At 36.9% G+C, this 115343-nt stretch carries 107 protein-coding genes, 2 pseudogenes and 1 riboswitch (2 of these 110 cut by a window edge); of the genes and pseudogenes, 30 read left to right on the forward strand and 79 right to left on the reverse strand.

Translation table 11 applies throughout. The features are described from left to right. The 15 genes and pseudogenes from ACK3CR_RS18535 to ACK3CR_RS18605 all read right to left on the reverse strand — a co-directional run. Window positions 1-1158, reverse strand: partial view of an acyclic terpene utilization AtuA family protein gene (locus ACK3CR_RS18535; RefSeq protein ID WP_488975918.1) — the 5' portion only. The gene continues 177 nt to the left of window position 1, outside the view; 1158 of the gene's 1335 nt are visible here — the first part of the coding sequence; its start codon is at window positions 1156-1158; its stop codon lies beyond the left edge, outside the window. Window positions 1159-1168: 10 nt separating this feature from the next. Then, window positions 1169-2470 carry a CitMHS family transporter gene (locus tag ACK3CR_RS18540; protein WP_488975919.1) on the reverse strand — a complete coding sequence of 434 codons (1302 nt, stop codon included), beginning with the start codon at window positions 2468-2470 and terminating at the stop codon, window positions 1169-1171. Window positions 2471-2944: 474 nt separating this feature from the next. Beyond that, window positions 2945-4297: a sigma-54 interaction domain-containing protein gene (locus ACK3CR_RS18545; protein ID WP_488975920.1), complete on the reverse strand. Its 1353-nt coding sequence runs from the start codon at window positions 4295-4297 to the stop codon at window positions 2945-2947. A 331-nt stretch (window positions 4298-4628) separates the two neighbouring features. Further along, on the reverse strand, window positions 4629-5525 hold the full coding sequence (locus tag ACK3CR_RS18550; protein WP_488975921.1) for a manganese catalase family protein: 897 nt from the start codon (window positions 5523-5525) through the stop codon (window positions 4629-4631). Between the two features lie 150 nt (window positions 5526-5675). Continuing rightward, the gene (locus ACK3CR_RS18555; protein ID WP_019392179.1) at window positions 5676-6521 is read right to left on the reverse strand and encodes a YitT family protein; all 846 of its coding nucleotides are present in this window, start codon (window positions 6519-6521) and stop codon (window positions 5676-5678) included. A gap of 163 nt (window positions 6522-6684) precedes the next feature. Then, complete coding sequence (locus ACK3CR_RS18560; RefSeq protein WP_243518890.1) at window positions 6685-7824, reverse strand: bifunctional cystathionine gamma-lyase/homocysteine desulfhydrase; 1140 nt, start codon at window positions 7822-7824, stop codon at window positions 6685-6687. A 1-nt stretch (window position 7825) separates the two neighbouring features. After that, a complete protein-coding gene (locus ACK3CR_RS18565; protein WP_243518887.1) occupies window positions 7826-8746 on the reverse strand; it encodes a PLP-dependent cysteine synthase family protein in 921 nt (306 codons plus the stop codon). Window positions 8747-8874: 128 nt separating this feature from the next. Further along, a complete protein-coding gene (locus tag ACK3CR_RS18570; protein WP_328122655.1) occupies window positions 8875-10221 on the reverse strand; it encodes an LLM class flavin-dependent oxidoreductase in 1347 nt (448 codons plus the stop codon). Between the two features lie 57 nt (window positions 10222-10278). Next, complete coding sequence (locus ACK3CR_RS18575; protein WP_488975922.1) at window positions 10279-11106, reverse strand: MetQ/NlpA family ABC transporter substrate-binding protein; 828 nt, start codon at window positions 11104-11106, stop codon at window positions 10279-10281. A gap of 11 nt (window positions 11107-11117) precedes the next feature. Next, complete coding sequence (locus ACK3CR_RS18580) at window positions 11118-11768, reverse strand: methionine ABC transporter permease (protein WP_243518878.1); 651 nt, start codon at window positions 11766-11768, stop codon at window positions 11118-11120. A 3-nt stretch (window positions 11769-11771) separates the two neighbouring features. Next, entirely contained in the window at window positions 11772-12788 is a 1017-nt protein-coding gene (locus ACK3CR_RS18585; protein WP_243518876.1) for a methionine ABC transporter ATP-binding protein, read from the reverse strand. An 80-nt stretch (window positions 12789-12868) separates the two neighbouring features. Next, window positions 12869-13704 (reverse strand): annotated as a pseudogene (locus ACK3CR_RS18590) (MetQ/NlpA family ABC transporter substrate-binding protein). A gap of 121 nt (window positions 13705-13825) precedes the next feature. Then, window positions 13826-14587, reverse strand: a complete 762-nt coding sequence (locus ACK3CR_RS18595; RefSeq protein WP_430237208.1) for an alpha/beta hydrolase — start codon at window positions 14585-14587, stop codon at window positions 13826-13828. 61 nt (window positions 14588-14648) lie between these two features. Next, window positions 14649-14795 (reverse strand): Fur-regulated basic protein FbpA, encoded by a 147-nt coding sequence (locus ACK3CR_RS18600; protein ID WP_111925458.1) that lies wholly within the window; start codon window positions 14793-14795, stop codon window positions 14649-14651. A 230-nt stretch (window positions 14796-15025) separates the two neighbouring features. Then, entirely contained in the window at window positions 15026-16318 is a 1293-nt protein-coding gene (locus tag ACK3CR_RS18605; RefSeq protein WP_243518873.1) for a homocysteine synthase, read from the reverse strand. Between the two features lie 333 nt (window positions 16319-16651). Here ACK3CR_RS18605 and ACK3CR_RS18610 point away from each other — a divergent pair, with 333 nt between their 5' ends. Then, window positions 16652-17605 carry an ABC transporter ATP-binding protein gene (locus tag ACK3CR_RS18610; protein WP_328122651.1) on the forward strand — a complete coding sequence of 318 codons (954 nt, stop codon included), beginning with the start codon at window positions 16652-16654 and terminating at the stop codon, window positions 17603-17605. 49 nt (window positions 17606-17654) lie between these two features. On the opposite strand, the gene ACK3CR_RS18615 is transcribed toward ACK3CR_RS18610, so the two are convergent. Beyond that, window positions 17655-17915 (reverse strand): YuzF family protein, encoded by a 261-nt coding sequence (locus ACK3CR_RS18615; protein ID WP_113753164.1) that lies wholly within the window; start codon window positions 17913-17915, stop codon window positions 17655-17657. A gap of 145 nt (window positions 17916-18060) precedes the next feature. Continuing rightward, window positions 18061-19503 carry a SulP family inorganic anion transporter gene (locus tag ACK3CR_RS18620; protein ID WP_488975923.1) on the reverse strand — a complete coding sequence of 481 codons (1443 nt, stop codon included), beginning with the start codon at window positions 19501-19503 and terminating at the stop codon, window positions 18061-18063. Between the two features lie 496 nt (window positions 19504-19999). On the opposite strand from ACK3CR_RS18620, the gene ACK3CR_RS18625 reads away from it, so the two are divergent. Continuing rightward, entirely contained in the window at window positions 20000-21109 is a 1110-nt protein-coding gene (locus tag ACK3CR_RS18625; RefSeq protein ID WP_243518865.1) for an AI-2E family transporter, read from the forward strand. A 54-nt stretch (window positions 21110-21163) separates the two neighbouring features. Next, window positions 21164-21433: a diaminopimelate epimerase gene (locus tag ACK3CR_RS18630; RefSeq protein WP_328122650.1), complete on the forward strand. Its 270-nt coding sequence runs from the start codon at window positions 21164-21166 to the stop codon at window positions 21431-21433. 75 nt (window positions 21434-21508) lie between these two features. Here the strand turns inward: ACK3CR_RS18630 and ACK3CR_RS18635 are convergent, their stop codons facing one another. Further along, window positions 21509-21832: a hypothetical protein gene (locus tag ACK3CR_RS18635; RefSeq protein WP_064505023.1), complete on the reverse strand. Its 324-nt coding sequence runs from the start codon at window positions 21830-21832 to the stop codon at window positions 21509-21511. A gap of 241 nt (window positions 21833-22073) precedes the next feature. Then, complete coding sequence (locus ACK3CR_RS18640; protein WP_243518859.1) at window positions 22074-22379, reverse strand: hypothetical protein; 306 nt, start codon at window positions 22377-22379, stop codon at window positions 22074-22076. A 238-nt stretch (window positions 22380-22617) separates the two neighbouring features. Between ACK3CR_RS18640 and ACK3CR_RS18645 the strand changes: the two genes are divergently transcribed. The 3 genes from ACK3CR_RS18645 to ACK3CR_RS18655 all read left to right on the forward strand — a co-directional run bounded on the left by ACK3CR_RS18645 (window position 22618) and on the right by ACK3CR_RS18655 (window position 24434). After that, window positions 22618-23253: a YitT family protein gene (locus ACK3CR_RS18645; protein WP_019392161.1), complete on the forward strand. Its 636-nt coding sequence runs from the start codon at window positions 22618-22620 to the stop codon at window positions 23251-23253. 305 nt (window positions 23254-23558) lie between these two features. After that, on the forward strand, window positions 23559-23891 hold the full coding sequence (locus ACK3CR_RS18650; RefSeq protein ID WP_243518857.1) for a hypothetical protein: 333 nt from the start codon (window positions 23559-23561) through the stop codon (window positions 23889-23891). A gap of 63 nt (window positions 23892-23954) precedes the next feature. After that, window positions 23955-24434: a VOC family protein gene (locus ACK3CR_RS18655; protein WP_243518854.1), complete on the forward strand. Its 480-nt coding sequence runs from the start codon at window positions 23955-23957 to the stop codon at window positions 24432-24434. A gap of 36 nt (window positions 24435-24470) precedes the next feature. Here ACK3CR_RS18655 and ACK3CR_RS18660 read toward each other — a convergent pair whose 3' ends face one another. Beyond that, window positions 24471-25871 (reverse strand): anion permease, encoded by a 1401-nt coding sequence (locus tag ACK3CR_RS18660; protein ID WP_243518850.1) that lies wholly within the window; start codon window positions 25869-25871, stop codon window positions 24471-24473. 521 nt (window positions 25872-26392) lie between these two features. Here ACK3CR_RS18660 and ACK3CR_RS18665 point away from each other — a divergent pair. Then, complete coding sequence (locus ACK3CR_RS18665) at window positions 26393-26545, forward strand: hypothetical protein (protein WP_019392156.1); 153 nt, start codon at window positions 26393-26395, stop codon at window positions 26543-26545. 49 nt (window positions 26546-26594) lie between these two features. Here ACK3CR_RS18665 and ACK3CR_RS18670 read toward each other — a convergent pair whose 3' ends face one another. The 4 genes from ACK3CR_RS18670 to ACK3CR_RS18685 form a co-directional block, all read right to left on the reverse strand. Beyond that, on the reverse strand, window positions 26595-27410 hold the full coding sequence (locus tag ACK3CR_RS18670; protein ID WP_243518847.1) for an ABC transporter ATP-binding protein: 816 nt from the start codon (window positions 27408-27410) through the stop codon (window positions 26595-26597). A 170-nt stretch (window positions 27411-27580) separates the two neighbouring features. After that, window positions 27581-28408 (reverse strand): SDR family oxidoreductase, encoded by an 828-nt coding sequence (locus ACK3CR_RS18675; protein ID WP_430237222.1) that lies wholly within the window; start codon window positions 28406-28408, stop codon window positions 27581-27583. A gap of 21 nt (window positions 28409-28429) precedes the next feature. Continuing rightward, window positions 28430-29239, reverse strand: coding sequence for a protein phosphatase 2C domain-containing protein (locus tag ACK3CR_RS18680; RefSeq protein WP_488975924.1), 810 nt, complete (start codon window positions 29237-29239; stop codon window positions 28430-28432). 424 nt (window positions 29240-29663) lie between these two features. After that, window positions 29664-30161: a hypothetical protein gene (locus ACK3CR_RS18685; RefSeq protein ID WP_243518839.1), complete on the reverse strand. Its 498-nt coding sequence runs from the start codon at window positions 30159-30161 to the stop codon at window positions 29664-29666. Window positions 30162-30566: 405 nt separating this feature from the next. Between ACK3CR_RS18685 and ACK3CR_RS18690 the strand changes: the two genes are divergently transcribed. Continuing rightward, entirely contained in the window at window positions 30567-31973 is a 1407-nt protein-coding gene (locus ACK3CR_RS18690; RefSeq protein WP_488975925.1) for a DUF4910 domain-containing protein, read from the forward strand. Window positions 31974-32006: 33 nt separating this feature from the next. Here the strand turns inward: ACK3CR_RS18690 and ACK3CR_RS18695 are convergent, their stop codons facing one another. The 4 genes from ACK3CR_RS18695 to ACK3CR_RS18710 all read right to left on the reverse strand — a co-directional run bounded on the left by ACK3CR_RS18695 (window position 32007) and on the right by ACK3CR_RS18710 (window position 37665). Next, complete coding sequence (locus tag ACK3CR_RS18695) at window positions 32007-34220, reverse strand: choice-of-anchor I family protein (RefSeq protein ID WP_488975926.1); 2214 nt, start codon at window positions 34218-34220, stop codon at window positions 32007-32009. A 133-nt stretch (window positions 34221-34353) separates the two neighbouring features. Further along, window positions 34354-35487 carry a TcaA second domain-containing protein gene (locus ACK3CR_RS18700; RefSeq protein ID WP_488975927.1) on the reverse strand — a complete coding sequence of 378 codons (1134 nt, stop codon included), beginning with the start codon at window positions 35485-35487 and terminating at the stop codon, window positions 34354-34356. Between the two features lie 14 nt (window positions 35488-35501). Further along, window positions 35502-36557, reverse strand: coding sequence for a DUF5105 domain-containing protein (locus tag ACK3CR_RS18705; RefSeq protein ID WP_430238007.1), 1056 nt, complete (start codon window positions 36555-36557; stop codon window positions 35502-35504). Between the two features lie 463 nt (window positions 36558-37020). Then, a complete protein-coding gene (locus tag ACK3CR_RS18710) occupies window positions 37021-37665 on the reverse strand; it encodes an SDR family oxidoreductase (RefSeq protein ID WP_243518819.1) in 645 nt (214 codons plus the stop codon). Window positions 37666-38251: 586 nt separating this feature from the next. On the opposite strand from ACK3CR_RS18710, the gene ACK3CR_RS18715 reads away from it, so the two are divergent. Beyond that, complete coding sequence (locus ACK3CR_RS18715; protein ID WP_124049142.1) at window positions 38252-38524, forward strand: hypothetical protein; 273 nt, start codon at window positions 38252-38254, stop codon at window positions 38522-38524. 27 nt (window positions 38525-38551) lie between these two features. On the opposite strand, the gene trhO is transcribed toward ACK3CR_RS18715, so the two are convergent. Next, a complete protein-coding gene (gene trhO, locus ACK3CR_RS18720) occupies window positions 38552-39520 on the reverse strand; it encodes an oxygen-dependent tRNA uridine(34) hydroxylase TrhO (RefSeq protein WP_243518816.1) in 969 nt (322 codons plus the stop codon). 201 nt (window positions 39521-39721) lie between these two features. Here trhO and ACK3CR_RS18725 point away from each other — a divergent pair, with 201 nt between their 5' ends. After that, a complete protein-coding gene (locus ACK3CR_RS18725) occupies window positions 39722-41263 on the forward strand; it encodes an SMI1/KNR4 family protein (protein WP_488975928.1) in 1542 nt (513 codons plus the stop codon). Window positions 41264-41308: 45 nt separating this feature from the next. On the opposite strand, the gene ACK3CR_RS18730 is transcribed toward ACK3CR_RS18725, so the two are convergent. Next, the gene (locus ACK3CR_RS18730; RefSeq protein WP_488975929.1) at window positions 41309-42364 is read right to left on the reverse strand and encodes a lactonase family protein; all 1056 of its coding nucleotides are present in this window, start codon (window positions 42362-42364) and stop codon (window positions 41309-41311) included. 107 nt (window positions 42365-42471) lie between these two features. Continuing rightward, window positions 42472-43203: a MurR/RpiR family transcriptional regulator gene (locus ACK3CR_RS18735; protein WP_243518807.1), complete on the reverse strand. Its 732-nt coding sequence runs from the start codon at window positions 43201-43203 to the stop codon at window positions 42472-42474. A gap of 167 nt (window positions 43204-43370) precedes the next feature. Here ACK3CR_RS18735 and ACK3CR_RS18740 point away from each other — a divergent pair, with 167 nt between their 5' ends. Next, a complete protein-coding gene (locus tag ACK3CR_RS18740) occupies window positions 43371-44699 on the forward strand; it encodes a 6-phospho-beta-glucosidase (protein ID WP_243518805.1) in 1329 nt (442 codons plus the stop codon). 138 nt (window positions 44700-44837) lie between these two features. On the opposite strand, the gene ACK3CR_RS18745 is transcribed toward ACK3CR_RS18740, so the two are convergent. From ACK3CR_RS18745 to ACK3CR_RS18760, 4 genes are all read right to left on the reverse strand, one after another. After that, window positions 44838-46301, reverse strand: coding sequence for a sodium:solute symporter family protein (locus ACK3CR_RS18745; protein ID WP_328122644.1), 1464 nt, complete (start codon window positions 46299-46301; stop codon window positions 44838-44840). Further along, entirely contained in the window at window positions 46298-46498 is a 201-nt protein-coding gene (locus ACK3CR_RS18750; protein ID WP_061805382.1) for a DUF3311 domain-containing protein, read from the reverse strand. Before ACK3CR_RS18750 ends, ACK3CR_RS18745 begins: the two co-directional genes overlap by 4 nt. Window positions 46499-46620: 122 nt before the next feature. Further along, window positions 46621-47082, reverse strand: a complete 462-nt coding sequence (locus ACK3CR_RS18755; RefSeq protein ID WP_328122643.1) for an Imm6 family immunity protein — start codon at window positions 47080-47082, stop codon at window positions 46621-46623. Window positions 47083-47096: 14 nt separating this feature from the next. Next, a complete protein-coding gene (locus ACK3CR_RS18760) occupies window positions 47097-47846 on the reverse strand; it encodes an AAA family ATPase (protein ID WP_328122642.1) in 750 nt (249 codons plus the stop codon). Between the two features lie 129 nt (window positions 47847-47975). On the opposite strand from ACK3CR_RS18760, the pseudogene ACK3CR_RS18765 reads away from it, so the two are divergent. The 3 genes and pseudogenes from ACK3CR_RS18765 to ACK3CR_RS18775 form a co-directional block, all read left to right on the forward strand. Next, window positions 47976-48119: pseudogene (locus ACK3CR_RS18765) on the forward strand (MerR family DNA-binding transcriptional regulator); the annotation flags it as partial. Between the two features lie 78 nt (window positions 48120-48197). Next, on the forward strand, window positions 48198-48974 hold the full coding sequence (locus ACK3CR_RS18770; RefSeq protein ID WP_328122641.1) for a VOC family protein: 777 nt from the start codon (window positions 48198-48200) through the stop codon (window positions 48972-48974). A 58-nt stretch (window positions 48975-49032) separates the two neighbouring features. Next, a complete protein-coding gene (locus ACK3CR_RS18775) occupies window positions 49033-49776 on the forward strand; it encodes a uracil-DNA glycosylase family protein (RefSeq protein ID WP_328122640.1) in 744 nt (247 codons plus the stop codon). Window positions 49777-49799: 23 nt separating this feature from the next. Here the strand turns inward: ACK3CR_RS18775 and ACK3CR_RS18780 are convergent, their stop codons facing one another. Further along, on the reverse strand, window positions 49800-49979 hold the full coding sequence (locus ACK3CR_RS18780; protein WP_243518790.1) for a hypothetical protein: 180 nt from the start codon (window positions 49977-49979) through the stop codon (window positions 49800-49802). Between the two features lie 438 nt (window positions 49980-50417). On the opposite strand from ACK3CR_RS18780, the gene ACK3CR_RS18785 reads away from it, so the two are divergent. The 3 genes from ACK3CR_RS18785 to guaC all read left to right on the forward strand — a co-directional run bounded on the left by ACK3CR_RS18785 (window position 50418) and on the right by guaC (window position 52976). Then, a complete protein-coding gene (locus ACK3CR_RS18785) occupies window positions 50418-50666 on the forward strand; it encodes an HPr family phosphocarrier protein (RefSeq protein WP_111925432.1) in 249 nt (82 codons plus the stop codon). Between the two features lie 46 nt (window positions 50667-50712). Then, complete coding sequence (locus tag ACK3CR_RS18790) at window positions 50713-51339, forward strand: RraA family protein (RefSeq protein ID WP_328122639.1); 627 nt, start codon at window positions 50713-50715, stop codon at window positions 51337-51339. A 650-nt stretch (window positions 51340-51989) separates the two neighbouring features. Then, window positions 51990-52976, forward strand: a complete 987-nt coding sequence (guaC, locus tag ACK3CR_RS18795) for a GMP reductase (RefSeq protein ID WP_019392130.1) — start codon at window positions 51990-51992, stop codon at window positions 52974-52976. Window positions 52977-53117: 141 nt separating this feature from the next. Here the strand turns inward: guaC and pfkA are convergent, their stop codons facing one another. From pfkA to rpiB, 3 genes are all read right to left on the reverse strand, one after another. After that, window positions 53118-54083 (reverse strand): 6-phosphofructokinase, encoded by a 966-nt coding sequence (gene pfkA, locus ACK3CR_RS18800; RefSeq protein WP_243518783.1) that lies wholly within the window; start codon window positions 54081-54083, stop codon window positions 53118-53120. Window positions 54084-54110: 27 nt separating this feature from the next. Further along, window positions 54111-55085 carry a class II fructose-bisphosphatase gene (gene glpX / locus ACK3CR_RS18805; RefSeq protein ID WP_276517256.1) on the reverse strand — a complete coding sequence of 325 codons (975 nt, stop codon included), beginning with the start codon at window positions 55083-55085 and terminating at the stop codon, window positions 54111-54113. A 130-nt stretch (window positions 55086-55215) separates the two neighbouring features. Then, window positions 55216-55680 (reverse strand): ribose 5-phosphate isomerase B, encoded by a 465-nt coding sequence (gene rpiB, locus ACK3CR_RS18810; RefSeq protein WP_480380388.1) that lies wholly within the window; start codon window positions 55678-55680, stop codon window positions 55216-55218. A gap of 423 nt (window positions 55681-56103) precedes the next feature. Between rpiB and pdxA the strand changes: the two genes are divergently transcribed. From pdxA to ACK3CR_RS18830, 4 genes are all read left to right on the forward strand, one after another. Beyond that, window positions 56104-57126, forward strand: a complete 1023-nt coding sequence (gene pdxA / locus ACK3CR_RS18815; protein WP_243518775.1) for a 4-hydroxythreonine-4-phosphate dehydrogenase PdxA — start codon at window positions 56104-56106, stop codon at window positions 57124-57126. A gap of 171 nt (window positions 57127-57297) precedes the next feature. Then, entirely contained in the window at window positions 57298-58659 is a 1362-nt protein-coding gene (locus ACK3CR_RS18820) for a four-carbon acid sugar kinase family protein (RefSeq protein ID WP_488975930.1), read from the forward strand. A 96-nt stretch (window positions 58660-58755) separates the two neighbouring features. Further along, window positions 58756-59742, forward strand: coding sequence for a 2-keto-3-deoxygluconate permease (locus tag ACK3CR_RS18825; RefSeq protein WP_124049161.1), 987 nt, complete (start codon window positions 58756-58758; stop codon window positions 59740-59742). An 80-nt stretch (window positions 59743-59822) separates the two neighbouring features. Further along, entirely contained in the window at window positions 59823-60779 is a 957-nt protein-coding gene (locus ACK3CR_RS18830; protein ID WP_488975931.1) for an aldo/keto reductase, read from the forward strand. Between the two features lie 108 nt (window positions 60780-60887). On the opposite strand, the gene ACK3CR_RS18835 is transcribed toward ACK3CR_RS18830, so the two are convergent. Next, window positions 60888-61673 (reverse strand): triose-phosphate isomerase, encoded by a 786-nt coding sequence (locus tag ACK3CR_RS18835; protein WP_488975932.1) that lies wholly within the window; start codon window positions 61671-61673, stop codon window positions 60888-60890. Between the two features lie 209 nt (window positions 61674-61882). Between ACK3CR_RS18835 and ACK3CR_RS18840 the strand changes: the two genes are divergently transcribed. Next, window positions 61883-62656 carry a DeoR/GlpR family DNA-binding transcription regulator gene (locus ACK3CR_RS18840; protein ID WP_243518767.1) on the forward strand — a complete coding sequence of 258 codons (774 nt, stop codon included), beginning with the start codon at window positions 61883-61885 and terminating at the stop codon, window positions 62654-62656. A gap of 67 nt (window positions 62657-62723) precedes the next feature. On the opposite strand, the gene ACK3CR_RS18845 is transcribed toward ACK3CR_RS18840, so the two are convergent. The 18 genes from ACK3CR_RS18845 to ACK3CR_RS18930 all read right to left on the reverse strand — a co-directional run bounded on the left by ACK3CR_RS18845 (window position 62724) and on the right by ACK3CR_RS18930 (window position 88215). Then, window positions 62724-63389 carry a hypothetical protein gene (locus tag ACK3CR_RS18845; protein WP_488975933.1) on the reverse strand — a complete coding sequence of 222 codons (666 nt, stop codon included), beginning with the start codon at window positions 63387-63389 and terminating at the stop codon, window positions 62724-62726. Between the two features lie 71 nt (window positions 63390-63460). After that, the gene (locus ACK3CR_RS18850) at window positions 63461-64465 is read right to left on the reverse strand and encodes an ADP-ribosylglycohydrolase family protein (RefSeq protein ID WP_488975934.1); all 1005 of its coding nucleotides are present in this window, start codon (window positions 64463-64465) and stop codon (window positions 63461-63463) included. 164 nt (window positions 64466-64629) lie between these two features. After that, the gene (locus ACK3CR_RS18855; RefSeq protein ID WP_488975935.1) at window positions 64630-67362 is read right to left on the reverse strand and encodes a hypothetical protein; all 2733 of its coding nucleotides are present in this window, start codon (window positions 67360-67362) and stop codon (window positions 64630-64632) included. A gap of 15 nt (window positions 67363-67377) precedes the next feature. Then, on the reverse strand, window positions 67378-70011 hold the full coding sequence (locus ACK3CR_RS18860; protein WP_488975936.1) for a tetratricopeptide repeat protein: 2634 nt from the start codon (window positions 70009-70011) through the stop codon (window positions 67378-67380). A 124-nt stretch (window positions 70012-70135) separates the two neighbouring features. After that, complete coding sequence (locus ACK3CR_RS18865) at window positions 70136-70408, reverse strand: WXG100 family type VII secretion target (RefSeq protein ID WP_061805366.1); 273 nt, start codon at window positions 70406-70408, stop codon at window positions 70136-70138. A gap of 202 nt (window positions 70409-70610) precedes the next feature. Further along, window positions 70611-74630 (reverse strand): type VII secretion protein EssC, encoded by a 4020-nt coding sequence (gene essC, locus ACK3CR_RS18870; protein WP_488975937.1) that lies wholly within the window; start codon window positions 74628-74630, stop codon window positions 70611-70613. Window positions 74631-74640: 10 nt separating this feature from the next. Beyond that, a complete protein-coding gene (locus tag ACK3CR_RS18875) occupies window positions 74641-74985 on the reverse strand; it encodes a hypothetical protein (protein ID WP_243518755.1) in 345 nt (114 codons plus the stop codon). A gap of 11 nt (window positions 74986-74996) precedes the next feature. Next, window positions 74997-75764, reverse strand: coding sequence for a hypothetical protein (locus ACK3CR_RS18880; RefSeq protein WP_328122630.1), 768 nt, complete (start codon window positions 75762-75764; stop codon window positions 74997-74999). Between the two features lie 9 nt (window positions 75765-75773). Beyond that, entirely contained in the window at window positions 75774-76538 is a 765-nt protein-coding gene (locus ACK3CR_RS18885) for a vWA domain-containing protein (protein ID WP_243518750.1), read from the reverse strand. Window positions 76539-76810: 272 nt separating this feature from the next. Beyond that, a complete protein-coding gene (locus ACK3CR_RS18890) occupies window positions 76811-78145 on the reverse strand; it encodes a sodium-dependent transporter (protein WP_243518749.1) in 1335 nt (444 codons plus the stop codon). Window positions 78146-78287: 142 nt separating this feature from the next. Continuing rightward, window positions 78288-78587, reverse strand: coding sequence for a DUF3243 domain-containing protein (locus ACK3CR_RS18895; RefSeq protein ID WP_430237265.1), 300 nt, complete (start codon window positions 78585-78587; stop codon window positions 78288-78290). An 82-nt stretch (window positions 78588-78669) separates the two neighbouring features. Next, the gene (locus tag ACK3CR_RS18900) at window positions 78670-79758 is read right to left on the reverse strand and encodes an AI-2E family transporter (RefSeq protein WP_185183367.1); all 1089 of its coding nucleotides are present in this window, start codon (window positions 79756-79758) and stop codon (window positions 78670-78672) included. 52 nt (window positions 79759-79810) lie between these two features. Continuing rightward, window positions 79811-80962: a toxic anion resistance protein gene (locus tag ACK3CR_RS18905; protein WP_046217707.1), complete on the reverse strand. Its 1152-nt coding sequence runs from the start codon at window positions 80960-80962 to the stop codon at window positions 79811-79813. 13 nt (window positions 80963-80975) lie between these two features. After that, a complete protein-coding gene (locus ACK3CR_RS18910) occupies window positions 80976-81605 on the reverse strand; it encodes a 5-bromo-4-chloroindolyl phosphate hydrolysis family protein (RefSeq protein ID WP_488975938.1) in 630 nt (209 codons plus the stop codon). Between the two features lie 182 nt (window positions 81606-81787). Continuing rightward, complete coding sequence (gene ltaS, locus ACK3CR_RS18915) at window positions 81788-83956, reverse strand: lipoteichoic acid synthase (RefSeq protein WP_243518742.1); 2169 nt, start codon at window positions 83954-83956, stop codon at window positions 81788-81790. A gap of 640 nt (window positions 83957-84596) precedes the next feature. Next, complete coding sequence (locus ACK3CR_RS18920) at window positions 84597-85826, reverse strand: MFS transporter (protein ID WP_328122625.1); 1230 nt, start codon at window positions 85824-85826, stop codon at window positions 84597-84599. 136 nt (window positions 85827-85962) lie between these two features. Then, window positions 85963-87258, reverse strand: coding sequence for a glycosyl hydrolase family 18 protein (locus tag ACK3CR_RS18925; RefSeq protein WP_488975939.1), 1296 nt, complete (start codon window positions 87256-87258; stop codon window positions 85963-85965). A 198-nt stretch (window positions 87259-87456) separates the two neighbouring features. Next, window positions 87457-88215 carry an SDR family NAD(P)-dependent oxidoreductase gene (locus ACK3CR_RS18930; RefSeq protein ID WP_243518737.1) on the reverse strand — a complete coding sequence of 253 codons (759 nt, stop codon included), beginning with the start codon at window positions 88213-88215 and terminating at the stop codon, window positions 87457-87459. A gap of 180 nt (window positions 88216-88395) precedes the next feature. On the opposite strand from ACK3CR_RS18930, the gene ACK3CR_RS18935 reads away from it, so the two are divergent. After that, window positions 88396-89769 (forward strand): MATE family efflux transporter, encoded by a 1374-nt coding sequence (locus ACK3CR_RS18935; RefSeq protein ID WP_243518734.1) that lies wholly within the window; start codon window positions 88396-88398, stop codon window positions 89767-89769. A gap of 32 nt (window positions 89770-89801) precedes the next feature. On the opposite strand, the gene ACK3CR_RS18940 is transcribed toward ACK3CR_RS18935, so the two are convergent. Both ACK3CR_RS18940 and ACK3CR_RS18945 read right to left on the reverse strand, forming a co-directional pair. Further along, a complete protein-coding gene (locus ACK3CR_RS18940; RefSeq protein ID WP_019392100.1) occupies window positions 89802-90185 on the reverse strand; it encodes a replication termination protein in 384 nt (127 codons plus the stop codon). A gap of 164 nt (window positions 90186-90349) precedes the next feature. Then, window positions 90350-91318: a bile acid:sodium symporter family protein gene (locus ACK3CR_RS18945; RefSeq protein ID WP_243518730.1), complete on the reverse strand. Its 969-nt coding sequence runs from the start codon at window positions 91316-91318 to the stop codon at window positions 90350-90352. A 140-nt stretch (window positions 91319-91458) separates the two neighbouring features. Here ACK3CR_RS18945 and ACK3CR_RS18950 point away from each other — a divergent pair, with 140 nt between their 5' ends. The 4 genes from ACK3CR_RS18950 (at window position 91459) to ACK3CR_RS18965 (ending at window position 94008) form a co-directional block, all read left to right on the forward strand. Beyond that, window positions 91459-92184, forward strand: coding sequence for a class I SAM-dependent methyltransferase (locus ACK3CR_RS18950; protein WP_328122623.1), 726 nt, complete (start codon window positions 91459-91461; stop codon window positions 92182-92184). 71 nt (window positions 92185-92255) lie between these two features. After that, the gene (locus ACK3CR_RS18955) at window positions 92256-92504 is read left to right on the forward strand and encodes a hypothetical protein (RefSeq protein ID WP_243518726.1); all 249 of its coding nucleotides are present in this window, start codon (window positions 92256-92258) and stop codon (window positions 92502-92504) included. A 332-nt stretch (window positions 92505-92836) separates the two neighbouring features. Further along, a complete protein-coding gene (locus tag ACK3CR_RS18960; RefSeq protein ID WP_488975941.1) occupies window positions 92837-93247 on the forward strand; it encodes a thiol-disulfide oxidoreductase DCC family protein in 411 nt (136 codons plus the stop codon). A 5-nt stretch (window positions 93248-93252) separates the two neighbouring features. Continuing rightward, a complete protein-coding gene (locus ACK3CR_RS18965; RefSeq protein WP_488975942.1) occupies window positions 93253-94008 on the forward strand; it encodes a GDSL-type esterase/lipase family protein in 756 nt (251 codons plus the stop codon). 33 nt (window positions 94009-94041) lie between these two features. Here ACK3CR_RS18965 and metE read toward each other — a convergent pair whose 3' ends face one another. The 4 genes from metE to ACK3CR_RS18985 all read right to left on the reverse strand — a co-directional run bounded on the left by metE (window position 94042) and on the right by ACK3CR_RS18985 (window position 99755). After that, window positions 94042-96303 (reverse strand): 5-methyltetrahydropteroyltriglutamate--homocysteine S-methyltransferase, encoded by a 2262-nt coding sequence (metE, locus tag ACK3CR_RS18970; protein WP_488975943.1) that lies wholly within the window; start codon window positions 96301-96303, stop codon window positions 94042-94044. A gap of 148 nt (window positions 96304-96451) precedes the next feature. Continuing rightward, window positions 96452-96631, reverse strand: a riboswitch (cobalamin riboswitch). A gap of 102 nt (window positions 96632-96733) precedes the next feature. Then, on the reverse strand, window positions 96734-98176 hold the full coding sequence (gene dacB / locus ACK3CR_RS18975; RefSeq protein WP_488975944.1) for a D-alanyl-D-alanine carboxypeptidase/D-alanyl-D-alanine endopeptidase: 1443 nt from the start codon (window positions 98174-98176) through the stop codon (window positions 96734-96736). Between the two features lie 546 nt (window positions 98177-98722). Beyond that, the gene (gene bshB2, locus ACK3CR_RS18980) at window positions 98723-99394 is read right to left on the reverse strand and encodes a bacillithiol biosynthesis deacetylase BshB2 (protein ID WP_019392091.1); all 672 of its coding nucleotides are present in this window, start codon (window positions 99392-99394) and stop codon (window positions 98723-98725) included. Between the two features lie 13 nt (window positions 99395-99407). Next, window positions 99408-99755 (reverse strand): YojF family protein, encoded by a 348-nt coding sequence (locus ACK3CR_RS18985; RefSeq protein WP_488975945.1) that lies wholly within the window; start codon window positions 99753-99755, stop codon window positions 99408-99410. A gap of 301 nt (window positions 99756-100056) precedes the next feature. Between ACK3CR_RS18985 and ACK3CR_RS18990 the strand changes: the two genes are divergently transcribed. Then, window positions 100057-100416 carry a hypothetical protein gene (locus ACK3CR_RS18990; RefSeq protein WP_019392089.1) on the forward strand — a complete coding sequence of 120 codons (360 nt, stop codon included), beginning with the start codon at window positions 100057-100059 and terminating at the stop codon, window positions 100414-100416. Window positions 100417-100424: 8 nt separating this feature from the next. Here ACK3CR_RS18990 and ACK3CR_RS18995 read toward each other — a convergent pair whose 3' ends face one another. Then, entirely contained in the window at window positions 100425-101351 is a 927-nt protein-coding gene (locus ACK3CR_RS18995; RefSeq protein WP_488975946.1) for a ketopantoate reductase family protein, read from the reverse strand. 133 nt (window positions 101352-101484) lie between these two features. Here ACK3CR_RS18995 and ACK3CR_RS19000 point away from each other — a divergent pair, with 133 nt between their 5' ends. Further along, window positions 101485-102396, forward strand: coding sequence for a CobW family GTP-binding protein (locus ACK3CR_RS19000; protein ID WP_488975947.1), 912 nt, complete (start codon window positions 101485-101487; stop codon window positions 102394-102396). 34 nt (window positions 102397-102430) lie between these two features. Here the strand turns inward: ACK3CR_RS19000 and ACK3CR_RS19005 are convergent, their stop codons facing one another. After that, entirely contained in the window at window positions 102431-102577 is a 147-nt protein-coding gene (locus ACK3CR_RS19005) for a hypothetical protein (protein WP_243518711.1), read from the reverse strand. 195 nt (window positions 102578-102772) lie between these two features. On the opposite strand from ACK3CR_RS19005, the gene ACK3CR_RS19010 reads away from it, so the two are divergent. After that, window positions 102773-103108: a MerR family transcriptional regulator gene (locus ACK3CR_RS19010; RefSeq protein ID WP_019392085.1), complete on the forward strand. Its 336-nt coding sequence runs from the start codon at window positions 102773-102775 to the stop codon at window positions 103106-103108. 37 nt (window positions 103109-103145) lie between these two features. Here ACK3CR_RS19010 and rarD read toward each other — a convergent pair whose 3' ends face one another. The 13 genes from rarD to ACK3CR_RS19075 form a co-directional block, all read right to left on the reverse strand. Continuing rightward, window positions 103146-104078, reverse strand: coding sequence for an EamA family transporter RarD (rarD, locus tag ACK3CR_RS19015; protein WP_488975948.1), 933 nt, complete (start codon window positions 104076-104078; stop codon window positions 103146-103148). Window positions 104079-104133: 55 nt separating this feature from the next. Further along, entirely contained in the window at window positions 104134-104706 is a 573-nt protein-coding gene (locus ACK3CR_RS19020) for a cob(I)yrinic acid a,c-diamide adenosyltransferase (protein WP_488975949.1), read from the reverse strand. A 3-nt stretch (window positions 104707-104709) separates the two neighbouring features. Further along, the gene (locus ACK3CR_RS19025; protein WP_243518706.1) at window positions 104710-105132 is read right to left on the reverse strand and encodes a bifunctional adenosylcobinamide kinase/adenosylcobinamide-phosphate guanylyltransferase; all 423 of its coding nucleotides are present in this window, start codon (window positions 105130-105132) and stop codon (window positions 104710-104712) included. Next, entirely contained in the window at window positions 105084-105701 is a 618-nt protein-coding gene (locus tag ACK3CR_RS19030) for a histidine phosphatase family protein (protein WP_243518705.1), read from the reverse strand. The genes ACK3CR_RS19025 and ACK3CR_RS19030 overlap by 49 nt, the downstream gene beginning before the upstream one ends. Beyond that, window positions 105659-106432, reverse strand: a complete 774-nt coding sequence (locus tag ACK3CR_RS19035; RefSeq protein WP_430237287.1) for an adenosylcobinamide-GDP ribazoletransferase — start codon at window positions 106430-106432, stop codon at window positions 105659-105661. Before ACK3CR_RS19035 ends, ACK3CR_RS19030 begins: the two co-directional genes overlap by 43 nt. Continuing rightward, complete coding sequence (locus ACK3CR_RS19040; protein WP_243518702.1) at window positions 106429-106980, reverse strand: bifunctional adenosylcobinamide kinase/adenosylcobinamide-phosphate guanylyltransferase; 552 nt, start codon at window positions 106978-106980, stop codon at window positions 106429-106431. The genes ACK3CR_RS19035 and ACK3CR_RS19040 overlap by 4 nt, the downstream gene beginning before the upstream one ends. Next, window positions 106965-108050, reverse strand: coding sequence for a threonine-phosphate decarboxylase CobD (gene cobD, locus ACK3CR_RS19045; RefSeq protein ID WP_410914262.1), 1086 nt, complete (start codon window positions 108048-108050; stop codon window positions 106965-106967). Before cobD ends, ACK3CR_RS19040 begins: the two co-directional genes overlap by 16 nt. After that, on the reverse strand, window positions 108028-109008 hold the full coding sequence (gene cbiB, locus ACK3CR_RS19050; protein WP_243518700.1) for an adenosylcobinamide-phosphate synthase CbiB: 981 nt from the start codon (window positions 109006-109008) through the stop codon (window positions 108028-108030). Before cbiB ends, cobD begins: the two co-directional genes overlap by 23 nt. Window positions 109009-109116: 108 nt before the next feature. Next, window positions 109117-110064 carry an ABC transporter substrate-binding protein gene (locus ACK3CR_RS19055; protein ID WP_488975950.1) on the reverse strand — a complete coding sequence of 316 codons (948 nt, stop codon included), beginning with the start codon at window positions 110062-110064 and terminating at the stop codon, window positions 109117-109119. A 341-nt stretch (window positions 110065-110405) separates the two neighbouring features. Beyond that, window positions 110406-111092 carry a 4'-phosphopantetheinyl transferase family protein gene (locus tag ACK3CR_RS19060; RefSeq protein WP_488975951.1) on the reverse strand — a complete coding sequence of 229 codons (687 nt, stop codon included), beginning with the start codon at window positions 111090-111092 and terminating at the stop codon, window positions 110406-110408. A gap of 47 nt (window positions 111093-111139) precedes the next feature. Beyond that, window positions 111140-112555 (reverse strand): MDR family MFS transporter, encoded by a 1416-nt coding sequence (locus ACK3CR_RS19065; RefSeq protein WP_410914264.1) that lies wholly within the window; start codon window positions 112553-112555, stop codon window positions 111140-111142. Then, a complete protein-coding gene (locus tag ACK3CR_RS19070; protein WP_243518693.1) occupies window positions 112552-112773 on the reverse strand; it encodes an MbtH family protein in 222 nt (73 codons plus the stop codon). Before ACK3CR_RS19070 ends, ACK3CR_RS19065 begins: the two co-directional genes overlap by 4 nt. Continuing rightward, on the reverse strand, window positions 112757-115343 hold the end of the coding sequence (locus ACK3CR_RS19075; RefSeq protein ID WP_488975952.1) for an amino acid adenylation domain-containing protein. 4541 nt of this gene lie beyond the right edge of the window; the window shows 2587 of its 7128 coding nt (coding positions 4542-7128); the start codon falls outside the window, past its right edge; its stop codon occupies window positions 112757-112759. The genes ACK3CR_RS19070 and ACK3CR_RS19075 overlap by 17 nt, the downstream gene beginning before the upstream one ends.

Below are 115343 nucleotides of genomic sequence, written 5' to 3' on the forward strand. Positions count from 1 at the left end.
CCTCTCTAGCGTATCTGTCCTTCCTGCAACTCGCACCCTCACTTCATATGGTTGATTTCTATGATTAAATGATGAATAGTGCAGCGAAGAACAGCCGATATAATCGATTTGAAAATCTGGAAAAAATTTTTTTAGACGTCTTCCTATAACTTCTCCTGCAAGTTCCGCTCGTTTAAGTGCATGCTCTCCGCCATAGGAAATTTCCCCTTCCCCAATGAAACCAGCATGATAGCCAACACTTACTTTCAAATGTTCAGGCTTCTCGCTTCCACTACCTCCGTAAACGAGAACAGCATCTTTTTCCACTTGTTCTAAATGGACAGAAGTAAAATCAGCGCGTACATCAGGAGTTATATATTCATAAGGATTTAATACTTCATAAAGAAGCTGTTCCTTCACTGTTGCTAAATTTATTTCCCCTCCTGTTCCCTCTAACTTTCTAATAACTGCCCTTCCGTCTTTTTCAATTTCTGCATACGGAAACCCTAATGTATCGAGGTCCTGTACTGGCTTTTTAACAGGATCTGCAAAATATCCTCCTGCAACTTGCCCTCCACACTCAAGCAAGTGACCAATAACTGTTCCTTGCCCAAGCTTATTGTAATCTGTCAATGACCAACCATAGTGATGCACAATAGGAGCTAAAAAAAGGGAAGGATCAGCAGCTCTACCTGTGACAATAATGTCCGCCTCCGTCTCTAAAGCAGAGATAATCCCCTCTATACCAATGTACGCATTAGCAGATACAATTTTTTGATACGAGTACAACGGCTCATTTGTTTCTAAAGAAGGTGTTGTCAAATCAATGCTGTGAAAAACATCATCACCAGTTACAGCTGCTACTTTCACAGGAATATTAAGCTTTTTGGCAATCTCAACTACTTTTTTTGCAGCTTCAATGGGATTTGCAGCACCCATATTTGTAATAAGACGAACGTTATGTTTGTGAAGCGAAGGTAAAAGAAGCTCTATTCTTTTTTCTAAAAGAAGATCATATCCTTCTTTTTCATTTTTTTGCTTCCGCTTTTGAGCAAGAGCAATCGTGCGTTCTGCTAAACATTCTAAAACAAGATAGTCTAACTTCCCACTTTGTGCTAATAAAAGCGCAGGTTCTAACCGATCTCCTGAAAACCCCGCTCCAGATCCGATTTTTAACATATTTATCACCTCAAATAGAAATAGCTCCTGTTAAAAGAGCGAGAACAGTCATAACAAGCGTTGTACCAAAAGCCCATTTAAAAATAAATTTCTGATGATCAACTAGGCTTACTCCTGTTAGTCCAATAAGAATGAAAGTAGAGGCCGTTAGAGGACTAAGCGGAAATCCTGTTGTCATTTGTCCTAAAATAGCTGCTCTTCCTATTTCATGGGGGTTCACTCCAAAGCTTGCAGCAGTTTCACTCAAAATGGGTAAAACTCCGAAATAATACGCATCAGGAGTGAAAATTAAACTGAGTGGCATACTTGTTATAGCAACAAGAACAGGAAGATATCCCCCAAGTGAATCTGGAATAATAGAGACAAGTGATAAAGACATCTCTTCAATCATTTTAGTTCCTGTCAAAACTCCTGTGAAAATACCTGCAGCAAAAATCATTGTACAAACAACAATAATATTGCTTGCATGATTTGTAAGCCTTTCTTGCTGGTCTTTTGGATGCGGATAGTTAATAAACAAGGCAATAACAAAGGCCACAAGGAATAAAACAGGCATTGGAAGCAGTTCAACAATAAGAGAAACTAACAAAGCTAAAGTTAATAAAACATTGAACCAAAACAAATTAGGGCGTTTTGCACTTTCATCAACAGCTGCTGCTTGTTCTGACAGCGTTTTATAGTCTTCATCGGTTTTTAAAACTCCAAGTCTTCTCTGTTCTTTTTTCCCTAATATATAAGCAACAAATAGGACCCAAACCATTCCTCCAAGCATTGCTGGAATAATAGGATTAAAGATATCTGAAGACTGGGCATCAAGTGTTGCCATTGCCCTTGCTGTTGGTCCTCCCCAGGGCGTCATGTTCATAACTCCTGCAGCTAAGCCTACAACTCCTGATAGAATAAGAGGATTCATGTTTAATTTTTTATAGATAGGTAAAAGCGCTGAAATTGTAATCATGAATGTTGCTGCTCCGTCTCCGTCTAGATGGACAACTAGTGTCAGCAAAGCTGTTCCTACTACAATCTTTAAGGGACTACCTTTTACGACAGCCACTATTTTTGCAATCATTGGATCAAACAGTCCTGCATCAAGCATTAAACCGAAGTATAAAATAGCGAAAACAATCATAATTCCTGTTGGGGCGACTTGGATAAGCCCGTCTAACATCATATTTCCTAAGTCACGCCCAAATCCTCCAATTAAGCCAAACAAAATTGGCACAAGTACTAAAGAAACTAAAACCGAAACCCGTTTTGTCATAATGAGAAAAAGAAAAGTTCCGATTGTTAATAAACCTAACAATGCGATCATGTTTTTCCCCCTATCTTTTTTCGGCTAATAAGGTTCTATTTCCTTTCCACTTTGAATGCTTTCTACGTTGAGTCTATTTTGTGGCATAGCGATTTTTTTGCTTCTCCATCGATAAAGCTTTGGGCTTTTGTACTTTCAGACATACAAAAAAAACAACAAGCTGCTGGACTAGCTATAAAAAACTTTTTAAAGTGAGTTCTTTTCATCCCTTCTCTCCTTTCCTCTACATCCTTTCTTTACTTTATATAGTGCAAGATGCATGCCAATCTGATCATTTCTAACGTTTCTTTCTCAAAAACAGCGGTTTTTAAAGAAAAGAAATTCTCTAACAGTAAATTTATTTCGAAAACGCTTTCTGATAGTTTTCTAAATTTCTAGAACTCCCCTCGTTTCTCGAAAATGAATTTCCTTTATAAGAAGAGAAAAAGAAAAGATTTCTAAAAGGTTAGAACACTTTCTAACCTTTTAGAAATCTCACATGTTAAGCTTCTTTAACTTGTTGTACAAAGTAGCAAGAGAGATACCTAAGAACTCCGCTGCTTTTTTCTTTCCTTCAATATCATGTCCACATGCACTTAATGCTTTTTGAATATATTCTTTTTCTCTTCTTCTTATCATTTCTTGCAATGTTTCACTTTCTTCTTTGTTTTTTTCTCCTTTCTTTACAATAAATGAGGGTAAGTTTTCTACTGTAATTTGTTCGTTATCTGCCATACAGGTAGCATAGTCTACAGTATTTTTTAACTCTCTAATATTTCCTGGCCACTCATAATTTCTTAAAACGCGCACAGCTTCCTCCTCAAAAATGTACGAGGTAAATTCAGAAGCTTGAGATTCAATAAGTATAGAAATATCTTCTTTTCGCTCTCGTAAAGGAGGAACTTCAATGCGAATAACGTTTAATCGATAAAATAAATCTTCTCTAAAGTGTTTTTTGTGCACAAGCTGTTCGATATTACGGTGTGTCGCAGCAATAATTCTCACGTCGATTTCTCGCTCTTTTGTTTCTCCTACTCTTCGAAGCTTTTTCTCTTGTAAAACACGAAGAAGTTTAGCCTGCAGACTCGAGGGCATATCACCTATTTCATCTAGAAATAGGGTCCCTTCATGCGCTACTTCAAAGAGCCCTGGCTTGCCGTTTTTTTTCGCATTTGTGAATGCTCCTTCTCCGTATCCGAAAAGCTCGCTTTCTAGCAATGAAGATGGAATGGCTGCACAATTTACAGGAACAAATGCCCGTCCACTTCGTTCACTTTTATTATGAATACTTTGGGCAAATAGCTCTTTTCCTGTTCCACTCTCCCCTGTTATAAGCACGGGAAAAGAGGATGCTGAAGCCTTTTCAGCAATAGATATGGCTTTTTTCACCTTATCACTCTTACCAATAATATCTTTAAACGTATACTTTGCTTCATAAGCTCTATTCATCCGACTTTTTAATGTTTCAACCTTTTCTCTTTGCCTTTTTAATTCCTGAGAAAGCTTATCTACTTCTGTTAAGCTTTTACAAACTGAAACAGCTCCTACAACTTCTCCATTCAATATAATGGGGGCCATATCTACCATATATTCTCGGTCTTCTGTTTTTCTATACACCCCAGCTCTTGTTTTTCCATCCTTTAACGTTTGTGGAAGCTTAGCACCTCGTCTGTATGTACTGAGCGGTTTTCCAATAATATGTTGGGTCACGCCTGTAATCTTCGTGTATTCTGGATTAATCATTCTTACAATTTCATGCTTATCAATAACAAGAATTCCATCATGAATACAGTGAGCAACGGCTTTCCACCATTCTGCACTATATTGCATAGAAATCTCTTCCCTCATTTTTTAATCCCCCTTCTTATGTATTAAGAATAGGCTAGAAATACTTTTTATGAAAGGGTTTTCTTTTTGTATTAAAAATAACAGAACAATGAATTGTTCTGTCACATTTAAGGTAAGGGTGGCTTTCCCATTTGTTTTCAATTCTTTTTCTTAATGAAGGATCTCTTTATGTTTCTTCTCTCTACTTCTGCTATATCGAATCGTTCCTACTTTTTTAGATTGGGTATTTCCTTCCGTATACTTTGTACAAAATATAACAATAGGCTACTTTCTCAGAAAGAAACAGTGCTTCTTCTACAAAAAATTCCCCATTTTAAATAGGAACAACATGCTATATGCCAGCAGAGCTTTTTAAACGAGCTAATATTTTTATAAAGTCTTCCTCTGAAACACCTGGTGCAAACTCTTCTGTAATGGGTTCTAAGTCTGGAATTGTTCCTCCTCTTGGCGTTCCATCTACAACTTGAACAGGCTTTCCATCTGATGGATGAGGTCCTTTCCAAATTTTCGCTATTTGTTTATAATCCGCATCGCTAAATGTATATAGTTTCGTATGAACATTTTGCTCTTCAAATTTCCGAGCACTATCAAAACGCTTATTTTCGAGGTTTGGAATTGGGAGCAACTTTGTTACATCAACACCTGTTGCAACTTCAAGTGCTTTTGCATAAGCAACCGCATGCGTTGTACCTCGTACAAGCAGATATCCAATCATTTCCCGTGCAACAGGATGATCTGTCATTTCATATACGCGCATTTTATGCGTGCGTGCTCCACACTCAAGAAAAAAGTTGTGCAAAAGATCAAAGATCAAATTCCCACTTGTTACAACATAATCTCCTGTCCACGGCTGACCCATTGAATTAGCAGGAATTGCAGTTTGAGCTGTTGCAATAAAATGATGCGTGTTTCGTTTATCCTTCGCATCCCTCATTGGAGCAAGGTCTGGATCTTCTGGAAATGTTGTTCCTTCAATCATTAAATTAATCGCATTTGAGACAAGTTCAACATGGCCGAACTCTTCTGCCGTGATACTTGCAATCAGTTCATAAAAAGGACGGAACTTCTTTTTATGACGAAAGTTAAAAGATTGAAACATATAGTTATTAAGCGTTGACATCTCGCCAAATTTCCCGCCTAGAAGCTCCTGCACGGCAGCAGCAGCATTAGCATCTGGATGTACAGATTTGGGTAAATCGATAAGCAGCTTATCTATTCGTTTAATCATAGTTGTACCCTCCTTGTGACAACAATGCTGTCTATTACGTTGTATGATAAGAAGGGATTGTCTCATTCATCCATTGTTTTTTCTTATTTCCTGTTTCCCATTAAAATAAAAAAGCCTTTAAGATGATCATTCATCTTAAAAGCTTTTTGTTTATTTTGCAGAAGAGCTTATAAATCCAAATTTGCCTCCTACAACTTCTTTTACATCATGAATTACAATGAAAGACTGCGGATCTATTTTGGTTACATTTCGCTTTACTTTTAACAACTCGTTCTTTTTAATAACCGTATAGATAATATGCTTGTTTTTATTTTCATAAAAACCGTATCCATAAAAAATAGTAGCGGCATGTCCACAATTTTTCGTTACGTAATTTGCAATTTCTTCGTGTTTTGCAGACATAATTGTCACAGCTTTTTTATTATGAAACCCTTCAATAAAAATGTTCACAATCTTAGCGCACAAATACACAAAAATGAACGTATAAAGCGTATTGTGTACACCAATTGCGACAACAGATGCCAAGATAATTAAGCTATCCATATAAAACATACTTTTAGAAATATTGTAACCTTTTGTATAGTTCAGCAAATAGGCAAGAAGTGTTGTTCCTCCCGTAGAACCATCTGCAATGAAAATAAGAGCAAGCCCAGCCCCCATTAAAAGGGCTCCGAATACAATACCTAAAATCATATCTTCTACTTTAAATGGAATAAAAGCAACAAGGCTCAGGAATACAGACGTCATAAAGGCTCCTAACACAGTGTAAGCAATTGTTCTTTTCGTCAAAAATTTAGCTGAAATAGCAATAAACACAATGTTAACAACAAAAGTACTAACGCTTGTTGGGATATGAAAAAGATAATAAAGGACAAGAGCAATTCCAACAGAACTTCCATCCCCAAGCTTATTCGGTACAACAAAAAAATCAATCGAAGCTGCAACAAGAAGAGATCCAACTATAATGAGTAAAAGATCTTTATAAACAGTTTTCATATGGTTCCTCCTTTCTCTTGCTGTCTAAAGTTTTACCGTTTCTTATAAAGTCCGTTCTGTATTATATAGGCCTTTATAAAGCATGTCAACGTTATGAACGGAAATAACGAAAAAGATCTTCTCTTCCACAAAAAAAGACAAAGATATCTTTGTCTTTTTTACATTATTGAAAAGATAAGGCTTCTTTTAAGTCTTCTATTAAGTCATCTTTATCTTCAAGACCTACTGAAATACGAATTAATCCATCTGTAATGCCTAATTGTTCACGTCTTTCTTTTGGAATTGACGCATGAGTCATAAGAGCTGGAATCGAAATTAAGCTCTCAACAGCACCAAGACTTTCAGCAAGTGTGAAATATTTTGTTTTCTTTACTAGTTCTCTTGCTTTTTCCTCTGTCTCTACTTCAAACGAAATCATTCCACCAAATCCTCGCGCTTGGGTTACAGCTAGTGAATGATTTGGATGAGAAGAAAGACCAGGATAGTACACATTCTTCACTTCTGAATGCTGAACTAAAAAGTCTACAATCTCCCTTGCATTTTGCTCATGTTCTTCCATTCGAATGCCAAGCGTTTTTATGCCTCTCATAAGAAGCCATGAATCATGTGGACTAAGTATGGCTCCTGTTGAGTTTTGAACGAAATGGAGATCATCTCCTAGTTTCTTGTTATTCACCACGGCTAACCCTGCTACAACATCACTATGCCCACCAAGATATTTTGTGGCACTATGAAGAACAATGTCAGCTCCAAGCGTAATCGGATTTTGCCAATAAGGCGTACTAAACGTGTTATCTACAATCGTAAGAAGGTTATAGCGCTTGGCAATTGCAGCCGCTTCTTTTATATTTGTAATCTTTAGTAATGGATTTGTTGGTGTTTCAATAAAGATGGCCTTCGTATTTTTTTTAATCGCCGGCTCTATGTTTTCTACCTTACTTGTATCTATGAATGTTGCCTCAATGCCAAAGCGACTTAACACTTTCGTAATGACCCGAAAAGATCCTCCGTATACATCATCACTTAAAAGAAAATGATCTCCTTTTTGAAACAGAAGAACAACAGATGTTATGGCAGCCATTCCTGAACTAAATGCAAAGCCTCTTTCTCCCTCTTCTAAATCTTTAATAAGTTCTTCTACAGCAAAGCGGGTTGGATTTCCTGTTCGAGCATACTCATATTCCTTCGGCTCACCTGGTTCTTCTTGTTTATACGTACTTGAATGGTATATAGGAATAGAAACCGCTCCTGTTTCTTTGTCAGTCGAGATACCACCATGAATAAGCTTAGTTTTCTTCCTCATTCTACTCTCCTCCATATATGTGCTGACTTAAATAGCGTTCACTTGAATCAGGGAAAATTACTACAATTTTTGATCCCTGACTTGCCTTTTTACTTTCTTGCAGTGCTGCATAAAAAGCAGCACCAGATGAACTTCCAACAAACAACCCTTCTTTGCGAGCTAACTCTTTAACCATTGTAAAAGCATGATGATCTTCTATCGTATGAATGGCATCAAAATAAGAAGGATTCATATATGAAGGAAGAAATTCCATCCCAATTCCTTCTGTTTCATGAGGACCAGGATCTCCTCCATTTAGAATAGAGCCTGTAGGTTCTACAATAACTGTTTTAACTTCTTTTTTTTGTTCTTTTAAGTACTTCGCTGTCCCCATAAAAGTTCCACCTGTGCCTGCTCCAGCAACAAATACGTCAATGTCCCCACCAAGCTCTTTCCATATCTCAGGTCCTAATGTTTTGTAATATGTTTCAGGATTTTGATCATTCGCAAACTGCTGCGGAGCATATGAATTTGGAATTTCCTTTAACAACTCCTGCGCCTTATGAATGGCTCCTTTCATTCCAAGCTTTGTTGGGGTGTTTACTACAGTAGCTCCTAGCGCTTTCATTAGTTCCTGTTTTTCTACACTAAACTTCTCCGGTACGCAAAAAATCACGTTCACGTCTTTATGAATGGCAGCGAGAGCCAACCCAATTCCTGTATTACCTGCAGTTGGTTCAATAATGGTTCCACCGCTTTGTACTAATCCTCTCTGGAATGCCTCTTGAAGAAGATGCTGACCAAGACGGTCTTTCACACTTCCTCCTGGATTGAAATATTCAAGCTTTGCAAACAACCGAATATTTGAAGGAAGAGAAAAATGTGTGATTTCTAAAAGAGGTGTCCGGCCAATGAGATCGTGGACGCTTCGGAAAATGGTCATACTATCTGCTCCTTTTAAGCAAATTAACGATAAATTATGCGGTTTAAAAGTTCGCAAAAAACAAATATTTTTAATCAATTAATTTCTATAGGTATAGTATGATTTTGTTTCAAAACCGTTCTCATTTTTTATAATCTCCCTTTATATATTGAACGAGCGTATCGATTCTTTGGTTTCCTAAGGCCTAAATGTTCTCTTAGTGTTGTTCCTTCATATTCACTCCGGTATATTCCTTTCTCTTGGAGAAGAGGCACAACATATTGAACAAAATCTTCTAATCCTGCCGGAAGTAAGGGGCATTGAAGCATAAATCCGTCAGAGGCTCCTTCTTCTATCCATTTCTCCATTTCATCAGCAATTTGGTGAGGCGTGCCTACGAACGCATCCTTCCTTCCCGCTCCAACAAAACGATAGTATAAATCTCCAACGGTTAATTTTTCTTCTTTCATAATACGCTTCATTTCATCAAACTGACTTTGAATGCCGTTTACTTTCGGGAAATTAATCTCTGATGCTAGCATATTTAAAGGGTATTTTGTAAAATCAATATTTCCCATATATCCTGATAAAAATTGCAGCCCTTCGTAGGATGAAAGAAGACGCTGTAGTTCAGTATACTTTTCGTGAGCTTCCGCTTCTGTCCGGCCAATAATAGGTGATATCCCTTGAAGAATGGACAAACTCTCAGGATCACGGTTAAATGTTTTCATCTGACTTTTTAAGCTTTGATAATACTTTTTTGCTTCTTCTTTGCTGTCTTTATGGATAAAAACTACTTCTGCTGTGCGAGCGGCAAGACGTTGACCTGAAGGAGAAGAGCCAGCTTGAACGATCACAGGTTGACCTTGTACAGATCTTGCAATATTGAGCGGTCCACGAACAGAAAAGAAGGTTCCTTTATAGTTTAGTCTATGGAGTTTTTCTTCATTAAAAAACGTTCCCTTTTCTTTATCCAATACAAACGCATCGTCTTCCCATGAATCCCAAAGTCCTTGTACAACGTCAATAAATTCTTCTGCCCGTTCATAACGAACGTCGTGTTCTTCATGAGTTTCCCGACCAAAATTTTGAGCCGTAGCTCCTGTAGCATCGCCTGTTGTCACAAGGTTCCACCCCGCGCGGCCTCTGCTTATATGATCAACAGAAGCAAATTGGCGAGCCAGAATATATGGCTCGCTATACGTAGTTGAGGCAGTTGCAACAATTCCGATTTTAGAGGTAGCTTCTGCTAGTGCTGTAATTAAAACGATGGGGTCAAATCGATTTAAAATATTAGGGTGAGATTGTTCATTGATCGCCAGGCTGTCTGCAATAAAAGCAATATCAAATTTCCCATTTTCAGCAACGCGGGCTAATCTTTTATAATGTTCAACATCTATGCTTGCTTTCGGATTTGCTTTTGGATGTTTCCACGAGGCAACATGCATTCCTGTTCCAACAAGATAAGCTGCCAACTTCATCTGTTTTTTGCTCATAAACCCTCTTCCTCCTTCATTAAAATCTTGAGCTTCCCTCCGTCCATTTCTCTTTTCTTAACTTTTGATCTCTTTTAAGGGAATAAAAGCAGGTAAATAGTTTCCATTAAATGTCTTTTCTATATAATCAGCAACTTCGTCACTTTGATAAAGATGAACAAGCTTTTTGTATGTTTCATTATTTTGATCTTCTTTTCTTGCTGCAATAACATTAATATACGGTTTAGCCGTTTTGCTTTCATGAACAAGAGCATCCTTTAATCCTAGTCCTGCTTCAACAGCTACCCCATTATTAATGATAGAAGCGTCAACGTCTTCCATTACGCGCGGCGTAGTTGCTGAGTCAACCGGAATAATTTCTAGGTTTTTAGGATTTTTCTTAATTTTGTCTTCTCCCCCATTTCCATCAAAATCATCTACAACTGTTAGTAAGTTTGCTTCCTGCAGAAGCACTAAAGCTCTTCCCCAGTTCGATTGATCATTAGGTACAGCAATCTTTGCTCCATTTGGAAGCTGTTTTAAATCTTTATATTTATTAGAGTAAAGACCTAGCGGTGCGATAATAGTTGTGCCAATCGGGACAATATCAGTATGATTCTTTTCATTAAACGTATTTAAATACGCAACATGCTGAAACGCATTAACATCAATATCCCCTTCTGAGAGAGCCTGGTTAGGATCCACAGCTGCAGTAAAAGTCACGATATCGATGTTTAATCCTTCTTCTTTTGCTTTTGATTTAATAAACTCCCACGTTTTCAACTCTGAAGTCCGTATGCCTACTTTAATCGTTTGTTCTGAAGTACTCGCCGTCTTTTCTTGACAGCCAATCAAGAATCCCATACACAGCAGGAATGCCACGATCCATCCGAGACCTTTTTTCATCCTTTTTCCTCCTAAGCTCTTCTTAATTTTCGTTCGAAAAAGTGACCTAACATTTGAATGAGTTGCACGAGAACAACTAAAATCACAACAGTTACGACAATTGTAATAGTGCTAAAACGCTGATAGCCGTATGTAATTGCTAAATCGCCTAACCCGCCTCCGCCAACTGCTCCCGCCATTGCCGTTGCACCAACCAAACCAATGGTCACAGTTGTAATACTTAGAACAATAGAGCCGAATGCTTCCGGAAAAAGAAAATGATAAATAATCTGTAAAGGCGTCGCTCCCATCGATTTAGCAGATTCAATAATTCCTTTATCAACTTCTAAGAGCGAATTTTCTACAAGCCTTGACATGTAAGGGCCAATATGAAGAACAAGCGGAACGATAGCTGCAGTAGTGCCAATAGAAGTTCCTACTAGTAATCTAGTAAAAGGAATGATAGCTATTAGTAAAATAATAAAAGGAATAGACCGAAGAATATTCACGATAGGATTTAAAATAGAAAAAATAAACGCATTTTCTAAAATGTGACCTTTCCTTGTTACGACTAATAAAACTCCTAGCGGAATGCCAATGAGCGAGCCGCAAACAAGGGATATACTGACCATATATAAGGTTTCCCATAGTGATTGTAAAATCAATTCTGTACTTACTTCCATTTCCTATCCAACCTCCTTAATGACGATATTTTGGGCTGAAATGTGTTCATAAGCGCGCTGAATTTCATTCACATCTCCTTGAAATTCTACAATTAAATGCCCAAAAGGAACGTTTTGCAATTCTGTAATATTTCCAAATAAAATGTTAATGTGAACAGTAAATGCTTTAGCAATTTCTGATATAATCGGCTGCCCTGTAGACTCTCCTACAAAGCGAATTCTGTAAACGCGACTATCATTTTTCGACTTCAAGTAATCAAACACCTTTTCTGGCACATCATCTTTTATAACAGTTTTCACAAAATTTTCTGTGATAGGGTTTTGGGGATTTGAAAACACATCAATAATTCGTCCTTCTTCAATAAGCTCTCCGTTATGCATTACTCCTACTCTATTACAAATTTGTTTGACAACATCCATTTGATGAGTAATCATGAGAATGGTAATGCCGTATTGCCTATTAATCTGTTTTAGTAACTGTAGAACAGAAAGCGTTGTTTCGGGATCTAAAGCAGATGTTGCTTCATCACACAAAAGGATCGACGGATTTGTTGCAAGCGCTCTCGCAATCCCAACTCGCTGCTTCTGTCCTCCTGATAATTGGTTTGGATAGTGATGGATTTTATCTTCTAACCCTACAAATGTTAGAAGCTCTTTCACTCGTTCTGCAATAAAGGCTTTTGAAGCCTTTATTAAGCGAAGAGGTAAAGCCACATTATCAAAAATAGTCTTAGATTCTAGCAAATTAAAATGTTGAAAAATCATGCCGATGTTTTTCTTCACATCCCGCATTTCTCTTTCTGATAAATGCACTAAGTTTTTTCCATTCACAATAATTTCACCTTTTGTTGGCTGTTCTAATAAGTTTACCGTCCGGATAAGCGTACTTTTACCAGCCCCACTATGACCGATAACCCCAAATATATCTCCTTTTTCAATCGTTAAGTTGATATTGTGCAAAGCTTGAATTTTCCTAGACTTTGTGTAAAAAGTTTTAAAGACATTTCTAAATTGAATCAACACGTTCTCCCCCATTAATAATAAATTTTGTCATGTATCGCTTTAAGTTTCATTTAAGCCTCCTGGCTATTTCTTTTTTCTTAAAAAACGGGCACTACAGCTCCTTTATAATGCTCGTTAATAAACGTTTTAACTTCTTCCGTTGTTAACGCTTTAGCTAGTTTCTGGATAGAATCGTTGGCTTTATTATCCTGACGAGAAACTAAAATATTCACATATGGAGAATGATCATCTTCTATTATTAGGGCATCTTCTTTCGGATTGAGCTTGGCTTCTAGAGCATAATTTGTATTAATAGCTGCTGCATCAGCATCATCTAATGAACGAGGAAGTAGGGGCCCATCAACTTTGATAAACTCTAACTCTTGTGGATTCTTTTTAATATCTTCTAATGTAAATTGTTTATTCTGAGCATCTCCTTTATCGAGTTCGATTATTTGGTTCGCGTCAAACAGCTCTAGCGCGCGTGAGAAATTAACAGGATCGTTCGGAAGAGCAATGCTCGCTCCTTTTTTCAAACTTTTAATTGAGTTCACTTTTTTAGAATATACACCAAAAGGTTCAATATGGATTCCCTCCACTTTAACGAGGTTTAAGCCACTATCTTTATTCGTTTGTTTTAAAAAAGGCGTATGTTGAAAAAAGTTAGCATCAAGCTCTCCATTTGCAGTGTTTTCATTTGTTTGAATTCCATCTGTGATCGTTTGAATATCTAAATTGATTCCTTCCTTCTTAAGCGTTGGCTTTATAAATTCAAGAATTTCTGCGGCGGAGTTGAAGAAGCTCCAATCCTTAGAGTGACGGAATGATTTTGTTGATTTTCTTCTTTTTTTAAAGCTTCACCAGAAGATGATGAACAAGCTGAAAGGATGAACAGGATCAAACTAAAAAAGATAAAAAGGTACTTTTTCTTCATGATTTTCTCTCCCTCTTCTCAATCCTATATTGTTTTATAATTTTTCCCTTTCATTTCAAAAGGTGGGATCTTGCTCTCTAAAATGTTCATCATGTGAGAGATATTGATGATTTAATCAATTTTAGACTGATATTTCTGTTCCTTGTATGTTTTCTTGTATATAAGCATGCGTTTTTCTAACAATTTTGTTTTTATCATTATCCATTGATGCAACATGAAAGGAATCACTTAAAGAAATTGACCTCTTCTTTAACGAACTTATATGTTGCATGATATAGTCAGTATTTTCTGGAGGAACAACGTGATCTTCTAAGGACTTAAAGCTTAAAAGAGGAATCTTTACGTTCCTTAGCTCCTCAACTGTAATTTGGTTCATTAAACGTTGAAGCTGATGAATAGACCGGAGCGGAACTTTACTGTATATTATTTCAACTACACCTTGTTTTTTAATATCAGGCTTACTTTCCTCTATATAGCGAGGAGTTAGTTGATTTCTCAGTAATTCATAACTTGGCACAGATAATGCCGTATTAATAAGGATAAGGCCATCTATTCCTTGGTGTTTATTTGCCAACAAAATAGCAAGCGTCCCTCCCATTGACTGCCCTACTACATAGATGACTGAACAATATCTTTTCAAACGTTTATATCCTTTTTCTAAATCAGAAAACCATTCCTTATGAGTTGCTTTCTCTACATCTTTATAGTGCGTTCCATGCCCTTTTAAACGAGGAGCATAAACCGTATAACCTAGTTGAGCAAATTGTTCTCCTAAGTCTTTTACACTTTGAGGTGTTCCCAGAAATCCATGGGAAAGGAGAAGACCAACTGAGTTACCTTTTATAAAAAAAGACTCTGCACCATCTATAACAGGATATATCAACTTTTCACCTCTTTTATTTTTCGAACAAAAAAGGCCTACTATGTGAATAGTAGGCCTTTGGTTATCCAATTGGCTTTTCGTTATTTAACTGATTATGATATTCGACTTCAAGCTCTGAAACGCTTAGTTCATAAAGATGATACTCACCCTTTTTATAAATACCAAGCTCAAGTAATTGTTGTACTAGGTGTTCTTTATGATTAAACATTCTTTCCCTCCTGACCCTGCTTTGTGATCCTCAAAAAAATGATTAACAAGGTTAATCCAAAGAAGAATAGCACCTTTCCTTTTCCATCTTCTCTCACCGCTTTTTAAAAACAAAAAAGATCCAACCCTTTTTTTGGTCGGACCTTCGTCTGCTCGATCGGTTCCTAAATTTCCTTTAGTATATACTTACTATTCTTATAAGTCAACTCAGTTATAAAACAAAATAAATGGCTAGGATTGACTTGCTCTAAGCGCATCATCTAAATCTTTTAAAATATCATCGATAAATTCTGTTCCAACTGAAAGACGGATAAGTTCTGGAGTGACGCCAGATGATTGTTGTTCTTCTTCTGTAAGCTGCTGATGTGTTGTACTTGCAGGATGAATAATCAGTGACTTTGAATCACCAATATTAGCTAAATGAGAAAAAAGCTGAACAGAATCAATAAGTTTTGTTGCCGCTTTTTGACCTCCTTTAATACCGAACGTCAAGATTGCTCCTTGCCCTTTTGGAAGGTACTTTTTAGCTAACTTGTTCGTCGGATGACTGCTAAGTCCTGGATAGCTGACCCAGTCTACTAGTTCATGACCTTCAAGAAAACTAGCAACTTGAAGAGCGTTCTCACTGTGTCTTTGCAGTCGAAGATGCAACGTCTCTAAACCTTGTAAAAGCAAAAAAGAATTAAAAGGAGAAAGAGCTGAGCCTAAGTCTCTTAGAAGTTGAACACGAGCTTTCGTAATATAAGCCGCTTCACCAGCAGCCTCTGTATATACTAACCCATGATAACTTGGATCAGGGTTTGTTAAGTCTGGAAACTTACCGCTTTTTTCCCAGTCAAATTTCCCACTATCAACAATAATTCCTCCAATTGTTGTTCCGTGACCTCCTATAAACTTTGTTGCAGAATGCACTACAATGTCTGCCCCAAACTCAATCGGTCTAAGAAGATAAGGACTTGGAACTGTATTATCGACAATCAGAGGAATTTTATGTTGGTGAGCAATGGTAGCTACTGCCTCTATATCTAGTACATCTCCTTTTGGATTTCCTACGGTCTCAGCAAAAATAGCCTTCGTTTTCTCTGTTAGCTCCCTCTTAAAATTCTCTGGATTCTCAGGGTTAACAAACTTCACAGTAATCCCAAATTTGGAAAGCGTCGTTGAAAATAAATTATATGTTCCACCGTATAAGCTGCTCGAAGCGACAATTTCATCCCCGGAAGAAGCAATGTTTAAGATGGAAAAAGCGGTTGCAGACTGACCTGATGAAACTCCTAATGCTCCTATGCCTCCTTCAAGGGCTGCCATCCTCTTTTCAAAAACGTCTGTAGTTGGATTAATGATTCTCGTATAAACATATCCTTCTTCACTTAAATCAAACAAACTCGCTGCATGCTCACTATCTTGAAACGAAAATGACGATGTCTGATAAATAGGTACTGCACGTGCAAAAGTAGTGGAATCAATAACTTGCCCTGCATGAATAGCTTTTGTATCTAAGTGTTGATTTTGAAAATTTGTCATCCCTATCCCTCCTGAAAAGCTATTTAATACCTATAAAAACAATCGGAATAATAAACTTTAGTAACTTTGAATAATAATATACAGAAAAGAAAATTTATTTGTCAACCTTTTTTTACTAAACTATGTAAAAATAAACCATAATCTTTTCTCACAAAGAAGCATAGACATTTGACAATTAAGATATTGTGAGGTACCTTCTTTTTAAACCAACTAATTCGATCAGTTTAGATAACTTTAAAGTTCAACCGGTCAACCGGAGGAGATACTGATGAGGATGCCTACCTCTTCACAGTATCTCTTTTTTTATCAAAAATTCCAAAAGGAGGATTTCCTATGCAAGCATCCCCCTCACTTATTGAAATTTATAATATGGAGAAACATTATATTAAAAATAAACTATATAATACTTCTGTCCTACGAGTAGTGGACGGCATCTCTTTATCTATTTCTAAAGGAGAAACCTTCAGTTTGATTGGTGAAAGTGGCTGCGGCAAATCAACACTTGGACGAATTATAGGCAAACTACTTATTCCTACAACTGGAAAAGTCTTATTTGAAGGAAGAGATATTACAAAACTCGTCCGAAAGAAAGATAAAAAATTACAAAAAGATATTCAATATGTAGACAAAGAAGCAAGGTTTAAAGGGAACAAACGCTATACTGTTTTCAAAATGCTAGAGAAAGTTTTAGAAACTCACGAAATGTGTAGCAATACGAACGGACATTGTCTCATTTCCCACTTACTTAATAGCATGGGCTTAGCTCACATAGCTTATTATCCTCTCCAAGAATTAACTCCCGGAGAAAGGCAGCTTGTTAACATTGCTTGTGCATTGATACTACAACCAAAGCTTTTAATCTTAGATGATCCCCTGTCTGGACTCGATTTGTCTGTACAGTCACAGGTTTTAAATACCCTCTCTCATCTAAAAAAGAAAAGAGCAATTACGTATCTTTTTATTTCAGATAATTTAAATGCCAGTTATTACATTAGTGATCAAGTGGCAGTTATGTATAAAGGAAGAATAGTAGAAAAAGGAACCGTATCTCAAATATACGAAGAACCAATCCACCCATACACGCAAGCTCTAATGTCAACAGTACCTTCAATTTATAAGCGTGAAAGAATTGTTTTAAAAGGAGCGCCTCCTAGTTTATCATGTCCTTCCAACGGTTGCCCTTTTTATAAAAGATGCCCTTTTGCTCAAGAAGCTTGTAAATCTAGACAACCTTTACTAAGAGAAATTCGTTCAGGGCAATTTGTAAGTTGTCATTTATACGCGTGAAAGCGCTATTATAAATCTACCCTGACTGAAAAAGTCAGGGTAGACCTTTTCAGTCAGGCATAATCCAAATGATTTGGCAAATGCGCACATAAAAGTCTTTTCCTTTTTCCTCTATAACAACATGATCAGGCTTTACTTTCTTTACTTTTCCTCTGACAGTTCCACGAGCTGTTTCAATAACAACATCTTTTTCATCAAGAGACTGAAGTGCTTCATATACGTATGGATCCACAAGCGTTATAAGCTGTGGTGTCATCTTTAATCTTTCTTCTTCAGACAAATACTCATGTTGATAATCTTCATATGACATCAAAGTCCCTCCTCATTTTTGCATTCTCTGCAGTTTATGAGAGGACAAATTTATAATATGATAAAAAAAGGATCCTTATATAAGGATCCTTTTTTATGAGTTTTGTCACTTTTCGCAACCCAACTATCAACTACAACTACCGTTTTTATAGTTTATGCTGTGGAGCTAATCGTTTCAGAAGGTTTGCGCTTCCTTCATTTAAACCAACGAGCTTCACGTTTGTTTCTTGCTCATGAAATTTTAGAACAACTTTATCAAGAGCTGCTGCTCCTGAGTCATCCCAAATGTGAGCATTTGTTAGATCAATTGTTACTTTTTGAACATCTTCTTTATAGTCGAATGATTTTTGAAAATCTGTAACCGAAACAAAGAAAAGCTGTCCTTCTACATGATAGATCTTCTCTCCATTGTTACCAAAATTCTTTTTGACATGAACTTTAGAAATTTTCCCAGCGAAAAAGATGGCACTTAATATTACACCTATAATTACACCTATTGATAGGTTATGTGTAGCAACAACCGAAATGACGGTTACAACCATCACAATTGAATCTGTAAGCGGCACTTTTGTGAATCCTTTTAATGAACTCCAATCAAATGTACCTATAGATACCATCACCATCACACCAACAAGCGCAGCCATTGGAATCTCAACAACAACGTTACTCAATACGAGAATAAGAAACATAAGGAACATCCCGGCAACAAACGTAGATAAACGTCCGCGCCCACCTGATTTCACGTTAATAACAGACTGTCCAATCATTGCACATCCTGCCATTCCTCCGAAAAAGCCTGTTACAATATTTGCAACACCTTGTCCTTTGCACTCTTGATTTTTATTGCTCTCCGTATCTGTCATGTCATCAACAATTTGAGACGTTAAGAGCGATTCTAATAACCCTACAAGCGCAAGTGCTAATGAATAAGGGAAAATGATTTTCAACGTTTCAAAATTTAACGGAATGTCTGGTATAAAAAAGGCAGGAAGAGAGCTTGTAAGTGTTCCCATGTCTCCGACAGTACGAACATCTGCATGCGTCCATACGGCTACAAGTGTAATCACAATAATTGCAACAAGCGGAGACGGAATTGCTTTAGTAACGCGCGGAAAAAGATAAATAATAGCTAAAGAACCAATAAGCAAAGCATACATTGGCCAAGATTCCCCTTTAAAGTGAGGAAGTTGAGCCATAAAGATAAGTATAGCTAATGCATTCACAAATCCAATCATAACTGAGCGCGGAACAAACTTCATAAAACGAGCCAGTTTTAAAACGCCAAATAGAATTTGAAGCACTCCTGTTAAAATTGTAGCCGCTAATAAATACTGAAAACCGTGGTCAGAAACTAAACTTCCCATTACGAGAGCCATTGCGCCTGTGGCCGCGGAAATCATCCCGGGTCTTCCGCCAAAAATAGAAATAGTGACTGCCATTGTAAAAGATGCATACAGTCCTACCATAGGATCAACGCCTGCAATAATGGAGAAGGAAATAGCTTCTGGTATCAAAGCGAGAGCTACAACAATGCCAGCTAACACATCTCCTCGAATATTTCCAAACCATTGTTTACGTAGTGTGTTCATGCTAACACTCCTTTATCAATATTCAGTTGTAGTTGTAGTGACTTTCCTCTTCTGAAAAGTCGGGGCCGACAAAAACATTGTAATCATACCATATATGAGAAAAGATGAAAATAGAATTTTATTCTCTTTTTAAGAAAACAGTTGTAATAGGGGCTATAAAAAAACAGAAAAGAGGTACTAGGCCTCTTTTCTGTTTGCGTTGTTTACAAAATAAAATACTCAACTACATGCATGTAATCTGCACATAAATGAGTATTGTTAGTGGTTTGTTTTATTATATACTTATTGTGATAAAATATTCAATATTTTTATTTTTCTAACAACTTTTTCTTCTTTCGTTTTTCTGTGTTTCTTTCTAAAAAAAGGTATAATAGAGAGTAGTAAAATTTCTTACTGTACGATAAACATGTTCAATATTGACGCTATTTATGGAAAATGGTAAATTTTCGAGTAGTAAGAGGTAGCCCTTTTATTTTTTGTGATTGGAGGAAAGAGTTTGTTTAAGTCAAAGCTTCATTTTTGGACGTTTGAATTACTGATGATTGCTGTTTTAATTTTTGTTTGTACAAAAATTTCATTCATCTTTAATCCCATCGTCATTTTTGTATCCACTTTATTTTTTCCTGTTCTTGTTTCAGGATTTTTGTATTTTTTATTTCGCCCTATCGTGCATTTTTTACAAAAACTTAAATTTCCAAAAGCGCTTGCCATTTTAGCTCTTTATGTTTTATTTATCGGTGTGATTACATTAGTTAGCTCACTTATTGGCCCTTCTCTTTCAAGTCAGGTGAATGATCTAGTGGACAATATGCCGAAATACATAAACCAAGCGCAAGGATTCATCAATGAGTTATCCAATTCAAAAGCATTTAAATGGGTAGTTGAACAAGATTATGTATCAATTGAAAAAATTCAAAACACGGTCTTGAATGTAGGATCATCACTTCCTGAACATTTATCAAACAGTTTTTCAACTATTTTTAGTGTATTAACAAATGTAACGCTTACTGTTGTTACCGTTCCTTTTATTCTGTACTACATGCTTAGCGATGGTGATAAATTTCCAAAAGCATTGATGAATTTTGTTCCGGCAAGCTATCGTGGTGAAGGATTAAAAATCTTAAAAGATACAAACCAAACACTTGCAACATATATTCAAGGACAAATGATTGTTTGTTTGTTCGTTGGGCTTGCAACCTTTATTGGTTACTTAATTATCGGTCTTCCTTACGCTATTATTCTTGGGATTATTGCCGCACTTACAAACATCATCCCATATGTAGGACCGTTCATTGGTATTGCTCCTGCTCTTATTGTCGCCCTTTTGGATTCCCCATCAAAAGCGATTTTAGTGATCATCGTAGTCGTTATTGTTCAACAAATTGATGGAAACGTCATTTCTCCTCTTGTAATTGGGAAGAAACTTGACACACACCCTCTTACAATTATCATTTTACTACTTGTAGCTGGAAACTTAGCAGGTATCCTCGGCATGATTTTAGCTGTACCTGTTTATGCGGTTTGTAAAACTGTTGTTTTAAATCTTGTTCGTTTTATTAAACTGCGTTCAAAGAACAACGAAACACCGCCGCCAGAGGCAACTTAAAGGCTCTCTTCAAAAGAAGGGAGCTTTTCTTCTATAGAAAAGGAGGAAATCACAATGGAATATATCTTTAAATTTAAACTTACAGACGTTTATCCCCGTACTGTTGACTCTTTAGGAACAAAGGAAGTAGCTGTTTCTTCTACAGTTAAAACAGAAAAAGACAAGCTCTTATTTCAAGGAAATATCCGCGTTCGGTTTAACGAGTTTGGTATTTTCCCGGACGCTAGGGACATTGCTAAAGCTGTAGAGGAAACAACGATAAGAAAACAGCTGACGTTTGAGCTTAAACGATATGTTAAACCACACCGAAAGTTTCTTGTTTAAAAGCAAGCTATCTTGTGAATTTTTTCTCTTGCCATTTCCACCGAAATAATTTCTTCCTAAAAAAAAGACCACTGCTTAAGGCAATGGTTTCCAGTCAGGATTTTTCTCTTTTAATGTATGGCGGCTTGGTTTAAGTGGAGACAGCTTGTACTCAGCCGCTAATTTTTTTTCGTTTTTCATTCCATCCATCAATCCGAGAAACAAACCAAATCCAAACATTGCCATTGCAGCTCCCATAATTCCTAATCCGAGCATTGTAAGAATATGATCTTTGTTGTAATCGCTTGCAATAAAGCTTAAACCAAAGACAATTACCCCCACAAAAAGTTCTCCAGAAGCGATCAATTTACACATTTCCGTCATTTCGTTTGTTTGGCCTTTTCCTCTTTTTAATCTCACGAAAATCAGCTCCTTTTTTTAAAATTACCATATTATTGAACAGGTTTCAATAAAAAGTTCATATTTTAGACACATAAATTTCACAATTTGTTCACTTATTAACATTGACAAATACCGATAGTTTATTCATTAAATGTCGAAAAAACACAAATTGTTCCTTTTTTACTCGTTTTTCCGCTTTTCCCCATTATAAAAAAGCAAGCATTTCTGCTTGCCTTTCCTCACTTCTATATGTAAACCTCTACATAACTTGAGTTTTACGACGAGAGCGAATTGCTGCTACAAATAAAACTAAAGCACTTATAATATGCATAACCATTCCAACAACAGGGATTAATGCTACAACAGAAGTGATAATTCCAAAAATACTTCCATACTTGTTTTCATTATCTCTTACAGATAAAAGAAGAGTAATTAAATGAACAATTCCCATAAACAGCAGTGGAGCCCATCCGTTTGCAAGAACAAAGAGTCCTCCTAAAAAAGGAATACCAAGCAATGCCTCACATATACCTGTAATCCATTTCATTATTGTTGAACTTTTCATTTTTCTTTCCTCCTTTCCTTTATAAAATATGTGTTCTCTTATAGAGATATCTCTCTTTATGCCCTTTTTCCAAGATATTTAAACTATATGTCAAGAAACATAACAAAATATTCAGAAAATTACACTTTTCTTTCTAAATTCACTATTTCTTTGTCATATTATCTAACAAAGTTGTTTTCTTCTATTCTTGACTATCTTATACTGATAAAGTAAATCAAGAAAGTAAAGGAGTATAAGTATGGAAAGCATAAAACGTTGGGTCTCCATTATAATTGGCTGCATAGCCGTTTCTCTCGGAATTAACTTGTTAACTTCTTCACATCTTGTCATGGGGGGAACTGCTGGACTTGGTATGGTTTTACACCCTTTAACAGGACTTTCATTCGGTATCTTATTTTTTATTATTAACTTGCCGTTCTATTTTATGGCTATTACTCAAATTGGTGTGCTGTTTACCATTCGAAGCTTTGTCAGCGTAACTCTTCTTTCTTTTCTTTCTGACTTCTTCTCTGAATGGCTTCCTATTTCACTTCCTCACCCTCTTCTATCCTCGCCTCTTGCAGGAATTCTTATTGGGATTGGGCTAATTTTCCTCTTCCGAAACGGCTCATCGCTTGGCGGTATTAACATGCTATGTGTATATCTTGATAAAAAATACGGTATTAATCCAGGAAAAACGATGTTTACAACAGATCTCATGATTCTTTGTGGGGCAATCTTTGTATTTGGAATTGTTCATGTTCTCTATTCTTTTATTGCTATTTTCATGATGAGTGCAGTACTTGGACGTTATCATAAACGCTCACCAATTGAAAAGAATCATGTGTCAGAACAAGAGGAAGATTTCTCTCCCTTATCTGAAAACTCCTTATAAACGATAAAAGCCCTTCATTACGAAGGGTTTTTATGATTCTACCGCATATTTTTTATTAATAATGTCCCAACAATCTTCACAATATCGGTTTTCTTTTGTTTGTTTATGTGGCTTCTTTTCTAGTTTACATACGTTGCAACGTTCCTTCATGTTTTGTCCTCCTGTTAGTGATGTAACATCAGTATAGCTGTTTTTCAAAAATTCTATTCAAAATTGCTTCCTAAACCGAAAAAGTTGTCCTAAATAAACATAAATGAATGCTTTCTCTACTATAATTTTAAAAAAGCTAGAGGAGGAAATAGAAGATGATGCTATTTGATATAAAACATAAACTTTATTATGAAGCAATCAATACCTCTAGACCGCTTATGTCACTTTCTCATCAAGGACGAACATGGGGGTATGTTCCTAAATTACTAAACGGAAAGAAAGCGAAGTTTTGGGTAGATTATACTCATGGTCGCTATATGTACTTTGAACATGATCAAAAATGGTATAGAGTACGTTATCTGCAATCTAATTACAAAAAACAAAATCATGATATTTTCAACGGAGTTCTTATTGATTTGCTTACTGAAGGCGAAGAACTTAAGCTTTTAAAAGGAAAAATTGAGAAGGACAAGCGTCTGTTAATTTAATCTACTCCTCGTGTTTATCATCCTCCCAAAAAGGCAACAAGATAAGAAACAGGAGGTAATATTATGGTTGCTATTACACACATTGGTTTAGCTGTATCAGATTTAGATAAAGCCATTTCATGGTATAAAGACATATTGGGCTTTGAGCTTATTGCAGGGCCTTACACAATGAAAGCAAAACCTGGAGAAAAAGGTGATCTAGGGCAAGATTTATTTGGTGCTGAAGTTACGCATAAACGAAATGCTCATCTTAGTGCTATAAATGGAGTGGGCATTGAGCTTTTTGAATTCAAGCATCCAAAAACAGAAGGAACGCCCCCTCCGCCATGGACGCCTGGTTTTTTTCATATTTGTGTGATTCATAAAAACGTTGATGAACTAGCAGACAAAATTGTAAAAACAGGCGGAGAGCGCGTAAGTAAGACGTGGCAGCTTCAAGAGAACAAACCTTATTATATGGTATATTGTAAAGACCCGTTCGGAAATATGATTGAAATATACTCGAGAAGCACGGAACAAATCTATGCAAATAAAGAAGAATAAGCCGCTTGCTATAGCAAGCGGCTTATTCTTCTTTTCTTACCATAGCCCAAGGATTTTCCACCATAGACCACCAATAATAACCCAAATAATGAGATGAACAATTGAAATGATAAAACCAATTGACCACCATTTATTTTGCGGAATATAACCTGCCCCAAATAATACAGGTGCAGGTCCTACACCATAGTGAGTTGTTGCTCCAAATAAACCGGCAATGAAAGCAAGCAATAAGGCTGCAAGCATTGCTGGAGCCCCGGCAGCGAGAACAACTGATAAAAAGGCTGCATACATCGCACTAACGTGAGCTGTCCCACTTGCGAAAAAGTAGTGTGAGTAATAATAAATAATAGCAAGTATAATAAGCGCTAAGATCCAAGAATATCCACTAACAACGTTGCTCATCACATCACTGAACCACGGAATAAGACCAAGCTCATTTAAATAGGTTGCAAGCGTTACAAGAGCCGCAAACCAAACAAGCGTGTCCCATGCTGCTTTCTCATTTTTAATATCGTCCCAAGATAATACGCCTGTGAGTAATAAAACAGATAAACCAATAAGAGCTGTTGTTGTTGATGCAATATTGAAAGACTCTCCAAAAATCCATAGGATCAGAACAAGAAAGAAAACGCCGATCATAAACTTTTCTTCCTTCTTCATCGGCCCCATTTCGGCAAGCTTTCCTTCTGCAATAGAAGCAGCTTCCGGGGTTTCTTTTACTTCCGGTGGATAAATTTTATAAATTAACAGTGGAATTACAATCAAACTAATAATTCCAGGAACAAAGGCTGCAACGGCCCAACCTGTCCACGTAATGTTAACACCTGCTACATCATGCGCAAGTTTTGCTGAAAGTGGATTAGGTGCGAAGGCTGTTAAGAACATTGTGGAGGTAATTAAGTTTCCTTGAAATCCAACCTTTAAAAGAAATGCTCCCATTTTACGCTCTGTTCCATCATTTGGTCTTGAGCCAAATGTCTCTGACAAAGCTGCAATGATTGGATAAATAATTCCTCCTGCACGTGCTGTATTACTTGGAATAGCGGGCGCAAGCAATAAATCACTAACAAGGAGTGAGTACGACAGGCCAAGCGTCTTTTTTCCAAATCGCTTCACAAACAAGTAAGCAATACGTGTGCCAAGACCTGTTTTAATAAAGCCGCGTGAAATGAAAAAGGCAATCACAATTAGCCAAATTGTTGTATTGGCAAATCCACTTAATGTTTGGTCAATTGTTAAAACACCTGTCACTGCAACGACAGCTAAGCTCAAAATAGCAAGCGATCCCATCGGCAATGGTTTAAGAATAAAACCAATAATTGTAGCAACAAAAATGGCTAGTAAATGCCAAGCTTTCGGATCTACCCCACTAGGTTCTGGAATAAACCATATAAGGACTCCTACTGCTATTGTAATGAGAAAAGGAACAACTTTCACGTCAGGTCACCTTCATTTCGAGGTGAACGACTATGTAAGGACATCATGTTAAACATCTTCTTTCTATAATATTTTATTCTCTTTTCTTTTACTATCCCACGTTTTTATTCTTTTAAATATCAAGTAAGAGAAAAAGAAAATATGTCCAGTACAAGTCTACTCCAATTGTAAAAGTGAAAAAAGGCAGAATGCAGTTATTTTAGTTATATAAGAAATTCATTAGTTTCATTATAAAATAAGCGAAAGCCACGCTCTTATTCAAGAAACGTGGCTTTTGAACACCATCTCCAAAAGATGATTACTACCTAGTATAAATCATTTTTATTCAGAAACAAAATCCAGAAGATATTTTTAACAATTTATCATGAAAAAAGCCCCAAACTCCTCTTTTTTAAGGTGACTTTACGACTAATAATTAAACCCTTTTAAGAAACTAAAAATATTCCCTTTTTATCATTTTTTGTAACAACTCCTAATATCATCCTTTTATTGATATTATTAATTTGAGGGGGTATCTAATTATGGAGCGAATAGATGAGCTAGAGATTTTAATTAATTCAACGCGACAACAGCTAGAATTTTATCAGCAGTTCTACGGACCTCATAATCCAAAAACAAACCGATTGGAAGAGCAGCTCAATATCCTATTAGAACTTCAAGAAGAACATCGCTAACTTTTATATCTTCTCAACATGCAAAAAAGGCGGATAGAATCCGCCTTTTTTAGACTGCAGCAGGTGTTTTAGCACCAATTGCTGGCATCAAGTCATATGTTAAGCATACGGGCTTGTTTGTTCTTGGATCACGCACAATCTCCGCATCAATTCCAAAAACCTTTCCTAATACTTCAGGGGTCATCACTTCATCAGGCGTTCCTTTACATACAACTTCTCCACTGTTTACAGCAATCATATAATCAGCAAATCGAGCTGCATGGTTAAGATCATGAATAACCATTGCAATTGTTCTGTTCTCCTGTTGATTAAGCGTTTGAAGAAGCTGCAAAATCTCTAATTGATGTGCTAAGTCTAAATAAGTAGTTGGCTCATCAAGCAAAAGCAAATCTGTTTCTTGCGCAAGAACCATAGCAATCCAAACACGCTGACGTTGCCCACCTGATAAAGCTTCCAGAGGGCGGTCTTTAAACTCTAACATCCCTGTTACTTCAAGAGCCCAATAAATAATATTTTTATCGCTTTCCTTCAATTTTCCGAATCCTTTTTGGTGTGGAAAACGTCCATATGAAACAAGTTCAGCTACTGTTAAGCCACCTGGAGATTCTGGAATTTGGGGTAAAATTGCCATCTTTTTCGCAATCTCCTTTGTAGATTGCTTTTGAATAGCTTTACCATCTAAGTAAATATCGCCTGACGTTGGTTTTAAAATACGTGACATTGTTTTTAAAATTGTTGATTTTCCGCATCCGTTTGGTCCAATAATTGTGGTGATTTTTCCTTTTGGGATTTCCACTGTTAAGTCGCTTACAATTTTACGATCTCCGTAAGAAATAGACAGCTCTTTCGTTTCCATAATAGACATATCCCGTTCCACCTCTTCTTTCATCCTAAAGTTTTCTATTAACACGTTATTATTTTTATATACACGCTTAAATTTTTGATTGATTTTTATTCTCATTGATAATTATAATCATTATCATCACTTCGGACAATACTTTTTCAAAAAAATGAGTACTTCCCTACAAAAAAGACTCATTTTAACTGCTTTAATACAATCTTTTCCCACCACTTCCAAGGGAGTATTGTTTTCGCAAAAAGGTTCAACTTTACTCCTTTGCCAACAGCATAGCGAAGTGATGGAGAGCGATGATTAGCGATTTTCGCTACTAGATCAGCTATTTCCCCCCGATCTCCTAAACGATCTTTTCCGCCTTCAATGTAATTTTCAATTTTCTTCATTTGTGCCACGTATGCAGACTGTTCTCTTTTTGCGACCTTTTTTCCTTTTGTCCATATGTTTGTATTATATGATCCTGGCTCTATTAGCACCACATAAACACCAAATGGTCTCATTTCAAGGCGCAAACTTTCACTAAATCCTTCAAGCGCAAACTTTGAAGAGGAATAAGGAGAAAGGCCTGGAAATCCTATTTTCCCACTTATGCTACTAATATTAATAATAGTGCCTTTTCGATTTTGTCGCATAATTGGTAAAACAAGATTTGTAAGAGCGATGACTCCAAACACATTTGTATCAAACTGTTGTTTAAAATCTGCTAACTCGCAGTCTTCAACAAATCCGCCTCCTGCATATCCTGCATTATTAACAAGCACATCCACTTCATCTATTTGTGCTAGTTCTTCGCGAAAAGCTGCAAGTGATGCTTCACTCGTTACATCAAGTTCTTTTACAGTAATATATTGCTTAACTTGGAGCTGTTCAGCTTCCTCGAGCAAGTCTTTTCCTTTTGCAATATTCCTCATTGTTGCATATACATAGAACCCTTCTTGTGCAAGCCTTAAACAAACCGCATAGCCAAATCCGCTTGAAGATCCTGTTACGATTGCATATCGAGCCATTGTTACTCCCCCTCTTCTACCTTAAAACTGAAGCAAGATACCTGTCTTATCATCTGAGTGTAGGTTATTTTCACTCTCTAACTTCGCCAACTTGTATGCATAGCGTTCTAATCCTCCGGAACGAATATGTTGATATGTAGTTTCTAAACTTTCTGATGGATGAAAAAATCCATCGCTTACGAGTAATAAGCAGCTAACCTCATTTTTTTGAATCTCTCCATACTGAATATACTTTCTTACTTCTTCTTCTCCATTTGCAACAGAATAGCCATTAGGGGTGTTCGCTAGTGTTCGGTTATAACGTAAAGAATATAGAGAGTTTTTTTGGTAAAAATCTTCATCGTTGTTCTCTTTTCCTCTTAAACGCTCCATTTCTCTTTTTTGTTTTGCACGAAATCCTATCCCTTTTACCGTATCTTTCGTGAGAACAGTAACTTTGCCTTCTTTATTTTCCATTACAATCATTGAATCACCAAGCTGTGCAAACTGAATTTTCTCTTTTTCCAACTTTATTAAGGCTACGCATGTTGACCAAAGTTCTTCTTTTTTATGAATTAAGATATGATGACTTTTCATCATCTCTAATAACTTTTTATTTGCTTTAACAACGGATTCTAACAAACTCTCCTCTTGTCTCACCTCTTCAGTAAAATATGTTTGAAAGCAACGAGAAGCTAGATATGCTCCATTTTGTCCTTTGCTATTTTGAAAAGGAGTGACAGGTGTTGCTCCATCAAAGACCCCATAAATGTTTTGTTTTTCATTTATAACATAAGCATCTTCACTTACTGTCTTGCTTGGAGAACATAAATATACAGTATCCAATTTCATCCTCATCTCTCCTTTTTTCCTTCTCTTATTCTTTCATTATATCAAGTTTTCCTCACAAAAAAGCTGCCCTCTTCATTATGAAGACTAGCAGCGGACTTATCCTCTATTTTATTAACGTTTTTCTTTTTGTATCATAGAAGTTGCCAAAAGTAAAAGGTAGCGTTCGTCCGTTGTTAGTCTTAACCAATGCTTTACTTTGTATTTCATTTGTCTCCCTCCCTTTTTTAACGTTTCTTGTAGCACGTCACTTTATGATATAAATGTATTCCCCGCTATCTTCGCTTCACAAACGTCCCCAACCTATAAATCGTTTGACAATATTTTATGAAATAAGATATATTTCTATCTTTTATATAAGGACAAACTGGTTTTCCCACGAAATGTTGAAAACTAACAAAATCATTACAGAAAAAAAGCAGAAGACCTAATAAAACTGGCCTTCTACTTTTCCTCCTTCTATTTCTCTGTAAATATCTCTCTTTCTACGTCTTCCATATGTTTTAATTCTTGAAAGGGTCGTTTCTTCCTTTTGCTTCTCTTCGTAACGCGCTTCAAAAACTTCTTCCCAATTTCGTGAAAGATTCATCTGTTCATACCAACTTTGAAAAAGTTCAAGAGGCAGTTGAACAGTATTTAAGTCTGCTTGCACAACTTCAAGTGGTGTATAGTGTTGAGCAATATGTACGTACCATTGCCATCCTATATTTTGCGCCACTTGAAAAGCTGTTGCTTCTTCTTTTATTTTCTGATCTCGTAAATCTTCTATGTATGAGTGCTCTTCATATTTATAATATTTAATGACAAATTTATCACACCAATAAACGAGATCTTGGTGAGTAAACTGGTTTTTCTTTTCACAAATCATTTCTAATAAAAATCGTAAGCTTTGAGCATTATAATCTAACGTAATTCTGTTTCCCACCGCTGTACACCTCCATAAACTCTACCTCTCTTTTTTACATCGGCTAAAATATTCTAGGTTTAATAACAAATAGGATAAAAGTATTGTATAAATAGACCTACATTCTTTAATTTCCATTCCATTTAATCCCTATCATTCTTTTACTATACTCATTTTCCTTTATTTATTGAAAATAAACCACATATTTTTAATGGCTATACTTCAATCTTTTTCCTGTATTTCCTTTCTTAATCTTAACCTTTGAATACTAATCCTAGTATTTACTAATGTGATAAATTATCCCTACATTTCTATTTTACTATATTCATTACAAATTATTTACAACTAGTACTTTTCTAACTTAACTAAATTTTTAAAATATTATAACATTAATAATGAAGATAGTAAAAACTAGGAGGTTTTTTTATGAAACGATATCCTTTTCGAAAACCACTACTTTCTGTCGCACTTGTAGCAGGACTAGCAACAAGTACTTTTGGAATCCCATCCTCTTCGTTTGCAGCTTCACAAGTTGAAACATCCGCACTTACAAAAGAAGATCAAAAAATCGTTCAAAGTGTTAATGTTAATAACATATACAGTCATATTTCCCGCTTGTCTTCACAACCAAGAGTAGCAGGCACTCCTGCTGAATATAATGCTGTTCAATACATACAGCAGAAATTTTCTTCGTATGGATATAATGTTCAAATTCAGCCGTTTACTTTTGAAGCATATGTTCCACCAACAACGCTCTCATTAGATATTAAGGACGATAATACAGAGTACACTCCTCAAGCTTTAACATATACAGGAAATGGACAAGCAACAGGTGAGCTTCAGTACGTTGGGTTAGGTACTGAAGACGATGTAAAAGATCTTGATTTGACAGGAAAAATTGCCTTAATTGAACGTGGAAACATCTCTTTTGCTGAGAAAGTACTAAATGCAGCCAAAAAAGGAGCGGAAGCGGTCATCATTTATAACAATGAAGACGGTGAGCTAAATGGAACCCTCGGTGGAGCTAATGATGCTTATGTTCCTGCTCTTTCTTTACCAAAAGATGTTGGTGAAAAACTCGCTAAAAAGCTCCAAGACGGAGAAACTGTAAATGCTGAAGTCGCAGTTGAAGGTTCAAAATTAGAAACACGAACTTCTCACAATGTAATTGCAACGAAAAAAGCTTCAAATCAGAAAAAAGATACAGGCGAAATTGTCGTTGTTGGGGCTCATCATGACTCTGTTGAGGGAGCACCAGGAGCAAATGATGATGCATCAGGTGTTGCTGTAACGTTAGAGCTAGCTAGAGTGATGGCAAAAGCTAAGACAGATACTGAACTTCGTTTTGTAACATTTGGAGCAGAAGAAAACGGTCTTATCGGCTCTACAAAATACGTAGATTCGCTTGGACAAAATGATATTTTTAGAACGCGCGCAATGTTCCAGCTTGATATGGTTGGAAGCAAAGATGCAGGCGACCTTGTGATGAATACCGTAAGTGGGCAGCCTAACACAGTAACAGATGTTGCAGGCGATGCTAGTGAGCGATTGAATGGAGAACGAACTCCATATGGCCAGGGAGACCGAAGCGATCACGTTCCTTTCGCTGAAGTTGGCATACCATCTGCATTATTTATTCATGAGCCAACAGAACCATGGTATCATACCCCAGATGATACCGTTGACAAGATTAGTAAAGAAAAACTTCAAGATGTAGCAGAGATCGTCGGAGCAGGCGTTTATGATATTGCTAAGATCGATCGCCTTACACAAAATGTAAAGAAACCAAAACCAATGAAAAATGTTTCAAAAGAAGTCCAAGATGTAAAATAATAAAAGAGCAAGCCTTTTATTAGGCTTGCTTTTTTATTCTAGAGAAGATAAGAGTTTTGAGAGTACTTTTGCAGCTTGAGCCCGCGAAGACGATTCATATGGTGAGAAATTGCCGCTGTTCTTCCCACTCATAACTCCTAATGTATAAAGAGCATCAACTTTCTCCTGCGCCTCTTCTGAAATCATTCCTCTGTCTTTAAATGGTGCTCGTTCAACATGAGAAAGCTTTCCTTTTTTCCATTCATATGCTCTCATAATCATAAGAGCCATTTGCTGACGGGTAATGGATTGTTCAGGCTCAAAAATTTCCTTAGTTTTGCCTTGGATAATTCCTGCTTGATACAGGGCATTAACATCGTCACTTACCCATTCTGGAACATCTTTAAAAGGAGCAGTGTGAGAAACAGACGGGATATTTAACGCTCTTTTTACTATTTTAGCAAACTGAGCCCGTGTTACTTCTTCTTGAGGAGAGAAAGTACCATCCTCTTTTCCATCTACAATGCCTTTTTCTACAAGTTCTTGAATATATGTGTATGCCCAATGAGTTTTTGGAACATCTTTAAATTCTTTAGCTTTCCCTTCTATTTCATACAGAGCAACAGTTCCTGATACTTCGTTAGAAACGATTAAAAGCGGCGTCTTTGTTGGACTGTCCTTTTGATCAATAAACGTTATCCCTTCAGGCGCGGAATCTTCTTTCACATCTTCTGACATATCGCGACTTGAAAAGTACGTTGTATAGTGTGCTTTTGTAGGATTTGAGATATTATAAACCATCACGCCTCCCATCCGTTCAAGACCAATGAAAGCATAAGTTTGACCACCAATTTCCCCTACTTCTGCAGCTTCTGGCTCTGGCCCTTTATCATCACTTCTATTATCTAGTTTTACTTTATCATTTGAGGAATTAAACGTTTCAGGATAAACCTTAGCCGTAATATCTTCAAACTGTGAACCACTATCATATACTTTTTCTAATGTTTTAGCATCCCAAATGGAAAAAGAACGCCCTCCAAAAGAATACAGAGACTCATAGACGCCGTCTTTGTTTTTCCCTTCTTCAATACTTACTTTTAAATCCCCAAGCTCTTTCTCGTTGAAAAGCCCATTTTGGACCATTTGATTTATTTCTTTTTGAGTAAAACCTTTATAGTGTGTGGCATTCAGTTCAATTTTCTCACCGCTATTAAGAAGTTCCTTGATCGTTTTCTCTTCTCCATAAACCTCATAGTCGCGGGCATCTCCCTCATTCGGAGTTACGATATATCCTTTGTTGCCTTTTTGAAAATAATCAAGCGCATCTGGTTGGTACATTCCTAAAACAGGCAGGGGTTCAATATTAATTTTCCCATTATTCATTCCATCAAGGGCATTTTCTTTGAGAGAATGATCTTTCACTCCTAATCCTACAATCTCGTCAAACTTCTGCGTTTTTAAGTTCAACTTTGCAATCGCGTTATTTTCTTGAAGAGATACATATGCATACTCACTTTTCTCATCAACTGTAATATACTCGGGCTCAAGCTGTTCCATTAACGTGCCTTTTGACTTCTTTCTCACTTCCCCCCGAATTGGTACATCTTCGAAAGAAACGTTTATCGCCTTAATATTCAATTTCCTCATTTCTTCCTTTTTAAGATTATTGATTTCTTTTACATTAATAATGGAAACAGACCCTTCTGGATTTTGCTTGTAGTCACTGCTTGGCTCACCTTCATTTGCAGTGAGAAGAGTCTCTCCATCCGGAGTAAAAACAACGTTGTCAGGCAGAGCCCCTACCTCAATCTTTGTTAAAAAATTCCCTTCTTTATCAAGCAATACAATATAACCATTTTCCTGCTTCGGACTGCTCGGAACAGCAGCAGCTATAAAGTTCGCTTTCGGGTGTGTTGCAACACTTGTAATTCCATCCGCATTCTCAATTCCTAATTGTTTTAAAGAAATGCTTGCAGAAGGCTTTAAAGAGAGGTCTTCATTCTTGTTTAATGTTGAAAAATCAACAATATCAATAGATTTTTTCGCACTGTTTGTTACAAACGCTTTTTTTGTATGTATGTCATAAACTAATATTTCGGTTCCGCCTTCACCAGATCCACTATCATAACTTGCGATTTTTTTAATTTGAAGCGCATCATCTTCTCGGTCTACTGTTAACTCCCTTTCTTCACCTTGCACCAAAGAAGCACTGCTTATAAAGGCGCTTGCTGCTGTAAAAAGAGCTAAGGAAGCTTTAAGTCCTTTCATTTTCTCTCCTCCTTTTCTTTCAGCTTATTCTACACGCTAATTGTTAAGGAGCTATGAAAAAAACGTAAAAAATTGTAAGAAAATGCAGAAAAAGCTCTTATTTAAAAATAAGAGCTTTTTTCTACTATTATAATTAGTAATAACTACCTTCATCTTTTTTCCCATCACGTGTCCATTTGAAGACAGGATTATTGGGATTTGTCTCCTGAATATATTTCCAGTTCTCTACTTCGTCATCATCGTAATCATATTCGTCCATGTCATCAATCAGCCATTGTTTTTTCTCTGCACTGTAAACTAACTGATAGTCACGAAGCGCTCCGTAGGACAAATCTTCAAATTCTTTTCCGCCGCTAACCTTGACTTTATTCATATAGGAAACAGCTGCAGATGCATTTGCTTTCCACTTTCCGTCGAAATACGAAATATCAAGAGAATCAAGATCAACAATGCCTCCCTCATATTGAGACTGAATTTCATCTAAGGCATCTTTGACCTCTTCAAATCCTTCTCCATAATTGGACTCGCCACTCTTCAATTCTTGCGTTGCGTTTGAAAAAGCAGAAAGTTGAAACTCAGATGTCTCGTAGCGTGAAAAATCTTTGTTAAACAGCTCTACTGCCGAAACCAAATCTTTTTTCACTTTTTCATCAGACTTAGCCATCTTTTCAGAGTCAATTAGAAGACTTGTTTTCCCTGTTCCCCACAGCTCTTTTTTACGGTCTCCAATAAATGTAGCAAGATCTGTTTTTACCGATAGTTTAAACGTATATTCTCCAGGAAGAAATGGACCATATAGAGAATCTTTCTCTTTCGGAAGCCCCTTTTTAAATCCATTGGAGGAAAGGGTTACTTTCTCGCCTTCTTGTTCTCCCCTAATAGCGAGCTCTATTGTTTTCACCTCAAATTTATACTTTGGAAAAAACAACAGCTCTTTTCCGTCTTCCACAAGACTCACCTGTGAATTCGTTTCAGTAAAGTTCTTTTCCTTAAGCTGCTCGTCCAGGCTATCTTCAATCGCTTCTAGACTGCTACTATTAGATTGTAAATAGTTTGCAAACGCTTGTAGGGAAGTTTTATTGACCTGTGCTTTTTCATTATTTGGAACAATAAGCTCACTCAATAAATCCGTATCTTTTGTTGAAACAGCTTTCTCAAACTCTTTGACTGCTTCTTCAGGACTTTGTGTGTTTTGTTGAATCACAATGCTCGCCCCTACTATGAGTAAAAGGACTATAGCGGCACTAGTTAGTATCCACTTCTTCATTTTTACTCTCCTTATTAAAGCAGTCCTTCACCAAATGCTGTGTTAAAATCTTTTACAGCAGATGAGTCAATTTCCCATTTTCCGTCTTTCAGTTTTAAGTCAATAGTCATGTCGTATGAACTGTTCTTTGCATCTGTATCTTCCATGATTTTATCAAATTTTGTGACTGCATATTCATAAGCGGCTTCTCGGTCAAATGTTGCATTTTGTTCCATGTACTCCTTAGCATAATCACCTAAAGAATCATAAACGTCGGAAAGCGAAACGCTTGAATACTTTAATTTCACTTCTGCTTTATCTTTTCCTCTTGCTACAACTTTTGGTTCTAGTTTTGCCTTTTCTGCAAGCGTTGCTTTATAAGTGTCATACATCTTATTCATTTCTGAGTCATCTACATTTGTACCACTAGTTGCTGTGCTCATTCTATCAACAAATGCTTCTTTTGCTTGTTCTTCTATTTTCTCTTTATCTGCTGAAACTAGTTTGTCATAGTTTTTATCTTCTTCACCAAAGTAAAGAGTTTTCACATATGCTTCAACTGCTTTTGCAGGATCTTGAAGCGCCTCAAAACTATCATCATATTTCTTTGTATCTAGCTTGAGCATCACTTCTTCAGCTTCATCTTCCACTTCTTTTGTTCTTGGTTTTAAACCAACTTCATAACTTTTATCTTTCTCAACGTTAAAGTAGTACTTTACATTCTTGACTTTTTTGCCGCCAATAGTGCCGCTACTATCGTCATCTAAGCCTACTTCTGTATCATATACGTTTTCAGGTTCTATCTGCTCGTCCCCATCATAAAGCTTAACTCCATCATATGAATCAAGCATAATTGAAGAATTTGTCTTGTTTGTAACTTTCACATTGACCTCAAGAAGACCTGTTTCAGAGTCTACAGATTGACCATCGTCCTCACTTGAAATTACATATGCCGCATCTTTAATTGTTGCTTCAATAACATCACTCTTAGACGAAGATCCTTCTTCTTTCGAACTTGACTCAGACCCACATGCAGCTAAACTTAAAGCCAGTGCCGAACTCATTCCTATAATACTTAACTTTTTCCACATCACGCGTTCTCCTCCTGTTACTTAAAGCACAATTCCTCACCTGAATTTGCCATATGTATTTTTTAGTTCCCTTCACTCTTTTATGTATCAGCGCTGAATAAGAGCTCTTAAAAACTTCTTTTTCCATAATAAGTAACAATTGGGGGCTGGTCAAGGTAAATCATGTAAGTAAATTTACTTATTTTTCATATACCTTTTCCTTTTATACACTATATAAAAACCATTTTTTATAGTGTAAAATACCCAAAAGAAAGATATACGCCTCCTTTTTACTAATATAGAAAATAACGAACATTCATTGCTATAATAGGGTTTATAGTTATTGTTTTCTTTAACATTAACCTTTTTCTATAAAAGGATGTAAATGGATTTTAGGATAGTCCGTTCGATCTATTCTTTTTTTGCTTCTTTTTCAAAAAAAAGAGAGAAGGCCACCTCCTTCTCTCTCTCTTAGTCTTTTTACTTATAAAGAACGTAGTGCTTCCGAAACGTCTTGCTCTCCAGAAACTAAATCAAATCCACGTTTAAACGTTGCTTCTTCTGTAAGAGCAGTTACAACCGTTTTTGCTACATCTTCACGTGGAATAGATCCTCTTTCTAGATTTTCCGAAACTTTAACTTTACCTGTTCCAGCATTATTTAGAAGACCCCCTGGACGAACAATTGTATAGTTCAGTGAACTGCTTTCTAATACTTTATCTGCATAATGCTTCGCAACATAGTATGGAAGTAAGTTTCCGTTCCAATTTTCACGGTGATGGGCTTGAAGAGCACTTACCATCACAAATCGTTTAATTCCAAGCTTTTCAGCCGCTTCGATAGATTTTCCCGCACCATCTAAATCTACTAGAAGAGTTTTGTCCTCTCCTGTACCTCCACCTGAACCTGCTGAGAAGATAAATGCATCGCAATCTTTTCCCGCTTCAACAATCTCGTCTACTGTGCCTTCTAGACTTGCCACAACAGCTTCAATGCCATTATCTCTTAATTTTTCAGCTTGTTCTTCTTTGCGAACCATTGCACGTACGCTATGCTCTGTGCTGTTTTGAAGAAGTGGCACGATATGTTGTCCAACTCCTCCGTTGGCGCCGATAAGTAATACTTTCATATGTATCAAACTCCTTTTTCTTTTATTTCTTCTTATTATTTCAAAAGGATGATAGACGAGCAAACAATCTGCTTTAGGTTGTTTGCTTTCCCTCATAACAAATTTTTCTCTTTTTCTTATTCCCTAAACACGTTTAAAAAAACCTTTTACTACACTTCCGTTCCCAAAAATTGTTACTTTATCCCTATAATAGCATTTCCAAATTCCTACTTTTCTAACTTGGAGGGGATCCCTCATTTTAGTAAAATTAAATAAGTTCAAAAATGAAAATAGCGAAAAAAAACCTGACATGGAGCTTCTTTTTTAGCCCTAGTGATTTTACTCGCCCCTTTTGAAAGCGTATACTTTATTTTACGGTCAGTAAATAAAGCGTATTTTCTATATATGATAGAAAGTACGCTTTGTTGTTTTCCCCTCTTAAAATACGGGTATAAAATTTATTTACCTCTTTTGTACACCTCTTTCTCTTTTTATCATACATATAAAGAGTGATTCTTAATTATTTTATTTTCGACAACTTTTGAGTGACTTCTCTGTTGATATTTTGTAAACTTTATTACAACAATGTAAATAAGGAGGCTATCTTATGAGAATCCAAGATTTCATGCTTCAACCTGACTATGAACTTGTTCAATTTTCTTTCTCCTTAGTACGCGACGTAGAACAAAAACTTCGTTCAAAACATTTATTCTACGAAAATCAAGTAAAGAACTATGTAAAAGACCAAATTAATGCCTTTATTATAAAAATGAACGTCAAAAAAGCCCTAAGCACTGTGTACAAAGCTGAACTTCATATGCTTGTTAAACATCGTTTAGACGCCTTAACACAGCGCTATAGCTTGCTTAAATGTGTATAAAAAAATCCTCCTAAAAAGGAGGATTTTTTATTTCACTGCTGCTTCTTCACGTTCAATAACAGCTAATCTTTCTTGAATTTCTTCTTCTGAAAGATCGTGCTCTTTTACATATAAGTTTCTTGGTGTCACACGACATTCGTGCGTGCAGCCGCGCATATATTTGTGTTCATTTTCTTCTGAACAGATAATTTGCTTGTTACATTCTGGGTTTGCACAGTTTACATAGCGCTCACAAGGCTCACCTGAAAAGTAGTCTTTCCCAACAACAACGTGTTCTACTCTGTTAACAGGAACTGTTAAACGCTTATCAAACACGTAGCATTGTCCATCCCAAAGTTGACCTTGCACTTCAGGGTCTTTACCGTACGTTACGATTCCGCCGTGAAGTTGAGAAACATCTTCAAATCCTTCACGTACAAGCCATCCTGAGAATTTCTCACAGCGAATTCCGCCTGTGCAGTACGTTAAGATTTTTTTACCATCAAGCAGTTCTTTATTTTCTTTGATCCACTCAGGAAGCTCGCGGAACGTACGGATATCCGGACGGATCGCTCCTCTGAAATGACCAACATCATATTCATAGTCGTTACGTGCATCAATAACAAGCGTATTGTCATCTTGCATTTGCTCATAAAATTCTTTTGGCTCAAGATATTTCCCTGTTAACTCATGTGGGTTAATATCTTCGTCAAGCTGAAGATTTACAAGCTCTGGACGATAACGAACGTGCATTTTTTGGAATGCATGCTCATCTTCTTCATCAATTTTGAAGACCATATCTGCGAAACGTGGGTCCGCATGCATTTTTTTCATATATTGTTCAGTCTGTTCGACTGTTCCAGAAACGGTTCCGTTAATACCTTCATCAGCAACTAGAATACGACCTAGTAGCCCAAGTTCTTTACAAAATGCTAAATGTTCAGCCGTAAACTCTTCTGGATTTTCGATTTTTACGTACTGATAATAAAGCAATACTCTATATTGTTTGTTTTCCATAGTTAAAACATCCTGTTCAATTGTAGATTTGGTTGCAAGCCAACGCTATCCATTATACAACAAAACAATCCATATTGGAAACGACTTATTTTAAAAATGTAGTGAGCAGCTATTCTTCTACCACTATACCCCACCTTTTCACTATTTATGGAAATGGTTATTTATTGTATGATAAAAAGAAAAGATAAAGGAGAAACCGGTATGAATGCTCTTATGAAGGATCTCGAACAAGAAATGACCCCTTTATTTTCTTCCTTTCTTAATCCTCCTGCCTCAAAGGAAAAGATAAAAGAAGTAGAAAAAGAAATTGGCGTTACGTTTCCAAGCGAACTTCGTCAACTATACCTTTATAGTGATGGAGAAGGAGAAAATGGGCCAGGTTTTTTCTTTGGTCTTCCTTTTCTTTCATTAGATGGGCTTTTAGAAGAATGGAGGGTATGGAAAAGTATAGGGACTGATTTAAATGAAGAAATTGATTCTTACTCAGTGCCAACTGGCTGGATAGAAGAACTATATACAAACTCTAAATGGATCCCTATTAGCAAAGATTTCGGTGGCAATAATATGGGCGTTGATCTCTCTCCTGATGTGCAAGGAATGAAGGGCCAAGTTATTAATTTTGGACGAGATGAAGAGACAAAATATGTTATTGCCCAAAGCCTGAATGACTTTCTTCGCTTTATGTTAAAAACAATTCAAAGCGGAAATTATACGATATATAATGAGGGTGACACAGTATCCTGGTCATATGGAGACAGCGGTGGCGATCATTTTTTTGATGAGCTGTCTGATATGAGTCTTCCGGTACTTCGTCCTCAGTTTGCTTCTACATCACCAAACGAGCTAGAAAAGTGGTATAGTTCGCTTAACTCATCATGGAGAGAAATTGTTGATGAAACCTCTTTGTCTCCACAGCAGTTTATAAAAAGCAAACAACTTTATTTTCTAAGAGGTCCAAAGGTAAATGACCTTTCACCTCTTTCTCTATGTACAGAAATGAAAGAGCTTATTTTAAGTGGCAATAATGTGAAAGATTTAAGTCCTCTTGCAAGGATGAATGGGTTAAAAAAGTTATTTTTAGCACATACCCCTGTTGAAGATGTAAGATCAATTAGTCATCTTCAACATTTAAAGGAATTAAACGTAAGCGCAACAGCCTTAAAAGATTTATCACAGCTTGCTTCATTTCCAGTCTTAAAAACGCTTCACTTAAAAGAGATGGGACATCTTAATTACAGCGGACTTTCACAGCTATCCATTCAGTCTCTTTTTGTTTCTATTGAAAATGGTGAGCAACTTCATGCTCTCTCAAAAATAAAGACATTAAAACACCTGTCTATTTCAAGCTTACAAAATGTAAAGCAAGAAGAAATAGCAGTTCTTGAACAACTAACAAACCTTCAAACACTTGAGATTTCAGAAGGATCTTTTCTTCATCTTGATTTTATGAAGAAGATGAAGAAACTGAAACAGCTTACTTTTTCTGATTGTGTTGTAAAAGATGCCGAAGCATTAGCAACCCTTCCTCAGCTTAAAGACTTAGAGCTGAGAGGTTCAGAAATAGTAAACCTAGAAAAAATTGCTCGTTCTTCTTCTCTTACAAAATTTTCAGGATCCTTTCAACAGTTTAATCTTTTAAAAGACCTTTTCAGTCAAAAAGTTGATTTCTCTACGCTCATTGGTGAAACATCAGCGGAAGAAGAAGACATTTGGCATCATTATTTAAATGAACAACGAAAATAAAATCGGTTTTGGGATTCCTCCCAAAACCGATTTTATTTTTTATTCTTATTGTGGAAGTGTCGCAAATTTCACACATACTGGCTCTGGAACAGTTACATCTTTTTGAAGAAGGGAAAGTCTTCCTGTTTCTTCATCTCTTCTAAACAGAACAAGATTGTCCGACTCTTGGTTTGAAGCGACCACAAATTTCCCTGTTGGATCTAATACAAAATCACGTGGCCAGTCTCCTTCTGTTGACGTATGTTCCACAAATGTAAGCAATCCTGAATCACCGTGAACTTTGAATACAGCAATGCTATTGTGTCCGCGATTCCCCGCATAAACAAATCGTCCGTCATGTGATAAATAGATAGCGCTTCCTTGATTGTTCTCCGTAAAGTCTTCTGGAATAGTTGAAATGTATTGAAGCTCAGTAAATGCACCGCTTTGTTCATCATAGCGAAGTACAATAACTTCTGAGCTAATTTCTGTCATAACATATGCATACTTTCCATTTGGATGGAATGCAATGTGACGTGGACCGCTTCCTTCTTTCGTAGAAAGTGTAGCTACTTGCTTAAGTTCTTTACCTTCTCTTATATATGTTACAATTTGATCACTTCCTAGATCAATAGCAAGTATATATTTTTCATCAGGCGTTCGTCCTGCATAGTGTGTATGAGGCTTTTCTTGTCTTTCATGTGGACCAGATCCCTCATGCGCAACAATGTCAAGTGCAGTATTTACAGTGCCATCCTGCTCATTAACTTCATATAGTTCAATTGTGCCTTTATGATAGTTTGCTGTATAAATTTCTGTATTTTCATCATTTGTTGTTACATGACAAGGAGGTGCTCCTTCTGCTGTTACTGTATTAAGTTCTTTCAGTTCTCCTCCGGTGACAGCATATGAAGCAAGTCCACCTTCTTCACCTACTTTTGCTACAGAGTATAAATATTTCTCATCTTTACTTAATGTTAAATATGTAGGATTATCTACATGTGCCGCTTCCTTCACAGAAGAAAGCGTTCCATTTTCCACATCAAGTGTGAAGGAATAGATTCCTTTACTTCCCCTTTTTGTATATGTACCAACATAACCAGTAAACTTCTTGCTTTCCATGTAAATACTACCTCCCCAAAATAATTGATTTCTTTTATTGTAAATGACCTTTTCCATTGAGACAACGTTCAATTTGTTCAACCTTACACAATTGAAAGAAAAAGCTTCTAATTTTTTGCTCTTGTTGAAACACGGTGTACCTCACGCGCCATCTCTTCTAAAAGATAGACAACAGGCATTTGTGTTGTAATATTCGCTCCATTTATCCATTCTTCGTTTACATAATAAGAAATATTCACATCAGCCATCTTGCTCATTGTGCAATGTTTGTTATTTGTAATACTCACAATGTGACTTCCGCTCTCTTTTAACTGATGAATGTGGGACACGGTAAAGCTAGTTTCTCCTGATACAGACAGAGCTATTGTTGTACTATTATGTAAAAAATTTGCCTGAATAGGCATATAAGGATCTTTTACATACATAGATAGCTTTCCAATACTCGAAAAATATCGAGCACCATATTCAGCTAAAATACCAGAGCTTCCTGTTCCAATAAAAATAACGTTATCACAACTTGTAATAAGATCGACTGCTCTCTTTATTCCTTCTTGAAAACTCTCAATTCTTTCTACAAACTCTGAGAGAGCATATTGGCTGCTTTTTACTTTAACTTCCTGCGATTGATTTAAATGAAGCTTCAATTTTACTTTAAACTCTGAAAAACCTTCACAGTTTATTTTCCGACAAAATCGTAAAATAGTGGACGTTGAAACATGCGTTTCATTAGCAAGATCGCGAATTCGCATATATACGACCTTTTCTCCATTTTTACAAATGTAGTTATATAAAGCAGTTTCAAGTTCATTAAACGAAGAAATCATTTCACTTGAAAACATGTTCCCCCTCCTTCTTTTTAAGAATAACATGAAACATAGTGTTTCGGAAATGTAACAAATGCCTTTTAACGTCATAAAAACCTAAACACCCTCTCTCTATTTACTCCCTTTTAGTAAAGCGATTACACTTAATGTGCACTCAATTTTAGTTATTGGAGGTTTTCACAATGTCAAAAGGAATTAAAATTGTAACTATTGGTGGAGGCTCAAGCTATACACCTGAACTAGTAGAAGGTTTTATTAAACATTATCATGAATTGCCACTAAGAGAGCTTTGGCTTGTTGATATAGAAGAAGGAAAAGAAAAACTAGAGATTGTTGGCAATCTCGCAAAACGCATGATTGCAAAAGCTGGATTAGATATTGAAGTTCATTTAACTCTAGACCGTAGAGAAGCCTTAAAAGATGCTGACTTTGTTACAACACAACTTCGCGTTGGTCTTCTTGATGCTCGTGCAAAAGATGAGCGCATTCCATTAAAACATGGTGTATTAGGGCAAGAAACGAACGGGCCAGGTGGACTTTTCAAAGGCCTACGTACAATTCCTGTTATTTTAGACATCGTAAACGATATTGAGGAACTATGTCCAAACGCTTGGCTCATTAACTTTACAAACCCAGCTGGTATGGTAACTGAAGCTGTTCTTCGTTATAGCAATCATAAAAAAATTGTTGGCTTGTGCAATGTACCAATCGGAATGGAAATGGGGATTGCTAAATTATTAGACGTTGATCATTCTCGAATCTCTATTGATTTTGCTGGTTTAAATCATATGGTATATGGACTAGATGTTTATTTGGACGGAGTTAGCGTAAAAGAAAAAGTAATTGAAAAGCTATCAGATCCTGAAAACAGCAGCTTTGTGAAAAACATCGAAGGTCAAGAATGGGAGCCTGGATTCTTAAAAGCTTTAAATGCGCTCACATGCCCATACCACCTGTACTACTATAAAAAAGAACAAACGCTGCAAAAAGAGCTTAAAAACTTTGAAGAAGGCACAACGCGCGCGGAAGTTGTGAAAAAGCTAGAAACTGAACTATTCGAACTGTACAAAGATGAAAATCTAGCCGTAAAACCACCTCAGTTAGAAGAACGTGGCGGTGCTTACTATAGCGATGCAGCTGTTCGCTTAATTTCTTCTATTTATAACGATAAACGAGATATTCAACCTGTTAACACAATCAATAATGGAGCAATCTCATTTATCCCAGCAGAATCTGCTGTTGAAGTAAGCTGCGTTATTACAAAAGAAGGGCCTCGTCCTGTTGTGAACGGTGAAATTCCGGTTGCTGCTCAAGGACTTGTTAGCCAAATTAAATCATTTGAACGCGTTGCCGCAGAAGCTGCTGTAACAGGAAACTATGACACAGCTCTTCTTGCCTTAACAATTAATCCACTTGTACCATCTGATAAAATGGCTAAAGTCATTTTAGATGAAATGCTAGAAGCGCATAAAGACTATTTACCAAACTTTTTCACACGCGTTGAAGCTTAAATAAAAAAAGGTCTGAATTTAATTTCAGACCTTTTTTTGATGAATACTGGATTGTTAAAAGCTAGTTATCACCCTAACATTTTGACCTGCTGTTCATGAAAAATCCCTCCATTTTGCAATGGAGGAATTAAGGCTATCTTATATGTTGCTTTGTCCTTTATTTATCTTTTTCGTCATTAAACTTACAATAATCGTTACAATTACGTTAATAAATAATGCAATGAATCCAATATTCAAATCTTTTACTCCCTGAGGTATGTTAGGGAACAATGTTGCAATCGTTGTTCCGCTTAGCGTGATATAAGTTACAGTAGCAAGTCCAACAATAATACCTGATGCTGCTCCTTGCTTTGTTACAAAGTTGCGTTTTCTCAAACTAAAAATTAAACTTGGAAAAAGCTGCGTCATAATGTTATAGCCCATAAGTGAAATGGTTGCGAGAGTTGTTCCTTCATTTAGTGTAAAATAAACCGAAATAAGAGCAATAAAAGGAACAAGCGTTTTAGCTAATTTAACAACTCTCTCATCAGGTGCAGATGGAACGAATACTTTATAAACATTTTTTGATAATAGCGTTGAAGCACTGAGCAAAATCATGGAGCCAGGCACAAGCGCTGTTAGCAGCCCTGCACCTCCAATGATTCCAATGAACCATGGATCAAACGTCTGAATCGATAAGCTTAATAAAGCTAAATCAACGTCTCCCCCCTGCAAGCCCGGAACTTTTAAAACAGCTGCATATCCTACAAAAAAGACAAAAAGAAGCATAAGTGTATAAAGTGGACTAATTATTGCATTTCTGCGAAAGACTTTTCCACTCTTCGCTGTATATGTTGAGCTAAATACTTGTGGCCACATATAAAAACCAAGCACAAGTAAAATAACGGTTGAAATAAACCAAGACACGCTATAGCCTTCATCTGGTAGCTTTAAAAGCTCAGGCTTTGAACTGTAAATAGCTTGAAACATATCATGATAGCTTCCATAATAATGAAGAGGTAAATACACTCCTAAAAATCCAATAATACTAACCATCATAAGATCCTTAATAACCGCTGTCCACGCAGAACCGTGAATGCCCGAAATCATCACATACACCGTCAAGCAAATCGCTCCTACCCAAACGGCTGTTGAGAGAGAAATAGCTCCATATGAAGCTTGTGACACGATAATTCCAAGCCCTTTAAGCTGAACAACAATAATAGGAATCATCGCAACAACACCAACGATTGCTACTAGCACACCTAAATACGGACTTTTATATTTACTTACAAAAAAATCTGATTGAGAAACTAAATTATGTTCCTTAGCATATTTCCAAATGCTTGGAAGAAGCCAATATGAGAGAACATAAGAAAGCGTAATATAGATCATAACGTACAAAGCAGGTGTTCCTTTTCCATACGCCCAGCCGCTTCCTCCTAAAAAGGAGAACGTTGTATAAATTTCCCCCGCCATCAGTAGAAAAACAAATATCCCACTAAAGCCGCGGCCTGCTACTGTCCACTCTTCTAAGTTCATTTCTTTTCCCTTTGAAGCACGGATACCTAAATAAAGAGCTAAAAGTAAAAATGCTAAAATAATAAAAAGTGCCAAATTCATTTTTCTTCCCCTTCCCGGTTTCGCGGGTCTAATTTGTACATAATGCCTAGAATGACTGATGTTAACACTGTCCATAAAGCCATCCAAAACATATTAAAAGGTAAGCCTAATACAAAAGGCTCTATTCTGTTTACAAAGGGAAGAAACCCTAATATAGCAATAAAGGGTACAAGCGAAAGTAAATAGATCTTTCTCATCCAGAAAACCTCCTTATCACAACTCATCCCCTATACGATATCTGTTATAGAGGAGTAACTTTTCTATTATAAAACGAATTTTAAAAACTACAAAGAAGAATTGCTTGGTATAGTGAATTTTCTTATATGAGAAAGCTTTCTACTTCGGCAATAGTTTCAGCCACTATTTGCTGATGACTCGGATCAAGCGCATAAAAGCTCGCCAAAAAATGTTCGATAAGCTCTTCATCAATGCTTTCAAGCGTTTGAGGAACATACTTCTGTCCCTCATAGGCATACGCCCAATAAGCAGTATACGCTACTGTACTCACAACACAGTCCCAAACCTGTTCAGTCTCCTCTTCCATATCTATATACCCTGTATAATTAAATAAACCTGACTCATCGCTTCCATCCTCAAGCAATGAGTACAAATTATCTCCTTTTTCTCTTTGAACTTTCGACCAGTCCGCACAGCGTCTCAGCGCTCCTTTTGCTTCTGGATACCCTTCTATCCCCCTTAATCGATCTACAACCTTCTCACTTAATAGAACTAAACAAGCAACTTGACTCCTTGGACTTAACATTAAAAAATACTCTAGCATATTACACCTTCTTTCTATTTTGTTTCATCTTCTTCTGTCAGTAGATGATGAAGCATTCTTTCTCTATTTTGTAAAAAATAATGTGTAATTTGGTAATGATCTGTCATTTCATAAGGGATTTCCTCAAGAGAAGAAGAATCAAAATTCAAGATAACTCCCTCTGGATAGCCTAATAAAATAGGAGAATGTGTAGCGATAATAAATTGTGCATTCCCTTTTTTAGAAAGATCATGAATTGTTTTTAGTAACGCAAGCTGTCTTGCTGGGGAAAGTGCTGCTTCTGGTTCATCTAAAAGATAGAGAGCTTTCTCATTAAAGCGATGTGAAAAAAGCGAAAGAAATGCTTCTCCATGTGATTGCTCATGCAAAGATTTTCCTCCGTACGCTTTAAAAACATCTTGATCAGGATTTTCTTTTTGCAGGATATCAAGATAGGTGGCAAAATTATAAAATGATTCTGCTCTTAAAAAGAAACCGTTCGAGACTTTCGGCATCCATGATAAGCGAATATATTCATCTAATATTGGTTTTTGTTCATACGTGCTATACTGATTATTTTTAGCGCCTCCAGAGAGATGAAAGCCACAATTTGACGCAATAGCCTCTAATAGCGTGGACTTACCAGACCCGTTTTCTCCCACAAAAAAAGTTACGCACGTGTTAAAATCGAGCTCTTCAAGCGCTCCAATAACTGGAATTGAAAAAGGGAACTGCTCGAAACTAGTCACTTTATCGCGCAGTAGACTCACTTTCCTCAAAAACATAAACACTCTTCCTCCCTATTTTTTCTTTCATTTTAATAGCAATGTAGAAAGAAAGACAACCATAACCAAATACATTTTATCCCAAAATTGAGTGGATATTGTATACTAAATGAAAGAGCGGTGTTAAAGATGTACTCTACTGGAAAAATGGCTTCACTCTGCGGCACTTCTATAAAAACAATTCGATATTACAGCAATATTGGACTCCTAGAACCTTCATTTATACATAACGAAACAGGATATCGTTACTATAGCTATCAAGAACTTGAAAAATTACGGTACATTCTGTTTTTTAATTTGGTTTATTATTTATCGTACAAATTCCATCATTACTTAAAAGGAGATCTATCAATGATTACTCACTATTCTGATGTCCAGCTCCATACACTATCCATTCAAGGTGTTAAACAAATTTATAAAGAGCGTCTTCACTTCCCTATCATCTATGAATCTTCCACATTTATCCGTTTTCAAATCAGCTCTTATACAACGCTAAGTTTTAAAGAAGAATATACTCCCGTATCCCCTGCTCATGTCGCGTTCCAAGTGCCATATTCGCTATTCTATGAATCCGCATCTTTTTTAAGTCAATCTGGCTTGCTTCTCCTAGGGCAAGAAAATGATAAATATATTGATGATGAGAACGGACGAAGAAACCTTTATTTTCGAGACGGAGACGGTCATCTTTTAGAAATTATTGCTCATGAAAGTGTTGACGAAACAGTCCTAAAACCGTTAGGAGATCTCCATATTATATACATCCGGGAAGTTGGTTTCCCTGTTTCTTCTGTTCCTGTTTTCAGAGAGTGGCTAAAAAATAAACTGAGTATGAAAACAGAGCGAGATCAAGATATATTTAACTTTGTAATAAGTGGAACCGCTCATGCTGTTGTTGTTTCTAAAACAAGGCCTTGGATTCCGATTGCTCTAAAAGCCTTAGCTCCTCGTATGATTGTAACGTTTGGCACACCTAACTTGTCCTTTATAAAAGAGCTAGGAGAGAAAGTAGAAAATGCCAAATGGAATAGCCATCTTCTTTGCTTTTCAAAAGAAGAGTATGCTTTTCAAGTACAATTTACTCCTGACCTTCATAAAGATGTCCCAGCACAGCTTAACCTTCCGTTTTGAATGAATGATGCTCGTTCAGGGTAAAACAGAAAGAAAAAGGTTAAAAAGGTGCAACAACATGATAAAAAATATTAGCGATTGCTTAGAAGCAATTTATAACTTACCTTTAAATCAATCACTCTCGCGTGAGCATCTGCTTCATTCATCTTTTCTCGTCGGAAAAGAAAACAACGTTGAAATCTACTATTCCCCGCACAATGAATATATCAATAAGGATGCAAAAGTGATTATCGTTGGAATTACACCAGGATTTCAGCAAATGAAATTGGCGTATGAAACGTTGAGAAGTGAATTAGCCAATGGACATTCATTAGAATATGGATTGAAAAAATCGAAAATAGCGGGAAGCTTTGCGGGAAGTATGAGAAGAAATTTAATTCATATGTTAGAAGAATGCGGTCTTCCGACAGCGCTTAGGATAAAAGATGCTGCTTCTCTTTTTTCAACAGAACGAAACATTCTTCATACAACATCAGTTATCAAATATCCTGCTTTTTATAAAGGGAAAAACTATACAGGTTCTCAGCCTATGATTAATAAAAATAAACTTTTGTCGTCTTACGCGTACACTATATTCCCAGAGGAGCTTGCACAGTTGCCTTCTAAAGCCCTTGTTATTCCCCTTGGAAAAGCTGCTGATCATGTTCTAACAAACTTAGCCCAAGAAGGAAAAATTAAACAAACATTCTTAACAGGTTTCCCTCATCCATCAGGTGCAAATGGACATCGTCGCAAGCAGTTTGAACAACGAAAAGAAGCGTTAATAAAAGCCATTTTTCAGTGGATACAAGAAAGGGCATAAAATATTTTTATGCCCTTTCTTTTTTATTCTAATTTTGACTTCTTTCGTTTTTTTCCTATCACAAAAGCTGCACAAATTAAAAAGAAAAGCCCAAGAGCAGTTCCAATGAGCATCGCATAATCAAAATGACGTTCAAATCCTAATCCAGCTGTAATACAAGCGATAAATAAACATAAAAAGAATACGGTATAGCTTCTACGCATCTTACCTCTCCTTTTAAAACTTATTTCTCCCTTTTATAAGCATCCAAAATCTTTCTCATTAGTATGCTCAAAAAGCTAGAAAAAATGATGCTTCATATATAACATATTTGTTAAGATTTTTCACTCTGTAGTTTTCTTACTAATAGATTAGCAGGTATGTTAAAAAGTGTTTTCCTCTCCCCTTATTCTCTTTTATACTTTCTTTTTATGATTTAGTACTGATATTCAGGAAACAAATTCCGCCCTGTCTCTTTTTAACATGTTCTCTCACCTTACCCGTTTTATGATAAGTTTTCTTAATGGTTATTCATTCTTTTTTTCTATTTTCATAATCTATAAAAAAGATTATATAATGAACATTGTAGACATTTATAACACCCTTAGAGAAGCTAAACCGTCTAACAAAGGAGTTAACACATTTGGAGAGGCGTGTGAAAGATGGCATTAAATAAATCATTAGCAAAAGTGGTTGTAGAGATTAACGAAACAGCCAATAAATTTCAGTCAAGCATTGTCATTAAAACAGATGATAAAACGATTGATGCCAAAAGTATTCTTGGTCTAACGTATACAGTACTTAATTCTCAATCATTTCAAGTTGAAATACATGGAGAAGATGAAGAAGGAGCAAAACGAGCGATGTCACACGTTTTTTGGAAAAATAATCTTCCTATTGAGCTTGTCTAACTCGCCGCTTTTTTGATTTCTACTAAACTGTACAGGGGGAAAAGGGATGGACTACATTATCAATCAGTTTAAGGAAGTACCAACAACATGTATATCAGATGCAATGGACGGTTTAAATAACTTGGACTCAGCTATTAAACCATTAAAAGAAGAGTACAAATTTGCCGGACGAGCCCTAACCGTTAAGATGCCTGTTGGAGATAACCTTGCCGTCTTAAAGGCCATACGTCAAGCAAAGGAAGGCGACGTTATTATTATAGATACAAAAGGAAACAGCTACCGTGGAATTGCAGGAGATTTTGTTGTCGGAATGATGCAAACGCTTGGGGTTAGTGCACTTGTTGTAGACGGTGCTGTTCGAGATGTTGTTGGAATTAAAGAACTGAATTTCCCTGTTTTCTGTAAAAGTACAGCTGTTGCGGCAAGCGGAAAAGCAGGCGTAGGTGAATTGAACGTGCCGATTTCTTGCGGAGGTGTTTCGATCAGTCAAGGTGACATTCTTGTTGGTGATGCAGACGGCGTTGTAGTTGTTCCCCAAAGTCAGGCGGAAACAGTGTTAAAAAAAGCGCTTCAAAAGCTGCGGAAAGATGAAGAAAGAGAACAAAAAATTTCTGGAAATCCTGAAGCTATTAAAGAATACTTAGATAATATGATTAATAAAACAGCAAAATAACAGCGCAAAAACCTAGCTTGCAGGTAAGCTAGGTTTTTTATTTCTCTTATGTACAAGATTATCCAAGAGATGAAGCTTATTGAAAAACCTTTTGGTCACCTTTCGAACAAAACATTAGAAAATAACTTCTTCTCACAACATCCTCTATCCTTTTTCTTATAAGGCTCATGCACTTCAATGCTCCATTATTTACGCATCACTCTTATAATATATGCCTTATATTCGAAATAGGGAGGTTCGTCTTCCCCCTTCTTTCCATAGGTCTATTCCTTTCACTATTCCAAACTGATTCTTCTATCTTAAATTTATCTGAATAAGTTCAATTCTTAACGAAGATGCTAAAAAAGAAAAAAACAAAAAGTACTTTAATGTACATCCCGTCTACAAACTTTATTTTAGTTAATCTTCAAAAATCCGAACAATACGCCTTTTCCCTCTTAATTATAGAAATAATTAAATGAGGAAAAGAAAAGAAAAATATAGCGCTTACTTTCCTACTTTTTATGTTTAAATCTCTACAAAAACTATTATTTCCTCTCAAAAAATAAAAACATTATAAAAGTTTGACAACTAACTCAAAATGAAGTATATTTTTAACGAACGTTGAAAGTTAATTTAAATATAAATATTCGTATTTAGAGGTGTAACTAATGGAAAACGTGTTTGACTATGAAGATATTCAGTTAATTCCAGCTAAGTCTGTAGTAAATAGCCGTTCTGAGTGTGATACAACGGTCGAGTTTGGCGGTCGTACGTTCAAACTTCCTGTAGTTCCTGCAAACATGCAAACAATTATCGATGAAAAAATCTCTGTTTACTTAGCAGAAAACGGTTACTTTTATGTAATGCACCGTTTCCAACCAGAAAAGCGACTTTCATTTGTAAAAGACATGAAAGAACGTGGACTATTCGCATCTATTAGCGTTGGTGTTAAAGAAGAAGAGTACACATTTGTGCAACAGCTTGCAGATGAAGGTCTTGCACCAGAATATATTACAATTGATATTGCCCACGGTCATTCAAATGCCGTGATTAAAATGATTGGACATATTAAAAACCTTTTACCAACTACATTCGTTATTGCCGGAAACGTTGGAACGCCTGAAGCAGTACGTGAATTAGAGCGTGCTGGCGCAGACGCAACTAAAGTTGGAATCGGTCCAGGAAAAGTATGTATTACAAAAATTAAAACAGGCTTTGGAACAGGAGGATGGCAGCTAGCTGCTCTTCGCTGGTGTGCAAAAGCCGCAAGCAAACCAATTATTGCTGATGGCGGAATCCGTACGCACGGTGATATCGCAAAATCTGTTCGCTTTGGTGCTGCTATGGTTATGATTGGTTCTCTATTTGCTGGTCATGAAGAGTCTCCTGGAGAGTCTGTTGTACGAGAAGATGGCAAGCTCTACAAAGAATACTTTGGCTCAGCTTCAGAATTCCAAAAAGGTGAAAAGAAAAATGTTGAAGGAAAGAAAATGTACGTAGAGCATAAAGGTGCTCTTCAAGATACGTTAACAGAAATGGAACAAGATCTTCAGTCTTCTATTTCTTATGCTGGTGGCAATAAGTTAGAAGCTATCCGTAACGTTGATTATGTAATCGTGAAAAATTCGATTTTTAATGGAGATAAAACGTATTAATGAATAGAAAAGCCCAAGACTTTGTGTCTTGGGCTTCTCTTATTCCACTCTGCTGAATGCATAAATAAACCTCGAAAGCATCTAGCAATCGAGATTTATTTTTTATTTACCATTATATAGTTTTTAATAACTTAATAATTTCTATATAGATAGACTTCTTGCTAAATGATAAATCTCTAGATTAATAACATGCTGATCTTCCATTAATTCTTCCAAAGGTCTATAGATTAATTGACCATTTTGCACTCCTACCATTACTCCCTTTTCATCTTCGTTGAGTAAATCTACAGCCTTTGCCCCCATTTGACTACTTATCATTCGATCATAAGCGCTAGGAGCTCCACCACGTTGAAGGTGTCCAAGTATGGTCACTTTCGTATCAAATCCAGTCTTTTCTTGAATCATTTTTCCCATCTCTGTTCCTATCCCTTTTCTTACTCCTTCGGCAACAACAATAATACTATGGGTCTTTCCGCGTTTATAACCATGTTTGATTCTAGCAATAATATCTTCTATATCATATTCTGCTTCTGGAATAATCAGGGATTCTGCCCCTACACCTATCCCTGTCCATAGAGCAATATCACCTGCATGACGCCCCATCACTTCAATAACATATGTGCGATCATGCGAAGAGGCAGTATTCCGAATTTTATCGATAGCTTCCACTGCTGTATTGACAGCTGTATCAAATCCAATTGTATAATCGGTACCTGGAACATCGTTGTCAATGGTTCCTGGAATACAGACTGTAGGATATCCTTGAATACTTAACATCTCAGCACCTTTAATGGCCCCGTTTCCTCCAATTACAATAAGACCTTCAATTCCTACTTCTTTCAATTGTCTTAATGCTTTTTTTTGGACTTCAACGGTCTGAAAGTTTTCACAGTAATCATTTTGTAGGATTGTACCTCCTCTATGAATAATATCCCCTACACTGCCAAGATCCATAGAAATCAAATCACCCTCAACTAGTCCTCTAAAACCATTTCGTACACCATAAACTTCGAGCCCACTAAAAATCCCTCTACGAACGACAGCTCGGATAGCCGCATTCATTCCTGGAGCATCACTGCCACTAGTTAATACAGCAATTTTCTTCATCTTGTTCCCTCTCTATCATCTCTATTATTAATAACATGCTTCTACAAACTGAAACTTTTTAGAATTTGCCCCTGTTGTTAAAAATGAATGTGTTAAAATTGCACCATTTTCTTTTTGTTGAGTTCCTTTAAGTAACATGCCATCTGTAATACCTGTAGCAACAAAGAAACAACGCTCAGATCTTACAATATCGTCCAACTTTAAAACTCCTTTAGGGTTTTTTAACCCCATTTTTATGCAACGCTCCTCTTCTTCCTTATTTTTCGGTATCAGTTTACCTTGAAAATCTCCTCCAAGGCACTTTAAAGCAACAGCTGAAATAACCCCTTCTGGAGCACCACCTGTTCCAACAAAAATGTCTACATCCAGTGCATCAATTGCTGTTGCGATAGCACAAGTAATATCCACATCAGAAAATAGGCGTACTTTCGCCCCTACTTCAAATACCTGCTTTATCAAGTAATCATGACGAGGCCGATCTTGTATCATAACGGTTAGTTCGTTCACAGCTTTCCCTAGCGCTTTTGCTACCGCTGTCATATTTTCTACTAAAGAACAATTAATATCTATACATCCCTTCGCTTTTGGACCAACTGCAATTTTCTCCATATACATATCTGGCGCATGAAGGAGTGTTCCCTTTTCAGACACAGCGATAACAGCTAAAGAGTTATCTTGCCATTTTGATACAAGTGTTGTTCCCTCCACTGGGTCAACGGCAATATCTACATGCGGCCCTGTACCAGTTCCTAACTTTTCGCCAATATATAGCATAGGGGCTTCATCCATTTCCCCTTCACCAATTACAATAACAGCATTCATATCAATTAAATTCATTTGTTTCCTCATGGCCTCTGTACCTGCACTATCTGCTTCATTCTTCTTACCTTTTCCAATCCATGGATGAACAGCAACTGCTGCTTTTTGCACAACAGATAGAAACTCACCTGCTAATAATTGAACGGATGTGTTATGATCTATCTTTACATTAACCAGGATAATCTACCTCCTCATTTCAGTAAAAGTAAGTTCAATTTCTGATTAAATAGGATCTCATATATTTTAAAAAAACCATCCATCCGCTAAAAATACTTGATCTTTGCGAAGAATGGATGGAATTTATGTCTTCTTATTATACTTGGATATGGTTTAAAAACTCTTGCTCTTTATCATTAATCTGTTGAACTTTTCTAGCTGAATTTCCACCATCAAAGCTTGATTCTAAATACACTTTCACAACTTGTTTTGCCAGTTCTATTCCAATTACTTTTGCTCCCATTGTGAGAATTTGGGCATTATTACTTTTTTGAGCTCGTTCTGCCGAATATGTATCATGACAAAGTGCTGCCCGAATACCAGGCACTTTACCTGCAGCAATTGCAACCCCAATTCCAGTTCCACAAACTAAAATACCTCTTTCAATTGTATTTTTATTAATATCTTCGGCAACTTCAAAGGCAACTTTCGGATAATCCACTTCTGTACAAGAATCTCCACACCCATAATCTACAACCTCATGTCCTAATTCTTGAATATAATCACTTAAGCTCTTCTTCATTTCAAATGCATTATGATCTGCTCCAATTCCAATTTTCATAATTAACACTCCTCATAGTTTAATAATTTATCTAATTATATATTTTCATTTGTTTTCGTTTTTGTCAATACATTCAATAAAATAAAAATAAACGAAAATCATATATTTACTAAAAAATAATTGCATTGGTTTTTAAACTGCATTAAAACTTCATATACTATAGATAGAGGGTTAATAAAGTGCTGACAAACTAAAAAAACTATTATACATAGCTTGTATAGCTCATTATATATAATCAATCACTTTCGTTATTTGTTGTTTTTTATCGAATACAAAAGTAATTGACAAATAACGAAAACAGACGTAAAATAAATTTAGATAGAATTTGAAAGCGCTATAGAATGTCTTTTATTTTTCTCTATATTTCTCTCAAGTTATTTAAAGTTTTAAATTAATCTAATAAATTTAGAAGGAGCGAGTATCATGTCAAACTTATCATTACCTATTGTAGCTATTACGATTGGAGATCCTGCTGGAATTGGTCCAGAAATTACTCTCGATACCATTATAGAAGAAAGAGTTTATCAAGAGTGTAAGCCTTTTCTTATCGGATCTATCGATATTGTCAAAAGAGCAATGAAAGTGAAAAAGTGTAATTTTGAGATAAACAAAATTAATCACCCTTCTGAAGGTAAATTTCAATATGGAATTATTGATGTGTTGGAAACTGGCAGCTATGACTGTGAAAGTATTGAGTATGGGAAAGTACAAAAATTAGCGGGACAAATGTCATATGATTATGTTTTAAAATCAATAGAGTTAGGGCTTAACAAGGAAATTGATGTAGTTGCTACTGCACCAATACATAAAGAGGCGATCAAACTTGCAAATTGTCCTCAACCTGGTCACACTGAAATCTACGGTGAACTAACACACTCAGATTATGCATTAACAATGTTTAATTGTCGTAATTTAAAAGTTTTCTTTGTTAGCCGCCATAAAGCTCTTAAAGAAGCTTGCGATTATGCTACAAAAGAAAGAGTGTTAGACTCTGTTCATCAAATTAATAAAGAACTTGTAGGCATTGGTCTTAAAAATCCTAAAATCGCTGTTGCAGCCTTAAATCCTCATGCCTCTGACAACGGTTTATTTGGAACTGAGGAAGCTGATCATTTAATTCCTGCTGTGCAAACCGCTCAAGAACAAGGAATCAATGCAGTTGGCCCAGTACCTGCCGACTCTGTTTTCCATTTAGGTTTACAAGGACGATATGATGCTATTCTATCTCTATATCACGATCAAGGACATATTGCTTGTAAGACCCTAGATTTTGAGCGTTCTATTACAATTACATGGGGTCTGCCATTTATGAGAAGTTCTGTTGATCATGGAACAGCCTTTGATATTGCAGGAAAAGGAATTGCTGGCTCTGTAAGTATGCTTGAAGCAACTCTTGTTGCAGTAGATTATTGGAAAATGAAACAAAAGAATTTAGCTTATAAATAAATATAATTTCCCGTTGATTGATATAGGAACAAGAATTTCTATATCAATCAACGTTGTAACATAATTATCCATTCTAACACCTTTATGAAAACGTTATCTAACTATGAATGCTTACCTTTTATAAGCATTTTCTCGTTAAACCTAAATTTTCAATAAGTTGGAGGGTACAAAATGGGCAAAATAGGTATAGTGGCAGATGATTTAACAGGGGCCACTACAGTTGGTGTTTTATTAGCTAAATCAGGTATCTCGACCGCGGCTTTCTTTGATGAAAAATCACTCGAGGAAAGAACGAACTATCAAGCAATGGTTCTTAGCAGCGACAGTAGACATTTAAAAAAAGAAGACGCACAGAATAGGGTTAAATTAGCTGTACGTGCATTAAAAAATCATGGTGCTGTTTACTTTTCAAAAAGAATTGATACAACGATGAGGGGTGGAATTGGATTTGAAGTTGATGCAATGCTTGAAGAATTAGATTCTGATACAATAGCCATTATGGTTCCAACAATGCCCCAATCAAACCGAATTCTAGTAGGTGGCTATTCCTTGATTGATGGAGTTGCTTTATCTAAAACCCCTGTAGCAAATGATGTAAGAACCCCTGTTACAGAGACGCATGTACCAAGCCTTATGGCACAGCAAACAAAACAAAAAATAGGTATTATTCCATTAGGAGATGTACTCTTAGGAAAAGAACAATTAAAACAAACGCTAGTCGAAAAGCGAGAGAACAATGCAAGAGTAATTATTATAGATGCCGTGACACTTGAGGATGTAGAAACAATTGCAGAAGCTGTAACTGAGTTAAAGTGGAATGTTTTAGCTATTGATCCTGGTCCATTTTCAGAAAAGCTAGCTATATTAAAAGGTTATGGTTCCCATAACGAACAAATCATAGATAACTATACTATTGAACAAGAGATAAAAGGAACCGTTCTAGCTGTTGCTGGTAGTGCCTCCCCCGTTACTAAAACTCAATTGAAAGCGCTATCTTCAGAGAGTGGTACTTATCAGATATCTGTTGATGCGGAGTTACTCATTGATAAGAGAAATCACGCATTTTTAGAAATACACCGCTCAACAAAGAAGGCTATTGCTGCTTTAGAATCGCAAACTTCTAGAGTTATATTGTTAGAAAGTGCCTTAAACGGGAATGTCCTTAATTTACAAGAGAAGGAAGCATATTATGGATTACAACCAGGAGATGCTGCTCGCAATATTAATACAGGACTAGGAGAAATCGTTAAAAACCTACTAAATAATAGAATAGACGATATTAAAGGTATTTATTTGACTGGCGGGGATACTATGGTAAGCGTTCTTCGTCTGCTAGGTGCACAAGGAATTGAATTAATTGATTATGTAATCCCACAGGCTGATTTAGGAAGAATCATTGGCGGAAAATATGACGGACTTATTGTTGTTGGCAAAGGTGGATTAACAGGTAAGGAAAATACAGCAATCTCTATTATAAGAAGAATCTTTGAAGAATCCTTAAAATCCAGTGCAAAAACGACCTTAAACCATTAACAAATATGTAAGGCAGCATAGTAACTTATGATTTAAGCTATTCGTTTCTCAAGTTAAAAGATAGAGTTAGTAGTTCCTATAAAAAGGTGTGATAATATGAATATTTTAAATAAAATGCAAAAGGTCCCTGGAGGATTAATTATTATTCCCTTATTGGCCGCGATTTTAATTAATACATTTATCCCTAGTGTTATGTCAGTTGGTGGTCCTACAACGGCCTTATTTAAAGAAGGATCATCAGCAATGATGGGGATATTCTTACTGATTTGTGGATCTTCTATTAATATAAAACAAGCAGGTTTACCTCTCTATAAAGGTTCTGTGTTACTTGGCTTAAAATTTATTGTTGGTGCGGGTATAGGCTGGGCTGTTGGTCTTATGTTTGGTCCTGAAGGAATCTTAGGATTATCGACACTTGTACTTATTAGTGCACTAACTAGCTCTAATAGTTCACTATATATTGCACTTTGTTCAGACTATGGGGATTCAAGTGATGCCGGAGCCATTTCTGTTCTATGTATTAAAGATGGGCCATTTGTAAGCATGGTTGCCTTGGGCGCTACTGGACTTGCTAGTATTCCTTTTGAATCATTAATTGCCATGATTATTCCCCTTCTAATAGGTGTCGTTTGGGGAAATCTTGATAAACAGTTTCGTGATCTTTGTGCGAAAGCACAGCCACTTATTATTATTATTATGTCTTTTGCTATCGGAGCTAACTCTAATATCAATACTATTTTCACGGCTGGTATTACAGGTATTTTACTTGGTTTAATTGCATTTCTTACAGGTTTTCTTTTTTACTTCCTATACAATCTGTTCTTAAAAAAGAAAACCGCTCTCGGAGCTGCCCTTGGCACAGTAGCTGCAAGTTCAGCTTTAACTCCTGCTATTATAGCTGAAGCTGACCCTTCTCTACAACGTTTTGTAGATGCTGCTACCGCCCAGCTTGCTACAGCAAGTATTATTACAATGTTACTTTGCCCACTACTTATTGCATTCTTAGATAAAAGGCTTAAAAAGAAAAGAAATATTAAAGAAGCTAAAATATCAGATATTTCTGATAATAGCAGTACAGCTTGATAGAGAATACAAAAAATTGTTGATTGATTGAGTCCTCTCTTTCAACCAACAATTTTCATTTTTAAGGAGTAGATGTCATTATGATTAAAACATTGCTAAGTGAAAACAAAAAAATAGACGTTCTTCCTATTGGATTAGGAGCAAATGCTATTGGTGGATATAATATCTTCAATAATATAGAGGATGATAAAGGAAAAAAAACACTCCATCATGCTTTGGAAAGAGGAATCAATTTTATTGATACAGCTTTTCGTTATGGGAATGGACACTCAGAGGAACTAATTGGGGAAGTTTTAAAAGAACATAACCGCGAACAAGTTGTAATAGCAACCAAAGGAGCTCATCGACTTACATCAAATGGAATTATTATGGATGGTTCCCCAGCTTATCTGAGAGAAACGCTCGAAAACAGCTTGCGACGTCTAAAAACAGATTATATTGATTTATTTTATCTTCATTATCCGGATAAAACCATCCCTATTTCAGAATCAATTGGGGCTCTAGAGACATTTCGTCAAGAGGGGAAAATTCGTTATATTGGAGTTTCTAACGTTACACTAGCTCAATTAAAAGAGGCAAACCAAAATCATTCTATTAATGCTCTTCAATATCGTTATTCACTAATTGAACGAGATGCTGAAGATCAATTACTACCTTACTGTATCAAACACAATATCTCTTTTATCCCTTACGGACCTTTATCATATGGTTTATTAGGTGGGAAATATACACCTGATACCGTATTTCAAGGAAATGACTGGCGTACACGACTTGATGTCTTAAAAGGAAAACAATTTATCGATAATCTTCAACGTGTGGAACAACTGAAAATAATCGCAAATAAGAAAAACACCTCGACAGCTGCTTTATCTCTCGCATGGCTCTTATCCCAGCGAGGAATTGATATTGTAATTCCAGGCGCAAAGTCTCCGGAACAAGTAAGTGATCATTTGCTCGCTCTGGACATTTCACTTACAAATCAGGATCTAGATGAGATTGATGCTATTTTTAACGATCTTATCTACAGCAAGAAGTGATAAAGTAAGCAGAGCAAATCTAATCTACGCTTTTTTCTATAATGTTAAAACAAAACCGATGTAATTGAACGTGTAAAGTGCTCAATTACATCGGTTTCTTTTTTCCTTTTATTTAGCTACTTTGCTATTTTGAATGAATCTTTCAATATCATCTAGTATTGGTTCAAATTTTTGTAGATCCCAAGCAGAACGTCCAATAAATAAGCCATTTACATTTTCACCTTGTAAATAATCTATTGCGTTTTTTCTATTTACACTTCCACCAAATAAGATAGGTACATTATTTCCTACATGCCCAAACATTTCTACAAGTACGTTACGAATGTGATTATGCATCTGATGAACATATTCTGACGTAGCTTCGACCCCTCCTTCACCAATTGCCCAGACTGGCTCATAAGCAATCATCACATCCTCTACTTGTTCTTGAGATACCCCTTTTAAACATACCTTCAATTGTATGGAGAGAGATTCTCTACTAATACCAAACTCTTTTTGTTCTATGTGTTCTCCAATGCAAACTAATGGGGTAATGTTATGTTTTAAAGAAGCTTGAATTTTCTTATTTAAGTCTTGATCATTTTCATTATAAAATTGACGTCTTTCAGAGTGACCTAGTTCAACTAAATCTACTCCTATTTCTTTTAACATAGTAGGAGAAACTTCACCTGTAAAGGCTCCCTCATCCTCCCAATGCATATTTTGTGCTCCTAATAAAATATTAGAGTCTATTTCTCTTTTTAGAGGAAATAATGATGTATACGAAGGAATAATAAAAAGCTGCATACTCAGGTCTTTGTTTTTCGCTATTTTCTGCAACTCTCTAAAGTAAACTTGTCCTTCTTCAATCGTTTTATGCATTTTCCAGTTAGTACCAACATATACCTTATCCATTTTGATATCCGCTCCCTAATAGTTTCATCCCTAACTTCATTCTTTATTATATCATCTTTTTATCTTTTGTTATCGTTTTCTTTGTTTTTTATGGTAATATTAATAATAAAGAAAATAAACGAAAAAAATAATTATCTTCTCTTGTCATTTTTAAAAACGAATAAAAATGGAAAAGGTAATCTAATTTTAAAAAATAGGTGGGAAATATTATGTATGCGGATGAACGTAGAAATAAAATCTTGGAAATTGTTATAGAAAAAGAAACAGTATCTGTAAATGAATTAACAGAACTTCTTAACTTTTCCGCAGCCACAGTTCGTTCTGATTTAAGCCAATTAGAGAAACAAGGGCTCTTAAACCGAACCCATGGTGGCGCCATGATTAAAGAAAAAGGTATAGATGTAGTAGATAAAAAATATGAAGTACGTGAAAAGAAATATCGTACTGAGAAACAGAGAATTGCTTCATATGCGATTAAACATATAGAAGAAGGTCAATGTATTCTTTTAGACGCAAGTTCTACCTGTTTCGAGCTTGCAACACTGTTAAGGGATTCTACAATGAGATTAACTGTTGTAACAAGCGGTTTATCAACAGCATCATTGCTTAAAGAAAACCCATACTTAACAGTCATTGTAATCGGTGGGATTGTCCGAAGCTCTTCTAATTCTGTTGAAGGCCTACTAGGATGTGAGCTCTTAAGAAAGATTAATATTGATATCCTTTTTACTTCTGCATATGCTTTCAATACAAAAGACGGACTTACTGATTTTAGCTTATATGAAGTAGAATTAAAACGAGAAATGGTTGCTGTTACGAATAAAACAATTGCTTTACTTGATCATAGTAAAATCAACAAAAACTCTATTGCTACTTTTGCTCATACACGTGAAGTGGATGTATTAATTACGGATCAAGAAGTTTCTGACGAGATAAATGAATATTTTACTTCCCACGGGAAAATTATAGAAATTGCGAATTAACTAGCCTTATCCTCTATAGAAAGCGCCGTTTAATATAATCCTTTATATTAAACGGCGCTTTTACAATCTATACATGAGGACAATTTAACGCTTCTCTTATATGGCTTTCGAGCAGGTTTAGAGGAGTATTAATACAAATGCCTGTCTTCTCCCCCACATGTTGAGCTAGTGGAGCCATAGAAAGCTGTGCAACAGAGAGCGATATATCTCTTCCCTCGTTTAGAAGGTTTTCTAATCGTTCCTCTACTATTCTTTTATATTTCTCTTTCTCTCCTTTCATAACAAACTCGAAGGCCCCTTCTATTAAGATTGGTGTAATATTAATCTTCTTCTGATACCGGTCAGCGAACATATCTAATTGGTTCATTGTCCCTTTAACTGTTTCAGGATTCGTAAAAACTAGTGTTTGAGGCGTCTCTTTCTCACAAATTTTATGGAATAGAGGAGCATCAATTTTTATAATAGGAATACAAATCCCCAATTTCTCTTCATTAAGATATGCTGTAAAAAACGTGCACGTAATTAAAATTCCATCAACTCCTGTGCTAGCTATCCAATTTAGTGTATCCCCTATTTTCTTTTGTATATCACTAACAGTAAAACTTTGATCATTCTTACGAGTATCAAGACCTGGATCTACAAAATGTAGAAGTTCAATATCCATATTGCGTAATGATGCCTCAATATGTTCAATATTTGAGTGATGAGCATGGAAACAGGCTAGTTTTTTCATTTGTAGTGCTCCTTTAGCTAGCTATGTAGTATTTTTGAACAGGGTGCTTTACTAAATCAATACAACTATCATCAATACTTTCCTTTTCTTATATATTGTTCTACTCTAGCGGCACAGAAATCTTTGATTAACTTATCAACTTTGTCTTTTCTCACTATTTTTTCTAACCAATCTTTAGGAATACCTTCCATCTTATAATACATTCCTGCTAAAGCCCCTGTTATCGCCCCTACTGTATCTGAGTCATCTCCCAAATTAACGGCTTTTAAAACAGCTTCTTTAAAAGAAGAAGTCGTCCCTAAACACCATATAGCTGCTTCTAGAGTATGTACTACATAACCACCTGACAAAATTTCTTCTTCTGGAGTGTTAAAGAAATTATCTTTAAATATTCTTTCATAGTGCTGAAGTTCTTTTTGATAGGAATGATCTTCATTAAAAATATGATTAAAAAGAAGCTGTATATTTTGAATTGCTTTTTCAAGGGAGTCATTCAGAGACATTCTAACTAACAGTTCTACATAAATAAAAGAACCTACAATAGCTCGTGGATGCGCATGTGTTATTTCCGTATATTGTTTAATGATTTTAACATGTTTATCAAAGTCAAAATCATCATCTAAGGTGAAGGCTAATGGAGCTATCCTCATAATTGCTCCATTTCCATTATCATATTCAGATGTTCCGCCACACTGTGCTAACGGTGTTCCTTCCTTAAAACGTCTAATTGCTTTTACGGTAGCGATTCCTATATCAAACATCTTTCCATGAGGAGTAAGGTAGCCATTCTCTTCATATTGTACGAACTTCTTCATCAAACCTAGCGGACTACCATTTTCCGTTAAGTTTTCGACTAAACATAAAGTCATTGACGTATCATCCGACCATGTACCAGGTGGCTGATTATATGTTCCATATCCCGTGACATCATCAATATGAAAAGTACCTCTTTTTTTGAACTCTACAGGTACTCCTAACATATCTCCAATAATGCCTCCGTAAAGAGTTGGGCATGCTCGCCATTTTATATTTAAAGCTAAATGTGACTTATCATCATCTTCCCATCGATCTAACATTCTTCTTCCTTCCATTTATCTCACCTTCTCCTTTATGTTTATATTCCTTTACTTTTTCTAAATATTTTTCGCACTCTATCATCATGTCCCTCACATTCTATTTCACTTTTAACCTATAACTTTTTTATACAGTAAAGGCCGGATTTCTCCGGCCTCTTTATCTATTACTCATATCCAAGATCATTTAATGCTTTTTTAGCATTTGTTATTGTTTCTTCCCCTGCATATTTACCAATCTCAGCAACGGCTTTATAGTAAGTTGCAGCTTTCACTTTCTCTTCTTCACTTCCTGTGCTCCATGTTTGAGCTTGTTCTAACATACTGCTTACATGAGCATCATAACGCTGTTGAATTTTTGCTTTTTCTTCATCAGACCAACCGGTGTTTTCTAATGCTCCAACTGCTTCATTTAAGTAATAAAGCCCTTGCTGTTTGTTTTCTTCTACATTTTGTTCTTGTTTTTCTAAAGTATTTACTCGATCAAGTATATCAATCACTGTCTTACGACTTTCTGCTTGAGTTTTTATACTTTCATCAAGACCTTTTACATTTACTAACAAATTGTAGATCTTAATTTGTTCGGTAACGTCTTCTGTACCTACTTCATCTAACAATGCTTGAGCCGTTTCCTTCATTATTGTCGATGTCAAGTCTTTCTCTGGATACAGTCGGTTTGCTTCACTAAAGTAGACAAGAGCTTCTTGATTATTACCTTTTTCGTGAAGATCTTTACCAGTTGTAGCATATCCATAAGCTGTCTTACGGTCAACAGCCGTTTGCGCGATATCTTCATTTACATCTTTTGCTGTTACTGTTAGAATCTCGTATGCACGTTCAGCTTGTTCTTGCTCCATGCCTACCGCTTTTTCACTTAAAGCTGTATTCGCTTTTTGTAGAACAACTTTTGCTCCATCTGTTTCTTGTCGTTTATAGCCTTCATGAGCAAAAATAACGGCTTGTGTTGGATCTTCGTCAATTAGTTTTTCAGCTTGCATAACTAAGCGATAGCCATAGAACTCATCTTGTGCTTTTTCACTAATTTCACTTGGTACTGTTGATAGTCCAGTTAAAGCAGCATAGCTTTGAGAGAGATATTTCTTCGTATCTTCATCTGTGTAAGCATTATTGCTCTTCATATCTTTAATAGATTGTTCAAGAAGCTTCTCACTTGCTTCCTTGATAGTATCTTCTAATTCTGGATACTTTTCTACATATGCTGAAGCTTGTTGAAGAACTTGGATATATTCCCCTTCTTCCATCAACTGATTAAGAGACTTTTTAAGTTCTTTTTGATCATCAACTTTTGATTCAGTCTTATTATCATCATCATCTGTTTCTACTTTAGTTGTATCATTCTTCTCTATTTCAGGCTCATCTGAAACTTCCACTGATTCGCTAAGGATACGAAGGGCTTCGTTTCGTTTAGCTTCTGCCTCGTTTCCAGCTTCAGTTGAATAATTGGCAATAAGTTGATAGCTGTTAATTGCTTCAATAAGGGCTTTTTGATTAGCTTTACGTTGCAGCTCATCTAGCTTGTTATTTCTTAAATTCTCAGCAGCTTCATTTGCTTTTTGATCTGCTAAAGCCATCTCGCTGTTTTTCGCTTTCTCCAGTTCATCCTTGTTTCCGTTTAAAAGGTCTTTAAATGTACCAGCGTAATAAAGCTGATCTTTGGAGCTTCCTACGTTAATAACATAAACATCAACATATTCTTCACGCGTAACTTTTTCAATTTCTTCTTTAAGCTTTGCAAGCTGTGCATTGTATACTCTAGCTTGCTCATCATTAAGCTGAGACTGGTTTAAAGATTGAATAAGCTGACGTGCTGTAATATCTGTATCGTTTGCATTGTTGTAATTTCTAAGCATCTCGTCCAATAGGGTAACAATTTTTTGATCATTTAAGTCCTCTTTATTCCCATAATAAAGGGCATTATAGACTTGCTGTTGTTTTTTATAAGATATTAAACGATCATATGTTTCTTCTGGAAGAGCAATAGAAACGTTCTTAAGGGGCTGATCTCCTTGGTCTTGGTCATTATTTCCTTGATCCTGATCGTTGTCTCCTTGACCTTGATCGTCGTTTCCTTGACCTTGGTCGTTATCTCCTTGACCTTGATCGTCGTTTCCTTGATCTTGATCGTCGTTTCCTTGACCTTGATCGTCGTTTCCTTGACCTTGATCGTCGTTTCCTTGACCTTGATCGTCGTTTCCTTGACCTTGATCGTCGTTTCCTTGACCTTGATCGTCGTTTCCTTGACCTTGATCGTTGTTTCCTTGATTTTGATCGTTGTTTCCTTGATTTTGCTCGTTGTCTTCTAAAGGCGGCACTAAGCCCCCACCGCTAGGAATATTATCAGTATCATTATCTTCCCCTAAGTCTAAACTCCCTCCCGAAAGCTTTGGATCATCAACAGTCGGTAGTGGGCTCTGATTTAAATCCGTTGGAAGCACAGCAACAGGACCATTCGGCGTTTTGTCATCCTGCACCCCTGCTACATCATCCGTCTTACTCACAACAGGCTCTGGAACATCTGGAAGCTCTGTTGGATCAATGCTTAGGAATGTTAAAGGATCTTCTGATTTTGATGGGTTAAAAAGATAAGCAAACGGATCGCTTGATTTTGTTGTCGTTGTTTTATCTTTGCTATCTGTTTTCTTATCGTCACTGCTTTTATCTTTCTTTAATTCACTTAAGGCTTTCTCAAGGTCGCTTCCAATTTGCTCATCTGCTGTTTTTTCTTTTTTATCCTGCGTTGCTTCTGTCGCTACTTCTGGCTCCTGCTTTTTATTAAGCTGAATTGCCACTACGATCAGAACTGCAAGACAAATGGTGACAATGCCCCCGATAATCCATCTTGCTTTTGGTGACATTTTCTCATTTTGTTGTTCTTCCACGTTGTTCCCTCCCAATTAAAGTAAATTGCTTTCTTTCATCTTTTGAACAGCATCTTTTGAAGACTGAACATATTCTTCGTTATCATTCATTTCAATTACTTGGTTGAAGTAAGTTTCAGCTTCTTTGTATTGCTTTTCACCAAGCTTGAATTTAGCGTATACAAACAGCGTATTGCTGCTGTTTGGATAGTCCTCACGCGCTGTCTTAAAGTACGCTTCAGCTCCTTTTTTATCTCCCACTTTGTTGCTAGCAAGAGCGGTGTTAATGAGGAGGTTCTCACTTTTCACACCAAGACCTAATGCTGTTTTATAATCATCAAGCGCTTTTCGATATTGCGCTGTGGATCCGTTATCGTTCAGCTCTGTAAGCAGTTGTCCGAAATCGTAGTGCATGCGTCCAAGACGCGCTAAGAGCTGTTCGTTTTTCGGCTCTTCTTTTAACACAACAGCTAGAATGCTTATGCCTTCTTCATAGTTAGCTCGCTTTTGTTCATTTGTTGTACTTGGCATCGCATTAATAAGCGCATACGTATCTGAAAGGGCTTCAACATGGCGATCTCGCGTTCCTTCAAGCTCCACTGCTTTTTTATAGTACGTAAGAGCTTCATCATAACGCTCAACAACAGAGAAAAGCTCGCCTTTTAAATATTGATAAAGAGCTTGACTTTCAGCGTCATCTTGCGGAATATCTTCAACAATATAGTTTGCTTTATTTAGCTTGCCAATCGCAATATAGCTTTCAACTAAATCATGAACAAGGCGGTTGTAGTACGAGCTTTTCTTTGCTTCATATCCTTGTTCAAAATAAGAAATGGCTTTTGCATACGTTTTTTCTCTGTAGTAAGACTGCCCTGCTAGGTAGTTTGCTTTTTGGCTGCTTTTCGATAGCTCTTTTTGCTGAAATGCTTCATCAAAAAGCGTTGATGCTTTATCATTTTCACCTGTTGCTAAGTAAAGTTGACCAAGTTTCAAATATACTTCAGGCTTTTTCTTTTGCTCCATTGCGCTCTTAAAATACTCTTCTGCTTGAAGGTAATCGCCTTTTTCATATGCCTCTGTTCCATGAGCAAGCGTTGTTTCCCACTTCTCATTTGCTGAATAACGGAAAGCCCAGACAGTGACGCCAATTGTGACAATAACAAGCGTCACAACAGAAATCATAATCCAACGCTTTTTAACAAACGTTCCGACCTTTTGCTTGGCAGGTTTTTTTGCTTCTTGTGTAAAGGGTCTTGTTTGAATTGGTGTAACAGGTCGCTTTTCTTCATCTTCTTTCAGTAGTTCCTGAAATGTTTCAGTCGTTGATTTTTGTCCTGACTCCTCGTCCCGCTTTTCCGCAAGCTCGCTCATAATGAACTGAAGCTCTGTTTTAAAAGAAGGTTCAATACTTGGCAGCATGCTTGCTCGTTTGTAAAAGAGAAGCGCTTGGTCATAGTCATAAAGCTTCTCAAAATGAGCAGCGGCCTCTAAGTAATCTTGGACAATAAAAGGTCTGCTGTTTTCTTCATAAGGATGATCAAGAAACATCTCAATCTCTTTAACAATTGATTTATGTTCTTGAAAATGATGAACAACATAGCGATACTCAAGCTCTGCTGCGTCTTTTTGACCTAACCCTTCAAATTTCGCCGCAATGTCAAGGTGGTCCTGAACCGATAATTCGTTATCCCCTTTTTCACCTTGAATGCGTGTGACATCTTCTTCAACTCGATTTCTAACATTTTCAGGGAAAAGATTATACCATTCCTTAAACGTTGGACAATCTTCTAACTTCTTACTCTTCCAAACTTTCTTGAACAAGTTCTTGCTTTCTGGTCCAAGCGTTCCACTTATCGTTTTTAATAGAAGCTTAAATCGATCATTGTTTTGGCCAATTTCATCTGGTTTAAAGTAGCTTGCATCATCTGCTTTATTTTTTCTCACTTCATCGCTATGCCAAGAGATCATCTCAGCTAGTAGGACAGCTCCTGAGAAACGATCCGCTTCCTTACACCATTTTCCTTCCTTAATATAGTAAGGGGCATATCCGAAAGATCCGCCTGGCAAAGACTTTGGTTTTGTCAGATGTGGCGCATACATTTCTTCAACGTCAACAAATTCAATGTTCCCAACCCCATCTCTTCGTTCAGTTGAAAAGAATGGAAGAATAATATTACTTGAGGACAAATCACAGTGTGCAAGTTCGCGCTGCTCTAACTCTCGTAAAATGTATGTAAACATACATGCTATGTATAAACTTTCATCACTTGTTATCTTTTTTTCATCAACAATAATGTCTGCCCATGTCGGACCTTCAATCCACGGCATCATTAAGGAATATTGCAAATCTTCATAAGTGGAAAGCAAGTGCTCGTGTTCTTTTATTTCAACGACTTTTCGCGCGCAAACGCGAAGGCCAGGCAATTCAGCATATGGCTTAATATCTTGAGCAACCCCTACTTGATTGGGGCCTCTGAAGCGGTCGCGAAATACTTTAAGAGCTACAAAGTCTTTTCTCCCTGCTTTTGTTGTTTTAAGCTGATAGACGGTACCTTGTCTGCCTTCTTGTCCGTAAGGCATATCTATTCCAACAACAGCAGGATGTTTTGTAAATGAGTAGGATGTCGAGAAAAGCTTAATCTCATCGCCAACTTCCGGATGAAAGCTCATAAGCATACCCTCAATTCTTTTTATAGTTAAAACGATTTACTCTTTATTTGAATAACTGCTCTTTGATTTATCGTAAGAAAGGCTAGCTACCTTTGCTGTAGCTAGCCTTCCTCCAATCATGGTCTTATTGACCGTCAACTTGACGGAAACGTGTTGCGATATCAGCTAACTCTTGACCAATAGAATCAAGTAACTGTGTATATGCTTCCATATGTTTTTGAGACTGTTCAAACTGTGTGAAGAAACGTTGTTTTGTTGCTCCATCCCAGCGTCCATCAAGAGACTGTAGTGCGTTTCTTAAAGTTGAACATTGTTGACGACTTTGATCTGCACCGTTTTTAAACTGTCTTGAAATTCCATCTAGTTCTTCTGGTGAAACAAGAATTTTCATTGACATAATATTTTGCAGCTCCTTTATATTCAAATAGAGTAAATATATTACATGGAATAATATATTATAACTTTATAGGAAACTAAATAGTTTTAGAGGAATTTAAGTCTTTATAACCATTCAACTAAGGAATATACTACTAATTTCTCTTTAAACTAATATTTTTTATAATCCTATAGTTCTAGTTCTATACACACCCAATTCGACATTATTCAACAAAATCCTTAGTTTTCGATAATTTCGTAAGCAAGCTTTTTTGTTCTTCTTTGTCGAGGAATGGAAGAGCTGCTTTGATTTTCTCATGCTGTCCTCTTATAATAAAACCTTCTCCTGTTGGAAGCTCTCGGTCTGTTTCACTATGCGTTAACCTCATATTAAAGAAATAAAGGTCATTTGACATTGTTGAGCCAAGTAAAATGCCCGTGAATTTCTTTTTAAGGTTTACAAACCATGTGTCATGGCCGTATGCTGTGAATCCTCCTACACTTCCAGCAAAGATAAAGTGTACATTTTTTTGCCGAGCTGTTTTGGTGATATTTTCAAGCTTTGGTTTGATGTTAAAGTCCATGGAAACTTGGCTCATAAAGTTCTCTCCATCATCAACAACAATAATGAGCGGTTTGTATGTTGGGCCTTCTTCATCTTGAAAACTTCCGAAATCAAGTGAAGCACCTTCTCGCGTTGCGAGTTCTCTTTCAATTTCATCAAAAAGCTCGTTTGCTTGCGTAAGATCTGTTGCATAGCCTTTTACATGTGGAAGAGAAGCAAGTGTAAGCATTCCATTGCGTTTTGGCTCAAGTTCGATAAGATATATGTCAATCTCATCACTTCTAAATTGTCTACCCATTCCTAAAATCAATGTTTGGAGGAGAGCGGTTTTTCCTGACTCAATGCGTCCTGAGACAATAATATGGTTCTCCTCTTCAATATCAAGCGATAGAACATTTAAATCTTCTTTTTCGAGGCCAAATGGCAATGTTTTCGGTTTAATTCGATCTCTTCGGTTATAAAGGTCCTTTAGTGTAACAAGTTTTGGGACGAGCGGAATGGAGAATGCTTCACTGCCTTTATTTTCTTCCTTCATTCTTTTTCCCCAGCCCTGCAGAAATTTCATTTTCTCAAGTTCGTCTTCTCCTTCATACGGAGTTGCTGCTTGGAACATGTATGGTGGAGTGCTTCCTTTAATAAACCCTCGTCCAGGCGGCAAGTCTGTTGCAGCAAAGTCAGGTCTTCCAACTGCAAAATGGAAATCTGAACGATCTGCAAGCTCAAAAGCTACCGCTGATTGGAAGTTATTGCGATATCGCTCGTACATATCATTTGCTTGGTTAATACTTGTGATGAAATAAATGCCATATTTCGCTCCATCTCGAAGCAAGTACTCAAACTGCTCATTTTCTTCTTCAAATGTCTTTCTAAATGTGGCGTAGCCATCAATCGCTACAACGATAGCAGGCAACTCTTCACCTGTTAAACGTCGGTAGTTCACAGGTGAACTTACTCCATGCTCAGAGAAAAGAGAAATGCGTAAACGCAGTTCTTTTTGAAGAAATTTAAACAAGCGCATCATTTTTTCTTCTTGTTCTTCTCCAATGACATCTCCAACATGCGGGAAGTAATTAAAGTCATGAAACTGACGACTAAAGTCAATCACATATGCGTTCAACTCGCTTGGCGCATAGTTGAAAAACAAGGATAAAAGCGCAGACTGAAGGAAATATGTTTTTCCTGAACCAGGCATCCCGTAGATGAGAAAATGTCCTGCTTCCAAGTCAATTGAAATTGGAAACTGTGTTTGATTACGAACATCATCAATTAGTCCTGATGTAATAATCAAACCTTCTTTCTTTTCTTGCCAGCGCTCAACACTCCACTTTTCTGATTCAATGAGGTCGGTAATCGGTAATGACTGTGGAAGCGGAGGCTGCCACGGTCCTTGTAGCGGTTCGATACCCGCAAGTTTTGCTTCATTGCTTATATAGTGAATAAGCGCATTGATTTGCTTTTGCTCTGTTTCCTTTTCAGATTTTAGAGCTTCATAATAGGAGCGCGCTCCATTTAGCCCAATTTTAGCAATCTCGATTTGTCGCTCTTGTTCTTCCTTCTCTGGATGATAAGGAGCCCCGCTCCATGCAGATTGGAAATATTCAAGCACTTCATTGTTTCCAACTTGAAAATAGCCTCGTCCTGGCACATTGATATCCGCTGCATTCGGAATTTTAATCATCTCTCGGCTGTCTGTTTCATCTTGTACACGTAAACACACTTTAAAGCGCGAGTTACTCCAAATTTTATCGTTAACAACTCCAGTTGGTTTTTGGGTTGCAAGCAGAAGGTGAACACCTAGCGTACGTCCAATCGCGGCAATACTAACAAGCTCATCCATAAATTCAGGCTGCTCTTTTTTCAGTTGAGCAAATTCATCAATAACAATGAATAAATGTGGAAGCGGCTCTTTAAAACGCCAATCTGATTTAAAATACTCATCGATATGCTGAAGATTACCTGCTTTATTAAACAGCTTTTGTCGGCGTTCAAGCTCTGCTCGAAGGGAAGTTTTAGCCCGTTGAATCAGATTTGGATCTTCTAAGTTTGTAATCGCTGCTACAACGTGGGGAAGACCGTCAAACGTATTGGACATTCCTCCGCCTTTATAGTCAATAAGCATAAAAGAAAGCTCGTGCGGATGATATGTTAGGGCAAGTGATAAAATGATGGACTGAATCACTTCACTTTTCCCGGAACCTGTTGTTCCAGCCATTAAACCATGGGGACCATGCCCGCCCTTTTCAATTTTGTCGTGGATGTTCAAGAAAACGGGCTTATTTCCTTCCCTCACTCCGATAATAACCGGAAGCGTGAGTGGATAACGGTTTTCATTCCAACGATCAAGCACATTTAATTCTTCAACACGCTGTTTTTCGTACATTGATAAGAACGTGAGCACGTTCGGTACATTAATTGACGCCGACTCTTTTACACGAAGCGGTGCGCTTGCTCTGGCCATTTCTTTTGCTTCTTTTAAGGAAAACTGATCAATAGCTACTTTTTCAGAGCCTGTGAAATATTGAATTTCATCTTCACCAGCAAATGTTTCGTAAAGCTTAGCAACGCCATTTTTCACTTCAATAATAAGTTCACATTCCATTGGCAGCGTCTCTTTTTCAGGAGACATTAAAAACGTACAAGCTCCAATTTCTTCTTCTTGATTTAAAAGAAGCGGAAGCAGTGGATCATCCTCTAAAAGCGTTAAGTCGCTTAAAAAGAACACAAACTCAGGCACATGCGCTTCTTTTTTATTGTCGGCTCCCTTTTCAAGTCTACGAATATTTAACATGCTGTAAAGCGTCTCAAACAGCTCTGTTGTCTCTTCTTGCCCTTTTGCCATATAGCGTAGCTTTCGCCCTTGGCTCCACGTGTGGGGCAGCCAGCGCATCCACGACCATTCTTCTTCCTCTTCTTCATTGTAGTTTGAGACAACTTTCACTTCTTCAGGTGAATGATGTGTCACAAGCTGTAAGGAAAGAACGCGTGCTAAGTTTAAAATCTCCGCTCTGTCTCCAACAAGACCAACGACACGCTTTTCTTTTAACGGAATGGTAACAGGTACCCCCACCACTTCACGATAATGCTCCTGTAATTTTTGAGCTTCCGCAATAAGCAGGTTTACATCATATCCTTGCTGATTTGGTACTTCTATTTCCATTTGAAACGGTCGTTTTCCGATTCCTACGCGAAGTTCTAAAAAGTCATCTGTTTGCGGCGTTCTCTCCCAAAGCGTACTTTTACGCTGGTGAATCCGCTCCAAACAATGATCAGGGTGTGGATTATGCTGACGTAAAAACGCTTCTTGATCAGAACGGATGTCTTCAATTTCTTTTTGATGTTTTTCAATTTGCTCTAGATATTCTCTATGTAATGTTTCGACTTCATTTCTATGTGCTTTCTTTTTGCGAAAATGCATCACAATTGTAGCTGTGTAAGAACCAATCATGGGTACGCTCATCGCAAGCATAAAAATTGGATACATACTGTTGTTCATAACCGTTTTGGACAGCCAAAACATAATCCCAACCGTTGCAGCCGTTAGAAATATAGGAATAACCATTGATTCAAATGAAAATTTCGGCTCCTGCGGTTCTTGTTTTGGACTATGCACAACCATTTTCCCTGTTGGTAAAGCAAGCTTTAAACGAGGTGAACGTTTAAAGTATGGTGATTTTCTCATAACGTCCTCCTTATTGAATCATTTTCCACACATAATCATCAGAGCGTTCTACAAGCTCTTCAATTTGTTCATCTTTTCCTTCATAAATAGTTGGTAATGAAGACATGCCTTGTTTACAGAGTCTCAAGAATACGCCGTCCCAAATCATTGCGTATTCTAGCGTTTCTTCTGGATCTGCTTTATACCACTGTTTTTGGTCGAAAGAATATTCAATCTCTGGTGGCTCCATTCCTTTATACGCATGTTGAAAATGCTTTGCTAGAAGGCTTGCTGCTTCTTTTGCTTCAATATCATTTGGAAGCAGCAGATCAAGCTCTTCTTTTCCATGAATGAACGTTATAATAATTTCTTCCATATCATCACTTCCTATAACGTAATTTCTAAAAGAGAGATATCATCACTTTCAGGTGTGGATAAGCTATGAGAGATAGCTTCTTTTATCTCGTCATTTCCTATCTCTTTTCCATCTAAGAAAGCCAAACCATCTGAATAAAGAAGAAGTTTATGAAACGCACATGATTTTTGAATCACTATATTGGCTTTTTCACCTATAAGCCCTCTTTTCGTTGACCATCTTACCCCTGTTTCTAATTTACTTTGATAAACTGCCTCTCCATTATCTGAAAAAAAGCGTACTCTAATATCGCCTCCACTACTTAAAAATAAGCGATATAGTCCATTAGAGAGCGCATCAATTCGCCCGCAAGCAAACATTGTCTCGCTTCCGTTATCTCGTTTTTCTTCAAGTACGCTCTTCACTAATGGGGGAAGATATGAATGTACAGGCACAGCTTCTATATATTTTGTCGCTTCTTCTGTTAACGTCTCTAAATAAGCAGGAAAAAGAGTCTCTCCTTCTTCATACAGAAGTTCATCTTGCTTCATAAGCCAAGCAACAAGCTTATCTCCTAAAAATCTTGCTGCAGCATCTCCATAAAAAGACAAGCTAACACCATCACAAAGAGCAAAAGCAAGTGTGCCATTTTCTTCTTGAAAGACAAGATAATCCTGACTCTTTTCTTCGTTCTCCATTGTTTCGCGAGCCCTGTAGAAACCATAACAAAGCTGAAAGAAGTCAGTATTTAAAAAACATAGCTCTTCTTCTTTTCGCTGATTACTTTTAAAACCGTTCATTGTTTCCTCCTATCTAACAGGAGTTGCAGCCGACATTTGAAAGCCGAGGGACACAAGATCTTCATTTGCCCCAGGAAGCATCATGACTGCTCCTTCTTTAATGCTATATCCTGTTTCATTCATCATTGTTCGGTAACTTTCAGGAATAGGAGAAGATAGCTTTTTTAGCTTCATTCCATATTGATCAAGAAACGCTGTTTGCTCTTGAATGCCACCCCATTTTTTGGGATCTAAAACAGGTTCTTTTAAAATGTCATCGGAGATGAAAATATTTTCAACAAGTACATTACCATCTTTTACAGTTAATCCTTGTATTCTTTTAACAATTGCTTCTGGATCTTCTCCTGTATATTCTCCATCTGTCATATGACATACAAGTGGAGCAGGACATTCTTGAAGATGCGGAAGTTCTTCCTTTAGAAGGTCTTCCACAGCCTGAAAGCCTTTCGCTGTGTTTGTAAAGCGCTGCGTTTTGATATTTTTAAGCGGTGGTTTACCAGCGAGCTCATCAATTCCTTTCGGGCCGTCCAATACGTCAAAAACGTAATCACTATATGCTAAGATAGATACGCGATAGCGCGGGCTCAATCGACTACCTTTTGTAGAACGAAATACCATCTGCCGAATAGCAGATTGTAGAGCAGACGCAACAACGTCAATTCGCTTTTTTTCACCTTGACCAGATTTCATCATCCCGTTCATTGAGGCACTAATATCTAACAAATAAATAATATAAGCAGGCGTTCCCTGCGTTGCTTGTTTTTCATAACTCATGCCAGTTGCCTTCCTTTCTCTCTCTTTTTTTCATAAGGCAAGGTTTGTGAGAGTACCTTCTTACCAAATGGTAATATTTATAGCAAATTCTCTTTCAATATACATATTTTATCTTTCTTACAGAAGGATGGAAATATGGAAAAGGTCTCACATTGACTATCAAACTACATCATAAAATTCGAAAAAGAGGTCAAAAGAACTAAAAAACCCATCCAACTTTTTACTCATTGGGTGGGTTTTAACAAAACAGAGGTAAGCAATTAGAAGTTTTATTATTTCCAAATAGGTAATCCGCCTAAAAAAACCACAATAATAATGAGAGGCAGAAGATATTTGAGTAAGAACAACCACAAAATGAACACTCGTTTTCCAATTGAACTTCCAGCTTGAAATTCTTCTAAGAGAGTTTCTCGTTTCATACGGTATCCAACGAAAATCGAGATAGCTAAACTTCCAAGTGGCAGCATCATGTTGCTTACTAAAAAGTCAAACAAATCAAAGATATTCTTATTAAATAGAGTAACATGGCTGAGAGCTCCGTAAGAAAGAGCTGGGAATACGCCTACAACAAAGACGATAATTCCCCCTATCCACGAAAATTTCTTGCGTTTCTCTACATCTCCTTTTCCTAATGCAGAAGTGATAATTTCAAGCATTGAAAAAGAAGAGGTTAACGTTGCAAATAAAAATAGAATTAAAAAGATTGTTAAGAAAACAACCCCAAACGGCATCTGTTCAAACACAGATGGCAGAGCAACAAATAATAAACCTGGTCCTGCCGTTGGCTCAATTCCAAATGAAAATACTGCTGGAAAAATAGCAAGCCCTGCAAGAAGCGACACGAAAATATTTAAAAGAGCTACGCTCCCTGCTGAACGAGTAAGGCTGACGCTTTTATCTAAATATGAACTGTACGTAACCATACAAGAAAGTCCAACACAAAGCGCAAAGAACGATTGTCCAAGTGCAAATAAAACAGACTGACCTGTAATCGCACTAAAATCTGGTTTCAGAAAAAAGCGAACTCCTTCCATTGCATCTGGCAGAGTTAGAGAGCGAACAACAAGCACGATGAAGAAAATAAATAAAGCAGGCATCATATACTTATTTGCACGCTCAATTCCTTTTTGAACGCCAACAGATACAACAATAATATTAATGAGTAGAAAGACCGCCTGAGCTCCAACTACAACAAAAGGGTTAGCAATAATTGTATCAAAAAGTGGACCATACTCTTTTCCAAGTAAATCTCCAGAAATACTTAAAATCGTGTAAAGCAGAATCCAACCGCCTACAACGCTATAAAAAGCTAAAAGTAAAACGCTACTTGCTACTCCAAGTTTTCCAATCCACGGCCATCCTTTTGGAGCAAGCGCTTTATAAGCACTAACTGCTTCTTTTCCAGTACTACGTCCAATTACAAATTCAGCAAGTAAAAGAGGTAGCCCAACAAAAAGTGTGAAAATGATAAATAAAAGAAAAAATGCGCCTCCTCCGCTCGTTCCCGCTACGTACGGAAACTTCCAAATGGCACCTAATCCAATCGCCGCTCCAGCGGATGCTAGAATAAAACCTAGCCGCGACGACCATTTATTACTGTCTTCCATAAAAAGCCCCTTTCTCATAAAACAAACCACTGTTTCTATGTTACTAAAAATAGAGGCTTCTCCACAACTAAAAACGTATATTTTGTGCTTTAAAATATTTTAGAGAACCTAAAAAAAAGCCGGTGCTCATGCACCGACTTTTTTAATTTGTTTCGTCTGTTAACCGAACAAGCATACGAGCTAAGTGATGACGATCCTCTTCTTCGCCAACTTTCCATAGTTGTTGTAGTAAGTACTCTTCACGGTTTTTAGGTTCTTCATTCTTCGCTAGATAGTCTGCTACTTTTTTCGCTGACTTTGCAATAGCTTCTTCGCTTAATCCAAGCTTTTGACCCTTTTCTACTTTATCACCTAAGTAGTTCTTGAATTCCTCAAAGTTTTGAAGAATTTGCTCTTTCTCTTCTTGGTTTTTTTCACGTACTGCTTTTTCTGCTCTTTCCATTTGTAAAACCTCCTAATAGTTTGTACTAACTTATATTAGGTTGGTTCCCCCATTTCGAGCTTTCAAACATGTAAAAGTGTTTTTATTCTTCGTGCACATTATAGTATGGAAACAGCAGTTCATACACTTTCATAACAACAACTTTTAGCACACAATATGTTGGAAGGGCAAGAAGCAGGCCTACAAATCCGAAGAAGCTCCCAGATGCAAGCAAAAGTAAAATAACGGTTACAGGATGCACATCAAGCTTTTTCCCCATAACTTGTGGAGAAATTAAGTTACTTTCAATTTGCTGAATAATGATAATCCCGATAATCACGTAAAGAGCAAGGCGAGGCTCTTGAATAAAACCGACAATCACGCCTGGCACTGTACCAATAAAAGGGCCTACAAACGGAATTAGATTCGTAAACAGCGCAATTAAAGCTAAAATTAGCGCATAATCAAGCCCAAGCAAAAGATATAAGATATAAACACAAATGCCTACAAACAAGCTCACAATAACTTGTCCTTGCACATAAGCGCTTAATGTACTACTTGCTTGCTTTAATACATCATACGTTACTTCACGATATTTAGCTGATGGAATAAAGCGTGAGAAAGTCTTTGGAAGCTTGTGTCCGTCTTTCAACATATAAAAGAGGACAAATGGCACTGTAATAATGACAATAATGGTATTACGTAAAAAGTCAATAATTTGAATTGTGCTATTGCCAAGTGTTGTTGCTACTTCACCAAGCATCTCAGTTGCACGCTTTTCAAGATCATTATTAGCAAGGCGAGCTCTAAGTTCATCAGACCATGGAAGGGTTTGAAGGTCTTGAATATTATCCGTTATATCCCGAGCAACGTTTGGCAAAAAGTTCACAAACTGAGCAAGCTGATGAGATACAATTGGATATAAATATGTTCCAACGCTTGTTACTCCTGTAATAAAAGCCGAGAAAACAAGCAGAATAGCTAGGATTCTCGGAATTTTTAGAAGCGTTAGTAAAAAAACGATCGGGCGCAATAAATAATACAGAACGCCCGCAATAATAAGAGGGGCCAAAATATTTGTAATCATGCTTATTATTGGTGTGATAACAAAGGATACTTTTGAAAGCATGAAAAGTATCGTTAAAAATAGTAAAATTAAAACACCTGACTGCAGTGCCTTAGACTTTCTCATAAAACCCTTTTCTCCTTCTCTCTCTACCTTACTTTTTTTAAACATAGGCTCTTTACGTTAAATCAAGAAGACGTTTTTTCAAGTTATCTTCCATGTGCTGTAATTCTCGTTCAGCTTCCTTCCGTTTTGTCCGGCCATCTGCTTGAATTTGAAGCACTTCTTCTAATGTTTCAACTAAATTTTCCTGCGTTTTTTGGAGCGTTTCAATGTCAACAAGCCCACGCTCGTTCTCTCTTGCAATATCAACCGTATTTTTCTTCAATAGCTCTGAATTCTTTAACAATAAATCATTTGTTGTGTTCGTTACCTCACGCTGCGCTTCCATTGCTTTTTCTTGTCTTAAAAGCGTAAGAGCAATCACAACTTGATTTTTCCATAGAGGAATTGCCGTTAGAATAGAGCTTTGTATTTTTTCTACAAGTGTTTGATTTACTTCCTGAATCATTCGAATTTGAGGAGCGCTTTGAATAGCGATTTGTCTGCTTAACTTCAGATCGTATGTTCGTTTATCAAGACGAGTCATAAACTGCTTTACATCGTTCACTTCTTGCACGGTTAAATAATTGTCCGTTTTTAATGCTTCTTGTTCAAGCTTTGGAAGCGTTTCTGTTTCAAGAAGTTCTAGTTTATGTTCAGCTGCTGCAATATAGATATTTAATGCATCAAAGTACTCTTTGTTTTTATCATAGAGCTTTTCAAGCATAAGAAGATCTCGGTACAGCTCTTGCTTTGTGTGCTCAAGCTGATCAGCAATTTTCTCAATTTCCACTTGCAAGCTGCTGTATTTTGGAAAAATACCTTTTGCTGAACGAGAAATAGTAGAAAAAAAGCGGCCCACTCTTCCTTGTTTCTTACCTGATAGCTCATCAAGATTAAGCTGTTTAATTTTCCCCATAAGATCTGTCAGCACTTCTCCTACTGGTCCTGTATCTTTTGCCTGAACATGCTGAAGAACGCCTTGAGAGAACTTAGAAAGCTCGGACTGTGCAGCAACTCCATATTGCAAAATTGCCTGATGATCATTTTGATTAATTTGCTCTGAAATTTTAATTGCTTTTTCTTTATATTGAGGAGAAAGCCTTTCAATTGCTTTTACCTCTCCTTTTTCTTCTTTAGAGAGCTCAGTTGAAGATTCATTTGTTTTAAATGGGTCACTTAATAAATCATCAAAACTGCTTAAAGAATTATCTTTGAATTCGTTCATTTTATCACCCTTTTCATTTCCCTGCTGGTGGTTTACTTTCTCCATAGCTGTTATGAAGAAGACTCTGCTCAATTTCGAGCGCTGTTAGATCCTGGCTAATGCTAGATGTTAGAACTTCATCATATTTCACCATTAATTCATCTAACGTATCTTCTGTTTCACTTAGCGCAATTTTCACTTCAGCATTTTTAGTTGGCTTCGCAAGTAAAAATGTATATCGATCAACAATTTTGACCGTAGAAGGCAAATATTTTTTAAAAAAGTCTTGTGCTTCATAAAATCGAGCAGGTTCTTTATCAACCATATCAATAATGGAGCGACCAACTTTTTGAAGTTTGTTAATTTTAATCCATACATGCATTGATTTTACTTTAAAACGAGACTGACTTAGCATACGAAGTGATTTTCTCGCTTCTTTTACATGATGGTCAACATATGCTTTTTGCTCTTTAAATGGATCGTAGCGGAAATTTCGGCGCAAAAGAAAGTAACATAAACAGAGGAGAACCGTTGCGCTCCACGTTCCTATCCCAATTAATATAGAAAAGAACAGCGGAATATCTAAAAAGAACGCCGCTCCAACGATTGTTACAAACCCAGCTAAACCTGAATACAGCAACGTTTGAATGATTCGCTTGATCACTTTACAATTTCCTCCCTATTAGCGAACATTTTCTTTCATAATAGCACACTTCATCTAAATATTCGAACGAGTTTGCTTTCGGTGTTTCTTCACTATGTTATACGTTTTTTCTCTATCTAAAGTTTCATTTTTCCGCTTTTGAACTTATAAAAAAAGTGTGAGGGATATATCCCTCACACTTTTTATTTAGCTTCAGATTCTTGAGTTTCAGACTCTTGAGTTTTAGTTTGTGGCGTTTCAGATCCTTGAAGTTCAGATCCTGGCGCTGCTGGCTCATAATCTGCTCCGTCTTTTGCTTGTTCTTCGCTCGCTTCAAGACCGTAACCTTTAGCTTTATATTCTGCTTCTTTTTCCTGTTTTTCTTGTTCAAGAGTTTTCTTCTCTTTTTCAAGGAATCCAGGTTCTTTTGCTAATTTCTCATCTTTTGAATAATCAAATGATGTACGCTTCGGTTGTTCAAACCCTTTTAAGTCATAGAAACGGAGTAAATCACCATATACAAGCTTATCTGAAAGCTCTAGCTTCTTCTGTACAAGCTCCTGGTCTTTTTTCGTTTCATCTGTACTTGGGAGTTTTTCTCCTGTTGCGTTGTCGTACACTTTATCATCAAGCTGCGTATATTCTGGTGTTACAAAGTCTCCGTTACGGAACGGTACGATTTGCTGATGATCTTTTGATAGAAGATCTGTACCAAATTGAATTTGGTTTTTCGTATCGACTCCGAGTAAGTGTTCTACCGTTGGTCTTACGTCGACTTGTCCGCCGTACGTATCCTTCACTCCACCTTTGCCTTCAAGGCCTGGTGCATGAATAAACAGTGGTACACGCTGAAGCTGTGCTTCTTCAAAGTCGTTGATATCTTTACCCATAACTTTGCTCATTGCTTTTTTATGGTTTTCAGAAATACCGTAATGGTCACCATACATTACAATTACAGAGTTTTCGTAAAGACCAGATTCTTTTAAGTCATTAAAGAACTGTTCTAAAGCTTCGTCCATGTATCGTGCTGTTTGGAAGTAGTTATCAACAGATGTGTCACCTGTATCCCCTGGTGCAATGGTCTTTTTATCATCACTTAACGGATAAGGGAAATGGTTTGATAACGTAATAAACTTCGTATAGAACGGTTGTTTTAATGATTCTAAATATGGCATTGATTCTTTAAAGTATGGTTTATCTTCTAAACCGTAGTTTAAGACATGACCATCTACCATATTGTAGTAGCTTTCATCAAAGAAATGATCGTAGCCAAATGCTTTATAGTTCTCTTCACGGTTCCAGAACGATTTGTTGTTTCCGTGGAAGACCGCTGTATCTTTATATCCATTTTCCTTCAATAGTTGCGGTAAAGCTTGGTACGTGTTTTCAGCTTTTGTTGAGAACACAGAACCTTGTGGTAATGGATAAATACTATTTTCCATCATAAACTCAGCATCAGATGTTTTACCTTGACCTGTTTGGTGGAACAGATTCTTAAAGTATAAAGTGTTGCTATCTTTGGCTAAGCTATTTAAAAACGGTGTTACTTCCTGCCCATTTAACTTATAGTCAATCATAAATGACTGAAGGGACTCAAGTGAAATATAAATCACGTTCTTCCCTTTTAATTGACCAAAATATTCTGGGTTTGGTTCTGCATAAGATGCTTTTGTAAAGTTTTCTACTTCCGTAATATCACTGCTGTCTGCTAAAGCACGTTGAGCAGATGATTTTGTACTTTGAATTGCATCATAAATAGTATAGTTGTAAGCACCAAGATATTTTACAAGGTAGTTACGATCAAACGCACGCGTTAGAAGCTGTGGACGATCTGATTCAGCAAGAGCTAAGTTTCCTGCAAAAATCATAATCGCTGCTGTAAAAACAGCTACAATTCCACGACGGCTAAATTTCTCCGCATGTGGTTTAACAACTTTAAATAGAACAAGTGCGATTAAGATGATTGTATCTGTAAAATATAAAATATCTGTTGGTGTCATTAATGCTTGTGCACTTCCGCCCAGTTTACCAAAGTTTTCAGTTTGTCTTAAAACCGGTATTGTAATGAAGTCATTGAAAAAGCGGTAAAACACAATATTCGCAAATAGAATAAATGATAATACAAAGTTAATCGCAATCAATACTCTATACTGCGCTTTCCCCTTGAAAAATAGCGCAATTCCTAAAAAGAATAAGGAAGAGCTGATTGGGTTAATGAATAATAAAAACTTCTGCATTGAATTGTCTATTCCAAGATCAAATTCAAATCGATAAGCTGCGTAAGTTTTTAACCAAAATAGAACCGCAATAAATAGGAAAAGTCCTAAATGCGTGTTCAAAAATTGTTGACCTTTCCTGAAAAACGATTTCATACTTTCACCTCTCTACAATTAACGTTCCCTTTTTTTATAAGAAAATGAACGCAACAAAAAAAGACAAACTCCCTAACAGAATAAAAGAGAGCTTTTTGGACAGTATGCCACTATTCTACCGCTTAGCTGATAGAAGTCAAATGATATTTTTGGAAAAAGAGCTTTTTTTGTAGGTTTTCCTATTATACGTTATTCTTTTTATTTTACAAATAGCCCATTTTACCTATTCATATCTTAAAGCCGCACTTTATTCTAACTCCCTTTACCCTCTTCCGATTAAAAGTATGCTTCATTTTTTATTTTCTTTCATAAATCGAACAAAGTGAGTGGAGCTAGGAATTAATATATGTTGTCCTATCTCTAAGTAGTATATATATTATTTGTTTTTCTCCGATAAAACTCCTGCCGTTTCCTTAAAACACCTGTGAACTTTCTCAGAACGTTTTACACTATACGGGATGTGATCGAAGAATACAACAAACAATATCTGCTAATGAGAAAACAACACTTTTTTGTTCTGTCTTTTTTCTCTATTTGCCTTTTCCTTATATATAGACGATTTTGTTTTTATTTTGTTTCAGTTTTTATAAAATTTCTATTAAGATAAAAAATGAGGAAGCACCTGTATAAGGATGCTTCCTCATTCTTTATCTGGTTGAATTCGCCACCATACAAGGATTCCTCCAATAAGACTAAGCACAACATTTATATAAAAAAGACCCTTATCCATATGAGTTGTCAAAATAGCAAAAAGAGGAGGACCAAGTGCAACTCCGACAAAACGCATAGAGCTATAAATGGATGTAATCGTCCCTCTTTCTTCCTTACCAACACCTTCTGTAATAAGGGCATCAAGACTTGGTAGTGAACTCCCAATTCCAATCCCTGTTAACACTAAGAGACCAACAAGCACAACAAAAGAAGAGAAAAAGGATGCAATAAATAACGAAGCAGCTGTGAGTAGCAGTCCAATCACTGTAATCCATTTCATAAGAAGCTTGTTTTGCTTGATCACTTTTCCGGTTATAAAAGAAGCTAAACAGAGGGCTGCAAGCGGGATAGCCAACACAAGCCCTTTATCAACACCAACCATTCCAAATTCTTTCTCAAGTCTGTTTGCTAAATAAAAAAGAAAACCGAACAAAATGAACATTAAAATAGTACCAGCAATAAAAATGCTGTATAACCAGTGACCTTCTTCTTTAAAAATTCGTTTCACTTTCTTTAAAAATTCGTTAAGTGGTAATGGTTCATCTTGCTGTTTTGGTACTTTCACACAGAAAAAAAGAAAAAGAATAGAAATTAGACAAAGAACAGGAATGGCAAAGAAAGGCATAAACCATACAACTACGGCTAGTAAGGACCCTAATATAGGGCTAACAACTTTCCCTAATGTATTAGCGGTTTCTACAATACCAAGATTTGCACTAACTTCTTCTTCGTCTTTGTACAAATCTCCAACAAGAGGAAGCACAATAGGAGAAGCCCCTGCAGCCCCAATTCCTTGCAGTATCCGACCAATTAAAATCATCATATAAGGTTCATTAATTTGCCATGCTGCATACCCAGAAACAAGCCCACCTAATAAAGAGATAATAAGGCTTGGAATAATGATTTTTTTTCGTCCAAAGCGATCTGAAAGATAGCCTGCAACGGGAATTAAAATAATAGCAGCTACGGAATAGAGCGTAATAATAAGGCTTGACTGGAAAGAACTAATAGAAAGCTCTTTCTCTAGAGTTGGTAGGATCGGGATAAGCATTGAATTTCCCAATGTCATTACAAGGGGAATTGTAGCAATTGAAATTAAGCATAGGACCCCAGGAACATTTTCTTTTGGTGAGTTATTACATGTTGCTGATTCTTTCACTATTCTTCACCTTTCTTGCTCTATAAAAGCTGATGATACTCTTACTATTCCCGCTTGCTTTGTTTTCACAATAGAGAAAGTTTGGTAATCAAAAAAGACCCTCATATATGTATGAGGGTCTTCTCCAATTTTAACATTACTTAAAGCAATAAAAGTTTGAGCATTCTTTTTGTAAATGCAATAATGCATAAACACTTCCCATATTTGTTCCCACTACAACCCAAGGCGAATATGCTACATTACTTTTCTCTGGTTCAAATTCTTGCACTGGCCACTGAGCCATATAAAGCACACCATTATGTTTAACAATTTCACCTTGTTCATAAGTTTTCGTTGGCTGCCATTTTATGCTTTTTGGCATTTTATTTTTAACTTTGTTTTCTGTTTGTGTTTCTTCTGGTTCCTCTGTTTCTGTAACTGTACTATGAATTTGCTTAAGGGTTGTTTCATTCTGCTCGGCATTTTCTTCATTCTCTAATACAATTACGCCACCTGTTTTGTTAAGCGCTAGATTTGTTTTTTCTTGCACAGTTTCCTGGGTTTCCGTTGTTTCTTTCGTTTCCTGAGTTTCCTGAGTTTCCTGGATTTCTTCTTTTATTTCTGTTTTAGGCATTTCTTCTACATCTTTTGGTTTACTCTGTTCCTGTGCTAATGACTTAGTTTCAGCAGGCTCCAAGTTTTCCGAAACTGGAATGCTAAGTGTTATTTTATTTTCATCTCCTACTTGCTCTGTCCAGTAGGCAATTGTTTGCTTTGACTCTTCATAAGACATTGTTTCCGTGTCATTAGTAGGCATAATGTTTACCCAATCCACTGTAGCTAAGATACTTTTTACTTCTTCACTTAATTCACTTGCTTCGTTTTCATCATTAGAATGACGAACAGAAAGGGTAAGAAGTGTTTGGCTTTCACTCGAAATTTGATCAAGCTCATGAATAAGTTCAACATAAAACAACTGCTTTTCTTTTTCATCTTGAGAAGCCCAGTCAACATTGATGCCGTCTACTCCATATGTTTGAATAAGATTTTTTACTTCTTTACTAAACGTCTTTTGTATAGTTTCTTCTGCCGGAAGAGCCGCGTATGCACTAGCATCCGCTTCTTTCAAATCTATAAGCACCTTTACTCCATGTTCATGTGCTTTTAAGACAAGCTCTTTTAATTTCTCTGTATCTTGAGGTGAAGGGATTCTCCCATCTTTCTCCATATATAAACTGCCGTATATAACATGAGTAACGCTCTCCCATTGGATTGCTTTTTCAAGATCTACGTTATCGTTAACTGAATAGTATCCCATGATTCGAAAAGAATCTTCTCCTTCGTTCCCAATTGGAATACTTGTTAAGTCTTGTGCGAATGCTTTTAACATATATGGGGAAAGACCTAATGATAAAAAAGACGCACAAAACAGAACAACACACACTTTCTTCATAATTAAGCCCCGCTTCTATTTTTACTTGTAACATGTTTGTAATTTTTGATTTTATTATCATATCACGAATAAGCAGCGAAGTTAAGAAGATATTTGTAATATTTTTAACATAAATGTATTATTAGTAACATACTATCGACCTATAAAAAAGTAAAAAACAAGATAATAAGGTATTATCTTGTTTTTTACTTCCTGTATTTAAAAATTCATGCGAGATTGACCGCCATCTACATTAATACTTGTTCCAACAAGCCATGATGACTTTGGTGATGCTAAAAACAAAACAGCGTTAGCTACTTCTTCCACTGTTCCAAATCGACCTGCAGGAATTTCCTCTTCGATAAACTTTTTAATTTTCTCTGGATGTTCATCAAGGCGTTTTTGCCAGTTTCCTGTTGGGTGAAGAATGCTTCCAGGAGCAATACTATTAACGCGTACATTATGGGGAATACATTCATTTGCAAAAGCCTTTGTAAAGCTAATGAGCGCTGCCTTTGCATTGTTATATGTTACTTTTCCACCGCTTTCTCGTCCAAAAATAGAGGTAATCTGTATAATGCTGCCCGCTCCATTTTCTTTCATATGAGTTCCTGCTAATTTGCTTAAATGAACAGGAGCAAAGTAGTTTAATTCCATTGCTTCATAGAACATATCAAGCTCTGTTTCAAATGCACTTCCCCCATTGCTTCCTCCAGCGTTATTAACTAAAACGTCCACTTTTTTGAAATCTTCTAAGAAGTGATGAAAAAGCTTCTCTCTTTCTTTTTGTTGAGAGAGGTCTACTTCATATATCCTTACATCTCCAAGCTCTTCTCTCGCTTTTTCAAGTTGTTCTTTTGAACGAGCTGCAATTCCTACATTTGCTCCTTCTTCAATAAATGCTTTTGCGATGGCCTTTCCAATTCCTTTTGAGCCTCCTGTTACGAGTACATTTTTATTTTTTAATTGTAAATCCATATAGCTCACATCCTGTTCTTTTGAGTGTTCTTATACCTTTCTTCCTACTTTCATGAAAATAAAAAAAAAATTATAAGTTTGTTGCTCGTCTGCTTATGTAAAAAATAGTTGACAAAAATACGATAACCTCCTAGAATTCATGGGATGAATACGATTCACCAAAAGATGGGAGGATTCTTTTTGTATCAAACATTTACAACAAGTGAAAAACTCAAACAGCTTTTATCCATTTTAATTCCAATCTTCATTACCCAAATTGGTATGTACCTTATGACATTCTTTGATACAACAATGTCTGGCAAAGCAAGTCCTAAAGACTTAGCAGGTGTTGCAATAGGATCAAGCATTTGGATGCCTATCTATACTGGTCTTGCAGGTATTCTCCTAGCAGTCACTCCTATTGTAGCTCAACTGATTGGAGCGGAGCAAAAAAAACGCGTCTCTTTTTCAGTTATTCAAGGGATTTATGTAGCCATTGCGATGTCAATTTTAGTCATCGTAGCTGGAGCATTTCTCTTAAATCCCATTCTTCATATGATGGACATTACAAATGAAGTTCATCACATTGCAAAAGATTACTTAATTGCTTTATCATTGGGCATTTTTCCTCTTTTCATTTATACAACAATTCGCTCCTTTATCGATGCATTAGGAAAAACACGCGTAAGTATGACAATTACTCTTATTGCGCTTCCTGTGAATCTTGTATTAAATTATTTGCTCATTTTCGGGAAATGGGGAGCGCCAAAATTAGGAGGAGTTGGAGCTGGATATGCTACAGCTATTACCTACTGGGTGATTTGCTTTATTGCCGTTTTTACCGTCTCGCAAAAAGAACCTTTCAGGCAATTTCGTCTTTTTAAGAGCGCTTATCGCGTTTCTTTTGCAGAATGGAAAACCATTTTAAAAATTGGTCTTCCTATCGGGTTTTCTATCTTTTTTGAAACAAGTATTTTTGCAGCAGTAACGCTTTTCCTTAGCGTCTACGATACGATTACAATTGCTTCACATCAGGCAGCCATGAATTTTGCTTCCTTATTATATATGATTCCTTTAAGTGTATCGATGGCGCTAACAATTGTGGTCGGATTTGAGATGGGGTCACAGCGACCTCATGATGCTAAAAAATATGGTCATTTAGGTATTATAATTGCTTTATCCCTAGCTATTTTAAACGGTATCTTCCTTTATATTATGCGTGAACCAATCGCCTCTCTTTATACAACAGATCCTAACGTACTAGCACTTACTAAGGTCTTTTTAATATATGCGATTTTCTTTCAGATTTCTGATGCTATTCAGGCACCTATTCAAGGGATTCTTCGCGGACATAAAGATGTTAATATAACCTTTGTAATGGCGCTTGTTTCTTACTGGGTTATCGGTCTTCCTGTTGGATATTCTCTCGCTAATTTCACAAACCTTCACGCATTTGGGTATTGGGTAGGTCTTATTACAGGATTAGCCGTAGGAGCTATTGGTCTTGCTTTTAGACTGCTTTATGTACAAAAAAATGCACAAAAGAAAATAGAATTAGAAAAATCGGCTTCATAATATAAGAAACAACCCTAGGAACATTCCTAGGGTTATTTTATACCAAAATTATCGCGTACCGCTTTTTGAATCATCGATTGACATCTGTCTAGCTCTACTTTAAGCTGACGCTTATATTTTTTTGCTTTTTCATGTCCATTCTCACCAGCAAACCGATAGTATACAACTTCTTGAAGCTTCATGCCTTCTTTTTTCTTTTTCACTTGTTCCAAAACCCCATCTTCAATAAGGTCGTGCAAGGCTTTATAAATTTCAGAGTGATTCGGACGATATCCGAAAGGACGAAATTCTTCTCGTAATACATCAAGCAAACGTAAACCATACAATCGTTCTTGTTCTGTCATTGTAATCATATAAAGCTTAAGAAATGCACGCTGTTTTACTAAGAAACCGCTTGGATTGCGCTTTTCACTCATAAAATTCCTCCTTTTTGTATGTAACGACCTTCCATATTCTTATTATAGTATGAGATTCCTAGAACGGACAAGTGTTCGCTTCCTTTTTGTGTGTTTTATTTTATCATATATCTTCTAAAACATTAAATAAAGAAAAAATAAAAGCAGCTCTTTAAGAGCTGCTTTTATACAACATGCTTTTGTTCTTCCTTTTGACGCTTTTCTTTTCGTTCGTGCTTTTTCCCCCAATATGTGGCAAGAAGCGGTCCTGAAATATTGTGCCATACGCTAAAAATGGCGCTCGGTACAGCTGCAATCGGGCTAAAATGTGCTAGGGCAAGCGCTGCTCCAAGCCCTGAGTTTTGCATCCCAACTTCAATAGAAAGAGCTTTCTGACTTCCTTCATCTAAACGGAAAAGACGAGCAAGAAACCAGCCGAAAAACAAACCAAATAAGTTATGAAGTATAACAATAAAAACCATTTTTAAAGCTGCATCCGCAATTGATTCTGCATTAACAGCAACAACACCTGCTGCAACAGCCACAATTCCAATAACCGAAATAAGCGGTAGAGCTTTTATGCTTTTTTCAACTCCGTTTTTAAATAAAAGCTTCACGATAATACCTAGTATAATAGGAAGCAACACGATTTTTAAAATGGAGACTAAAAGAGAAGATGCGGAAACCTCAAGCCATTGACTTGCAAAAAGCATAATTAAAACAGGAGTCAAAAATGGGGCAATAAGGGTAGCAATACTCGTAACAGCAACGCTTAATGCTGTGTTTCCTTTAGCTAAATAAGTCATAACATTAGAAGCCGTTCCTCCTGGACAACATCCAACTAAAATTACTCCAATTGCAACTTCAGGTGGAAGCTGAAATAAAAGGGCAAGTCCATAAGCAAGTCCTGGCATTATGGTATATTGCCCTACAACACCGATAAGAACGCTTTTTGGTTGCTTAAATACCGCTTTAAAGTCGTTTAAAGATAGCGTTAATCCCATCCCAAACATAATAATCCCTAATAAAATCGAAATGTAGTTACTGATCCAAACAAATGATGAAGGATATAAAAAAGATAATAGCGAAAATAGCACAACCCATAAGGCAAATGTGCTGTTAGCAAATGAACTAATTTTTTCAAGTGCTCTCAATGATGTCAACTCCCCTAACAAGATATAAAGTTTATTATATTTAAAACTTTCGGAAAATTCAACCTTATTTTTATATTTTGTTCCCTATCCTTCCTTTTTAACATAGGCTAGAGCAGACTAATCTCTAGAGAGGTGATAAGATGAAAAAGTATACTTATCTTGATTTTCTGGCTAATTTTGGCGTTGGCGGAGCTCATCCTGGAGGATTACTTCTTACAAAGCATATTTTTGATCAGTACGAAATTGATGAACATACAAGTGTACTAGATGTTGGCTGTGGTACAGGGCAGACTGCTGCATTTCTTTCTCTCGAATATAACTGTTTTGTTGATGCTTGTGACGTTAACAAAATAATGGTTGAGAAAGCAGCCAAAAGGTTTGATGATTTCCTTATTCCAATTGAAGTACGTGAAGAAAATGCTGAAAATCTATCTTACGACGAAAACCTATTTCATTTTGTTCTTTATGAGTCTGTCTTAAACTTTATGAATCTTGAAGAAGGACTAAAAGAAGCTTACCGAGTCTTACAGCCTGATGGAACATTACTAGCTATTGAAATGTTAAAAAAACCTGAAATGACCAAAAGCCAAGAAGAAGATCTTTCATCTTTTTACAACTTAAAATCGCTTCTTTCAATAGAAGATTGGCAAAAGTCTCTTAAAGAAGCAGGATTCACATCTATTACCCTTTCTCCTCTTCCCTCTCTCGCTACGAATAACGAAGACATAGAGCATGGGACAGAGTTTATTCTCTCTCCACATATTGAAAAAGAACTATATGATTTTCTCGATGGTCACGAGAAGCGAATTAAAGATTTTGAAAGCGTACTAGACTATCGAATTATTCAAGCTAAAAAAGAAAAATAGAGATAAGTGCTTATACATCTCCTTTCTCTCCCTCATATGTTAATAGTGCTAAGAGAAAAGGAGGAAAAGCTATGCAATATTATGACTTATGTTGTCGCTACAGAGGTCGTATGGTTCGCATTAATGACCGTCATGGACGCACACACGTAGGAAGAATTTTGAATGTAACACAGCGCAGAGTATTTATTCAGCCAATGCAGGGCGGCCGTGGCTTTGGTTACTTTGGTGGATATGGGTATGGATACGGATATGGAGCAGCATATGGAGTTGCTCTTGGGGCTATTACTGGTATTGCCCTTGCATCTCTTTTCTTTATTTAATAAAAAAGCAGGCTGCTTTGTTTAAAGCAGCCTGCTTTTTTATCATTCCATTAAGCTTCTACTTTTCTATTCTAAAGGATTTATTTGCTGTTCGCGTTTTTCTCCTTGCTGTTCATTATCTTGAAGTACATTGGCTAAAGTACGCTCTTTCATACCTGTTGAAGACACTTTTTAAGCAGTTGAATATGAGAGAAGTCCAACCCACTAACATATCGATCTTATAATAAGGTCACTTACTTATGATAAAATTTAATAACACGATGCACGGTTTTTCCTTTCTTTCATCTTTAAAACATGAAAATAAAGGAAAGAATAAAAAGGAGACAAAAAGGATGGAAAATAATATCGTATTGTTTGATGGAGTATGTTCATTTTGCAATAGCAGCGTTATGTTTTTAATCAAAAGAGATCACAATGAGCTTTTATCATTCTCTTCTCTTCAGTCATCATATGGACAAAAACTGCTAGAGGAATTCAATCTTCCAAAGGATGACTTTGATAGCTTTATTTACATAACAAACGGGAAAGTCTATAGTAAATCTACTGCAGCACTTAAAATTGCCCGCAAGCTTTCGTTTCCTTATAATCTCTTATATGGATTCATTTTAATTCCCATCCCTATTCGAGATAAGGTTTATTCTATTATAGCGCGAAACCGTTATCGATTGTTTCGAAAAAAAACTTTATGCGAAATTCCACCGGAACATATTCGCAAACGATTTTTAGATGACAAAAGCGAGTGATGTAGTTGAAAAAAGTAATGTTGTTACTGTCTTTATTTCTTGTTGTCCCATTTTCACATGCTTACAGCTCTGTACAAGACGTAAATTACGTAGCTCTTGGTGACTCTTTAGCAAAAGGCATGAATCCATATAAAACAGTTGGCAAAGGGTATAGTGATAAACTCATTCCTCTTCTTGAACAGGAAGGCCGTTCTGTTGCATTTTCAAAAGAGTTTGCTGTACCTGGTTACACAACGGCAAATCTTCTTCAAGATTTAGAGGTTAATGCGTATAGCAAACACGAGAACTTGTTTCATTCTGTTGAAAATGCGTCTCTTATTACTGTACAAGCAGGAGCAAATGATCTTCTTCATTATATTGCTCCACACCGTCAACATATGGTATCGCTTAGCAATGGCGAATGGGAGAGCTTATTACAGCAAACACAGCAAAACATGGAAACCATTTTAGAACGAATTAGAGATCTTAACCCAACAAGTGACGTCTATGTTGTTGGATATTATTTTCCTTTTTCAAACATTGACAATCCCTTTCAAGAACAAAACTTGAAGCAGCGGGTTTTAGACCTTAATGTAGCCCTGCAAAAAGCAGCCTCTTCACAGGAGCATGTTTATTACGTTTCGACAGAGAATTTATTTTCACAAAACAGAGGAACCTATTTACCAAATAAGATTGATATTCATCCTTCTCAGCAAGGATATGATCTGTTGGCACAGCGAATTTTTGATACGATCCATTTTTCAGAAAGATTCCTCCAATAAAAAAGCACCGTTCAGAGGAACGGTGCTTTTTTATTAAGCTTCTATTAGACTTGCACGATATTTCTTTGTTGCTTCAACAAGGACTTGGAGTGATTTTATCGCTTCTTCCTCTTTACGCGTTTTTAGACCACAATCTGGGTTAACCCAAAATTGTTTTTCATCTAATACACGTAGAGAAGCTCTAATGTTTGAGATAATATCCTCTTCATTTGGAATTTGCGGGCTATGAATATCATATACGCCAAGCCCAATTTCTTTTTCATAATGAAAATCTTCAAATGCTTGAAGCAGACGGCCATGACTGCGTGATGTTTCAATTGAAATCACATCTGCATCAAGGTCATCAATTGTATTCATAATTTCATTAAAATTAGAATAACACATATGAGTATGAATTTGCGTTTCATCTTTCACACCGTAAGCAGAAAGTCTGAATGCATATGCAGCAGCTTTTAGATACCCTTCCTTCTCTTCTTCTCGCAATGGAAGGCCTTCTCGAAGGGCAGGTTCATCAATCTGAATAATAGCTATTCCTGCGTCTTCTAATGCTAATACTTCCTGACGGATAGCAAGACCGATTTGATTCATCACCACTTCTTTTGACTCGTCATGACGAGGGAAAGACCAGTTTAAAATGGTAACAGGACCTGTTAGCATCCCTTTTACAGGCTTATTTGTTAAACTTTGAGCATATACGCTTTCTTTCACAGTCATTGGCTCTTTAAGCGATACATCTCCGTAAATAAGAGGTGGTTTTACGCAACGTGAACCGTAAGACTGCACCCAACCAAACTTTGTTACTTCCATACCGTCCAGCTTTTCACCGAAATATTCGACCATGTCTGTACGCTCAAACTCTCCGTGCACGAGAACGTCTAATCCAAGGTCCTCTTGAATTTCGATCCAGCGGGATGTCATTTCTTGAATAAACTGCTCATATTGTGCGTCTGTAATTTGTTTCTTCCGCCATTTTAAACGTGTGCTTCTCACTTCTTTTGTTTGAGGCATACTTCCAATCGTTGTTGTTGGTAAAAGCGGTAGCTTTAACTTTTCCTGCTGTTTCTTCGCTCTTATCTCATACGGTGGACGCGTTGCCTTAAGTTGTGCAAGCTCCTTAATTTCTTCTTGAACTTTATGATTATGACGCAATGGTGCTGCAACGAAAGCTTCAAAGCTTTTATCATAATCTTTAAACGATGTATTGTTCTCAATTCCTCTTTCTAACGCTTTTAGTTCTCCTAACTTTTCCTTAGCGAAACTTAGCGCTCCTTCTAAAAAGCTCGGAAGACTTTCATTCTCGGCTGTAACAGGAACATGTAGTAAGCTTGATGAAGGCTGTACCCAAAGATCACCATCGATTAAATTTAGAAGCTCTTTAACTTCAGCACTCGTTTCTGTTAAATTAGCCTTCCATACATTTCGTCCATCAATAACTCCTGCTGCTAATACTTTTCCTTTTGGAAAGCCCCATTTTTTCAGCTGTTCTTTTGTTTCCCCTTTATCATGAATAAAATCAAGTCCAAAGCCATCTACAGGGAGTGATAGAACCTTTTTATAATCAAAAACAGCTTCATAGTATGTTTGAAGAAGCAACTTCGTATTTTTGCAGCTCTTCGCTATTTCAGCATATCCGTTTTCAATCACTTTCCATACTTCCTGATCTAATGGGGATGTAAAAATTGGTTCTTCTAAGCTGACCCACTCTACTCCTTCCTCATCTAATTGTTGCAAAAGCTGTTGATAAAGCGGGATAAGACGCTGAATCCATGATGCTTTTTCGGTTTCTTTATATCCTTTCCCAAGAAGAACGAGCGTTGCTGGCCCTACAAGAGTTACTTTTCCATTTACACCAAGCTTCTGTTTTGCTTTTTTCCAATAATCTAAAAATCGATTTTCTTTTAAAGAAGGCGTAACATTCTCAAACTCTGGCACAATATAGTGATAGTTCGTATTGAACCATTTTGTCATTGTCATTGCTTCCGCCCCGTCTGTTCCACGAGCCATGCTGTAATACGTTTCAAGCGGTGTTTTATTTGTATTTTTGAACCGATCTGGCACAAGATCAAACGTCCATAATAAATCTAAGATATGATCATATAAACTAAAATCACCAACAGGAATATGCGTGATTCCCGCTTCCTTTTGCACGCGAATTCCTTCTAAAAATAAGCGGTCTAGTTCTTCTTTAAACTCTTTTTCTTCAAACGTTCCTTCCCAAAAACTCTCTAGCGCTTTCTTCCATTCTCTTTTTTCTCCGATTCTTGGATATCCAATATTTGAACTGTATACTGTCATGTTTTTTCCTCCGTCTCTATTGTCTTTTTAGCTATCAAAAAAACTCCCTTTTTTTCAAAAAAGAGAGTTAGAAGGCGACTTTAAGAACTGTTGAAACGGATCCATCTATTCAACATAAACCTTCACTCCTCCCTATGAACGCGTAGGTATAAAGCGCAAACAAGTGGCAGGTCTCCTGACTTAGGTTCATCGTTCTTCTATCCCTTCCCGCTTTCGCAGTGGCTATGATAGAAACTCCCCTTCACAGTGGCGCGACCGTGGCGGCTTCTCACCGCTCTTCCCTTTTAAGCTGCAGCGTATGTACAGCACCTCTTGCATGGACATTATAAAATTAGTCTCCTCGACTGAGGAATTGTTAATAAGAATAACGCGATTTTCCCCTTTGTGCAAGACTATTTTTCAGATTATTCATTTTTGATCTAATTTTTTATTATTTTAGAGAAGCTAACATAACCGCAATTTCGTCTTCGATATCTTTTACATCTTCTTCTAGAAAAGCATTAAAAACGATTGAGAAGATAAGTTCCTCTCCAGCTGCTGTTGTTACATATCCGGAAAGAGAGCTAGCGCCTGTAATAGATCCTGTTTTGGCTCTTACATTTCCTTCTGCAACAGTCCCTCTCATCCGTTCATCGAGCGTTCCCCCTATCAATTCATCCGGATCTCCTGCTAAAGGCAAAGATTCATAAAAATTGTCGTACCAAGGTTTTTGCCTAGCATGAAAAAGAAGAGAAGAAATTTCGTCTGTTGGCACTCCGTTCACATGTGATATGCCTGAACCATCTCGAATCATCATATTGTCTACATTGACATTCATCTCAGAAAGCGTTTGTTTTAAAGAAGCTAAACCAGCTTCAAAGCTTCCTTCACCATACTGTACTTTTCCCATTTCTTTCACAAAAATTTCTGCAATTGTATTATTACTCAATTTCATATACGGAATAAAAATTTCCCCAAGTGGAGGAGATTCCTTTACTTCCATCAACTGAGCTTTTTGAGGTGTTTCTTCTTTCTTCACTTTTCCTGTTACTTTTATTCCGTTCTTCTCTAAGACGTCTTTAAATAAAGAAGTCGTATACAAAGCAGGGTCCTCGACGGCAATGGCTGTTTGAGCAGGTTCCTCTCCCTCCTTGATGATTCCTTTTACTACAATAACATTTTCATTCCGTTTTCTGACAATTTCTAAATCTGTTTCTCCTTTTCCTGTTTTAGTTTCATTCATCACTTTTACGTAGTCCGTTTTAGGTAATATAGAGATGTGAGCTTTCTTACCATTTTTGGTCGGTGTTGTCTCTACTATAACTGTTCCCGCTTCATAGCGATGATCAGGAGAGAACGTCAACGCTGATATTTGAGCTCCGTACGCATATGATTCGTCTTTCCAAATCATATCTTCTGAAAGCCGAACATCGTCATACCACGTTTCATCTCCAATAATATTTCCCGAAATTTTTTTGATTCCTTTTTCGTGTAATAGAGCTGAAAACTGCTGTAACTCTTTTAATCCAAGAGTTGGATCTCCTTTTCCTTTTAAATAAAGATTCCCTTTTAACACACCATTTCTCACTTTTCCATCATGCCAAATCTCTGTGTGAAACTTATACTCCTCACCTAATGTTTCAAGCGCTGCTGCCCCTGTAAAGAGTTTCATATTGGACGCAATTTTCATTCGAACTGAGCTGTTCTTTTCATACAGTACTTCTCCGCTTTTGGCCTCTTTTATACTGATTGAACTTATCGCACCCTTTAAATCTTTATGTTGTAACACTTGTTCCATTTTTGTTTTTAATGTACTCGCCCCCTCCGCTGACACATTAACGGCCTGTATTATGATTAATACGAACATCACCAAAATTCCACACCATTTTTTCATATCCTTCCTCCTTTATGTACTCTTGTGCATAGACTTTCACATTCCCCTTATTATTATTGATGTTTTATGTACAGAGAGAAGAACAAGTTTATAAAAAAAAAGAAGCTTTTTGTTTAAAAGCTTCTCTCTTTATAAGATGAAATATAGTCATGATAAGCAGACTTAAGAGAATATATTGATCAGCTTATTTGTTTTGTCAGGCATGCAGACACTCCGCTCATCAATTCCTCTCAATAGTGAAAAAGCACGAGCAGAACTTAAGCATAGGCAGGCAACGGAGTATCTTTTACCATTGCAATACGCAAAAAGAGCAGAAATATAATATCTTCTATTATTCTAAAATACTTTCTTGTCCCTTCAAATGAAATCAAGAACCCAGGACTTACAGTCTGAAAAGTTTTTTCACAAATAAATTTACTGCTAAAAACAGCGACACAGCGCTAATAATATAAAGCTTTTCATTCCTCTTTTCTACAACTCCATTCCCTCAACTACCCAATTACAGCACAAAAAAAGCAGATGTGTTCATCACATCTGCTTCCTTCTTTACTTTCCTTCATCATCAAAAGAATATGTCCAAAACTCTTCACGAGCAAGCATTTTTAAAATTTCAGGACTTTGTTCGATATTGTTAAAGTCCATGGCTCCAAGCATTCCTTGTGTTTGAGAACGGTGTGCTTTAATTGCTGCAATTTTGATATCTTTCACACTGCTTACATCATGAACAACATCAGGATGACCAATCGCTTCTAGGCGGTCTTTCGAAAAGGCGTGACAAAGAAGGCGAGGACGATCTTCTGGACGAAGACGCTTGACCGCTCTTACTGTTGCCGCTCCTGTTGCATTATGATCTGGATGAACAGCATATCCAGGATAGTGCGTAATAATCGTCGTTGGCTTAATCTCGTCAATAATGTTGCCAATAACGTCTGCATACACTTCGTCATCTAAAAACTCAAGCGTTTTATCACGAAGGCCCACCATACGAAGCTCATCTAGCTCCAGGATTTCGCCAACTTCTGTTAACTCTTCTTTTCGAATCTTTGGTAGTGTTTCACGGTTTGCAAACGGAGGGTTTCCCATGTTGCGTCCCATCTCTCCAAGAGTTGTGCATGCATATGCTACATATCCACCACTTTGCTTTGTGAGCGCAATCGTTCCTGCTGCTCCAAAAGCTTCATCGTCTGGATGTGGAAAAATGACTAATAAGCGTTCCATTTCTTTCAGCTCCTTATGTAAACGGCTTTTCACTTAGCTGAAGAGCAACGGCTAATCGACCTTGATCATCGTGCCCTGCAAGTAAAAGACGCCCTTCTTCATCTACTTCATAGTGCGTAAGGCCTTCTGCATACACCCAGCCGTTATTCACTTGAAGACCAACTCTGTACGGACCTTGCCCAATGATTTTACCTGTTTGAATATTTACGCGCGCATTTCTAATAAATGCTCCAACGTTCATTGCTTTATCGTTAAAATGTGAAGCATACGCTCCATTCGTTGTTTCTAAATGCACGTAAACTTCTTTATGAAAAAACGTAGAAAGATGTTTTTTAACATCCTCTGCCTTAATGACTTCCATTCTAAAACCTCCTTTAGCAAAAGCTTAATTCCATAAAGCCAGTTTTATTTTAACGCAAAATCGCATAAACTGCGAATAGTTAGGCTTCGTTTTTTATTTTTTCGTCTTTAAAGAAACTTTTTCACTCTTCTTTCGTCTAATAAATTGGATAAACTGTTGCTTTTTTAGACTTTACTGTGTTATAAAAAACATCTATTCTTAACAAGAAGTTAATTAATTTCTAATATCTGCTTTACATACAATTCATCTTTTTATGTTACGTTATTAATATAACGGATAGATTAAAAGAAAAGGGGGATGAATGAACGTGTCACAACTTGTTAATTTCATCTATGAAGGTGCAGCAAATATGCGTAACGATTTTCGTATTCGTTTAATGAAAGGTGTCGCTTTTCTTTTACTATTCAGTTTAGTGGCCTTTACTCAATTAGGACCTCATCTTTCACAAACTACAATAGGTATTATTGGTTTTATAATCTTTTTAGTATACATTCTAAGTGACGTCTTATTCGAGGAAAAACGGTGGACGTTAAAGCTTATGCAAACATACCTCTCCACAATGCTATTCATTGTAGGCATCATTGAGATGCATCGTATGGTTACAACATGCTGTATTATAGGCATTCTTATGGTTCCATACTTAATTGAAGAGCTGAAATAAACGAACCCTTAAAGGCTTCGTTTATTTTTTTGGACTTCATATACTTTTAAGTTTTGATATACCGCTTCTAAATATGGACAGCGCATTCCCTGTTCTTTTGCTTTTTGCAACAAATAACCTTGAAGATGGTCTCCTTCTACGTGAAGTTCTTTTTCCATATCGCGCTGCATGGAAGATTTCATCCCGTAGTCTTGCTTATGCATTGTCTCCATATGCCTTTGCACAATGTTTTCACTCAAAGGAGCCTCAATGGCATCCATCACCATTTTAATTTCTAGCATCAATGCCTCTACAAACTGCTCGCCACCCTTTGATTCTAAAACAGCCCCAATTGGCGCTCGAGTTAGCGTTGTGACGCTTGAAAGAGTTGTAATAAACAAATACTTATTCCACATATCTTGCAATACATGATCACTATTTTTATACATTGCTTTTGTTTTCGCAAATGCTTGTTCAAGTTTATCCATCCGTTCACTGCCTACACCTGTTCGTTCTCCAAATGTAATTTTATGTACTCCGCTCGTTTGGATAATATGTCCGTGTTCATTTAGTGTTGTTTCAATAAAGCATAGACCTCCGCTTACTCGTTCGGCTCCGAACTTCATTTCAAGCTGCTCTACGTGCGCAAAACCGTTTAAAAGAGGAACAATTACCGTTTCCTCTCCCACAAACCCTGTTAAATCTTCCATAACTTCTTGCAGGTGATAAGCTTTTGTAGACAAAAGCACAACATCAAATATCTGTAGATTTTCCTTCGTAACAAGAGAAGGTTGGATGTAGATATCGCCGTGAATGCTTTTCACAACAAGTCCATCTTCACGCAAACGCTTTGCCCTTTTTTCACGAACTAAAAAAGTAACGTCTTCACCACTTTCAGCAAGTCTAGCCCCGAAATAGCCGCCAACACCGCCAGCTCCTACTACTAAGATTTTCATTTATCATCCCTCCTTCTCTTTTTTATACGACAAAAAACTACAAATTCCTGCTTTTTCAGAAAGATACTATTTCCCCATCTTTAATTTTCATGTGATAAAATAAACCTACGGAAACAATAAAGGAGACTTTAGCATGAGAAAAGTAGACGTTTTTATTTTATCCGGATTTCTAGGAAGCGGCAAAACAACGCTTCTTCGCCAACTTCTTCAAGAAGAAAAAGAACACGGAAGGAATGTTGGCGTCATAATGAATGAAGCTGGAGAAACAGCTGTAGATTCGGAAGTTTTACCAAATGAAGTTCCACTTGCCGAACTTTTAAATGGATGTGTATGTTGTACAATTCAAGGACAGCTTGAAGGGCAGCTTGAAGAAATGATTTCCTCTTATACCCTTGATGCCATTTACATCGAAACAACAGGCATTGCTCATCCTATTGAGGTGCTTGACGGATGTATAACACCTTCTCTTTCAGAGCGTATTACAGTTCGGTCTATTATTACGGTGGTAAATAGCAAACTTTTACTTGAGCTTGATTCTCTTTCAAACCGTGCGCAAAAGCTCTTTTTGGAACAAATTCGACACGGTGACCTTCTGCTCTTAAATAAAGAAGATTTGCTGACAGAAGATGAAAAAGCAAATACGCTTATGAAAGTGCAAATGTTAAATGAGGGAGCTAAAACTATTTTAACAACACAAGCACGCGTCCCGCTTTCATATATTCTTACGCAAACACGCTCACGTACGGCTTCACATGAACCGACACATATGCACCATCATTTGCACATTGAAACTTTCTCTTATCATGAAGAATGCGCGTTTAATGGCGAAAAGCTTGAAAGTTTTTTAAAAAGCTTGCCTCAGTCTGTTTATCGTGTTAAAGGCTACGTGCGACTGCAAGGAAACGATCAATTATATTCGCTTCAGTATGCATATGGCATGCCTCTTTTAATGCCTGTTGAGCTACAAGCAAAACCGTCTCTTGTTTTTATTGGCGAAAACTTGCAGCCTCAAATCCTTGAACAAGGTCTGAACAGTGCCATCTAAAAAAACACGACACCTTTGTCGTGTTTTTTTAGATTTAGCTATTTTGAAGGTAGCGTAGAATTTCATGAGCGTGAGCTCCTGTTAGTCTTGTAAGTTCCTCCCATATTTCATCTCGTTCTATATCAAGCTCAATAATTCGCTTTGCTAACCCAACAATTTCTTCTTTTTTTGAATGTTCCACACGCTTCTTCCTTCCACTTCTTTTCTTTTACTTTATCTTGTTTGAAAAAAAATAACTATTAGTATGTTAATTTTCTTAACATAAGTAGTTACATTTGCTTTTTTAAAATGTTATAATTTCTCACATAGAGAATTTTCCGCCTAATTTTTTCAATTTTTCAAAATTATCATCTATCTTAAGTAGAGGTGAAGGTATATGAAAACAGAAGAAGCTTCATACCGCGATAAAAAAGTGATGTCAATTGGAATTGTGAAAGAACTAACAGGTTTGTCCGAACGACAAATTCGATATTATGAGAAAAGACAGCTTCTTTTTCCTGAAAGAACATCGACTGGCATTCGAAAATATTCTTTTTCTGATGTAGAGCGACTAATGGATATTGCTGATAAGATTGAGGAAGGAGTTCAAACAAAAGAAATAAGGCATGAGCTTGCTCGCCGTGAGGAAAAGAATAAAAACAAAACAAATGAAATCCGCAACAGAATGCTTCAAGGGCAGCTTAATGCCCACTTTCACTCAAGAAACTACTAAAAAAACCCCACCTGTTTTCCTCAGGTGGGGTTCCTCATTAATGAAGCGAACTTTCCTTTTTAAAGCGCGGTTGATGAGAAAGCATAAACTTCGTTTTAGACAATGAAAAAATAATCGAGCCAATCCAAATCAACATAAAAGTTAAAAGCTGTGAAGAAGAGAAAGGTTCATGAAACACAACCGTTCCTACAAAAAGCATAATAGTTGGCGCAATATACTGTAAAAAACCAACCATTGATAGTGGAATGCGCTGAGCTCCTTTTGCAAAATAAAGAAGAGGAACAGCTGTTACAATTCCACCCCCCGCTAAAAGAATGAACGTTAAGAATGAAATGTCCATTAAAATGCCATGTCCGTTTGCGAACAAAAATAGCACATAAAAAAGAGCAATAGGTGTTACAAAAAGCGTCTCAAGTGTTAGACCAACCTTTGGATCTAACGTTAACTTTTTCTTTACAAGTCCATAAAATCCAAAGCTCAAAGCAAGGGAAAGGGCAATCCATGGAAAAGTTCCATATTGAAAAGTAAGGATTCCAACCCCAACAGCCGCTAATAACACCGCAATCAATTGCCAAAAATTTAGTTTTTCTTTTAAAAAGATAACGCCAAGTAAGACGCTAACGAGTGGATTTACATAATATCCTAAACTTGCTTCAACAACTAAGTTAGCATTTACAGCCCATATGTAAACAAACCAGTTCATGCTAATTAAAATTGAAGCTCCTGCTAAGGCGATAATCTGCCCTTTTGTCATTAACTTCCACTGTTCTTTCACCTTTTGAAAGCTACGTGAAAATGCTAAAAGAAGAATCATAAAAATAAAAGACCATAAAATGCGATATGCTAAAATTTCTCCTGAAGGCACGCTTTCAAGCAGCTTCCAATATAGCGGAAGAATTCCCCACATTATATAAGCCGCGGCGGTATAAGCAACGCCGTGGCTATCAAGTTTTGTTCGTTGTTCTTCCATTATCCTCATCCTTTCTCATTACTATAATTTTACTATTATAGCATGAGATGAGCATTTACTTCGTATTATTTGGCTTAAATACTTTAGCACTTCTTTCATATTCAACATCGCTTACGTTTGCACGTGCATTTGCAGCCCGTGCCGCTGCGAAAAAATAGTCTGATAAACGGTTAAGATAAGATAAGACACTTTTATTAATTTCGTGTTCTTTACTTACTGTAACAACAAAACGCTCTGCTCTTCTTGTAACTGTACGACAAACGTGAAGCGTTGCAGCAAGCTGTGTGCCCCCTGGAAGAATAAATCGTTCAATTGCTGGAGATTCCTCCATATAGCGATCAATGCTTTTTTCAAGCTTCTCGCTCATTTCATCACTCACTTTAAACGGGTGTCCTTTCTTCGCATATGCAAGGTCGCTGCCACAGTCAAAAAGTTCGTGCTGAATCGTCAGCAGCTCTTCTTTCATATCCTCTAGTTCTTTCGTTTCAATAAGAGAAGCTGCTTGCCCAACAAAACTGTTTAACTCATCAATTGTTCCATATGCTTCAACTCGCATATCGTCTTTATCAACGCGGCCTCCTATTAAACTTGTTTTTCCTTTGTCACCTGTTTTTGTATAAATGTCCATCTCTTATTCCCCTTTCAATCGTTCTTGTATTCCATACCAAATGTAATCAACTGTTGAAGCTGCCTTTATCATATCCTGATAAATATACCCGCAAACATCACGGAAATGACGGTCTAACGGATCCATTGGCACAATTCCCTTGCCAACTTCTGTCCCAATTAAAACAAAATGAGCTCCTTTGTCTTTTTCCTCTTTTTTTATCTTTTCTATAATCCTCCTGGCAAGGCCTCTTGTGTCCTCAATAGAGAGGGTTTTTATCCTTTCTCTAACCCATAAAGTAAATCCTTCTACTATGTACACTTTCTTATGAAAAGCCACAGAGCGGTTGAGATGCTGAAATGAAAGAGTCTCTGTCTGTTCCATCGCATAATATTCATCTATCCACTGACGTTTTCCGTTAAAAGCCCCTCCGAATACGAAATGCACGACTCATCCCTCCTTACTCTTTCATACGTCATCTTCCATGTGATAGCTTCTGTATAACCAATATTCAAGTTCCAAAACACATTGTTTTCTTTTAGAAAACGCTCATGCAAAGAGCGAATAACGCCTCCGTGTGTTACAATGACCAACTTTGTTTTTCTACTTTTCTTTAATTCGTTCAAACTATAAAGAAGAGCTTGATTGATGCGCTCTTTGAAGTCTGTATACATTTCACCGCCTGGTATTTCACGTGTAAAGGGATGATCCACCCATTTTCGGTACTGTACATTATCTTTTAGTTCATGATACGTTTTCCCTTCCCACTGTCCAAAATGAAGCTCACGCCACTCTTTAAAAGAATAATAAGGAGCTTTCGGAAAGAGAGCCTTTGCTGTTTCCTCACAACGTTTCAAATCGCTTCCTACAACAAGTACATCCTCTTTCTCATATGGGGTAATCTTTGCTAATGCTTCCTCTAAAAGCGGTGGATTGCTCCATCCCATATATGCTTTTCTTTTATTATATGCTGTTATGCCATGACGAACAGCTGAAATAACCACATGATCATCCATAAAAAAGTTTCCCCTCCTTCAATCGTTGCTCCGATACCGTCTCCTGTAATCCCTCCAAACTGACGGTGGAAAAAGATACGAGCACAAAACGTATAGAGCAAAAGAGCTCCACCCAAAACGAAACAAAGCAGCGGAGAAACAAAAGCACAAACTCCGAAAAAAAGCAGCACTTCAATCCAAAATCCTCTTTTTATAGGCGGTGTAATTCCACTTTGGAAATAAAAAGCGAGTCCACTTTCTTTTGCAGACTTTGTATATATAAGTAAAAAAGCGGAAGAAAGCCGAGCACCGCTTAGAATCATCACAAGAAGAGGAAACGAAACTTCTTCAACACGAACAAGCTCATAAATAGCCATAAACCGAAAAGAAAGCAAAACAAGAAGTGAAATTACCGCAAAAGCCCCTACGTTTGGATCACTTAAAATGGCAAGCTTTTTTTCTCGATTTTGATGAGAAAAGTATGCATCACTAACATCCATCCACCCATCAAGATGAAGCCCTCCTGTTATGATGATCGGAATAAAAAGAAGAAGAAGCGAAAAGACAAGCGGAGAAAACAGCTCTTCTCCTTTTATAACGCCATTCAATAAGAAGGCTAAAACGCCACCTAAAACAGGAAGAAAGAGCAGCGTTCCAGCTACTTTCCTCTCTGTCCATTCTACTCTTTTTCCTGCTGGAACGATTGTAAAAAAGCTTAGCCCAATTTTAATAATTTCAATGAGTTTTTTCATAGATGTATCTGTCCTTTTTTCAGCCTAGGAATTCCTCCCACAATCTCTCCTGCGACATCTGCTCTTTTGACAATTTCCACATGCAAACAACCTAGTGCTTCCATATACTTTGCCGTTACTCCTTCTTCATATCCTCCTTGAAAGATCTCATTTGATACAATAATGAGATGACGCACTTTCTTATGCAATGCTTTGACTTCATTCACCATATTAGCTACGATCCATTCCCAATTTGACGGCCAATTGTAAGAAGGCGGTGTAAACAGTTCATTAGCAAGCCAGTTTGTTGCACAGTCTAGGAGCACAACGTCCGTTTCTTTTAAAGAGGGAAAAAGAGTAGACATGCCTTGTTGCTGTTCTAATGTACGCCAAGGCACTCGCCCTTCCTTTCTCACAAGCTTGTGAGCTTTTATTCTTTCTTCCATTTCATCATCTGTTTTTTTACTCGTTGCAATATATACAGCTTCTTTAGTAAGCAAACGCTCAACAAGATCTTCTGCATATGTAGATTTCCCGCTCCGGACGCCTCCTGTTAGAAAAATAAGCATTGTTTCTTAACCTTCCCGAGCACGTGTAAAAGATGCTCATTTTCCTCCCGTTTTCTCACCGCTAATCGAATGTAGCGTCCTTCTAACAAGCGGAAATTTTCCGTATGTCTTGCAACGATTCCTTCTTGAGCTAGATATGATAAAAAGGTTCTTCCTTCAAGTTCTTCTGGTACTTTACATAAATAGTAATTTGTATACGATGGCGTAAAAGAAAAGCCAAGATCTTTTAATCTATGAAATATAAACTCTCGCTCTTTTTTGACATATTGAACTGTTGCAGCTACAAACTCATGCTCATTCATAAGCTTCTCTCCGATATATTGAGCCATTCCGTTCACACTCCATGGCGGTTGCTTTTCTTGCAGTGCTTTCACTGTTTCTTTATTGCTTATAATATAACCTAAACGCACGCCTGGAATATGATACATTTTCGTAAGAGAACGCACAATTATAACAGGATACCCTTTTTGCACATAAGAAACAAAAGAATAACTTTCCCCTGTAAAATCAGCAAAGGCTTCATCAATCACAACTGTTGTTCGACTTTCTTTCGCTTTTTCTAAAACGAGTTCCCATTCTTTTTCAGGATACATCATGCCAGTCGGATTGTTAGGGTGACAAACAAATAAAATGTCAACCTTCTCTATTTCTTTTAAAACAGCCTCAATATCCCACTGCCAGTCTCTTTCTTCTTCTAATGAAAGATGCCGAATTGTACAGCCATATGCAAGACATGCCCGCTCATATTCTACAAATGTTGGCTGAAGAATGCTTGCTTTTTTGTTTGCAAAAAGAGAAGCAATTAAGAAAAAAGCTTCTGCTGCTCCATTTGTACACAAAATATTTTCACTAGCTGTTTCTTCTCCTAAAGCAATATAACTTGCTAATGTTTCTGCATGCTGCTCTGGATACGAAAACATCGATTGATTTCTTTCTTCTATTCCTTCATAAAGAGAAGAAGGAATACCAATCGGGTTAACGTTCACGCTAAAATCATAATAAAGCTCTCGATCTTGAACATTGAGCGCTTTTAAAAAATTTTTTGGGTTAGCTCCATGTGAGGGCAACAAAAAGGCCACCTCCAATTAAAATAAAAAAAGAATAATAAAGAACCCCTCGGTTCATAATTTGAATGGTTTCTTTAATCATAGACGCCTTCAGTTCTCGATCAGGGTTTCCCATATGTGCTCGATGTGAGACAACTCCTTTATATGTATTGACTCCACCAAGTCTAACGCCTAAAAGTCCTGCAACAGCACTTTCTAAAAAACCACTGTTTGGACTCGGATGCTTGCGGGCATCACGTTTAACAATTGATAGGACTTCTTTTAACGTATACTTACTTTTGTGAATATAGCCTAATACAAGAGCAAATGCTGTTGTGCGGCTTGGAATTAAGTTTAGTAAATCATCTAACCGGGCACTGCAGTAACCAAATTCCATATACTGCTTATTTTTGTACCCTACCATTGAGTCACACGTGTTCACTGCTCTATAAAATAAAGCGAGAGGAGCTCCGCCAAATAGAGCAAAGAAAAGAGGAGCTGTTATGCCGTCACTTACGTTTTCAGCCACCGTTTCAACGGTAGCACGCGTTACTTCCCCTTTTGACAACGTGTCTGTATCTCTTCCTACAATCATTCCAACACTAGTACGAGCTCCGTCTATATTTTCTGCGTGAAGCGGTTCATGGACTTCAAGGGCTGCCTTTGCAAGCGATGTTCTGGCAATCGTTGTTGAAATCAGAAGGCCTTCTATCACAATGCCAAATATGTATGATAAATGATAGCAAAAATAAATGAAGATTCCACTCACTATAACGGTCCAAAAAAATAAAAAAAGCGGTGGGGTGATCCCTTTCAATTTTCGGTGTTTCCCTCTATTAAAAAGGCGATCACACCATGAAATTTGGGCTCCAAAAAAGCGAACAGGGTGTGGCCAATGCTCAGGATCTCCTACAATAAAATCAATGAAAAGAGCGAGAACAATAGCAGCAAGATGTGCAAAAATAATTAATGAAATATCCACTCTCTTTCTCCTTTTCTCTTCAATATGGAAACGCGAAACTTTTCTAAATGTTCTGTCGGTTAAAACCATAAAGAAGGCCAGTCCCCTAAGGAGACCAACCTACTCTTCTTACTTGTAGAGTTCTGGATATACGGCTTTAGCCATATCTTCTAGTCCATTAACAAGACGTGGACCAGGACGCGTTACTTCATCAGAATTGAGATCTGTAATGCTGTTTGTTTCTACAGCTTTAACAGCCTCAAAACCAGGACGCTTTTTAATATTTTCGACTGCGTTTTTATCTGCTGCTCCATAGGTTGTTAAAATAACATCTGGATTTAAGGCAACAACATCTTCTTTTGAAAGCTGTACCCATCCTTCTTGATCTTTCGCTGCATTTTCAGCTCCGATAAGGGTTAACATTTCGTTCATGAACGTCCCTTCTCCTGCTGTGTAAAGGTCAGAAGAAATTTCAACCCAGACTTTTTTCTTGTCTTTCACTTCTTTTGCCTTATCCGTAATTTCTTTGACGCTCTCTTTCATGTCAGCAATCGTTTCTTCCGCCTTCTCAACATGACCTGTTAAAGCGCCAATTGTTTCAATTGATTGGTATGTAGCATCAAATGTTTGAGCATCTTTAACGACAAATACTTTAATTCCTGCATCTTCAAGCTGTTTATAAAGATCTGAACCGCTTGCCATTGTAGAAGCATGTGCTAAAACAAGATCAGGGTTTAGAGAAATAATTTTCTCTACGTTTGGTTCCATGCCGCCAACAGATTCCTTCTCTTTTACTTCTTTCGGATATGTATCATTATCCGTCACACCGACAACTTGTTTTCCCGCTCCAATGTTGTATAAAATTTCTGTATTACTTGGAATAAGAGAAACGACTTTTTTCGGCTGCTTTTCTAGCTTCACCTTTTCACCGCGCGCATCCTCTATTGAGACTGGATAAACTTTGTCTTGCTGTACAGAAGCGCTATCGTTTTTCGTACTGCTATTGTCATTGCCGCCTGAATTACATGCACTAAGCACGAGTACAATGGCAAATAAAAGCATATAAAGCTTTTTCACTTCTTTTCCTCCTTCTACTTCCTAAAGATTCCGCCTTTCTTCCATATAAATGAACTTCTGCTTATGAAGAATACGACCTCTCCTCTTTTTCAGTCACAAAAGAGAAAAGCTCGTTCTGTAAAAACACATTCTCTATTTCAGAAAGTTGGCTAAAGCTAGTATATCCTACATATTTTGAAAAGAAAATAGGTGAGGAAATAAAAACAAGGGAAGGCTTTCTAACAAGCTTTTTCACACGGCTTATAAACCTTGCTATAGTGAACATATCATATGTGACTCTCGTATGATACGTAAGGGGTGAATGGTCTATTGCTCAGGCTTTTAATAAGGCCTGAGTCTTTTTATGTTAAAAAAGAAAGAATTTCAGCGAAGGAGACGACAATGGGAGAAAGAAACTCTTCTTTACTTGTTCTCTCAGCACAAACTGCTAGCTTATACCCTTCAAGATCGTATATTTTGCAGAAAAAATCTTGAATCTCATGTCTTTCTTTTTCACAGACAAAGGTTGCTCCTTCATCGTTCCTTTTTACAGAAATAGTATCAGGACTAATCGTAAAACCTTTTCCAACGGCTTTTACATAGCTTTCTTTACTTGCCCAAAGCTCGTAAAAATACTCCTTGTCCTCCTTCATGATTCTTTCATATTCTTCGCTTGTAAAAGCTATTTTTGCAACGTCCTCTTGTTTATCTTTTATTTCTTCAATATCAACCCCTACTTCACGATCATGAAAAGCACAAGCAACCCATTCCCCCGAATGTGAAATATTAAAAAAACAGGAGGATAGATTTTCTTTAATATATGGTTTTCCATAAGCATTTTGAGTAAACGTGCACATTGACTGAGATGGATGTTTTCTCTCATAAAGAAACCGAACAAGAAGTTCACCAAGAGTTGTACGATATTTGTCACTAAGATGATAAAGTTTGGAGACCTTTTCTTTTTTCTGTTGCGATACTCCTTGCAACAAGAAGTTTAGCTCTTTTTGTTGTAAAAGATGTGGTAATTTGCATAAGTACACTTCAACCATATTGATTTCCTTTCATGTGAAAAAGAGGAGAAGATTCTCCTCTTTTTTTACTTTTTAATTTGAGCAAGTTCTGCTCCTTTTTTATGCTTTACTGTAGTCTTTTCTCGTGCTCCTACTGTTAAGGAAACTAAAAAAGCGATAAATAAAATAAGAGCCGCTCCTCCTAATGAGGCTTGATAAGGAAGTAAACTTTCTCTTGATGGCGATCCAAATTGGAATAGGGCAATAATTCCTGCAAGTACCGCTAATCCAATGGAAGAGCCTAATCGATTTTGCACTTGAAAAAGTGTTGTAGCCCGCCCCATTGAAGAAGAAGAAACATTCGCAAAAGAAGTAAACTGCACGGTTACAACAGCATGTCCAAGTGAAACTCCTATACCAAATAAGATGATACGAAACACCCATGGATTAGCGATTGATCCTGCAAAACTTAATAAAACAAAAAGAAGAGCAGCAACTAAAAGACCTGTGGAAATGACGTTTTTGGCTCCCCACTTTTTGTTTGAAAAAGGAACAAGTCTTGATGCGAGCATAAGTCCTAATGCTTCTGGAAAAAGGACAAGCCCACTTTCAAGCGCAGAAGCTCCAAGCGCACTTTGATACATGAGAGGAAAAACATACAGCATTCCAAGCAATCCGCCAGAAGCTAAAAAAGAAATCATGCACATTTTCTTAAAATTGTCTTCAGCAAGAAGGCGGAGAAAAAGCATAGGCTGCTCGATTTTCAATTCCAAAAGAACAAAGAATGTTAATAAAACAAGGCCAGCAATTCCTGTGATTAAAACCACAGAGGAAAGACCTTCACTCGGAGCTTCAATAAGGGCATAAAGTAAAAAACATAAACCAGGTGCGCTTAGTAAGAAACCAAAAGCATCGAATTTACCTGCTTTTTGTTCCTTATGCTCCTTCAAGAAAAGGAGTGCAAAGATAATCGTAAAAAGGCCAAAAGGCACGTTAATATAAAAAATCCATCTCCATGAGGCCATGTCAACGAGTAACCCACCAACAACAGGACCAATGGCAGGTGCAACGGCAATTGGAAGCAAAAGCGAGCGAGATGCTCTCGCTCGTTCTTCCTTTGAAAAAGTTCGAAAAAGCATTGCCATTCCAACAGGTGTTAAAAGTCCTCCTCCAATTCCTTGGAGAATACGAGAAACATTTAGAGCACCTAAACTATTTGAAAGTCCACAAAGAATGGACGCCCCTGTAAACAAACTCAGCGCAAAAATAAAAATCCGCTTTGTCCCGAACCGGTCTCCAAGCCATCCTGAAAGAGGCAAAATAACCGCAAGACTCGTAATATAGCTTATATTCAAAGAACTTGTCGCAGACGGGGAAATGCCAAATTCTCTGCTTATCGTTGATAACGCTACATTCACAATCGTACCATCCATGGCAGCCATAAACATTGCTGTTACATAAATAATGCTTATGACTGTTTTCGGATGAAGCTCTTTTCTCATTTTAAAACTCCGTCTGCTAAAGATTCTTTTAACGAGAGTGGACGCATATCTGTCCACTCTTCATTAATATAAGCTAAGCACTTTTCTCTCGTATCTTCTCGGTAAGAAATTTCCCAACCAAGCGGAATATCTAGAAAAGCAGGCCATAAAGAATACTGTCCTTCTTTATTTAATAATACAACATACAGTTCATCATCACGTTCAAATGGATTTGACATGCGTTTTCTCTCCTTCATTTTCAATTCTTTCAAGCGCTTGCGCTAAAAGCTCGCCTATTTCAGCGAGGGGCTTCGGCTGGCACATATCTTTATGACGACAATCGATGTCATACTGCTCAATTTCTCCATCTAAATACGTCTTCCATGCATCTGGTGAAATAGGATCAAACCATTCTGGAATAATCGTTGATCTAAAGAACATAAGATTTCCTTTAAAGGACTGCGGCTTATACTCTCCTAAAATACGAACCGAGTTTCGGTACGTTTCCTTCAAGCGTACGATTGTTTCGTCACTAAGGCTTGCTAATGCACTTCCATCTTTTTTCAGTATGTTAATGGCGCTTTCCATTGTGAGCGGTTCGTTTTCTCCAAAATGGTCTGGATCATATCCCCCGAGCGCTAAAAGAGCGATAAGAGCTTCCTCTTCATCAGGCCCGCCTTTTAGTGGTAAGAAATGACTTGGATATGCATCAAGCAAAGCAAGAAGACGTACTTCTTCTCCTTCACGTTGAAGTCTTGTAGCCATGGCATGCACAACGTTCCCGCCTAGTGACCAACCAATAAGATGATATGGCCCATGAGGTTGAACAGTGCGGATTTCGTTTACGTAGTCTTCTGCCATTTCATCAAGCGTACGTGGGAATGCATTATCTTCTGAAATTCCGCGTGCCTGCAGTCCATAGATTGGATAATCAGCAGATAAAGCTGTCATAAGTCCCGCATAGCACCAGCTTAATCCTCCAGCAGGGTGTACGCAGAAAACAGGGTTGCGCTGGCCACTTTTTCGAAGAGGTAAAAGGACGTTGAGAGAGTTCTCTTCCCCGCCTTCATCAATCTGTCTTGCAAGCCCTGAAACGGTTGGAGCTTCAAATAAATGTCCAATATTTAATTCCACACCAAGGGCATCTCGAATTTTTGAAATAAGCTCAACAGCTAGAAGTGAATGCCCTCCTAGGTTGAAGAAATTATCATGAATGCCAACACGTTCTAACTGAAGGACGCGCGTAAAGATATCGCAGAGCAACTCTTCTTTCGGCGTACGTGGATAATCTCCTTCTCCTTTGTAGTTAAAGTCCGGAAGCGGAAGCTTTTTGACATCAAGTTTTCCATTCACCGTAAGCGGAAACTCTTCCATCTCAATGAAAGCCGTTGGAATCATATAATCAGGAAGGTGATTTCTTACGTGAGTGCGAATTTCTTCTTCTTTTCCTTCTCCATTAGAAGTAGGGATATAGTAAGCAATTAGCTTTTGCGTTGAAATTTCTTCTCCTCCAACAACAACAGCGGCACTTTCAACAAACTCGGACTGAAGCAATACAGATTGAATCTCGCCAAGCTCAATTCGGAAACCACGAATTTTCACTTGATGATCCGCTCTCCCTATATAGTCCAGCGTTCCATCGTGACGGTACCTGGCTTTATCTCCTGTTCGGTACATGCGAGAACCTTCTTTGCCATATGGATTAGCTACAAATCGCTCTGCAGTTAACCCTGGGCGATTTAAATAACCCCTTGCAAGTCCCTCTCCACTTACGTACATTTCACCAATAACGCCTGGAGCAACAGGACGCAGGTAATCATCTAAAACATAGATCCCTAAATCTTTTATATTTTCACCAATTAAGCTATTTCCATGATGAGAAATGCTTTCAAGACCTAATTCTAGGAAACTTACATGCACGGTCGTTTCGGTAATCCCATACATATTAATAAGCGTTGGCCTATTTTCCTCATGACGGCTATACCACTCTTCTAGACGCGAGAGGTCAAGAGCTTCACCGCCAAATATAATAAATCGAAGCTTCAATTCTTCTCTTAGGTTCTCATTCTCTCTTTCTTCCCTCATAAATTGATAGAAAGCAGAAGGCGTTTGATTCAGAACCGTGACACCCTCACGCACAAGCAACTGAAGAAACTCTTTTGGAGATCGACTTACAGTATGTGGTACAATAACAAGCCTTCCTCCTCTAAGAAGCGCTCCCCATATCTCCCATACGGAAAAATCGAAAGCATAGGAGTGGAACATCGTCCAAGTGTCATGCTCGTCAAAATGGAACCATTCTTCTGTTGAGTCTAATAGTCTGATAACATTGTGATGTGGAATCACAACTCCCTTTGGTTTTCCAGTCGAACCTGATGTATAAATAACGTAAGCAGGATGATTCCTTTCCAATGAAGAAAGTCGTTCTTCATCTTTCACATTATAAGAAGAATAAGAGCTTACATCTTCTCTGTCTAAATAAAGCGTGAATCCATCCTCAGCCGGAATCGTAATCGTGCTGTTAGACAATGTGAGAAGACCTGAAGGCTTTGTATCTTGCAAGATAAACTCTAATCTGTCACTTGGATATGTTGGATCAAGCGGAACATAAGCAGCACCTGTTTTTAATACGGCTAAAATACTCACAATCATCTCTACAGATCTTGGTAAACTTAAAGCAATAAAGTCTTCAGGACCGACTCCTTTTTCAATAAGAGAGCGCGAAAGTCTATTTGCTCGTTCATTCAGTTCTCCATAAGTTAAATAATCTTCGTCGAACACAAGCGCAATATTGTCACGATAGAGATGT

Source organism: Priestia sp. TRM10, assembly GCF_057808375.1.

Excerpts from the sequence above, each read along its gene's own strand:
- ACK3CR_RS18540 (WP_488975919.1), bottom strand. The coding sequence starts at position 2,470 with ATGATCGCATTGTTAGGTTTATTAACAATCGGAACTTTTCTTTTTCTC.
- ACK3CR_RS18545 (WP_488975920.1), bottom strand. The coding sequence starts at position 4,297 with ATGAGGGAAGAGATTTCTATGCAATATAGTGCAGAATGGTGGAAAGCC.
- ACK3CR_RS18550 (WP_488975921.1), bottom strand. The coding sequence starts at position 5,525 with ATGATTAAACGAATAGATAAGCTGCTTATCGATTTACCCAAATCTGTA.
- ACK3CR_RS18555 (WP_019392179.1), bottom strand. The coding sequence starts at position 6,521 with ATGAAAACTGTTTATAAAGATCTTTTACTCATTATAGTTGGATCTCTT.
- ACK3CR_RS18560 (WP_243518890.1), bottom strand. The coding sequence starts at position 7,824 with ATGAGGAAGAAAACTAAGCTTATTCATGGTGGTATCTCGACTGACAAA.
- ACK3CR_RS18565 (WP_243518887.1), bottom strand. The coding sequence starts at position 8,746 with ATGACCATTTTCCGAAGCGTCCACGATCTCATTGGCCGGACACCTCTT.
- ACK3CR_RS18570 (WP_328122655.1), bottom strand. The coding sequence starts at position 10,221 with ATGAGCAAAAAACAGATGAAGTTGGCAGCTTATCTTGTTGGAACAGGA.
- ACK3CR_RS18575 (WP_488975922.1), bottom strand. The coding sequence starts at position 11,106 with ATGAAAAAAGGTCTCGGATGGATCGTGGCATTCCTGCTGTGTATGGGA.
- ACK3CR_RS18580 (WP_243518878.1), bottom strand. The coding sequence starts at position 11,768 with ATGGAAGTAAGTACAGAATTGATTTTACAATCACTATGGGAAACCTTA.
- ACK3CR_RS18600 (WP_111925458.1), bottom strand. The coding sequence starts at position 14,795 with ATGTTTAATCATAAAGAACACCTAGTACAACAATTACTTGAGCTTGGT.
- ACK3CR_RS18605 (WP_243518873.1), bottom strand. The coding sequence starts at position 16,318 with ATGACAAATTTTCAAAATCAACACTTAGATACAAAAGCTATTCATGCA.
- ACK3CR_RS18610 (WP_328122651.1), top strand. The coding sequence starts at position 16,652 with ATGCAAGCATCCCCCTCACTTATTGAAATTTATAATATGGAGAAACAT.
- ACK3CR_RS18615 (WP_113753164.1), bottom strand. The coding sequence starts at position 17,915 with ATGTCATATGAAGATTATCAACATGAGTATTTGTCTGAAGAAGAAAGA.
- ACK3CR_RS18620 (WP_488975923.1), bottom strand. The coding sequence starts at position 19,503 with ATGAACACACTACGTAAACAATGGTTTGGAAATATTCGAGGAGATGTG.
- ACK3CR_RS18630 (WP_328122650.1), top strand. The coding sequence starts at position 21,164 with ATGGAATATATCTTTAAATTTAAACTTACAGACGTTTATCCCCGTACT.
- ACK3CR_RS18640 (WP_243518859.1), bottom strand. The coding sequence starts at position 22,379 with ATGAAAAGTTCAACAATAATGAAATGGATTACAGGTATATGTGAGGCA.
- ACK3CR_RS18645 (WP_019392161.1), top strand. The coding sequence starts at position 22,618 with ATGGAAAGCATAAAACGTTGGGTCTCCATTATAATTGGCTGCATAGCC.
- ACK3CR_RS18650 (WP_243518857.1), top strand. The coding sequence starts at position 23,559 with ATGATGCTATTTGATATAAAACATAAACTTTATTATGAAGCAATCAAT.
- ACK3CR_RS18655 (WP_243518854.1), top strand. The coding sequence starts at position 23,955 with ATGGTTGCTATTACACACATTGGTTTAGCTGTATCAGATTTAGATAAA.
- ACK3CR_RS18665 (WP_019392156.1), top strand. The coding sequence starts at position 26,393 with ATGGAGCGAATAGATGAGCTAGAGATTTTAATTAATTCAACGCGACAA.
- ACK3CR_RS18670 (WP_243518847.1), bottom strand. The coding sequence starts at position 27,410 with ATGTCTATTATGGAAACGAAAGAGCTGTCTATTTCTTACGGAGATCGT.
- ACK3CR_RS18675 (WP_430237222.1), bottom strand. The coding sequence starts at position 28,408 with ATGGCTCGATATGCAATCGTAACAGGATCTTCAAGCGGATTTGGCTAT.
- ACK3CR_RS18680 (WP_488975924.1), bottom strand. The coding sequence starts at position 29,239 with ATGAAATTGGATACTGTATATTTATGTTCTCCAAGCAAGACAGTAAGT.
- ACK3CR_RS18690 (WP_488975925.1), top strand. The coding sequence starts at position 30,567 with ATGAAACGATATCCTTTTCGAAAACCACTACTTTCTGTCGCACTTGTA.
- ACK3CR_RS18695 (WP_488975926.1), bottom strand. The coding sequence starts at position 34,220 with ATGAAAGGACTTAAAGCTTCCTTAGCTCTTTTTACAGCAGCAAGCGCC.
- ACK3CR_RS18700 (WP_488975927.1), bottom strand. The coding sequence starts at position 35,487 with ATGAAGAAGTGGATACTAACTAGTGCCGCTATAGTCCTTTTACTCATA.
- ACK3CR_RS18705 (WP_430238007.1), bottom strand. The coding sequence starts at position 36,557 with ATGTGGAAAAAGTTAAGTATTATAGGAATGAGTTCGGCACTGGCTTTA.
- ACK3CR_RS18710 (WP_243518819.1), bottom strand. The coding sequence starts at position 37,665 with ATGAAAGTATTACTTATCGGCGCCAACGGAGGAGTTGGACAACATATC.
- ACK3CR_RS18715 (WP_124049142.1), top strand. The coding sequence starts at position 38,252 with ATGAGAATCCAAGATTTCATGCTTCAACCTGACTATGAACTTGTTCAA.
- trhO (WP_243518816.1), bottom strand. The coding sequence starts at position 39,520 with ATGGAAAACAAACAATATAGAGTATTGCTTTATTATCAGTACGTAAAA.
- ACK3CR_RS18725 (WP_488975928.1), top strand. The coding sequence starts at position 39,722 with ATGAATGCTCTTATGAAGGATCTCGAACAAGAAATGACCCCTTTATTT.
- ACK3CR_RS18730 (WP_488975929.1), bottom strand. The coding sequence starts at position 42,364 with ATGGAAAGCAAGAAGTTTACTGGTTATGTTGGTACATATACAAAAAGG.
- ACK3CR_RS18735 (WP_243518807.1), bottom strand. The coding sequence starts at position 43,203 with ATGTTTTCAAGTGAAATGATTTCTTCGTTTAATGAACTTGAAACTGCT.
- ACK3CR_RS18740 (WP_243518805.1), top strand. The coding sequence starts at position 43,371 with ATGTCAAAAGGAATTAAAATTGTAACTATTGGTGGAGGCTCAAGCTAT.
- ACK3CR_RS18745 (WP_328122644.1), bottom strand. The coding sequence starts at position 46,301 with ATGAATTTGGCACTTTTTATTATTTTAGCATTTTTACTTTTAGCTCTT.
- ACK3CR_RS18750 (WP_061805382.1), bottom strand. The coding sequence starts at position 46,498 with ATGAGAAAGATCTATTTACTTTCGCTTGTACCCTTTATTGCTATATTA.
- ACK3CR_RS18755 (WP_328122643.1), bottom strand. The coding sequence starts at position 47,082 with ATGCTAGAGTATTTTTTAATGTTAAGTCCAAGGAGTCAAGTTGCTTGT.
- ACK3CR_RS18760 (WP_328122642.1), bottom strand. The coding sequence starts at position 47,846 with ATGTTTTTGAGGAAAGTGAGTCTACTGCGCGATAAAGTGACTAGTTTC.
- ACK3CR_RS18770 (WP_328122641.1), top strand. The coding sequence starts at position 48,198 with ATGATTACTCACTATTCTGATGTCCAGCTCCATACACTATCCATTCAA.
- ACK3CR_RS18775 (WP_328122640.1), top strand. The coding sequence starts at position 49,033 with ATGATAAAAAATATTAGCGATTGCTTAGAAGCAATTTATAACTTACCT.
- ACK3CR_RS18780 (WP_243518790.1), bottom strand. The coding sequence starts at position 49,979 with ATGCGTAGAAGCTATACCGTATTCTTTTTATGTTTATTTATCGCTTGT.
- ACK3CR_RS18785 (WP_111925432.1), top strand. The coding sequence starts at position 50,418 with ATGGCATTAAATAAATCATTAGCAAAAGTGGTTGTAGAGATTAACGAA.
- ACK3CR_RS18790 (WP_328122639.1), top strand. The coding sequence starts at position 50,713 with ATGGACTACATTATCAATCAGTTTAAGGAAGTACCAACAACATGTATA.
- guaC (WP_019392130.1), top strand. The coding sequence starts at position 51,990 with ATGGAAAACGTGTTTGACTATGAAGATATTCAGTTAATTCCAGCTAAG.
- pfkA (WP_243518783.1), bottom strand. The coding sequence starts at position 54,083 with ATGAAGAAAATTGCTGTATTAACTAGTGGCAGTGATGCTCCAGGAATG.
- rpiB (WP_480380388.1), bottom strand. The coding sequence starts at position 55,680 with ATGAAAATTGGAATTGGAGCAGATCATAATGCATTTGAAATGAAGAAG.
- pdxA (WP_243518775.1), top strand. The coding sequence starts at position 56,104 with ATGTCAAACTTATCATTACCTATTGTAGCTATTACGATTGGAGATCCT.
- ACK3CR_RS18820 (WP_488975930.1), top strand. The coding sequence starts at position 57,298 with ATGGGCAAAATAGGTATAGTGGCAGATGATTTAACAGGGGCCACTACA.
- ACK3CR_RS18825 (WP_124049161.1), top strand. The coding sequence starts at position 58,756 with ATGAATATTTTAAATAAAATGCAAAAGGTCCCTGGAGGATTAATTATT.
- ACK3CR_RS18830 (WP_488975931.1), top strand. The coding sequence starts at position 59,823 with ATGATTAAAACATTGCTAAGTGAAAACAAAAAAATAGACGTTCTTCCT.
- ACK3CR_RS18835 (WP_488975932.1), bottom strand. The coding sequence starts at position 61,673 with ATGGATAAGGTATATGTTGGTACTAACTGGAAAATGCATAAAACGATT.
- ACK3CR_RS18840 (WP_243518767.1), top strand. The coding sequence starts at position 61,883 with ATGTATGCGGATGAACGTAGAAATAAAATCTTGGAAATTGTTATAGAA.
- ACK3CR_RS18845 (WP_488975933.1), bottom strand. The coding sequence starts at position 63,389 with ATGAAAAAACTAGCCTGTTTCCATGCTCATCACTCAAATATTGAACAT.
- ACK3CR_RS18850 (WP_488975934.1), bottom strand. The coding sequence starts at position 64,465 with ATGTTAGATCGATGGGAAGATGATGATAAGTCACATTTAGCTTTAAAT.
- ACK3CR_RS18860 (WP_488975936.1), bottom strand. The coding sequence starts at position 70,011 with ATGAGCTTTCATCCGGAAGTTGGCGATGAGATTAAGCTTTTCTCGACA.
- ACK3CR_RS18865 (WP_061805366.1), bottom strand. The coding sequence starts at position 70,408 with ATGTCAATGAAAATTCTTGTTTCACCAGAAGAACTAGATGGAATTTCA.
- essC (WP_488975937.1), bottom strand. The coding sequence starts at position 74,630 with ATGAGAAAATCACCATACTTTAAACGTTCACCTCGTTTAAAGCTTGCT.
- ACK3CR_RS18875 (WP_243518755.1), bottom strand. The coding sequence starts at position 74,985 with ATGGAAGAAATTATTATAACGTTCATTCATGGAAAAGAAGAGCTTGAT.
- ACK3CR_RS18880 (WP_328122630.1), bottom strand. The coding sequence starts at position 75,764 with ATGAACGGTTTTAAAAGTAATCAGCGAAAAGAAGAAGAGCTATGTTTT.
- ACK3CR_RS18885 (WP_243518750.1), bottom strand. The coding sequence starts at position 76,538 with ATGAGTTATGAAAAACAAGCAACGCAGGGAACGCCTGCTTATATTATT.
- ACK3CR_RS18890 (WP_243518749.1), bottom strand. The coding sequence starts at position 78,145 with ATGGAAGACAGTAATAAATGGTCGTCGCGGCTAGGTTTTATTCTAGCA.
- ACK3CR_RS18895 (WP_430237265.1), bottom strand. The coding sequence starts at position 78,587 with ATGGAAAGAGCAGAAAAAGCAGTACGTGAAAAAAACCAAGAAGAGAAA.
- ACK3CR_RS18900 (WP_185183367.1), bottom strand. The coding sequence starts at position 79,758 with ATGAGAAAGTCTAAGGCACTGCAGTCAGGTGTTTTAATTTTACTATTT.
- ACK3CR_RS18905 (WP_046217707.1), bottom strand. The coding sequence starts at position 80,962 with ATGAACGAATTCAAAGATAATTCTTTAAGCAGTTTTGATGATTTATTA.
- ltaS (WP_243518742.1), bottom strand. The coding sequence starts at position 83,956 with ATGAAATCGTTTTTCAGGAAAGGTCAACAATTTTTGAACACGCATTTA.
- ACK3CR_RS18925 (WP_488975939.1), bottom strand. The coding sequence starts at position 87,258 with ATGAAGAAAGTGTGTGTTGTTCTGTTTTGTGCGTCTTTTTTATCATTA.
- ACK3CR_RS18930 (WP_243518737.1), bottom strand. The coding sequence starts at position 88,215 with ATGGATTTACAATTAAAAAATAAAAATGTACTCGTAACAGGAGGCTCA.
- ACK3CR_RS18940 (WP_019392100.1), bottom strand. The coding sequence starts at position 90,185 with ATGAGTGAAAAGCGCAATCCAAGCGGTTTCTTAGTAAAACAGCGTGCA.
- ACK3CR_RS18950 (WP_328122623.1), top strand. The coding sequence starts at position 91,459 with ATGAAAAAGTATACTTATCTTGATTTTCTGGCTAATTTTGGCGTTGGC.
- ACK3CR_RS18955 (WP_243518726.1), top strand. The coding sequence starts at position 92,256 with ATGCAATATTATGACTTATGTTGTCGCTACAGAGGTCGTATGGTTCGC.
- ACK3CR_RS18960 (WP_488975941.1), top strand. The coding sequence starts at position 92,837 with ATGGAAAATAATATCGTATTGTTTGATGGAGTATGTTCATTTTGCAAT.
- metE (WP_488975943.1), bottom strand. The coding sequence starts at position 96,303 with ATGACAGTATACAGTTCAAATATTGGATATCCAAGAATCGGAGAAAAA.
- dacB (WP_488975944.1), bottom strand. The coding sequence starts at position 98,176 with ATGAAAAAATGGTGTGGAATTTTGGTGATGTTCGTATTAATCATAATA.
- bshB2 (WP_019392091.1), bottom strand. The coding sequence starts at position 99,394 with ATGGAACGCTTATTAGTCATTTTTCCACATCCAGACGATGAAGCTTTT.
- ACK3CR_RS18985 (WP_488975945.1), bottom strand. The coding sequence starts at position 99,755 with ATGGAAGTCATTAAGGCAGAGGATGTTAAAAAACATCTTTCTACGTTT.
- ACK3CR_RS18990 (WP_019392089.1), top strand. The coding sequence starts at position 100,057 with ATGAACGTGTCACAACTTGTTAATTTCATCTATGAAGGTGCAGCAAAT.
- ACK3CR_RS18995 (WP_488975946.1), bottom strand. The coding sequence starts at position 101,351 with ATGAAAATCTTAGTAGTAGGAGCTGGCGGTGTTGGCGGCTATTTCGGG.
- ACK3CR_RS19000 (WP_488975947.1), top strand. The coding sequence starts at position 101,485 with ATGAGAAAAGTAGACGTTTTTATTTTATCCGGATTTCTAGGAAGCGGC.
- ACK3CR_RS19010 (WP_019392085.1), top strand. The coding sequence starts at position 102,773 with ATGAAAACAGAAGAAGCTTCATACCGCGATAAAAAAGTGATGTCAATT.
- rarD (WP_488975948.1), bottom strand. The coding sequence starts at position 104,078 with ATGGAAGAACAACGAACAAAACTTGATAGCCACGGCGTTGCTTATACC.
- ACK3CR_RS19020 (WP_488975949.1), bottom strand. The coding sequence starts at position 104,706 with ATGGACATTTATACAAAAACAGGTGACAAAGGAAAAACAAGTTTAATA.
- ACK3CR_RS19030 (WP_243518705.1), bottom strand. The coding sequence starts at position 105,701 with ATGGATGATCATGTGGTTATTTCAGCTGTTCGTCATGGCATAACAGCA.
- ACK3CR_RS19035 (WP_430237287.1), bottom strand. The coding sequence starts at position 106,432 with ATGAAAAAACTCATTGAAATTATTAAAATTGGGCTAAGCTTTTTTACA.
- ACK3CR_RS19040 (WP_243518702.1), bottom strand. The coding sequence starts at position 106,980 with ATGCTTATTTTTCTAACAGGAGGCGTCCGGAGCGGGAAATCTACATAT.
- ACK3CR_RS19060 (WP_488975951.1), bottom strand. The coding sequence starts at position 111,092 with ATGGTTGAAGTGTACTTATGCAAATTACCACATCTTTTACAACAAAAA.
- ACK3CR_RS19065 (WP_410914264.1), bottom strand. The coding sequence starts at position 112,555 with ATGAGAAAAGAGCTTCATCCGAAAACAGTCATAAGCATTATTTATGTA.
- ACK3CR_RS19070 (WP_243518693.1), bottom strand. The coding sequence starts at position 112,773 with ATGTCAAATCCATTTGAACGTGATGATGAACTGTATGTTGTATTATTA.